This window comes from Rhizobium sp. Leaf262 (assembly GCF_001422245.1).
GTDB lineage: Bacteria > Pseudomonadota > Alphaproteobacteria > Rhizobiales > Rhizobiaceae > Agrobacterium.
The window spans coordinates 1-112,471 of sequence record NZ_LMMM01000005.1 but is presented as its reverse complement, the minus strand read 5'-3'; the positions used below and the strand labels follow the sequence as shown (position 1 = coordinate 112,471).

General features: G+C 57.4%; 112 protein-coding genes, 2 tRNA genes and 1 other RNA gene (1 of these 115 cut by a window edge). 77 read left to right on the top strand and 38 right to left on the bottom strand.

Annotation, left to right across the window (positions count from 1 at the left end):
* A protein-coding gene (locus ASF29_RS07645; RefSeq protein ID WP_062450068.1) for an AzlC family ABC transporter permease crosses the window boundary here: on the bottom strand, positions 1-370 show its 5' portion. 344 nt of this gene lie to the left of the window's left edge; 370 of the gene's 714 nt are visible here — the first part of the coding sequence; it begins with the start codon at positions 368-370; its stop codon lies beyond the left edge, outside the window.
* A 140-nt stretch (positions 371-510) separates the two neighbouring features.
* Between ASF29_RS07645 and ASF29_RS07640 the strand changes: the two genes are divergently transcribed.
* Positions 511-762: a DUF2164 family protein gene (locus tag ASF29_RS07640; RefSeq protein ID WP_062450066.1), complete on the top strand. Its 252-nt coding sequence runs from the start codon at positions 511-513 to the stop codon at positions 760-762.
* A gap of 19 nt (positions 763-781) precedes the next feature.
* Here ASF29_RS07640 and pncA read toward each other — a convergent pair whose 3' ends face one another.
* A complete protein-coding gene (gene pncA, locus ASF29_RS07635; RefSeq protein ID WP_062450064.1) occupies positions 782-1,408 on the bottom strand; it encodes a bifunctional nicotinamidase/pyrazinamidase in 627 nt (208 codons plus the stop codon).
* 447 nt (positions 1,409-1,855) lie between these two features.
* On the opposite strand from pncA, the gene ASF29_RS07630 reads away from it, so the two are divergent.
* On the top strand, positions 1,856-3,127 hold the full coding sequence (locus ASF29_RS07630) for a DUF2778 domain-containing protein (RefSeq protein WP_062450062.1): 1,272 nt from the start codon (positions 1,856-1,858) through the stop codon (positions 3,125-3,127).
* A 6-nt stretch (positions 3,128-3,133) separates the two neighbouring features.
* Here the strand turns inward: ASF29_RS07630 and ASF29_RS07625 are convergent, their stop codons facing one another.
* Both ASF29_RS07625 and ASF29_RS07620 read right to left on the bottom strand, forming a co-directional pair.
* Positions 3,134-3,556, bottom strand: coding sequence for a DMT family transporter (locus tag ASF29_RS07625; protein WP_062450060.1), 423 nt, complete (start codon positions 3,554-3,556; stop codon positions 3,134-3,136).
* Positions 3,553-4,035 (bottom strand): DMT family transporter, encoded by a 483-nt coding sequence (locus ASF29_RS07620; RefSeq protein WP_062450058.1) that lies wholly within the window; start codon positions 4,033-4,035, stop codon positions 3,553-3,555. The genes ASF29_RS07625 and ASF29_RS07620 overlap by 4 nt, the downstream gene beginning before the upstream one ends.
* On the opposite strand from ASF29_RS07620, the gene ASF29_RS24600 reads away from it, so the two are divergent.
* A complete protein-coding gene (locus ASF29_RS24600; RefSeq protein WP_162237884.1) occupies positions 4,016-4,312 on the top strand; it encodes a hypothetical protein in 297 nt (98 codons plus the stop codon). The genes ASF29_RS07620 and ASF29_RS24600 overlap by 20 nt on opposite strands.
* An 80-nt stretch (positions 4,313-4,392) precedes the next feature.
* On the opposite strand, the gene ASF29_RS07610 is transcribed toward ASF29_RS24600, so the two are convergent.
* The gene (locus ASF29_RS07610; protein WP_062450162.1) at positions 4,393-6,873 is read right to left on the bottom strand and encodes a UvrD-helicase domain-containing protein; all 2,481 of its coding nucleotides are present in this window, start codon (positions 6,871-6,873) and stop codon (positions 4,393-4,395) included.
* A 94-nt stretch (positions 6,874-6,967) separates the two neighbouring features.
* Positions 6,968-7,381, bottom strand: coding sequence for a carboxymuconolactone decarboxylase family protein (locus ASF29_RS07605; protein ID WP_062450054.1), 414 nt, complete (start codon positions 7,379-7,381; stop codon positions 6,968-6,970).
* Positions 7,382-7,625: 244 nt separating this feature from the next.
* On the opposite strand from ASF29_RS07605, the gene ASF29_RS07600 reads away from it, so the two are divergent.
* The 4 genes from ASF29_RS07600 to ASF29_RS07585 all read left to right on the top strand — a co-directional run bounded on the left by ASF29_RS07600 (position 7,626) and on the right by ASF29_RS07585 (position 17,248).
* Entirely contained in the window at positions 7,626-8,780 is a 1,155-nt protein-coding gene (locus ASF29_RS07600; protein WP_062450052.1) for an efflux RND transporter periplasmic adaptor subunit, read from the top strand.
* Positions 8,777-11,929 carry an efflux RND transporter permease subunit gene (locus ASF29_RS07595; protein WP_062450050.1) on the top strand — a complete coding sequence of 1,051 codons (3,153 nt, stop codon included), beginning with the start codon at positions 8,777-8,779 and terminating at the stop codon, positions 11,927-11,929. The genes ASF29_RS07600 and ASF29_RS07595 overlap by 4 nt, the downstream gene beginning before the upstream one ends.
* Before the next feature lie 120 nt (positions 11,930-12,049).
* Positions 12,050-13,468, top strand: a complete 1,419-nt coding sequence (locus ASF29_RS07590) for an FAD-linked oxidase C-terminal domain-containing protein (protein WP_062450049.1) — start codon at positions 12,050-12,052, stop codon at positions 13,466-13,468.
* Between the two features lie 84 nt (positions 13,469-13,552).
* Entirely contained in the window at positions 13,553-17,248 is a 3,696-nt protein-coding gene (locus tag ASF29_RS07585; RefSeq protein WP_062450048.1) for an AsmA family protein, read from the top strand.
* A gap of 131 nt (positions 17,249-17,379) precedes the next feature.
* On the opposite strand, the gene ASF29_RS07580 is transcribed toward ASF29_RS07585, so the two are convergent.
* From ASF29_RS07580 to ASF29_RS07545, 8 genes are all read right to left on the bottom strand, one after another.
* On the bottom strand, positions 17,380-18,114 hold the full coding sequence (locus ASF29_RS07580; RefSeq protein ID WP_062450046.1) for a dienelactone hydrolase family protein: 735 nt from the start codon (positions 18,112-18,114) through the stop codon (positions 17,380-17,382).
* Positions 18,115-18,121: 7 nt separating this feature from the next.
* On the bottom strand, positions 18,122-18,343 hold the full coding sequence (locus tag ASF29_RS07575; protein WP_062450161.1) for a ribbon-helix-helix domain-containing protein: 222 nt from the start codon (positions 18,341-18,343) through the stop codon (positions 18,122-18,124).
* Between the two features lie 190 nt (positions 18,344-18,533).
* On the bottom strand, positions 18,534-20,084 hold the full coding sequence (locus ASF29_RS07570; RefSeq protein WP_062450045.1) for a Do family serine endopeptidase: 1,551 nt from the start codon (positions 20,082-20,084) through the stop codon (positions 18,534-18,536).
* A 257-nt stretch (positions 20,085-20,341) separates the two neighbouring features.
* Complete coding sequence (locus ASF29_RS07565; RefSeq protein WP_062450043.1) at positions 20,342-21,271, bottom strand: protease modulator HflC; 930 nt, start codon at positions 21,269-21,271, stop codon at positions 20,342-20,344.
* Between the two features lies 1 nt (position 21,272).
* Positions 21,273-22,424, bottom strand: coding sequence for an FtsH protease activity modulator HflK (gene hflK, locus ASF29_RS07560; RefSeq protein ID WP_062450041.1), 1,152 nt, complete (start codon positions 22,422-22,424; stop codon positions 21,273-21,275).
* 149 nt (positions 22,425-22,573) lie between these two features.
* Positions 22,574-23,098 (bottom strand): dihydrofolate reductase, encoded by a 525-nt coding sequence (locus ASF29_RS07555; protein ID WP_062450040.1) that lies wholly within the window; start codon positions 23,096-23,098, stop codon positions 22,574-22,576.
* Positions 23,095-23,889 carry a thymidylate synthase gene (locus tag ASF29_RS07550; RefSeq protein ID WP_062450039.1) on the bottom strand — a complete coding sequence of 265 codons (795 nt, stop codon included), beginning with the start codon at positions 23,887-23,889 and terminating at the stop codon, positions 23,095-23,097. The genes ASF29_RS07555 and ASF29_RS07550 overlap by 4 nt, the downstream gene beginning before the upstream one ends.
* Before the next feature lie 86 nt (positions 23,890-23,975).
* Positions 23,976-24,284 carry a DUF2853 family protein gene (locus tag ASF29_RS07545; RefSeq protein ID WP_062450038.1) on the bottom strand — a complete coding sequence of 103 codons (309 nt, stop codon included), beginning with the start codon at positions 24,282-24,284 and terminating at the stop codon, positions 23,976-23,978.
* A gap of 116 nt (positions 24,285-24,400) precedes the next feature.
* Here ASF29_RS07545 and ssrA point away from each other — a divergent pair.
* From ssrA to ASF29_RS07510, 7 genes are all read left to right on the top strand, one after another.
* Positions 24,401-24,773, top strand: a transfer-messenger RNA (tmRNA) gene (gene ssrA, locus ASF29_RS07540).
* A 128-nt stretch (positions 24,774-24,901) separates the two neighbouring features.
* Positions 24,902-25,411, top strand: a complete 510-nt coding sequence (locus ASF29_RS07535; RefSeq protein ID WP_062450037.1) for an SspB family protein — start codon at positions 24,902-24,904, stop codon at positions 25,409-25,411.
* Between the two features lie 27 nt (positions 25,412-25,438).
* Positions 25,439-25,633, top strand: coding sequence for a DUF4169 family protein (locus ASF29_RS07530; RefSeq protein ID WP_156462568.1), 195 nt, complete (start codon positions 25,439-25,441; stop codon positions 25,631-25,633).
* 413 nt (positions 25,634-26,046) lie between these two features.
* The gene (locus tag ASF29_RS07525; RefSeq protein WP_062450035.1) at positions 26,047-27,399 is read left to right on the top strand and encodes an LLM class flavin-dependent oxidoreductase; all 1,353 of its coding nucleotides are present in this window, start codon (positions 26,047-26,049) and stop codon (positions 27,397-27,399) included.
* Positions 27,400-27,411: 12 nt separating this feature from the next.
* Complete coding sequence (locus ASF29_RS07520) at positions 27,412-28,263, top strand: ABC transporter permease (RefSeq protein ID WP_062450034.1); 852 nt, start codon at positions 27,412-27,414, stop codon at positions 28,261-28,263.
* A 44-nt stretch (positions 28,264-28,307) separates the two neighbouring features.
* Positions 28,308-29,285, top strand: a complete 978-nt coding sequence (locus ASF29_RS07515) for an ABC transporter substrate-binding protein (protein WP_062450033.1) — start codon at positions 28,308-28,310, stop codon at positions 29,283-29,285.
* A gap of 9 nt (positions 29,286-29,294) precedes the next feature.
* Complete coding sequence (locus tag ASF29_RS07510) at positions 29,295-30,062, top strand: ABC transporter ATP-binding protein (RefSeq protein ID WP_062450032.1); 768 nt, start codon at positions 29,295-29,297, stop codon at positions 30,060-30,062.
* A gap of 51 nt (positions 30,063-30,113) precedes the next feature.
* On the opposite strand, the gene ASF29_RS07505 is transcribed toward ASF29_RS07510, so the two are convergent.
* Together ASF29_RS07505 and serB are read right to left on the bottom strand one after the other, a co-directional pair.
* Positions 30,114-30,671 (bottom strand): GNAT family N-acetyltransferase, encoded by a 558-nt coding sequence (locus tag ASF29_RS07505; RefSeq protein ID WP_062450031.1) that lies wholly within the window; start codon positions 30,669-30,671, stop codon positions 30,114-30,116.
* Complete coding sequence (gene serB / locus ASF29_RS07500; protein ID WP_062450030.1) at positions 30,668-31,558, bottom strand: phosphoserine phosphatase SerB; 891 nt, start codon at positions 31,556-31,558, stop codon at positions 30,668-30,670. Before serB ends, ASF29_RS07505 begins: the two co-directional genes overlap by 4 nt.
* Here serB and miaA point away from each other — a divergent pair.
* Positions 31,557-32,456: a tRNA (adenosine(37)-N6)-dimethylallyltransferase MiaA gene (miaA, locus tag ASF29_RS07495; RefSeq protein ID WP_062450029.1), complete on the top strand. Its 900-nt coding sequence runs from the start codon at positions 31,557-31,559 to the stop codon at positions 32,454-32,456. The two genes, serB and miaA, sit on opposite strands and share 2 nt — an antisense overlap.
* A 138-nt stretch (positions 32,457-32,594) precedes the next feature.
* On the opposite strand, the gene ASF29_RS07490 is transcribed toward miaA, so the two are convergent.
* Positions 32,595-34,565 (bottom strand): ATP-binding protein, encoded by a 1,971-nt coding sequence (locus ASF29_RS07490; RefSeq protein ID WP_062450028.1) that lies wholly within the window; start codon positions 34,563-34,565, stop codon positions 32,595-32,597.
* Positions 34,566-34,963: 398 nt separating this feature from the next.
* Between ASF29_RS07490 and ASF29_RS07485 the strand changes: the two genes are divergently transcribed.
* The 3 genes from ASF29_RS07485 (at position 34,964) to ASF29_RS07475 (ending at position 37,765) form a co-directional block, all read left to right on the top strand.
* Positions 34,964-36,757: an acetolactate synthase 3 large subunit gene (locus ASF29_RS07485; RefSeq protein WP_062450027.1), complete on the top strand. Its 1,794-nt coding sequence runs from the start codon at positions 34,964-34,966 to the stop codon at positions 36,755-36,757.
* A gap of 19 nt (positions 36,758-36,776) precedes the next feature.
* Entirely contained in the window at positions 36,777-37,349 is a 573-nt protein-coding gene (gene ilvN / locus ASF29_RS07480; protein WP_045228882.1) for an acetolactate synthase small subunit, read from the top strand.
* Between the two features lie 92 nt (positions 37,350-37,441).
* Entirely contained in the window at positions 37,442-37,765 is a 324-nt protein-coding gene (locus tag ASF29_RS07475) for a hypothetical protein (protein WP_082453414.1), read from the top strand.
* Between the two features lie 74 nt (positions 37,766-37,839).
* Here the strand turns inward: ASF29_RS07475 and ASF29_RS07470 are convergent, their stop codons facing one another.
* Together ASF29_RS07470 and ASF29_RS07465 are read right to left on the bottom strand one after the other, a co-directional pair.
* Positions 37,840-38,685, bottom strand: a complete 846-nt coding sequence (locus ASF29_RS07470) for an aldo/keto reductase (RefSeq protein WP_062450025.1) — start codon at positions 38,683-38,685, stop codon at positions 37,840-37,842.
* Positions 38,686-38,876: 191 nt separating this feature from the next.
* Positions 38,877-40,823: a methyl-accepting chemotaxis protein gene (locus tag ASF29_RS07465; RefSeq protein WP_062450024.1), complete on the bottom strand. Its 1,947-nt coding sequence runs from the start codon at positions 40,821-40,823 to the stop codon at positions 38,877-38,879.
* A gap of 322 nt (positions 40,824-41,145) precedes the next feature.
* On the opposite strand from ASF29_RS07465, the gene ASF29_RS07460 reads away from it, so the two are divergent.
* Positions 41,146-42,273 carry an ATP-dependent RecD-like DNA helicase gene (locus ASF29_RS07460; protein ID WP_062450023.1) on the top strand — a complete coding sequence of 376 codons (1,128 nt, stop codon included), beginning with the start codon at positions 41,146-41,148 and terminating at the stop codon, positions 42,271-42,273.
* A gap of 60 nt (positions 42,274-42,333) precedes the next feature.
* Here the strand turns inward: ASF29_RS07460 and ASF29_RS07455 are convergent, their stop codons facing one another.
* A complete protein-coding gene (locus tag ASF29_RS07455) occupies positions 42,334-43,206 on the bottom strand; it encodes a MerR family transcriptional regulator (protein ID WP_244473507.1) in 873 nt (290 codons plus the stop codon).
* A 146-nt stretch (positions 43,207-43,352) separates the two neighbouring features.
* On the opposite strand from ASF29_RS07455, the gene ASF29_RS07450 reads away from it, so the two are divergent.
* Complete coding sequence (locus tag ASF29_RS07450; RefSeq protein ID WP_062450022.1) at positions 43,353-44,108, top strand: pyridoxine 5'-phosphate synthase; 756 nt, start codon at positions 43,353-43,355, stop codon at positions 44,106-44,108.
* A 78-nt stretch (positions 44,109-44,186) separates the two neighbouring features.
* A complete protein-coding gene (locus ASF29_RS07445; RefSeq protein WP_062450021.1) occupies positions 44,187-45,452 on the top strand; it encodes an NAD(P)/FAD-dependent oxidoreductase in 1,266 nt (421 codons plus the stop codon).
* Between the two features lie 182 nt (positions 45,453-45,634).
* Here ASF29_RS07445 and ASF29_RS07440 read toward each other — a convergent pair whose 3' ends face one another.
* Positions 45,635-46,525: an NmrA family NAD(P)-binding protein gene (locus tag ASF29_RS07440; protein ID WP_156462567.1), complete on the bottom strand. Its 891-nt coding sequence runs from the start codon at positions 46,523-46,525 to the stop codon at positions 45,635-45,637.
* Positions 46,526-46,659: 134 nt separating this feature from the next.
* On the opposite strand from ASF29_RS07440, the gene ASF29_RS07435 reads away from it, so the two are divergent.
* The 4 genes from ASF29_RS07435 to ASF29_RS07420 all read left to right on the top strand — a co-directional run bounded on the left by ASF29_RS07435 (position 46,660) and on the right by ASF29_RS07420 (position 49,599).
* On the top strand, positions 46,660-47,067 hold the full coding sequence (locus ASF29_RS07435; protein ID WP_062450019.1) for a helix-turn-helix domain-containing protein: 408 nt from the start codon (positions 46,660-46,662) through the stop codon (positions 47,065-47,067).
* A gap of 165 nt (positions 47,068-47,232) precedes the next feature.
* Positions 47,233-47,889, top strand: a complete 657-nt coding sequence (locus tag ASF29_RS07430) for a TetR/AcrR family transcriptional regulator (protein ID WP_062450018.1) — start codon at positions 47,233-47,235, stop codon at positions 47,887-47,889.
* Positions 47,890-47,934: 45 nt separating this feature from the next.
* A complete protein-coding gene (ilvC, locus tag ASF29_RS07425; protein ID WP_062450017.1) occupies positions 47,935-48,954 on the top strand; it encodes a ketol-acid reductoisomerase in 1,020 nt (339 codons plus the stop codon).
* A 141-nt stretch (positions 48,955-49,095) separates the two neighbouring features.
* Positions 49,096-49,599: a nuclear transport factor 2 family protein gene (locus tag ASF29_RS07420; protein WP_162237885.1), complete on the top strand. Its 504-nt coding sequence runs from the start codon at positions 49,096-49,098 to the stop codon at positions 49,597-49,599.
* A gap of 186 nt (positions 49,600-49,785) precedes the next feature.
* Here ASF29_RS07420 and ASF29_RS07415 read toward each other — a convergent pair whose 3' ends face one another.
* On the bottom strand, positions 49,786-50,241 hold the full coding sequence (locus tag ASF29_RS07415) for an RbsD/FucU family protein (RefSeq protein ID WP_062450015.1): 456 nt from the start codon (positions 50,239-50,241) through the stop codon (positions 49,786-49,788).
* Positions 50,242-50,481: 240 nt separating this feature from the next.
* Here ASF29_RS07415 and ASF29_RS07410 point away from each other — a divergent pair, with 240 nt between their 5' ends.
* The 12 genes from ASF29_RS07410 to ASF29_RS07350 all read left to right on the top strand — a co-directional run bounded on the left by ASF29_RS07410 (position 50,482) and on the right by ASF29_RS07350 (position 60,804).
* Complete coding sequence (locus tag ASF29_RS07410) at positions 50,482-51,726, top strand: PLP-dependent aminotransferase family protein (protein WP_062450014.1); 1,245 nt, start codon at positions 50,482-50,484, stop codon at positions 51,724-51,726.
* Positions 51,727-51,863: 137 nt separating this feature from the next.
* A complete protein-coding gene (locus ASF29_RS07405; protein WP_062450013.1) occupies positions 51,864-52,694 on the top strand; it encodes a PhzF family phenazine biosynthesis protein in 831 nt (276 codons plus the stop codon).
* A gap of 81 nt (positions 52,695-52,775) precedes the next feature.
* The gene (locus tag ASF29_RS07400; protein WP_062450012.1) at positions 52,776-53,759 is read left to right on the top strand and encodes an ABC transporter substrate-binding protein; all 984 of its coding nucleotides are present in this window, start codon (positions 52,776-52,778) and stop codon (positions 53,757-53,759) included.
* Between the two features lie 9 nt (positions 53,760-53,768).
* Positions 53,769-55,463: an iron ABC transporter permease gene (locus ASF29_RS07395; protein ID WP_062450011.1), complete on the top strand. Its 1,695-nt coding sequence runs from the start codon at positions 53,769-53,771 to the stop codon at positions 55,461-55,463.
* Positions 55,451-56,479 (top strand): ABC transporter ATP-binding protein, encoded by a 1,029-nt coding sequence (locus ASF29_RS07390; RefSeq protein ID WP_062450010.1) that lies wholly within the window; start codon positions 55,451-55,453, stop codon positions 56,477-56,479. Before ASF29_RS07395 ends, ASF29_RS07390 begins: the two co-directional genes overlap by 13 nt.
* Before the next feature lie 58 nt (positions 56,480-56,537).
* A complete protein-coding gene (locus ASF29_RS07385; RefSeq protein WP_062450009.1) occupies positions 56,538-57,647 on the top strand; it encodes an endonuclease/exonuclease/phosphatase family protein in 1,110 nt (369 codons plus the stop codon).
* 281 nt (positions 57,648-57,928) lie between these two features.
* Positions 57,929-58,093: a hypothetical protein gene (locus tag ASF29_RS24855; protein ID WP_244473506.1), complete on the top strand. Its 165-nt coding sequence runs from the start codon at positions 57,929-57,931 to the stop codon at positions 58,091-58,093.
* Positions 58,094-58,451: 358 nt separating this feature from the next.
* Positions 58,452-58,733 (top strand): hypothetical protein, encoded by a 282-nt coding sequence (locus ASF29_RS07375; RefSeq protein WP_062450008.1) that lies wholly within the window; start codon positions 58,452-58,454, stop codon positions 58,731-58,733.
* Positions 58,734-59,234: 501 nt separating this feature from the next.
* A complete protein-coding gene (locus ASF29_RS07365) occupies positions 59,235-59,492 on the top strand; it encodes a hypothetical protein (protein ID WP_062450006.1) in 258 nt (85 codons plus the stop codon).
* Between the two features lie 72 nt (positions 59,493-59,564).
* A complete protein-coding gene (locus ASF29_RS07360; protein ID WP_156462566.1) occupies positions 59,565-59,825 on the top strand; it encodes a hypothetical protein in 261 nt (86 codons plus the stop codon).
* Positions 59,794-60,315: a hypothetical protein gene (locus tag ASF29_RS07355; protein WP_062450004.1), complete on the top strand. Its 522-nt coding sequence runs from the start codon at positions 59,794-59,796 to the stop codon at positions 60,313-60,315. The genes ASF29_RS07360 and ASF29_RS07355 overlap by 32 nt, the downstream gene beginning before the upstream one ends.
* A gap of 252 nt (positions 60,316-60,567) precedes the next feature.
* Positions 60,568-60,804, top strand: a complete 237-nt coding sequence (locus ASF29_RS07350) for a hypothetical protein (protein WP_062450003.1) — start codon at positions 60,568-60,570, stop codon at positions 60,802-60,804.
* 240 nt (positions 60,805-61,044) lie between these two features.
* Here the strand turns inward: ASF29_RS07350 and ASF29_RS07345 are convergent, their stop codons facing one another.
* Positions 61,045-62,217 carry an acyltransferase gene (locus ASF29_RS07345; protein ID WP_082453412.1) on the bottom strand — a complete coding sequence of 391 codons (1,173 nt, stop codon included), beginning with the start codon at positions 62,215-62,217 and terminating at the stop codon, positions 61,045-61,047.
* A gap of 95 nt (positions 62,218-62,312) precedes the next feature.
* Here ASF29_RS07345 and ASF29_RS25090 point away from each other — a divergent pair, with 95 nt between their 5' ends.
* The 5 genes from ASF29_RS25090 to ASF29_RS07325 all read left to right on the top strand — a co-directional run bounded on the left by ASF29_RS25090 (position 62,313) and on the right by ASF29_RS07325 (position 64,445).
* Positions 62,313-62,672, top strand: a complete 360-nt coding sequence (locus ASF29_RS25090) for a glycosyl hydrolase 108 family protein (RefSeq protein WP_348271306.1) — start codon at positions 62,313-62,315, stop codon at positions 62,670-62,672.
* Entirely contained in the window at positions 62,579-63,049 is a 471-nt protein-coding gene (locus ASF29_RS07340) for a hypothetical protein (RefSeq protein WP_062450001.1), read from the top strand. The genes ASF29_RS25090 and ASF29_RS07340 overlap by 94 nt, the downstream gene beginning before the upstream one ends.
* A gap of 67 nt (positions 63,050-63,116) precedes the next feature.
* Positions 63,117-63,542 carry a hypothetical protein gene (locus ASF29_RS07335; protein ID WP_062450000.1) on the top strand — a complete coding sequence of 142 codons (426 nt, stop codon included), beginning with the start codon at positions 63,117-63,119 and terminating at the stop codon, positions 63,540-63,542.
* Entirely contained in the window at positions 63,466-63,912 is a 447-nt protein-coding gene (locus ASF29_RS07330; protein ID WP_156462565.1) for a hypothetical protein, read from the top strand. Before ASF29_RS07335 ends, ASF29_RS07330 begins: the two co-directional genes overlap by 77 nt.
* A 125-nt stretch (positions 63,913-64,037) precedes the next feature.
* A complete protein-coding gene (locus tag ASF29_RS07325; RefSeq protein ID WP_062449998.1) occupies positions 64,038-64,445 on the top strand; it encodes a hypothetical protein in 408 nt (135 codons plus the stop codon).
* A gap of 87 nt (positions 64,446-64,532) precedes the next feature.
* Here the strand turns inward: ASF29_RS07325 and ASF29_RS07320 are convergent.
* Both ASF29_RS07320 and ASF29_RS07315 read right to left on the bottom strand, forming a co-directional pair.
* Positions 64,533-64,608, bottom strand: a tRNA-Thr gene (locus tag ASF29_RS07320).
* Positions 64,609-64,708: 100 nt separating this feature from the next.
* The gene (locus ASF29_RS07315; RefSeq protein WP_062449997.1) at positions 64,709-65,062 is read right to left on the bottom strand and encodes a nuclear transport factor 2 family protein; all 354 of its coding nucleotides are present in this window, start codon (positions 65,060-65,062) and stop codon (positions 64,709-64,711) included.
* Positions 65,063-65,419: 357 nt separating this feature from the next.
* On the opposite strand from ASF29_RS07315, the gene ASF29_RS07310 reads away from it, so the two are divergent.
* Positions 65,420-66,022, top strand: a complete 603-nt coding sequence (locus ASF29_RS07310; RefSeq protein WP_062449996.1) for a J domain-containing protein — start codon at positions 65,420-65,422, stop codon at positions 66,020-66,022.
* A 9-nt stretch (positions 66,023-66,031) separates the two neighbouring features.
* Here the strand turns inward: ASF29_RS07310 and ASF29_RS07305 are convergent, their stop codons facing one another.
* The 4 genes from ASF29_RS07305 to hemB form a co-directional block, all read right to left on the bottom strand.
* Positions 66,032-66,583 (bottom strand): DUF922 domain-containing Zn-dependent protease, encoded by a 552-nt coding sequence (locus ASF29_RS07305; protein WP_244473509.1) that lies wholly within the window; start codon positions 66,581-66,583, stop codon positions 66,032-66,034.
* Positions 66,584-66,691: 108 nt separating this feature from the next.
* Complete coding sequence (locus ASF29_RS07300) at positions 66,692-67,453, bottom strand: arginyltransferase (RefSeq protein WP_062449994.1); 762 nt, start codon at positions 67,451-67,453, stop codon at positions 66,692-66,694.
* Positions 67,454-67,578: 125 nt separating this feature from the next.
* On the bottom strand, positions 67,579-68,037 hold the full coding sequence (locus ASF29_RS07295; RefSeq protein ID WP_062449993.1) for an RDD family protein: 459 nt from the start codon (positions 68,035-68,037) through the stop codon (positions 67,579-67,581).
* 65 nt (positions 68,038-68,102) lie between these two features.
* Positions 68,103-69,116 (bottom strand): porphobilinogen synthase, encoded by a 1,014-nt coding sequence (gene hemB, locus ASF29_RS07290; RefSeq protein ID WP_062450159.1) that lies wholly within the window; start codon positions 69,114-69,116, stop codon positions 68,103-68,105.
* Positions 69,117-69,483: 367 nt separating this feature from the next.
* On the opposite strand from hemB, the gene ASF29_RS07285 reads away from it, so the two are divergent.
* Together ASF29_RS07285 and ASF29_RS07280 are read left to right on the top strand one after the other, a co-directional pair.
* Positions 69,484-69,921 carry a DUF6163 family protein gene (locus ASF29_RS07285; RefSeq protein ID WP_062449992.1) on the top strand — a complete coding sequence of 146 codons (438 nt, stop codon included), beginning with the start codon at positions 69,484-69,486 and terminating at the stop codon, positions 69,919-69,921.
* Positions 69,922-70,154: 233 nt separating this feature from the next.
* Positions 70,155-70,664 carry a winged helix DNA-binding protein gene (locus ASF29_RS07280; RefSeq protein ID WP_173645921.1) on the top strand — a complete coding sequence of 170 codons (510 nt, stop codon included), beginning with the start codon at positions 70,155-70,157 and terminating at the stop codon, positions 70,662-70,664.
* 183 nt (positions 70,665-70,847) lie between these two features.
* Here the strand turns inward: ASF29_RS07280 and ASF29_RS07275 are convergent, their stop codons facing one another.
* Positions 70,848-71,930: a DUF4062 domain-containing protein gene (locus tag ASF29_RS07275; protein WP_062449990.1), complete on the bottom strand. Its 1,083-nt coding sequence runs from the start codon at positions 71,928-71,930 to the stop codon at positions 70,848-70,850.
* Positions 71,931-72,287: 357 nt separating this feature from the next.
* Between ASF29_RS07275 and ASF29_RS07270 the strand changes: the two genes are divergently transcribed.
* The 5 genes from ASF29_RS07270 (at position 72,288) to ASF29_RS07250 (ending at position 77,488) form a co-directional block, all read left to right on the top strand.
* Positions 72,288-73,619 (top strand): murein L,D-transpeptidase, encoded by a 1,332-nt coding sequence (locus tag ASF29_RS07270; protein WP_062449989.1) that lies wholly within the window; start codon positions 72,288-72,290, stop codon positions 73,617-73,619.
* Between the two features lie 190 nt (positions 73,620-73,809).
* Positions 73,810-75,099 (top strand): serine hydroxymethyltransferase, encoded by a 1,290-nt coding sequence (gene glyA, locus ASF29_RS07265; RefSeq protein ID WP_062449988.1) that lies wholly within the window; start codon positions 73,810-73,812, stop codon positions 75,097-75,099.
* 13 nt (positions 75,100-75,112) lie between these two features.
* Positions 75,113-75,592 carry a transcriptional regulator NrdR gene (nrdR, locus tag ASF29_RS07260; RefSeq protein WP_045228943.1) on the top strand — a complete coding sequence of 160 codons (480 nt, stop codon included), beginning with the start codon at positions 75,113-75,115 and terminating at the stop codon, positions 75,590-75,592.
* Positions 75,593-75,596: 4 nt separating this feature from the next.
* On the top strand, positions 75,597-76,871 hold the full coding sequence (gene ribD, locus ASF29_RS07255; RefSeq protein WP_062449987.1) for a bifunctional diaminohydroxyphosphoribosylaminopyrimidine deaminase/5-amino-6-(5-phosphoribosylamino)uracil reductase RibD: 1,275 nt from the start codon (positions 75,597-75,599) through the stop codon (positions 76,869-76,871).
* Entirely contained in the window at positions 76,871-77,488 is a 618-nt protein-coding gene (locus ASF29_RS07250; RefSeq protein ID WP_062449986.1) for a riboflavin synthase, read from the top strand. Before ribD ends, ASF29_RS07250 begins: the two co-directional genes overlap by 1 nt.
* Here the strand turns inward: ASF29_RS07250 and ASF29_RS07245 are convergent.
* Positions 77,454-77,990, bottom strand: a complete 537-nt coding sequence (locus ASF29_RS07245) for a GNAT family N-acetyltransferase (RefSeq protein WP_062449985.1) — start codon at positions 77,988-77,990, stop codon at positions 77,454-77,456. The genes ASF29_RS07250 and ASF29_RS07245 overlap by 35 nt on opposite strands.
* 186 nt (positions 77,991-78,176) lie before the next feature.
* Between ASF29_RS07245 and ribH the strand changes: the two genes are divergently transcribed.
* The 4 genes from ribH (at position 78,177) to ASF29_RS07225 (ending at position 82,693) form a co-directional block, all read left to right on the top strand.
* Complete coding sequence (gene ribH, locus ASF29_RS07240; RefSeq protein ID WP_062449984.1) at positions 78,177-78,623, top strand: 6,7-dimethyl-8-ribityllumazine synthase; 447 nt, start codon at positions 78,177-78,179, stop codon at positions 78,621-78,623.
* 4 nt (positions 78,624-78,627) lie between these two features.
* Entirely contained in the window at positions 78,628-79,125 is a 498-nt protein-coding gene (nusB, locus tag ASF29_RS07235; RefSeq protein ID WP_062449983.1) for a transcription antitermination factor NusB, read from the top strand.
* A gap of 18 nt (positions 79,126-79,143) precedes the next feature.
* Entirely contained in the window at positions 79,144-80,370 is a 1,227-nt protein-coding gene (locus tag ASF29_RS07230; RefSeq protein ID WP_062449982.1) for an MFS transporter, read from the top strand.
* A gap of 184 nt (positions 80,371-80,554) precedes the next feature.
* Entirely contained in the window at positions 80,555-82,693 is a 2,139-nt protein-coding gene (locus tag ASF29_RS07225) for a sodium-translocating pyrophosphatase (RefSeq protein WP_062449981.1), read from the top strand.
* A 72-nt stretch (positions 82,694-82,765) separates the two neighbouring features.
* Here ASF29_RS07225 and ASF29_RS07220 read toward each other — a convergent pair whose 3' ends face one another.
* On the bottom strand, positions 82,766-83,305 hold the full coding sequence (locus ASF29_RS07220; RefSeq protein ID WP_062449980.1) for an outer membrane protein assembly factor BamE: 540 nt from the start codon (positions 83,303-83,305) through the stop codon (positions 82,766-82,768).
* A gap of 276 nt (positions 83,306-83,581) precedes the next feature.
* Between ASF29_RS07220 and ASF29_RS07215 the strand changes: the two genes are divergently transcribed.
* From ASF29_RS07215 to ASF29_RS07175, 9 genes are all read left to right on the top strand, one after another.
* Positions 83,582-84,133, top strand: coding sequence for a ubiquinol-cytochrome C chaperone family protein (locus tag ASF29_RS07215; RefSeq protein ID WP_062450158.1), 552 nt, complete (start codon positions 83,582-83,584; stop codon positions 84,131-84,133).
* Positions 84,130-84,693: a DUF177 domain-containing protein gene (locus tag ASF29_RS07210; protein ID WP_062449979.1), complete on the top strand. Its 564-nt coding sequence runs from the start codon at positions 84,130-84,132 to the stop codon at positions 84,691-84,693. Before ASF29_RS07215 ends, ASF29_RS07210 begins: the two co-directional genes overlap by 4 nt.
* Before the next feature lie 100 nt (positions 84,694-84,793).
* A complete protein-coding gene (gene plsX, locus ASF29_RS07205) occupies positions 84,794-85,855 on the top strand; it encodes a phosphate acyltransferase PlsX (protein ID WP_062449978.1) in 1,062 nt (353 codons plus the stop codon).
* 3 nt (positions 85,856-85,858) lie between these two features.
* Entirely contained in the window at positions 85,859-86,830 is a 972-nt protein-coding gene (locus ASF29_RS07200; RefSeq protein WP_062449977.1) for a beta-ketoacyl-ACP synthase III, read from the top strand.
* A gap of 144 nt (positions 86,831-86,974) precedes the next feature.
* Complete coding sequence (locus ASF29_RS07195; RefSeq protein ID WP_062449976.1) at positions 86,975-87,313, top strand: integration host factor subunit alpha; 339 nt, start codon at positions 86,975-86,977, stop codon at positions 87,311-87,313.
* A 166-nt stretch (positions 87,314-87,479) separates the two neighbouring features.
* Positions 87,480-88,016, top strand: a complete 537-nt coding sequence (locus ASF29_RS07190; protein ID WP_062449975.1) for a MerR family transcriptional regulator — start codon at positions 87,480-87,482, stop codon at positions 88,014-88,016.
* Between the two features lie 108 nt (positions 88,017-88,124).
* The gene (locus ASF29_RS07185; protein ID WP_062449974.1) at positions 88,125-88,832 is read left to right on the top strand and encodes a hypothetical protein; all 708 of its coding nucleotides are present in this window, start codon (positions 88,125-88,127) and stop codon (positions 88,830-88,832) included.
* 65 nt (positions 88,833-88,897) lie between these two features.
* Positions 88,898-88,983, top strand: a tRNA-Leu gene (locus tag ASF29_RS07180).
* A 26-nt stretch (positions 88,984-89,009) separates the two neighbouring features.
* Complete coding sequence (locus ASF29_RS07175) at positions 89,010-89,528, top strand: hypothetical protein (protein WP_156462563.1); 519 nt, start codon at positions 89,010-89,012, stop codon at positions 89,526-89,528.
* Positions 89,529-89,553: 25 nt separating this feature from the next.
* Here the strand turns inward: ASF29_RS07175 and ASF29_RS07170 are convergent, their stop codons facing one another.
* Entirely contained in the window at positions 89,554-91,014 is a 1,461-nt protein-coding gene (locus tag ASF29_RS07170) for a TrkH family potassium uptake protein (RefSeq protein WP_062449972.1), read from the bottom strand.
* A gap of 89 nt (positions 91,015-91,103) precedes the next feature.
* On the opposite strand from ASF29_RS07170, the gene ilvA reads away from it, so the two are divergent.
* Both ilvA and ASF29_RS07160 read left to right on the top strand, forming a co-directional pair.
* On the top strand, positions 91,104-92,378 hold the full coding sequence (ilvA, locus tag ASF29_RS07165; protein ID WP_062450157.1) for a threonine ammonia-lyase: 1,275 nt from the start codon (positions 91,104-91,106) through the stop codon (positions 92,376-92,378).
* A 62-nt stretch (positions 92,379-92,440) separates the two neighbouring features.
* Complete coding sequence (locus ASF29_RS07160; protein WP_062449971.1) at positions 92,441-92,752, top strand: HlyU family transcriptional regulator; 312 nt, start codon at positions 92,441-92,443, stop codon at positions 92,750-92,752.
* Positions 92,753-92,821: 69 nt separating this feature from the next.
* Here ASF29_RS07160 and ASF29_RS07155 read toward each other — a convergent pair whose 3' ends face one another.
* The gene (locus tag ASF29_RS07155) at positions 92,822-93,436 is read right to left on the bottom strand and encodes an FMN-dependent NADH-azoreductase (protein ID WP_062449970.1); all 615 of its coding nucleotides are present in this window, start codon (positions 93,434-93,436) and stop codon (positions 92,822-92,824) included.
* Positions 93,437-93,570: 134 nt separating this feature from the next.
* Here ASF29_RS07155 and ASF29_RS07150 point away from each other — a divergent pair, with 134 nt between their 5' ends.
* From ASF29_RS07150 to ASF29_RS07140, 3 genes are all read left to right on the top strand, one after another.
* A complete protein-coding gene (locus ASF29_RS07150; RefSeq protein ID WP_062449969.1) occupies positions 93,571-94,548 on the top strand; it encodes a LysR family transcriptional regulator in 978 nt (325 codons plus the stop codon).
* A gap of 164 nt (positions 94,549-94,712) precedes the next feature.
* A complete protein-coding gene (gene ilvD / locus ASF29_RS07145) occupies positions 94,713-96,548 on the top strand; it encodes a dihydroxy-acid dehydratase (protein ID WP_062449968.1) in 1,836 nt (611 codons plus the stop codon).
* A gap of 218 nt (positions 96,549-96,766) precedes the next feature.
* Complete coding sequence (locus tag ASF29_RS07140) at positions 96,767-97,519, top strand: DUF5131 family protein (protein WP_062450156.1); 753 nt, start codon at positions 96,767-96,769, stop codon at positions 97,517-97,519.
* Here ASF29_RS07140 and ASF29_RS07135 read toward each other — a convergent pair.
* Positions 97,480-98,382, bottom strand: a complete 903-nt coding sequence (locus tag ASF29_RS07135) for a three-Cys-motif partner protein TcmP (protein ID WP_062449967.1) — start codon at positions 98,380-98,382, stop codon at positions 97,480-97,482. The genes ASF29_RS07140 and ASF29_RS07135 overlap by 40 nt on opposite strands.
* Before the next feature lie 243 nt (positions 98,383-98,625).
* Here ASF29_RS07135 and ASF29_RS07130 point away from each other — a divergent pair, with 243 nt between their 5' ends.
* Entirely contained in the window at positions 98,626-99,618 is a 993-nt protein-coding gene (locus ASF29_RS07130; RefSeq protein WP_062449966.1) for a serine hydrolase, read from the top strand.
* On the opposite strand, the gene ASF29_RS07125 is transcribed toward ASF29_RS07130, so the two are convergent.
* The gene (locus ASF29_RS07125) at positions 99,615-99,968 is read right to left on the bottom strand and encodes a lysozyme inhibitor LprI family protein (protein ID WP_062449965.1); all 354 of its coding nucleotides are present in this window, start codon (positions 99,966-99,968) and stop codon (positions 99,615-99,617) included. The genes ASF29_RS07130 and ASF29_RS07125 overlap by 4 nt on opposite strands.
* A 165-nt stretch (positions 99,969-100,133) precedes the next feature.
* Here ASF29_RS07125 and ASF29_RS07120 point away from each other — a divergent pair, with 165 nt between their 5' ends.
* Positions 100,134-101,540 (top strand): DegQ family serine endoprotease, encoded by a 1,407-nt coding sequence (locus ASF29_RS07120; protein ID WP_062449964.1) that lies wholly within the window; start codon positions 100,134-100,136, stop codon positions 101,538-101,540.
* On the top strand, positions 101,537-102,853 hold the full coding sequence (locus ASF29_RS07115) for a replication-associated recombination protein A (protein WP_062449963.1): 1,317 nt from the start codon (positions 101,537-101,539) through the stop codon (positions 102,851-102,853). The genes ASF29_RS07120 and ASF29_RS07115 overlap by 4 nt, the downstream gene beginning before the upstream one ends.
* Before the next feature lie 23 nt (positions 102,854-102,876).
* Here the strand turns inward: ASF29_RS07115 and ASF29_RS07110 are convergent, their stop codons facing one another.
* Positions 102,877-103,188, bottom strand: coding sequence for a DUF1883 domain-containing protein (locus ASF29_RS07110; RefSeq protein ID WP_062449962.1), 312 nt, complete (start codon positions 103,186-103,188; stop codon positions 102,877-102,879).
* A gap of 307 nt (positions 103,189-103,495) precedes the next feature.
* Between ASF29_RS07110 and ASF29_RS07105 the strand changes: the two genes are divergently transcribed.
* The 5 genes from ASF29_RS07105 (at position 103,496) to ASF29_RS07085 (ending at position 109,602) form a co-directional block, all read left to right on the top strand.
* Positions 103,496-105,313 (top strand): methyl-accepting chemotaxis protein, encoded by a 1,818-nt coding sequence (locus tag ASF29_RS07105; RefSeq protein ID WP_062449961.1) that lies wholly within the window; start codon positions 103,496-103,498, stop codon positions 105,311-105,313.
* A 188-nt stretch (positions 105,314-105,501) separates the two neighbouring features.
* The gene (locus ASF29_RS07100) at positions 105,502-106,431 is read left to right on the top strand and encodes a hypothetical protein (protein WP_062449960.1); all 930 of its coding nucleotides are present in this window, start codon (positions 105,502-105,504) and stop codon (positions 106,429-106,431) included.
* A 183-nt stretch (positions 106,432-106,614) separates the two neighbouring features.
* On the top strand, positions 106,615-107,793 hold the full coding sequence (locus tag ASF29_RS07095) for an extensin family protein (RefSeq protein ID WP_062449959.1): 1,179 nt from the start codon (positions 106,615-106,617) through the stop codon (positions 107,791-107,793).
* A 112-nt stretch (positions 107,794-107,905) separates the two neighbouring features.
* Positions 107,906-108,844: an ABC transporter ATP-binding protein gene (locus tag ASF29_RS07090; RefSeq protein WP_062449958.1), complete on the top strand. Its 939-nt coding sequence runs from the start codon at positions 107,906-107,908 to the stop codon at positions 108,842-108,844.
* The gene (locus ASF29_RS07085) at positions 108,841-109,602 is read left to right on the top strand and encodes an ABC transporter permease (RefSeq protein ID WP_062449957.1); all 762 of its coding nucleotides are present in this window, start codon (positions 108,841-108,843) and stop codon (positions 109,600-109,602) included. Before ASF29_RS07090 ends, ASF29_RS07085 begins: the two co-directional genes overlap by 4 nt.
* A 136-nt stretch (positions 109,603-109,738) precedes the next feature.
* Here the strand turns inward: ASF29_RS07085 and tyrS are convergent, their stop codons facing one another.
* The gene (tyrS, locus tag ASF29_RS07080) at positions 109,739-110,992 is read right to left on the bottom strand and encodes a tyrosine--tRNA ligase (protein WP_062449956.1); all 1,254 of its coding nucleotides are present in this window, start codon (positions 110,990-110,992) and stop codon (positions 109,739-109,741) included.
* 148 nt (positions 110,993-111,140) lie between these two features.
* On the opposite strand from tyrS, the gene ASF29_RS07075 reads away from it, so the two are divergent.
* Positions 111,141-112,274 (top strand): anhydro-N-acetylmuramic acid kinase, encoded by a 1,134-nt coding sequence (locus ASF29_RS07075; protein ID WP_062449955.1) that lies wholly within the window; start codon positions 111,141-111,143, stop codon positions 112,272-112,274.
* Positions 112,275-112,471 lie beyond the last annotated feature (197 nt).

Below are 112,471 nucleotides of genomic sequence, written 5' to 3'. Positions count from 1 at the left end.
GGCCGTTCTTTTCCTTCAATCGCACGGATTCTGCGAATTGCGGATCGACCAGAAAAAAGAAACCCACAGCTTTCTTGGCAAATGACCATTCCGGCACGATACGCACCATGGCCGCCGAATAAAGAATGTGCCTGAAATTGACGGCGAAGATCGACAAAACCACCAGCCATGCCGGCAGGTTCTGATTGAAGAGCTCGATGCCCACGAGCTGGCTTGCTCCGGCATAGATGACGCCGCTCATTAATGTCGCTTCGTAAATCGTCAGGCCGTTTTCGATCGCCACGGCGCCAAACAGCGCGCCGAATGGCAATACGGCGAGAGCGACGGGCAATCCTAGCCGGATGCCGGAGTTAAATGTAGCATGTGTCATGGGTAAACCGGTCCTGAGCCGGAAGAAAAATGTGAATGCCGCTCCTAACGCGGGCTGGTTTTCAACACAAACGAATTTAAAGAATAGTTCTATTGATTTCATTGAAGCGAGCCGCACAAGCAGCGCGCAACGGAGGTGGCATGCGAGACCCGGTTGTCGAGAAACAACAGAAGGCAGACATGGTTTCTGCTGCCCGCGCCTTTCTCTCCGAAGAGCTGGACATGGAAATCGGTGCGCTTCAGGCTGAGATGATGGTCGACCGACTGGGCGAAATTCTCGGCCCCATGTTTTACAATTGGGGTCTCCAGGATGCCCATGCAGCGATGCTTCGCCGGATGGAAGATGCCGCTGCCGATATCGACGTTCTGGAAAAGCACATTCCGCGTCGTTAACGCAGGCAACGCGCTTTCGTCAGACGCCGAGAATATCGTTGCTGTTGATGACGACGACGCCTTTTTCACGCATCGTGGATATGGCTTTCTTGATACCGTCTGGGTCTATGCCCCGGCTGGCATCTTCGATGAAGCGGACTTTGACGCCGGGTAGCATTTCGAGCGCATCGATCACCGAAAAGCTGACGCAATAGTCCGTGGCCAGCCCGCAGATGTCGAGCAGGGTAACTCCCTGCCGTTCCAGATAGTCAGACAGGCCAGTGGCTGCGAACTGGTCATTATCCCGGAAGGCGGAATAGCTGTCGACAGCGGGGTTTTCGCCCTTCTGCTGGATGTAGTCGAAAGCTTCGGTGTTCAGATCGGGATGAAATTCGGCATCCGAGGTTCCCTGAACGCAGTGGTCGGGCCAAAGAACCTGCGGCTTGCCGGAAAGCTCTCCCATCTCGAACGGCTTTTTGCCGGGATGCTGGGACGCGAAACTGCCATGGTCAGACGGATGCCAATCCTGCGACGCCACGATGAGATCGTACCCACCATTGTCGATAAGCGCATTGGCGATGGGGACGACCCTGTCGCCATCCGCCACCGCAAGATTGCCACCCGGGCAGAAACCATTCTGGATGTCGATCAGCAGCAGTGCCTTCATGTGTCTTCCTCCGACGTGCCGGGCAGGATGACCGCTGGCTTGCCGGGAATCAAGCCAAAAGGGTGGATTTCGAGGTGTTCGAGACGATCCCGCCGCAAGCTCGCCGCAATTGTAGCCAATTTTCGGCGAAGTCGACATATAGGGGAGCGGTGTCGATGGGGAGAATCAGTTAAGAATCCATATCGAGTATCTCTGGCTAGCCATTTTCACCAAGATGGCCACGTGACGATGTGACGTGGACGAATCGTGACACGGCCCCGAGAAACGCATGCAAGCTTCAAAGAACTCTCGTTTTCAGGGGACTTGTAAAGACTTTGGTTACCATAATTCGGCATGCTTTGAACCTGTCAGCAACGAAGCCTCCGCCATTGGCGCAGGACATTCGCGGCATCAACACCATTGCCGGTGTTTTCCGGTTTTGCGTAAACGGTTCGAGTAACGAGTATCATGGCGTCATCAGTCGTGGCCTGTAGAGATGCGCGCATCGGCGCGTCCTTCAACAAAAAACGTAAAGGCTCAAGCCTGAGCGGCTTCACCGCCATCGTCGGCGGCGGGGTGCTGGCAACCGTCTGTGCCGTGACGGCCTTCGCGTCACTGCATGGCATGGCGCAGGCCTCGCATGGTGCGCAACGCTTTGACACCATGCTGGTCGCAAATCTTGATAGAGCCGAGCGGGCATCTATCGATGCCGTCGAGCGAAACGTTCATATTCGAAAGTTTTCCCGCCTGTCTGAAATCGGTCATGCTGGTAACCAGAAGGGCACACGTCTCGCAGCCGAGCATCATATCGGCGCGAAAGCCTTTGCAGACCGCTTCGGCGCTGGCGCTGCTATGAACGCGCAGGGACAGGCAACCGTGCAGGCGCTGGCAGCGCTTCGCCCGTCGGCTATCGTCGATTCTGCTTTGGGCCGCACGACGGACAATCCCGAACTTGCAATGCTTGAAACGCAGGCGAAGGAGCATCCTGCCTTTGAAGTCGCGCTCGGAAAGCCGCAGACGACCACGGACGACGAAATCGATCTGTTGCCGGAGACCGTTCCGCTGCCGAGCTTCCGTCCGAAAATTGCTGCAGCCGACGTAGAGCCGACGCCACGTCCTGCCGATCCGGCTCCTGCGGAAAAGCAGCTTGCCGCACCTGTTCCATCACGCGCGCCTGCACCGCCAGCGCCCGCCACCAACACGATGGTTGCCTTCGCACGACCGGACAATCCGATGCGTGAGACGAAGATGGACTCGGTGCCATGGCCGGACCGTGGAAACGGCACGGCAATCTACGATATCTCCGCAGGTGTCGTGCATATGCCGAGCGGCGAAAAGCTGGAGGCGCATTCCGGCATCGGCAAGATGCGTGACAATCCGGACTTCGTGCATGTGAAGATGCGCGGCGCGACGCCGCCTTCCAGCTATCGCCTGACGATGCGCGAATCGCTGTTTCATGGCGTGGAGGCCATTCGCCTCACACCTGAAAACGGCGTCAAGCCTCATGGTCGCGATGGCCTGCTGGCGCATACCTACATGCTGGCGCGGCGCGGTGAATCCAACGGTTGCGTCGTCTTCAAGGATTACAGCCGCTTTCTTGCGGCATTCAAGCGCGGCGAGGTGAAGCGCATTGTGGTGGTGCCGAAACTCAACGGCCGCCCATCGATGACCGCAAGCGGCTCCAAGAGCGGTGGCAAGACACTGTTCGGCATGCTGTCCGGTCGCGGTACCGATTCCTGATCCAGCTTATTTGCGCCGTTGGGTCAGCGCCATTCCCGCCAGAATAAGCAGTATGCCGAGGGCGCTTGCCCATAGTTTCGGCGGCTCATTGCTGAACAGGTCCAAAATGACGCCCGACACCATCTGTCCGCTGATCACCAGCAGCGCGGTGTTGACAGCACCAATGCGGGGAATGAGCCAGCTGCCGGAAGCGATGAAGACGACGCCGATGGGGCCGCCGATAAAGGCGTACCATGGCGCATCCGCAGCCCCTTGCGGCAGAAGTCCGCCGAGCACGAGGCCAAGCATCGTCAGGACGACGAAGCCGACGATGTGGTTCCAGAAAGATGCGATCAGCGGTGAGTTGGACAGGCTGAGGCGGCCATTGATCTGACGGCTGAGCGCGACGAAGATGCCGCCGGTAACGGCCATGGCGATCCAGAGCGTCATGCGGCTCTCCCTACGAGAATGATAAGGGCGCTTCCGCCGAGAATGAGAGCGACCGCACAGAGGTCCCGCATGTCAGGGCGGCGTTTCGGCAGACCGAACATACCCCAGAGATCGGCAAGCAGGCTGAAAATCACCTGTCCGCCGAGGCCCAGCGCAATGGTGCCCGACAGGGCGAGCGGAGAGTTGACCGCGCTCGACGTCAGCATGACGATTGCCGCACCCACGACACCGCCAAGATAGGCCCAAAGCGGTGCTTTCGGTTTTGCAACCTTCTCGCCCTTTGGTGTTCTATAGAGAATGGCAAGATATATCAGCGCCGCAACCGTTCCGGTGCCATGCGCGGTCCAAGACGAAAACAGCGCATTGCCATAATGGGCCAGCATGCCGTTGAAGTGCACCATCAGCGTCAGGAGACCGCCACTGGCAAAGGCCGCTGCGAGATGCAGCGGGTGCGAACGCATGGATGTTGTGTTGTTCATGATGGACCGGTTGCTGGAGCTTCGGGCCAGCCTTAACCGATATGGCCTTGAAGCAAAATCGAATTTCTCTGATGAAACCGCAAAGGCGGATTTTATCGGAACCAATCGGCCACTCGGCGGGTTATCTGGCCATGAAAAAAACGACCCGCAAACCTTTGAACCGCATGACACTTTTCGTCATATCGATCTTCATCCTGGCCGTTATCGTGGCGGCTGTTTACCTGATTGGTTTTACGCCGGGCGAGACCCCAATAGCACAGTAATTCCCATCGAATAAAAGCCCTCGCAATTCCTCCGCTAGCTAGCAGGATTTGGGAGGGCTTTTTGTATTTGAGCGATTGAAAAAGCGGTGTGTGCTTACGTCGATTTGCTGCTTCGCTCCACGAACCCGTCCAGCACCTTCTTCTGCCCTGCACGGTCGAAGTCTATGGTCAGTTTGTTGCCTTCGATACTGGCCACATTGCCGTTGCCGAATTTGATGTGGAAGACGCGGTCGCCTATGGCGAATTGCGAAGGCGTGTCGGCTACTGATTTTGCGACCAGTTCGCCGTCGATGGTTCGGGTCTTCGGGCCGCTCTCGCCATAGCCGATACGTTCGACTGAATGACCGGAGCGGGTACCCCAATTGTCGCGGGTCGCATCGGACTTGTTCGCCTGGGCACGTTTCCAGCCCGGTGTGGAATAATTGTTGGTGAAAGGATCGGCCTTGTCGAAGCGCGACTGGCCGTAACCGCCACGTCCGCCATAACCGCCGTAATTGCTTTCGGATGCCGAGACTTCGACATGCGAGGGCGGAAGCTCATCCAGAAAGCGGGAGGGCAGGGTGGATTGCCACAGGCCGTGGATGCGGCGGTTGGAGACGAACCAGATGTGGCAGCGGCGTTTTGCGCGGGTAATGCCAACATAGGCGAGGCGACGTTCTTCCTCGAGGCCAGAGCGGCCACCTTCATCGAGCGAGCGTTGATGCGGGAACAAGCCTTCCTCCCAGCCGGGCAGGAAAACGGTTTCGAATTCCAGACCCTTTGCCGAGTGAAGCGTCATGATGGAGACGGCATCAAGCTCTGCATTCTGCTCGGCATCCATGACCAGCGCGACGTGTTCCAGAAAGCCGCGCATGCTTTCATAGGCTTCCATCGAGCGGATCAGTTCTTTCAGGTTTTCAAGCCTGCCAGGTCCTTCGGCGGTTTTATCCGCCTGCCACATGGCCGTATAGCCGCTCTCATCAAGGATCTGTTCGGCCAGCACCGTATGATCCGTGTTTTCCAGCAGGTTCTGCCAGCGGCGGAAATCCTGTATCACATCGAACAGCGCCTTACGCGCTTTCGGCTTCAACTCATCGGTTTCGATGATGTCGGCGGCAGCGGCCAGCATGGGAATGTCACGGGCGCGGGCATAGTCATGCAGGTTGCGAACAGTCGTGTCGCCAAGGCCACGCTTTGGTGTGTTGATGATGCGCTCGAATGCGAGATCGTCGGCAGGTTGGCAAACAAGGCGGAAGTAGGCGAGTGCATCGCGAATCTCCAGCCGCTCATAGAATCGCGGGCCACCGATGACGCGGTAGTTGAGGCCGAGCGTAACGAAGCGATCTTCGAACTCGCGCATCTGGAAAGAGGCGCGCACGAGGATCGCCATATTATTCAGCGGATGCTTGATGCGCTGCAACTGCTCGATTTCCTCGCCGACAGCGCGGGCTTCCTCTTCCGAGTCCCATGCGGCATGCACCACGACCTTTTCGTCGTTGGGATCTACACGGTCGGTGAACAGCGTCTTGCCAAGACGGCCCTCATTGTGGGCGATCAGATGGCCAGCGGCACCGAGGATGTGTTCGGTGGAGCGGTAGTTGCGCTCCAGCTTGATGACCTTTGCGCCGGGAAAATCCTTGTCGAAGCGCAGGATATTATCGACCTCCGCACCGCGCCAGCCATAGATCGACTGGTCGTCATCACCTACGCAGCAGACATTCTGCGGCTCGCCCTTCGGGCGCTGGGCCAGAAGGCGAAGCCACATATATTGGCAGGTGTTGGTGTCCTGATACTCGTCCACCAGAATGTAGCGAAACTTCTGGTGATACTCCTTGAGGATATCCGGATGCTTGCGGAAGATGGTGATGGGGTGCAGCAAGAGGTCGCCAAAATCGCATGCGTTTAGCGTCTTCAGCCGCGCCTGGTAGGCGGCGTAAAGCTCACGCCCCTTGCCGTTTGCAAAGGCACGGCTGTCACCTTCCGGGATTTCCGGCGGCGTCAGGCCCTTGTTCTTCCAACCATCGATCATGCCTGCGAACTGCTTGGCGGGCCAGCGCTTGTCATCCAGACCTTCCGCCTGAATAAGCTGCTTGATGAGCCGCACCACATCATCGGTGTCGAGAATGGTGAAATCGGATTTCAGGCCCATCATCTCCGCATGACGGCGCAGCAGTTTTACGCCGATGGAGTGGAAGGTGCCGAGCCATGGCATGCCTTCAACGGCACCGCCCACGAGAACGCCAATACGTTCCTTCATCTCGCGCGCGGCCTTGTTGGTAAAGGTCACGGCCAGAATCTGGCTTGGATAGACGCGGCCTGTCGCGAGAATATGGGCGATGCGCGTGGTCAGCACCCGCGTCTTGCCGGTGCCCGCACCTGCCAGAACCAGAACCGGGCCTTCCAGCGTCTCGACGGCTTCGCGCTGTTCCGGGTTCAGACCCGCCAGATAATCCGGTGCGGAACGGGACTTGTCGCGCGCCGCCATGGCCTGCGCAGCAATGCCCAAACCACCAGCAGCGGCAGGGGCTGCGGGCTGGCGGCGTGGCTCGGAAGGTTCTTCATCGAAGAACGGCATATCGTCGAAACTGTTGCTCATGCGGCCCAATGTAGTGATTCGGGGCGGAAAGGCCAGAACTGTGTTCTGCTTTTATTCCAGTTTCAACGGTCAAAGCGCCTATTCCAAGGCATTTTCACGCTGGCGTCGCGTCCGCATCGAATGCAGCATCGACGGGAAGTTGCAGCGCGGTGGCAAGCTGGTTGGTTTTGGCGGCAAGAGATATCACACGCAAAAGATCTGCATGCTGCTCTGCCGTCATGCCCTTGGCTTTTGCGGCGGCGGTGTGAGAGTGGGCACAGTAGGAGCAGCCATTTGTGACGGAGACGGCGATATACAGCATTTCCTTCACCACGGGATCAAGCGCCGAAGGCGTGGCCATCACGGCTTTGACCTCTGCCCAGGTCTTTTCCAGAAGGTCAGGATCGAAGGCGAGATAGAGCCACATATTGTTGATGAAATCGGATTTTCGCGTCATGCGGATGTCATCGAACACCGCTTTGACCCTCGGATCGGCCTCGGGGTTCCGGTCTTTCGAAACGGTACTCATTGCGCGTCCTCCTCGGCAGGTTGAGATGAGGTTGAGGATTGTGCGCGCTGACGGCATCGGTGTACAGTCGGTATTATTGTCAGACGATATATTGCGCGCAATTCAGAAAAACGTCGCAAATTACAATTATGTAAGAAACGGATTTGTGCGTTGCGTTGTTTAGGGCAAGCAAAGATACTGCCATAAGATTTTGTACCGCTTTTTGCTTGGCATGGCGGTCGGGGACATCAAGTCGGAGAATTGTATGCGGGTTTGGAAGCAGGTTGGTCTCAGTCTGGCTGTTTTGGGTGCTGGCGCTTGTGTTTGGGCGTTCAATTCCCAAAGCGGCAGAACAGCGCTCGCCAAGATTGGCATCGTCAGCGCCGAGCAGCCAGCCGCCCAGACCGCAGCAGCGGGCGGTGCGGGCGGCTCAGCGCGTGGACAGGGCGGCGGGCGCGGTAGCAATGCCACGCTGGTGGTCACTGCACCTGTCAAGCAGGGCATCGTCAATGACCGCATGAACGCAATCGGCAACGGCGAAGCCATCCAGTCCGTCGTCGTCACGCCGCAGGCGTCGGGACTGATTTCCGAAATTCTGGTCTCGTCCGGTCAAAGCGTGAAGAAGGGCGATGTGCTCGCGCGCCTGGATGACGACGAACAGCTCATAGAGCGCGAGAAGGCGCAGGTCTCTCTGAAAAGCGCCGTCGAGAAATCCAGCTCCTACAAAAACCTGCGATCTGTTGCGCGGCTGGACGTTCTCGATGCACAGATCGCGGAAGAGGCGGCAAAGCTTGCGCTCAGCACGGCTGAACTTAACCTGAAACGTCGTGATATCGTTGCGCCGATCAATGGCATCACTGGCATCGTCGCCATCAATATCGGCGACAACGCCACGACGCAAACCAGTATTGTCAGCATCGACGACCGTTCCAAGATACTCGTCAATTTCTGGGCGCCGGAGCGCTTCACCACGGCCATCAAATTGGGAATGCCGGTAGAGGCAACCTCGATTTCGCGTCCGGGCGAAACGTTCAAAGGCAAGGTCGAGGCGGTGGACAACCGCGTGGACGAAGCAAGCCGCACGGTGCGCGTGCGTGCCGTTTTCGACAACGCAAAAGACGAATTGCGTGCAGGCATGTCCTTTGCGGTGACAATGGGCTTCACCGGAGAGGATTACCCCTCCGTCGATCCACTCGCCGTACAGTGGGATGCCGAGGGCTCCTATGTCTGGCGGGTGAAGGAAGACAAATCTCACAAGGTTCGTGTGCAGGTCATTCAGCGCAATCCCGATTCCGTGCTTGTAAAAGCCGAACTGGCGCAGGGCGACAATGTGGTGATCGAAGGTTTGCAGCGCGTGCGTGAAGGCGGCGCTGTTCGCGGCACTGTTCCCCCGAAGGCACCGGAGGTCGCAAGCCGATGAGCGCACAGACGCCTCCGACGGGGACCGATTCCAAGCTGGCGTTCACGGCACTGTTCGTGCGTCGCCCCATCCTTGCCGCAGTCATCAATACGCTTCTGGTTGTTGCAGGTCTTGCCGCTCTGGTTGGCGTAGACGTGCGCGAGTTGCCGGATGTGGACCGTCCGGTTATTTCGGTGCGCACCACCTATGACGGTGCATCTCCTCAGACCATCGATCAGGAAGTGACGCAGACCATCGAGGGTGCAGTCGCCCGTGTCAGCGGCGTCAAATCCATTTCGTCTGCATCGCAGTTCGGTACGAGCCGCGTGACGATGGAGTTCAACGACAATGTCGACATCGCCGTTGCGTCCAATGACGTGCGTGACGCGATCGGTCGTATTGCCAACCAGATGCCCGACGATGCCGATGAACCGCAGATCATCAAGGCGGATTCCGACAGCCAGCCGATCATGCGTCTGGCCGTCACCTCTTCCAGCCTCAGCATGGAAGATTTGACCAAGCTGGTCGATGACGAAATTATCGACCGTCTGGCTGCCGTGGACGGTGTGGCAGACGTCGAGCTTTACGGTGACCAGGAAAAAGTCTTCCGCATCGATCTCGACCAAGGTGCACTCGCTAGCCGCGGGCTGACGGTGACGGATGTTTCCAATGCGCTCGGCACGGCAGCACTCGACGTTCCGGCGGGTTCTCTCAAAAGCTCGACGCAGGATATCGTCGTGCGCGCCACCGCCAGCCTGACGACGCCGGCCGAATTCGAAAATCTCATCGTCAAGGACCGCGTCCGTCTTCGCGATGTCGCCAGCGTCATGCTGGGTGCGGATGACGAGACCACCTCGCTGCGCTCGAATGGCGTGCAGGGCGTCGGTCTTGGCGTCATCCGTCAGGCGCAGTCGAATACGCTCAATATCTCGACGGGCGTGAAGGCTGCCGTTGCGGCCATGGTGCCGAACCTGCCGGAAAATACCCGTATCATCATTACCAGCGACGATGCCGTGTTCATCGAGGGCGCGTTGCACGAGGTGCAGCTTGCACTGGGGCTGTCCGCGCTCATCGTTGTCGTGGTGCTTTACCTCTTCTTCCGCGACTGGCGGGCGACGCTCATTCCCGCGATTACCATGCCGGTTGCGCTGATCGGCACGATCGTAGCGATCTATATGGTCGGCTTCTCGATCAATATCCTGACGCTGCTCGCCATCGTTCTGGCCACGGGTCTCGTGGTGGATGACGCCATCGTTGTGCTGGAAAACATCGTGCGACGCCGCGCCGAGGGCATGGGACCACGCGCCGCTGCCGTTCTCGGCACGCAGGAGGTGTTCTTCGCGGTTATCGCGACGACGGCAACGCTTGCTGCCGTCTTTATTCCGCTGTCCTTCCTGCCCGGCCAGTTGGGTGGCTTGTTCCGCGAGTTTGGTTTCGTGTTGGCTTTTGCGGTTGGCCTGTCCTCGGTCGTGGCACTGACGCTCTGCCCCATGCTGGCATCGCGTATGCTGAAAAACGGTGTCAAGGAGCAGACCGGCCCACTGGCGTGGTTCGGCAACCTGTTCGCTTCCACTTATAAGACTACGCTGTCTGCCTGCCTTAATAACCCGCTGCTCGTCGTCATCGTCGCTGCCGCCTTTGCAGGTGTGTCGTGGATTGCCTTCGGCATGGTGCAGAATGAGCTGACACCGCGCGAAGACCGCTCCTCTGTGATGATGCGGGTGACGGCGCCGCAGGGCGTGAGCCTTGAATATACGCGTGACCAATTGCAGCGCATTGAAGAGAATCTGCAGCCGCTGCGCGACAGCGGCGAGATCCAGAATATTTACTCCATTACGGGCATGAACGGTTCTTCCAATACCGGCTTCGTGGTTATCACGCTGGCACCTTGGGCGGATCGAGAGCGGACCCAGAACCAGATTGCGCAAGACATCAATGCAGCCGCGCAGACGGTGCCGGGCCTTCGAGCAACGGCGTCCCAACCGAACAGTCTTCGTATTCGCGGTGCTGGCAACGGTCTCAGCATGGCGATGATCGGCAGCAACTATCAGGCGCTGACGGAATCCACGCAGAAGCTTCTGCTGGCAATGGAAGAAAGCGGCCTGTTTGACACGCCACGCTTCGACAACGAGCCGAACCAGGCGCAATTGTCCGTTTCGATCGACCGCGAAAGGGCGTCGGATCTCGGCATCGATATTACCGGACTCTCGCATGCGATGCAGTCGTTGCTGGAAGGCCGTTCCATCGTGGATGTGTTTGTGGAAGGCGATGCCATTCCAGTTCGGCTTCTTTCGTCCACACGGCCCATCAATGACCCGACCGATCTTGAAAACATTTTCCTGAAGGCGAAAGACGGTCGGATGGTGCCGATGTCGGTCATCGCCTCCCTGAAAGAAACAGCCGTGGCGCCGCAGCTCAATCGCGAGCAGCAGCTGCCATCCGTCGGTTTCACCGCCAACCTCAAGGAAGGCGTGTCGCTGGGCGATGCCGTGGCCAAGGTCAATGAGCTGGCGGGTACCATCATGCCATCGGGCGCACGTCTTTTGCCTCTGGGTGAAGCGGCGACGTTGCAGGAAAATTCAAGCGGCATGGTGCTGACCTTTGGCTTTGCCATTGCCATCATCTTCCTTGTGCTGGCAGCGCAGTTCGAAAGCGTGCTGAGTTCCGTCATCATCATGTCGACGGTGCCGTTGGGTCTGGCCTGCGCGGTCATTGCTCTGTTGGTGACCGGCTCCAGCCTGAACGTCTATAGCCAGATCGGCCTTGTGCTTCTGGTCGGCGTGATGGCGAAGAACGGTATTCTGATCGTGGAATTTGCCAACCACCTGCGTGATCAGGGTGCCACGGTGCGTGAGGCCATCGAAAAGGCGTGCAGCATTCGCCTGCGCCCTGTCATGATGACCATGATCGCGACCATTCTGGGCGGCGTGCCGCTGGTTCTGGCGCAGGGTGCCGGGGCGGAAGCCCGTATTGCGCTTGGCTGGGTCATCGTCGGCGGTCTGGGCTTTGCGACGCTTGTCACGCTTTACATCACGCCGGTTTCCTACTTGCTGATTGCCCGCTTTGCCAAGCCACAGGCCGATGCGGATGTGCGTCTTCATCGGGAGCTGGAAACGGCCATTCGCCGCCGTGCCATCGAGGAAGACAAACCGCTGCTGGCTGCGGAATAACGTGCTAAGCCGCACGTCATTCTGGAAATGGCAGTGCTGGACAAACACAAGGTCGTGTCACATACCAGCCGGGCTTGCCTTCCAAGGTGAGTCCGGTTTTGCATTGTAGTGGAGAAAATCATGGCGTTGAAGGATGTGGTCGCGGGATCGAGAAACGAAGCGGGCATCGTTGCCGTTCTGGACGTCCTGAAACAGCAGCTTGGCGACAAGCTTCAGACCGGCCAGTCCTTTCGGGAACAGCACGCCCACACCACGACCTATCTGACCACGCAACGCCCCGATGGCGTCGTGTTTGCCGAAAGCGTTCAGGACGTGCAAGCCGTGGTGAAGGCCTGTGCCCAGCACAAGGTGCCCGTCATCCCATTTGGTGTGGGATCTTCGCTTGAGGGGCAGGTCAATGCGCCAAGCGGGGGCATCTCCATCGATTTTTCCCGTATGAACCGCATTCTCTCCGTCAATGCCGAAGACCTCGATGTGACGGTGGAGCCGGGCGTCACGCGCGAACAGCTCAACACCTATCTGCGCGACACCGGCCTGTTTTTCCCTATCGATCCCGGCGCGAACGCCTCCATTGGCGGCATGGCGTCCACCCGTGCCTCCGGTACCAATGCCGTGCGTTACGGCACGATGAAGGATAATGTCCTGGCGCTGACCGTGGTCACCGCAAATGGAGAAGAGGTCCGCACGGGTCGACGCGCCCGCAAGTCGTCTGCCGGTTACGATCTCACCCGGTTGTTTGTCGGAGCGGAGGGCACGCTGGGTGTCATCACCTCGATCACCTTGCGTCTGCAGGGTATTCCAGAGAAGATCGCCGGTGGCGTATGCACGTTCGACACGATCAAGGCTGCTTGCGACGCAGTCATCATGACGGTGCAGATGGGTGTTCCCGTGGCGCGCATCGAGCTTCTGGATGAAGTTCAAATCAGGGCATGCAATGCCTATTCCGGTCTTTCCTACGAGGAAAAGCCAACGCTGTTTCTGGAATTCCATGGCTCGGAAGAAACGACTGCCTTGCAGTCGCAGCAGTTTGGCGAGATCGTTGCGGAGTGTGGTGGCAGCGAGTTTCGCTGGACCAATGACGCGCAGGAACGCGCAAAGCTGTGGAAGGCGCGCCATGATGCCTATTGGGCGTCCAAGGCGCTGGCTCCGCATCTGGATGTTCTTTCAACGGATGTTTGCGTGCCGATTTCGCGTTTTGCCGAATGCGTGACAGAAACGCAGCAGGATATTCTCGACAATGCCATGCTCGCACCGATCGTCGGTCATGCGGGTGACGGGAACTTCCACGTTCTCGCGCTGTTTGATGGCAAGGATGCGAAGAGCGTCGCCGATACGGAGGCTTTCGTGGCCCGGCTGAACAGAAGGGCTATTGCCATGGATGGTACCTGCACCGGCGAACACGGCATAGGGCAGGGGAAGATGAGCTTCCTGGCGGAAGAGGCGGGAAATGCCTTGGATCTGATGATTGCCATCAAGCGGTCACTTGATCCGGATAATATCTTTAATCCTGGTAAGGTTTTTCGCATCGATGCTGTATGAGCAGCATTGGAGATGATGAAATCGTGCTTGCTCTGGCAGCAAAAAAAGTTAACTTTCATCGTCAGTTAAGGGAGACGTCGGGTCGTGCTCGGACGCATATTGGTTTTTCTGGGCGGACTGGTCGTCGTGGCGCTGTTTGCGGCGCTCTTCATCCCCTATTTCATCGATTGGACCGACTTCCGTCGCGATTTCGAGGATCAGGCAAGCCGTATTCTCGGCAAGAAGGTCGTCGTACATGGTCGCGTCGAGGCGCGTCTGCTGCCGTTTCCGTCGGTCACGCTTCATGATGTCCGCGCTGGCATGGATGCCGATGGATCGCCTCAGATCCAGGTCGCACGCTTCTCCATGGATGCCGAGCTAGCGCCCTTTCTCTCTGGAGAGGCACGCATCTTCGATATGCGGATCGAGGAGCCGAAGGCCCGAATCCGCCTGCTGAAAGACGGGACGCTGGACTGGACACGCGGAAGCCGCGCCGTCATTCCCGCGAAAACCGTCGTGCTGGAAAATGTCTCCATAGAAGGTGGGCAGATCGAGTTCATCGACGAGCAGTCCGGGCGAAACCGGACTGTGACCGGCCTGAGCGCCGATATGTCGGCAAAGTCACTTGCGGGTCCATGGCGCGCGGATGGACGGGCGGCAGTGGACGGTCATGCGGGCTCGTTCTCCTTGTCGAGCAGCGAACCGGATGCGAATGGGGGGCGGATGGGTCTGCGCCTGCGGATGCTGCCTGACGAGCATCCCGTTGAAATCGATCTGGATGGCGCGATTGCCGCAACCGGCGGCAGGCCTATCTATAGCGGCTCCTTTACCTTCAATTTCCGTCAGGACGACAAGCAAAAGCAGCAGAATGCACAGGCCGTGTTTTCTGCGCCGCGCACCCGTGGCAGCTTCGAGCTGACCAATGGGCGTGTGAGGGTGCCAAGCTATCGCATGGAGCTGGGTGGCACCGAAAATCCCTACGTCATCACCGGGGAAGCGACGCTCGACACCGGTACAGCACCGGAGTTTCTGTTGACGGCCGATGGCCAGCAGATCGACTTCAACCGCTTTGCGCCCGCGCCGGTGCAGACAGGCAAGACATCGCGCACGCCCACTGTGCCCGTGCGCCAGCGCATCGAATCCTTTGCCAGCTTGATCGCTCGCATACCCGTGCCACAGGTGCCCGGCAAGGCGAGTATCCGGCTTCCGGCGTTGGTTTCCGATGACACGACGATCCGCGACATCAGGCTGGATGTGCGCCCCAACGGCGCTGGCTGGCAGGTGGAAAATGCCGTGGCCGTGTTGCCGGGGCGCACCCAGCTGGAGGCCAAGGGCTCTCTCACTTTGACCGGCGGGCCTGCCTTCAACGGCGATCTGCTGGTAGCCTCCAACCAGCCTTCGGGTCTGGCCAACTGGCTTTCCGGTAGCGTCGATCCGGCCATTCGTCAGTTGAATGCGGCCGGTTTTTCCTCGACGGTGTCGCTTACCACGCAGTCCCAGCGTTTCGAGAACCTTGAACTGGCCATCGGGCAGGCGTCGCTGAAGGGACGGATCGAACGGCAGGCGGAAGACAAAACCGCCAGTATCGATATCGACCTCGCTGGCGATGAGATCGACCTCGATGCGTTGAGGGCGCTCGGCGGTCTCGTTCTTGGAGATCAGGTTGGAAGCTCCGTTCTGGATCACCGTATCAACGCCAAGTTCAAGGCAGACCGCATCAACATGGCAGGCGTCACCGCTAATCGCGTGGAAACCGCCTTTACCACCGCCGGTGGGGTGCTGTCCCTCGACATGATGAATGCGGGCGACATAGCCGGAGCCGAAGTTCGGGCCAAAGGTCAGTTGAAGGGTTCCTCGACGGATTTTGCGGGCAAGGGCACGGTCAACCTTCATGCGGCGGACATGCAGCCGCTACTGGATCTTTTACGCCAGAAGCTGCCACATCATCCTCTGGTCGACAGGCTGGTGAAGAGCGCGCCTTGGTATGCCAATTCCGATATCGCAGTCGATCTGTCGGTGGACAAGAACAATGGCGGGGCCAATGCTGCCGTTTCAGGCACCATCAACGGCAGCCGCGTTTCTGCGGTGGCCAAGTTGCCTGACGTCTTGTCGGACGGCGACGATACGGCGTTGACACTAGAAGCCGTACTCAAGAACCAGTCAACGGCGATCCTCTTCGGTCAGGCTGGCCTTGACCCGCTGCCGTTCGACGCTGATGGCGAAGGACTGCTGTCGGTCAAATTGAATGGATCGCTCGGCTCGCCGGTGCAGACCGATTTCCGTTTCTCCACGGAGCGCACTCATTTTTCGGCCAATGGCAGCTTCTCGCTGAAGCCGGACAGTTTTGCAGAAGGCACCGCCGATATTTCGCTGGAGAGTGCGGATATCGAGCCCTATCTGATCATGAACGCCGTGGGTCTACCGCAGCTGGGTGGCGGCATGTCCACAAAGGCGACAGCAAAGCTGGCGTCCGACAAGGACAAGGCGACGCTATCAAACCTATCCGGGCAGGCAGGCGGTAACGGTTTCTCCGGCACTTTGTCGGTCATGAAGGCCACTCCCTACAAGGTAACCGGCGATCTCGCTGTCAATAATGTCGACCTGACGTGGCTGGGCGACACCATGTACGGCCCGGTCATCGATCCTGAGACCGGCGCGTTGAGCGCAAAGCCTGTCTCTCTTCCGGCCTTTCCGAAGCTTGAAGCGTCCGTTGCCGTGAAGGCGGCCAATTTTGACACGGGCGCCTTCGGCACCGTCACGGGGCTTTCTTTTGCGCTCAACCACGCCAATGGCACGATGTCGCTGGACGACATGACCGGTGACTGGATGGGTGGGAAGGTTTCTGGACGACTGGCCTTGGCAACGGGCGATGGCGCTGGAATTTTCCGGACGAAAATCGCGGTGTCGGGCGCAAATCCGGACTCGGTGATGTGGAAGAGTGCAGGCAAGCCAGTCGCGGCTGGCCGTTTCGCTCTGGACTTCACCGCAGAATCCACCGGCAAGAGCGTGGCCGAGCTTCTGTCTTCAGCAGGTGGTTCCGGGGAAATCCGGACCGGCGGTCTCGTGCTGCGTGGTTTGAACCAGGCCGCTTTCCAGCCGTGGCTGAATGCTGCCAACGATCTTCAGGGCACTATCGACGCTGCAAAGGTGCGCCCGCTCGTGGATGCGCATCTCTGGCAGGGCGAAATTCCGCTTGGTGAAGTGGCCATGCCGTTCACGCTCAGCGACGGTACTCTTTCGATGAAGAACATTGCTGCGTCCACGCCGCAACTGTCCTTTGGCGGCGATCTATCACTCGACCTTGCAAATATGACGATGACGGGTGGTATCGACCTGCTGTTCGATGCCGGGATGGAGGAGATGGCGGGTGCCGAGCCATCTATCCGCCTGAATTACACGGGACCTCTGGCACAGCCTGCCTTGACCACTGACGTCTCCGGGCTGACGGGTTACCTCTCTCTTCGTGCATTCGAACGTGAGCGGCGGCGTGTCGAAGCGTTGCAGGCTAGCGTGATGGAGAAGCAGCGCCTGCGTCGCGAAATCGCGCTTTATCGTTTTCAGGCCACGGAGCGACAAGCCGCAATGGAGCGCGCCAAGGAAGCGGAAGAGACGCGCAAGAAGGAGGAAGAGCGTCTTCGGGCCATAGCCCAGGAACGGCTGGAGGCGGAAAAAGCTGCGCAGGAACGATTGCAGCGCCAACAGGATACAGCGCCCAAGCCCCAGTCGGGGTCTGTTCTCACCGTGCCGCCGACAGAAGAGGTGATCCGTCAGTTTTCACCCGGCAGTACTGCCACGCCGTGACCGAGCGTGGCATCGTCAACGCCTGATGTCTCTTGATGTATTCTCAAATGTGGGCTGGTCAGGACGTCGGGATCGCCGGATTTTCAAGTGGATTTGGCGCCTTCACACGACGCAAAGCGTTGGACACGAGATCACCGCTTTTTGAGGCGCTCGCCGAAAAATCCGATTGCCGTCTTGTAGGATTCGCTCGCCTGCTTGGTGTCTGGCTTCAGAAAGAAGTCGTGGGGACCGGAAAAGATGGAGAGCGATGCCTCACCCCCGGCGCTTTTGACCGCCCGCACGAAGTGCTGTGCGGAATCGATTGAGTAGACGACATCGTCGCTGCCCCAGATGAGTTGGAACGGTGGGGATTTAGAGGACAATGAACGTGGTGGTAGGGAACTCAGTCCATCCACAAGTATGACCGCGTCCACCGAAGATCCCGCTGCCACAGCCAAGGCGGCGTTCTCTGCGCCAAGAGACACGCCGAGCAGGCCGATCTGCCCATGATAGACCTCGCGCCTGTTCAGCTCGACCAAAAGCCAATTGAGACCATCAAGCCAGTTCTGACGGCGCTGCTTGTAGTAGTTGATGCGTTGTGCTGCGGTCTTCATCTCAGCGATACGACGCAAATCCTGCGCAGTCAGGAGATGAGCAAGATAGATATCCATTCCCGCACCACGAAACCAGTTCGCAATCGCGTCGTAGGACGTTGATCCGAACCCCTTGCTGCCGCTCAAGACGACGATGGCGGGGCGGGGGCCCTGATTTGTACTGGCGATGATGTCCACGTCGACATCGGCGATGACGGCCCTGTCTCGCGCGCAGGCAACGTCCGCCATCAGAAGGGGAAACGTCAGAAAAACGGCTGCAATAAGCAAGCGCATGGGCAAATCATTTGTGATGTTGGTCGCTCTTGAGCCAGTTCAGCACATAGACACGAAGGGAGGACGACAGATTGCTGCCTTCGGGTCGGTTGTCGTCTATTTCGGCCAGAAGAGCTGCAAAGCTCATTTTGCGTTTTTCCGCGATAGTCCGCAATTCGTCCCAGAAGGCATCCTCGAGCGAGATGCTGGTGCGATGACCGTGGAGGGTAGTGGAATGCTTGCGGATCAAAATATCTAGCTTTCCAAACTGATTCAAGACGTTGCCAGCCGGATTGATGTTTCTCAAATAAGCTTCTGATTTTGAATCTGTTTCAATGCCGGCATTCGATAACGCCACTGATCGCGCGGAGGTTCCAGCGCAAGCGCGCATGGTTGTCGGGTGAGGCTCGCAGAAGATCGAGCCGCACCCATGACGGCAGCTATTCCAGAGGCACTGCAACGAAACGCAGATTGCCCTGCGCATCCGCCACCATCATGTGAGCATTCTTGCGACCGGCGGATTTCAGCCCGTTGACGCGAACCATCACATCTCCAGGGACTTCCATGAAATCCTGACCGACCTCCACAATGACGTCGCCCGGCTTCACTCCCTTCTGCTCCGCCACCGAGCCCGCTTCGACGCTGGCAACGAGGACGCCTTCAACACTCTCCGCAATACTCTTTTCCGCGCGCAGTTCGTCGGTCAGCGTGACGAGATTCATACCGAGAACGGTTTGTGGTGCTTCACGCTGATCAGGTGCTTGCTGTTCGGTCTGGTCGCTATCATTGTTCTTCGGATCAGCCATCTCGCCGCCTTCACCGTCTTCCGGCATGGCGTCGTCGCTGCCGGCACCGGGCTGCTGCTCATCGGCGCTATCCTGCAATTGGCCGAGCTTGACCTTGACCGTCTGTTCTTTGCCGTCGCGCAGGATGACGACATCGACTTCCTTGCCTACGGCGCTTTCGGCAACGACGCGAGGCAGATCACGCATTTCGTGAATGTCCTTGCCGTCGAAGGTCAGAACGACATCGCCCGGCTGGATCGGACCGTTTTCGACCGGTCCGCCTTTGACGACACCGGAAATCAGCGCGCCACGAGCTGCGTCCATCCCAAGGCTGCTGGCGATATCATCCGTCACCGGTTGCACACGCACGCCGAGCCATCCGCGACGGGTCTCCCCGAACTCGATCAACTGCTGCACGATATTCTGCGCAAGCTCTGTCGGCACGGAAAAACCGATGCCGATCGAGCCCCCGCTAGGCGAGATGATGGCGGTGTTGATGCCGATGACCTCACCCTTCATGTTGAAGAGGGGACCACCGGAATTGCCCTTGTTGATGGCCGCGTCGGTCTGGATGAAATTGTCGTAGGGTCCGGCATTGATGTTTCGGCCGCGTGCCGAGACGACGCCCACGCTGAGCGACCCGCCAAGACCGAAGGGATTGCCGACGGCCATGACCCAGTCACCGATACGCATGGCGCGGGAATCGCCAAACTTCACGGCTTTCAGTGGTGCCTTCGGCTCCACCTTCAGCACCGAAAGATCTGTCTTGGTATCGGTGCCGACCAGCTTCGCTTTCAGCTTGGTGCCGTTGGGGAAAATCACCTCGATGTCGTCAGCGCCCTCGATGACGTGGTTGTTGGTGACGACATAACCGGCCGGGTCGATGACGAAGCCGGAGCCCAGTGAACTGACCTTGCCACCGCTATCCGGTTTCTGGTTGTCGAAGTAATCCTTGAAGAATTCCTGGAATGGAGATCCATCGGGAATTTTCGGTGGGGTAGGACCTTTGCCCTCGGCCTTCACGCTCTGCGATGTCGAGATGTTGACGACGGCATCCAACAGGGGTGCGGCCAGATCGGCCACGGATGCGGGGCCGTTGCTCTGCGCCTTTGCACTGACGGGCAGCGACAGTCCGCCCGCAAGAACGGCGAACCCCGCGACCGCCGCGATGCTGCTGCGGAAAGGCGAAAGAGTGGTAACGGGCATACAGCGTCCTCGCATCTAGCAAACCGGGTCTCAACCTTAATAGCCAAGCATAAGGCGGAATGATGAAGTGTATAAATACCTTTTCGTGAAGAGGGCGCAAATCTCTTGCTCATCCACGACTATTCAAAACACACGACGCGGTCGCTGCTGCACAAGCGTCGCAAATCGCAATTCCTGATCAAACTGCGGATGTTGCCTGAAGGCGAAAAGCAAAAGGCCGATGTTTCCACCGGCCTTTGTTTGTCATGTCATTCAGCTCAATTGGCGGGAGCGGCAGGCGGGGTCGCCTGCGGCGCAGCCAAGGGAGGCGTGCCCTGAATGTTGTTGAAATAACGGAAGAAGGTCGAGTCCGGGGACAGAACCAGAGTCGTGCCGTTACCGTTCAGAGCCGAAGCATAAGCGCCCATCGAGCGATAGAACTCGAAGAAGCTCGGGTCGCGCTGGAATGCGTCGCCGAAGATACGGTTACGCTCGGCGTCGCCCTGACCACGCAGAACTTCTGACTGGCGTTGCGCGTCGGATTCAAGCTCGACGACCTGACGGTCGGCGATAGCCCGGCGGCGCTGTGCCTCTTCATTACCACGTGCACGGATCAACTCGGCTTCCGCCAGACGCTCGGACCGCATGCGCTTGAAGGTGTCGATGGACACGTCCTGGCTGAGGTCGGTCCGACGGATGCGAACATCGACGATGCTCAGGCCGAGCGCCTCCGCGTCTGGACGCAGATCGTCGCGCACTTCCTGCATCATCGATGCACGTGCATCAGACAGGGCGGCTTCAAATCCACGCAGACCATAGACCCGGCGCAGCGACGAGTTGAAGCGCGTGCGGAGCTGATCTTCGGCTAGATCTTGATCACCACTGGCTGCCGCAAGGAAGCGGCGGGCGTCGGTGATGCGATAGACGAGAAACGCGTCGACTTCGTAGAACTTACCACCCGACACCTGTGCGCGGATGTTTTCGTAATCAAGGCGACGAGCGCGGTTTTCGACATATTGCACGCGGTCAAGCTGCATGAACGGGAACGGCATCTTGAAGTAGATACCTGGCTCGCTCTTGACGTCGTGAATCTGGTTGAACCGCAAGACGACGGCCTGCTGGCGCGGCGTCACGATGTACATCGAAGAGTACACGAAGAAGAGTAAGACTGCGAAGCCGACCAGAATGGCGATGAGACGATTGTTCATATCAATTGCCTCCCCGTGGTGCCGCATTCGGATTGTTACGCATGATCTCGTTCAAGGGCAGATAAGGCATCACACCTTGCTTTTCGTCGATAATGATCTTGTTCGATCCTTTCAGAACCTGCTCCATGGTTTCGATGAACATGCGCTGGCGCGTGACATCCGGGGCGCTTCTGTACTGGTCGTAGATGGAGATGAAGCGCTGGGCTTCACCCTGTGCCTCGTTGACGACACGGCTCTTGTAACCGTTGGCTTCTTCAACGATCTGCGCTGCCTGACCACGAGCCGCACCCAGTTTCTGGTTGGCATACTGGTTTGCTTCAGAAACGAAACGATCTTCGTCCTGTTCGGCACGCTGAACTTCGTCGAACGCATCGGCCACTTCACGTGGTGGAGCGGCGTCCTCGATGGAGACGGCGTTGATTGCCATGCCCGCGCCATAGCCATCCATCGTGCTCTGGATGATCGTCTGGACCTCGGTTGCGATTTGCTGGCGATTGTCGCGGAAAATATCCTGGGCCGGACGACGACCGACGATTTCGCGCATGGCGCTTTCGGCAACCTGCTGAAGTGTCTCGACAGGCGACTCGACGTTGAACAGGAAGGATTTCGGATCGGTGATCGTGTAGAGAACGGAGAACTGAACATTCACGATGTTCTGGTCGCCGGTCAGCATGACGCCCGTTGCAGCAGAACTCGTCGTGCTGGTGTTGGAACGTGCACCGATGTTCAACTGCTGCTGTCTGATCTTTACGATCTCGACCGATTCGACCGGCCATAGCAGAATATGAAGGCCTTCGGTTGCGACCGTGTCCTTCGGCTTTCCGAAGCGGGTTTCCACGCCGAGTTCATCCGGTCGTACGGTATAGACGGACTGAATGCCGATGAATGCCAGAACGACCAGTGCCAGAACGGCAACGACGCCGCCATTGAAGCCGCCTGGAAAGATGTTCTTGAAGCGATCCTGACTGCGACGGATGATTTCCTCGATGTCTGGTGGGCCGCCATTGCCGCCGCCGCCACCGCCGCCGCGTGGACGATTGGGTCCCTGACCCCAGGGGCCACCCTGGTTGTTTCCACCACCGCCGCCGCTGCCGCCGTTACCGCCGCCACCCCACGGGCCGCCGCCGCCGCCATTTTGATTGCTCCAGGGCATCCATACCTCTTATGCTAAAAAACTCTCCCGCTCCCTCTCGAACATGCTTGCACATGTCAGGCGGGACTGTGACCTCAGTTATAAGTAGGAGAGCGGTGCGTTTCAACGCAGAGGCGGTAACTTAATACCCAATCACGGTAAATAGTTCACTAGGCGGCAACATGCCGTCGATAGGTTGTAAATCTGACCGGGTAATTGTCCTTTTCCCCTGATGGGACTGGGGTTTCGTCGATTTTCTCGAAAACGGCGAGATCGATCGGCGGGAAAAAAGTATCGCCATCCAGCGTCACGTCCACATGGGTGACGGAAAGTTGATCGGCGAAGGGCATGGCCTGACGGTAGATTTCACCGCCGCCAGCCACGAAAATCTCATCGACGCCAAGTGCTTGCGCCTTTTCTTTGGCAAGCGACAAGGCTGCTTCCAGTGACGAGACGACGTCTACGCCCTCGGGCCTGTAGTCGGAGTTCCGGCTGACGATGATGTGCGGCCGACCGGGCAGGGGGCGTTCCCCCACCGACAGGAACGTCTTGCGACCCATGATCATAGGCTTGCCCATCGTTAAAGCCTTGAAGCGCTTCAGGTCCGTGGAGAGTTTCCATGGCATGTCGAGATCGCGACCGATGACGCCGTTTTCAGCCACAGCGGCGATGAGTGTGATGCGCGGCTGCGTCATACGGCGATCGGCGCCTTGATGGACGCGTCGGCCTCGTAATTCTGCAGTGTGAAGTCCTCGAACGTGAAATCGAAGAGGCTTTTGACATCCGGATTGAGGTGCATGGTCGGCAGCGCCTTCGGCGTGCGCTTCATCTGCAGCTGTGCCTGCTCGAAGTGGTTGGCGTAGATATGGGCGTCGCCCAGTGTATGAACGAAATCGCCGGGCTTCAGGCCAGTGACCTGCGCCACCATCAGTGTCAGCAGCGCGTAGGACGCGATGTTGAAGGGAACACCCAGGAAAATATCTGCCGAGCGTTGGTAAAGCTGGCAGGATAGCTTGCCATCCGCGACATAAAACTGGAACAGGCAGTGGCAGGGCGGCAGCGCCATATCGTCCACCAGCGCCGGGTTCCAGGCCGATACGATGTGGCGACGGGAATTCGGGTTGGTCTTGAGGCCTTCGATCAGCAATGCGATCTGGTCGATGCTGCGGCCATCCGGTGCGGGCCATGAACGCCACTGAGCGCCGTAGACAGGGCCGAGATCGCCATTCTCATCCGCCCACTCGTCCCAGATGGAGACGCCATTGTCCTTGAGATAGGCGATATTGGTATCACCCTTCAGGAACCACAGCAGTTCGTGGATTATGGACCGCAGATGCAGCTTCTTGGTGGTAAGAACCGGGAAGCCTTCCGACAGATCGAAACGCATCTGATATCCGAAAACGGACCGCGTGCCGGTTCCTGTCCGGTCGCCGCGATCGCTTCCCTTTTCCATCACATGCGCAAGAAGGTCGAGATATTGCTTCATATCAGTCCGCCGCCGATTCCATTAAGACGCACATTATATGCTTTTGCGGCGGCGGAGCCAGTGATCTGTCGGTCGACTCACAGAAATCAGAGTGTTTCAAGTTTGCCGAGGTGTTTTGCGACGAGGTAATAAAAGGTCACACGGGATTTGGTGCGGTCCGCCTTCATGGCCGTCACGGTCTCTTCCACAGCCTTGTCGGCTTCCGGGCCGGTGACACCGAGCTTCTTGCCGATCCAGTTGGTTTTCACCCGCGCCATCTCTTCGGGATCGGAGGTGGAGACGAGAGACGAGTCCCGGTTGCGCAAGGCTATGCCAAGGTGCTTGACGATTTTATTGACCGCTGCCTCATCGGCTCCGGCGTCATAAAGTTTCACATCTGCAAGATAGTCCGTCATGTCCTCTCCTCCATGTGTTGCACGGCGCGATTTAGATGTCGCTTATCAAGCAGAATGTGTCAACTTCCCTGCGCGGTCAAGAATTGCACGCAATGCTTCATCGAAATGTCATGCAGCCTCTTTTCTCATCGCCAAGAAGCGCCTATATGACCCTTGCCGGATGCAAATCCGGCTATGGCGATAAACGGTCGATGGAATAAACCTATTGGACCCGGGGGCGGTACCCGGCGCCTCCACCAAAAACCGGCGGCTTCTTTGGAAAGGGCCAGCTTTTGATGGGGGCGAAATAGGATCGACAAGGGTGTAAAGATCGAACTTTTGCTCGGCATGATACCGCCGTTATCGGGTCACAAGTGTAGTTGCAAATGACAACAACGCTAAGGAATACGCTCTCGCTGCCTAATGGCGGTGTGGGAATTCCGACTTAAGTCCTTACGGTTAGCCCCGTAAGGCGGGGTTCGGAGGTACCTGGCAACAGAAACCTCCACCTTCTCCCCTTCAAGGAAATTCGCTATAAGGTGAAATGACTCGGTCGCGGCAGGGCTTTTCCGTTGCTGCGATGTAAGACATTGCGTATACTTAGGTAAAAGACGTTCGAATAAGGAAAGACAGACCGCATGGGGCAGGATCATATCCGTTACGACATTCTCGCACAGGATGCCCTTCGCGGCGTTATTCGCAAAGTATTGAGCGAAGTCGCAGCCACGACAAGGCTGCCCGGCGACCATCATTTCTTCATCACCTTTCTGACTGGCGCGCCGGGTGTGCGTATTTCGCAGCATCTGAAGGCGAAGTATGCCGAGCAGATGACGATCGTCATCCAGCACCAGTTCTGGGATATGAAGGTCACCGAAACGCAGTTCGAGATCGGCCTGTCCTTCTCGGATACGCCTGAAAAGCTCGTCGTCCCATTCAATGCGATCAGAGGCTTCTACGATCCATCCGTGAATTTCGAACTGGAGTTCGACGTTCCCCTGGCCGAAGAAGAAGAGGCCGTGGAAGCAGAGATCACTGCTTACCCGGTTCCAGCCGAGGGTAAACCTGCGGCGGCCGAGGACAAGAAAAGCGACGAGGAAAAGAAGGCCGGCTCGGTCGTTTCACTGGACGCTTTCCGCAAGAACAAGTGATGTCGTGGCGCAGATGAGGAGATGGTCGTGACGGGCGATGTCGTAAATCTGCGCCAGTTTCGCAAGCAGAAGGTCCGGTCTGAAAAAGAAAAACAGGCCGAACAGAACCGCCTGACCTTCGGGCGCACCAAGGCGGAAAAGAACCTGACATCTGCCTTGAATGAAAAAGCCAGTCGCGCTCTGGATCAAGGCAAGCTGGATAAGGGCGACGACGAGGTCTAGAGTTGGCCGAGCGTGCCAGTCCTAGTGGTTCGCTTTCTGGAGGCGTTTCGTCGGCCGAAGCGTTCTCGTGACATTTCATTAGTCTTTATTGTCGCGGCACGCAGCGTATTTGCTGATCGCGTTTAGCCACCGTGACGCGTCACTCACATAAAAAACGGCGAGCCTGCTCGCATTCGCATTCCTTTTCTACTGTGACAGCAATTTCATTGCCGTACTGAAAATATGTTGCGGGTATCTCGAAACAAGCAAATATTATTTCGGCGCGCACGCAATTACGCAATCCATTTTCTATATTAAAATAATAGACAATATAGGCTTCTCTCACTCTACGGCATTCGTTCCGCGGACATCCGGCCATCACCTCAGAAATCTGTCGTGATTTTCGAGGCGGTCCGGGAGACAGGGGAGAAGACATGGCACGCAAGATCAGGCTTGGGGCGTTTCTGCCCGGTGGTGGGCAACACATCGCTGCTTGGCGGCACCCGGATCAACCATCAGATGGTGCGCTGAATTTCGAGTTTCACAAGCAATTGGCGCAGACCGCCGAGCGCGGCTTGTTCGATGCTTATTTTCTGGCCGACAATCTGGCCATCGGCTTCGGTGGGGCGCGGGAGGGCGGCAATGCGAGGGTCGCCGGTTTCGAGCCGACTACATTGTTCTCCGCGTTGGCGCCTTTCACCAAAAATCTCGGCTTTATCGCGACATCGTCGACGACCTATGAAGAGCCCTACACCACGGCCCGCAAGTTCGCCTCGCTGGACCTTATTTCAGGCGGGCGGGCAGGATGGAACGTGGTGACGACCACGGGCGATCCGACAGCGCAGAATTTCAACCGCCAGACCCAATTGCCGCACGCGGATCGATATCGCCGCGCTGCCGAGCATGTGGAGGTGGTCAAGGCGCTCTGGGACAGTTTCGAAGACGACGCCTTCGTTCGCGATGTCGAGAAGGGTATCTTTTACGACGCCTCCAAGCTGCATGAAGCCAATCATCGCGGAGAGCACTTTCAGGTTCGTGGACCGCTCAATGTTTCGCGATCGGCGCAGGGACATCCGGTTATCGTGCAGGCCGGGCAATCGGATGATGGGCGAGGCCTTGCGGCTGCGACAGCGGAGGTCATCTTTACCGCGCATCAGCATCTCGATACCGCTCAGGAATTCTACCGTGACATCAAGGCGCGGGCCCGGGGATTTGGCCGTGATCCGAACCACATTCTCGTCATGCCGGGCGTTTCGCCTTTCGTTGGACGGACGCAGGCCGAGGCGCAGGAAAAATACGAAAGGCTGACCTCGCTCATTCTGGAAGAGGATGGCGTCGGCCTTCTCAACGGCCTGACGGGCGGAACGCTGGATCTCACTGGCCATGACCTTGACGGACCGCTGCCGGTTGCGCCGCCGACCGAGGGTATGAAGAGCCGTCAGGCGTTGATCCGCAAGATCGCCGACGAGAACAACTTCACCATTCGCCAGCTTTACCAGTGGGTGGCATCCGCGCGAGGGCATTACACCATCGTCGGTACGCCGGAGACGATCGTCGACACGCTTCAGGAATGGTTTGAAAACGAAGCCGCCGATGGCTTCAATATTCTGCCGCCGTGGCTTCCAACGGCACTCGATGATTTCGTCGATCTCGTGATTCCCGAATTGCAGCGCCGTGGCCTGTTCAGAACGGCATATGAGGGCAGCACGCTGCGTGAAAATCTTGGCCTGCCATTTCCCGTCAACCGCTGGACTGCCGCCCGTTCGGTCGTTCAGGCCGCCGAGTGAGGTACAGAGATCATGTCGTTTGAAGATGCAAAAGCCTTTCCGCCGCGCTCGCTTGATTATCATGGCTCACATAAAGCGCCGCCTGCCATATGGCCTGTGATGCGCGGGCTCGCGGGACCTTTTCTAGCCCGATATGGCCTCGTCTTGACGTTTCTGGCAGCATGGCAGATATCCAGCGTGTTCGGCTGGATCAACCCTGCCGTCTTTCCGCCACTGGACAGCATTGTCGCTGCGCTGTGGAACGGCATAGCCAGCGGTGCGCTGGTGGACGATATCGGCATCAGCCTGCAGCGCTCGGGTATCGCATTTGCCGCAGCCGTTGTAATCGGCATTCCGCTTGGCCTGTTCATGGGGCAGGTCGCGGCAGTGGAACGGGCACTCGATCCGCTTCTCCAATTCTTTCGCCAGACATCGGCACTTGCCCTGTACCCGGTCTTCATCCTGCTTTTGGGGCTGGGTGAAGCATCGAAGGTGTTCGTGATATTCTGGGCAACGTTGTTTCCCATTCTTCTTTCCACCATTGGAGGTGTGAAAGAGGTGGATGGCAAGCTCATCGAAATGGCCAGAACCTATGGTGCCGGTCCGCTCGTCATTTTCCGCCGTGTCGTTTTGCCTGCGTCCGTTCCGGCCATTTTCGTCGGCCTGCGTCTGTCTGCCACGACAGCGCTGCTTTTGTTGATCGCGGCAGAGATGATCGGGGCCAACAAGGGCATCGGTTTCCAGGTTATGAATGCGCAATATAACTTCCAGATACCGCTGATGTTTGCCGCCATTCTTCTGCTCGCGCTCCTCGGTCTCGCTGCCAACGCGGTGCTCGTTCTGCTGCAACGCAAGCTTTGTCGCTGGTCGCAGCCTTCGCAATAACGCCCATTCGCTAAAACCCATTCTTTCTTTCAAAGGAAAAACACATGAGCTTTCATTCTCGTAAGCTGCTGCTTTCGGCTGCCCTGATGGTCGGTTTCGCAAGCGCCGCGTCCGCCGCCGAAGAGGTCAAGTTTCGCTACCTCGCGAGCCAGGGCGGCCTTGCTGCCCAGGAACTGGCGCAGGAACTCGGCTATTTCAAAGGCACCGGCGTTACCATTGAAAACGTAGGCTATGCCACGGGCGGCCCGGCCTCCCTGTTTGCACTGGCATCCGGTGACGTTGAGATTGGCAGCGCCGCAACCGCTGCGGTGCTGAACTCCATCATCGGCGGCAATGATTTCGTGGCCGCTTTTCCGTCCAACGGCATCAACAATGAGGTTCAGTCGGTCTTCTACGTTCTTGATGACAGCCCGATCAAGGGTATCAAGGACATCGCCGGCAAGACGATTGCGGTGAATACGCTCGGCGCGCATCTGGACTACACCGTTCGCGAAGCTCTGCACTCGGTAGACCTGCCGACGGATGCGGCAAAGCCCGTTGTCGTGCCGGGGCCGCAGCTGGAGCAGGTGTTGCGCTCCAAACAGGTAGACATTGCTGCTTTCGGTTACTGGCAGACGACATTCGAAGGGAAAGCCAAGGTCGCTGGCGGTATTCGTCCTATCTTTGATGACACCGATGTGCTGGGTGACATCGCTGGTGGCTTCATTGTTTTGCGGCGCGATTTTATCAAGAAGCATCCTGACGCCTCGAAAATCTTCGTTGAGCAGTCGCAGCGCGCTCTCGATTATGCGCGCGAGCATCCGGAAGAAACAAAGAAGATTTTCGCCAAGGCGCTCGCTGAGCGCGGTGAAAATCCAGAGATAGCGCAATACTTTCTTGGTTACGGCGTTCGTCCCGGCGGCAAGGCTGTCGATCGTGACTTGCAGTTCTGGATCGATATCCTGACACGCGAAGGCAAGGTCAAGGAAGGTCAGGTCACCGCCAAGGACATTCTCTATTCGCCCGAAACAGCCAGCAACTGAGGACGCGCCATGAGCACTGCCCACGCCCTTCGCGGAGAGGTGGCGATCCGCCATCTCTCCAAGTCCTACCATCTCAACGGCAAGCCGTTCCAGGTTTTGAAAGACATCAATCTCAAAATCGTTCCCGGCGAGAGCCTTGCCATTGTTGGAGCGAGCGGGTCCGGCAAGACCACGCTTCTGCGGGTTTTGGCGGGGCTGGAGCAGGCGGATTCAGGCGACGTGCTGATTGATGGCAATGCCATCAACGGGGTCGGCTCGGAACGGGCGGTCATCTTTCAGGAGCCCCGGCTTCTGCCATGGCTGACTGTCATCGAAAACGTTGCCTTCGGACTGGAGACGCAGGGTGTGGCGCGCGATGAGGCCGGGCAAAGGGCGCAACGCTATATTGATCTGGTCGGATTGCAGGAGTTTGAAAGCGCCTATCCGCGCCAGCTGTCTGGCGGCATGGCACAGAGAGTGGGCATTGCGCGGGCACTTGCCGTTCAGCCGGAAATCCTGTTGCTGGATGAGCCGCTCGGCGCGCTGGATGCTATGACGAAGATCAGCATGCAGCAGGAACTGGCGCGTATCTGGCGTGAGGAGGACGTGACGACGGTGCTTGTCACGCATGATCTGGAGGAGGCGATTTACCTCGCCGACCGCATCCTGATCCTCCCACGCGAAAAGGGCGCCCAGCCGCGGATCATCGATATCGATCTACCGCGTCCCCGGGACCGGACCTCTGCGGCATTCGTGCGTCAGCGCGAGGAGTTGCTGGATGTCTTCGGCCTGCATTGAGGCGGCTGGATTGCTTCCGGTGATCGTTACGGCGGCGCACGGGATCGTTGCTCACTTCCCCAGCCATCTCTCCAATGTCAGTGCGTAGGTGACGTGGGGTTGGAGATGAGGATGCGTATCCGGCACACGGGGATGGATGAAATCACGGGAAGGATCGCGGATGAGGCCGATGCGTTTCATCGCCGCAATGGAACGCTGGTTGTCGTGAACCGCAAAGGAAACGATCTCCGGCATCTTCTTGTCATCGAATGCCATCGCCAGCAGTGACTTGCCGGCCTCGGTAATATAGCCATGACCCCAGAACCGGGTGGCCAGACGCCAGCCGATTTCCATGGTACCATGTGGAAAGATTCCATACAGATTGGCAGGCGCTATCCCGCAAAAGCCGATAGCTTCACCGGTCGCTCGCAGTTCTACGGCATAAAAACCATAGCCCGTGGCATGGATCATCTCGTTCACCCGCGTCATGGCTAGATCGGATTCGTCGTGGCTGCGGCTGACGGGAAAGAACTCCATCACCTTCGGGTCGGCGTTGATCTCGCGAAAAAGATCGCGATCTCTCTCTTTCCAATCCCGCAGGATCAGCCTTGGTGTTCCACGTATAATCATGGGGTAACGAAGTCGGACTTTCTGTAGCCCTGAAGATAAAGCAGGGCGGTCAGGTCGCCGTGGTCGATGCGAATCTGCGCTTCGGCGGCAACGGCGGGTTTGGCGTGAAGTGCAACGCCGGAACCGGCCAGATGCAACATGCCCAGATCATTCGCACCATCGCCCACGGCAATGGCATCGTCCGGCGATATGCCAAGCTTCGCGGCAATGTCGTTCAGCGCGTCGACTTTGGCCTGCTTGCCGAGAATGGGTTCAGCCACCGTGCCATCCAGGACGCCGTCTTTCTCGCCCAAAATGTTGGCCCGGTTTTCATCAAAGCCCAAAGTTTGAGCTATGCGGCTGGTGAACACGGTAAAGCCGCCCGAAACCAGAGCCGTGTAGTGGCCCTTGGCCTTCATGGTCGCAGTCAGTTCCAGGCCGCCGGGGGTGAGGGTGATGCGTTTTTCGATGACGTCATCAACGACCGAAATCGGCAAGCCCTTGAGCAATGCCACACGTTCGCGAAGGGCAGGCTCGAAGGCGATTTCGCCGTTCATGGCCCGGGCGGTGATGACCGACACCTTATCTTTCAGCCCGACTTCCGCTGCCAGCTCATCGATGCATTCCTGGCCGATCATGGTCGAATCCATATCGGCGATCAGGATTTTCTTGCGGCGATTATCCTGTTCCTGAATGGCGATATCGATGGGAAGGTCAAGAATTGCCTGTCGCAACACAGTCTGTGCAGATGCCGCATCCGCGCCGTCTCGCAGCACGAGATCGCATGCTATTCCATCTGCCAGCCAGTAGAGCCCGGACGCATCGAGCGCTTTTGCTGCACTTTCGGCAAGCGCGGTCGTAATAACAGGATTTGACGGATTGGCGATAAGCGTGGCAACGAGAGCCATGATGAAAAACCTTGCTGACGACTTCAATGCGACCCTGATAACCGGACCGACGGCTAGCGGCAAGTCCGCGCTTGCGCTTCGTCTGGCGCGCGAGACGAATGGCGTCGTCATCAATGCCGATAGCATGCAGGTCTATGACACGTTGCAGGTGCTGACCGCGCGTCCTTCTGAAGACGACATGGAAGGCGTGCCGCACTACCTTTACGGCCATGTTCGCGCATCCGGGCTTTATTCAACGGGTGAATGGCTGCGCGACATCACGGCGCTTCTCGAGACGCTGCGCCTCGAGGAGCGCTACCCTGTTGTCGTCGGCGGCACGGGGCTCTATTTCAAGGCGCTCACGGGCGGCCTGTCTGATATGCCGACCATCCCCATGGATATACGAGAACGGTACCGCATGCGGCTGCTTGAAGATGGTCCGGCGGGGCTTTACGCCGAATTATCGACAGGCGACCCGCAAACGGCGGCGAGCCTCAGCGCAAGTGACGGGCAACGCATCGTGCGGGCGCTTGAAGTTCTTGAGGCGACCGGACAATCCATTCGCGCGTTTCAGGGCGCCAACGGTCCCGTTATCATTGATCCGGCCCGCGCGAGAAAATTCGTTGTGCTGCCGGAGCGACCAGTGCTGCATGACCGCATCAACCGTCGTTTTGCGGGCATGATGCAAAGCGGAGCGGTGCAGGAAGTGGAAGCGCTGCTGGCGCTGGATATCCCGCCGGATGCGACAGTGATGAAGGCCATCGGCGTTTCGCAGATTGCCGAAATGCTGGCGGGGCGTACGAGCGAGGCCGAGGTCATCGAAAGGGCTGCGGCGGCGACACGGCAATATGCCAAGCGGCAGATGACATGGTTTCGTAACCAGATGGGAGAGGATTGGGAGCGGGTGGTGCCTTCTTAAACACTCCTTTCGTCATACCGGCCTTGAGCCGGTATCCAGCAGCACCGCGTCTGCGGTGCTTAAGAGTCTTTTGCGATCAAAGACTCGATCGCACTGAATCCCGCATCAAGTGCGGGATGACGAAGTAGGACGCCCCTCTCAATCCTTCCGGTACAAACTTCCCAACGGCTTCTTCAGTAAACTTTCCCTCAGAGAAGACCTCGGTTCCTCGCCAACAAACGACCGCGACGAAACATCTTCCCGCAGCACTGGCGGCGTGCCGGTCGAAACATCAGGCATTTGCGCCCTGGCAGCGAAGACCGAGCTACGCGGCAGCATTTCCGGGCGATAAGGCTCGTTGCCGCTGGACGTCTCGTTGAATTCGCGTTTCCAGTTTTCGAGTTCCTCTTCGTCCGCATCCTGCGCAATCTTGGCTTCGTAGCTCTGGCGGAAGCCGGAAATATCGGGGCCGGTTACGGCGCGCATGCGCTTGACGATGGAGCGCAGATCAACGGTATCCGGCGTGTCTTCAGCAATCGCGTGAGTGACACCGTTTGCCTTGGGCAGGATGTGCGTCGCGACGCGGTTGAATTTGATGCGCATCGGAACGCTGATGGCCTCACCGAAGGCGATGGCTTCGCCATTGCCGATGGAGGACAGGAAACTGGTGGTGGAGACCGACGAGTTCGGAATGGCCGAGCGGATGATTTCCTGATCGTTTTCGTTGGAAAGCCGCATGGCGAAGACGGTGGAACATTGCGAGAGGATCGTCTGATCCAGTTCTCCCGGACGCTGGGTGATGATGCCGAGCGAGACGCCGTATTTACGGCCTTCCTTGGCGATGCGGGCAATGGCCTGACGCGTCGGAAAAAAGCCGAGCGCGGGATCGGCGGGGACGTAGCGGTGGGCTTCTTCGCAGACAACCAGCGTGTGGATCGCGCCCCGGCTCCAGAGTGCCAGTTCGAAGGCCATTCGGCAAAGCACCGACGCCACCGAATTTACCACTTCGGACGGAATGCCCGCCAGCTGGAACACGGAAATCGGCTTGCCCTCTCCCGGTACGCGGAAAATATGCGCCACGGTCTCGATGATCGTATCGCTGATGGTGCTGTTGGAGAACATGAAGTGGTAACGCGGATCGTTGATCGCGGCCATGATGCGAATTTTGAGGTTGCGCAGTGCCGGCTTTTCGTCACGTCCCTCCAGCCGCCCGATGCGCTCATCGATCAGCGCCAGCAGATCGGCAATGCGGTAAGGCACCGGCGTATCCGCTGTCAGCGAGGATTTTTCCGAGGCGCGGCGCATGACAGTGTTTTCAGAGCCGCGAAAGGCGCGCTTTGCCTCCGGTATCAGGTCGCGCAGGACATCCAGTTCTTCAGCAACGGCCTTTCGTCCGCGATACAGGACCTCTGTGAACTCTTCCAGCTTCATCAGCCAGAAGGGCAGGTCGAGCGTATCGGTATCGATGACCACCGATGTCATCGGGAAGGCGGCGGCATATTCATTGTGCGGATCGAGGATCAGCACCCGCAGCTTCGGGTCCTTCTGGATTGCCTTGTTGAGGAGCAGCGAAACGGCGGTGGACTTGCCGACACCGGTCGACCCCAGCACGGCGAAGTGCTTCGACAGCATCTGCGGAATGCTGATCGTTGCATCGATACTGTCGTCCTGCGTCAATCTACCGACGACGCATGCGCCGTCTCCCAGCGTCTCATAGATGCGCATCAGGTCGCTGGAGCGTATGCGGTGGGCGACTGCGCCGAGAAAAGGGTAGCGGGAAATGCCCGTCGAAAACCGCTCGAAACCATCCGGCGAAGGGCGGATTTCACCCAGAAGCTCGACCTCGATCAGCAGCGTGTTGCTGCGACTGGCAAACCACTCGGCCTGATCGGTCTTCATCGCATAGGTGAGGGCGACGACGCGGCTTTCGCCGAGGTCGATGGAAATCAGGCGTCCGACGGACCACAGTTCGGCGAGATCGGTCCTGCCTGGCTCAGTCGAGGCGGAAATCGTTGCGCGGGAGCCTGTGCAGGAAATGACGTGACCCAGATGCCGGTTACCCGCCGTGGAATCGTCCCGACGGTCATGCTCGCCCGCTTTTGCCGATTTGCGAAGGTCGTCGTTAAACACGTCTCGCCCCTGTCATAGGTCCTGTCGGTCTTTTTCATGCCGCCGTTCACGGGTTGGTCCCGTTCGTTGCCGACAGCCTATAAGATTGCCTTTAACAACTGGTGTAGGTGATGCGCATCTTTGTTTCTTCAAATGGCTTGGTCTCGCAATAAATGGAAACGAACGCCGATTTTTTCCGCAAGATGCGTTGACGCAGATTGGATTTATGTCTAACACTCCGACCCATGAAAAATCTTAACGTACTTATCGTGGTGGGACGGCGCATGGGCAGGATGGTGTAACCATCCGGCGAAAGCACCCATGCGCTGAACGAGGCTCCTCAAAGGGGCCTTTTTTTATGTCTTCACTCGGGCCAATGGCCCCGCGATATCCAAAGCCAAATCGGGATGGAACAGGCAATGACGGATAAGGACAATACGGACAACAGCAACACCATGACGGGCGCGGAAATCGTTCTGCGCGCGTTGAAGGATAACGGCGTCGAGCATATTTTCGGCTATCCCGGTGGTGCGGTTCTTCCGATTTATGACGAGATTTTCCAGCAGGACGATATCCAGCACATCCTCGTTCGCCACGAACAGGGTGCAGGCCACGCCGCCGAAGGTTATGCCCGCTCCACCGGTAAGGTCGGCGTCATGCTCGTCACCTCCGGCCCCGGCGCCACCAATGCCGTTACGCCTCTGCAGGACGCCTTGATGGACAGCATTCCGCTCGTCTGCATTTCCGGTCAGGTTCCAACCTCGCTCATCGGATCCGATGCATTTCAGGAATGCGATACCGTTGGCATCACGCGCCCCTGCACCAAGCACAACTGGCTGGTCAAGGACGTCAACGAACTGGCTGGCATCATCCATGAAGCCTTCCGCATTGCCCAGACGGGTCGTCCCGGTCCTGTCGTAGTCGATGTTCCCAAGGACATTCAGTTTGCGACCGGCACCTACACGCCGCCATCTGCTGCCATTCAGCAGAAGAGCTACAAGCCGAAGGTTCAGGGCGATATCAACGCCGTTCATGCGGCTATCGAGCTGATGTCGAAGGCCAAGCGCCCGATCCTTTATACCGGCGGTGGCGTCATCAACTCCGGCCCGGAAGCCACGCGTCTGCTGCGCGAACTGGTCGAACTCACCGATTTCCCGATCACCTCGACCTTGATGGGCCTGGGTTGCTACCCGGCATCCGGCAAGAACTGGCTGGGCATGCTGGGCATGCACGGTTCTTACGAAGCCAATATGGCGATGCATGATTGCGACGTCATGGTCTGTGTCGGTGCGCGTTTCGATGACCGTATTACCGGCCGTCTGAATGCCTTTGCTCCGAATTCCAAGAAAATCCACATCGATATCGATCCGTCTTCGATCAACAAGAATGTCCGCGTCGATGTTCCCATCGTTGGCGATGTCGGTCGTGTCTTGGAAGATATGGTTCGTTTGTGGCGGGCTCTGCCGAAGCGTCCTGAAAAGGCGCAGACGGAAGAGTGGCATCAGCAGATCGACCGCTGGCGCGCGCGCAAATCTTTCGCCTACAAGAACTCCAACGATGTCATCATGCCGCAATACGCCATTCAGCGTCTGTATGAGGCATCGAAGGGTCGCGAGACCTACATCACGACGGAAGTCGGACAGCACCAGATGTGGGCGGCGCAGTTCTTCGGTTTCGAAGAGCCGAACCGCTGGATGACATCGGGCGGTCTCGGCACCATGGGGTATGGTCTGCCTGCTGCCATCGGCGTTCAGGTCGCGCATCCGGAGGCACTGGTCATCGACATCGCCGGTGACGCCTCGATCCAGATGTGCATTCAGGAAATGTCCTGCGCCATCCAGTATAATCTGCCGGTCAAGATCTTCATCCTGAACAACCAGTATATGGGCATGGTGCGCCAGTGGCAGCAGCTGCTGCACGGCAACCGCCTGTCCAACTCCTATACGGAAGCGATGCCCGATTTCGTCAAGCTGGCGGAAGCCTATGGCGGCGTTGGCATGTATTGCGACGACCCGAAGGAATTGGACGACAAGATTGCCGAGATGATCGCAGTCGACAAGCCCGTCATCTTCGATTGCCGCGTCGCCAATCTCGCCAACTGCTTCCCGATGATCCCATCAGGCAAGGCGCATAACGAGATGCTGTTGCCGGATGAAGCCACCGACGAAGCCGTTGCAAACGCCATCGACGCCAAGGGCCGTCAGCTCGTCTGATTGGGAGAGGAACACGGATATGAACGCACACCTACAGCCTACCGGTTCGGCCTACTTCATTCAGAAGGAAACGGAAACCGTCGAAAACCACACACTATCGGTCCTCGTCGCCAATGAGCCGGGCGTTCTCGCCCGCGTCATCGGCCTGTTTTCCGGTCGTGGCTATAACATCGAAAGCCTGACCGTTTCGGAAACGGAACACGAATCGCACCTGTCGCGCATCACCATCGTCACGCGCGGCACGCCGGGCGTGCTGGAACAGATCAAGGCGCAGCTGGAACGCATCGTTCCGGTTCACCGCGTCGTAGACCTCACCGTCCGCGCCCGCCAGAACGGCCAGGACCGCCCCATTGAGCGCGAAGTCGCGCTCATCAAGGTGGCAGGACGCGGCGAAGACCGTGCCGAGACCCTGCGTCTGGCCGATGCTTTCCACGCCAAGGTGGTGGATGCGACGTTGGAACATTTCATCTTCGAAATTACCGGGAAGTCCTCGAAGATCGACCAGTTCCTGACGATCATCAAGCCGCTCGGCCTCATCGAAGTCTGCCGCACAGGTATCGCAGCGATGAACCGCGGTCCGCAGGGGATGTGATTTCCGTCACACGATCGATTTTGAATGCCCGTGCTTGATCACGGGCATTTTCTTTTACGGATTTCAACGATTTATTCCATCAAGGTTTTGGCATGTCGAGACGTTTAAGGCAGTTGGATCAAGCGTTGTTCTGGCGAAGCTACCTGCTGACTGTCGGCTTCCTGATGTTTTCCGGTGCCAGCATCGTGGGCTACGCGGCGTGGGCGGGATCGCTTGAGCTGGAGTGGCTCGGCATATGCGCGACGTCTGCCGTTATCCTCGTCGGTGCTTTGCTTTTCGGTTTCGGCATCTTCGGCCGCAGCTCCAAAATGGAGGGCTGGGCCGATGTTGCGTCAACGCATGAGGCGGCCATCATCCTTGTCGTCATCAGCTATCCGGTGTATCTCATTCTCAAGCTGTTTTACCGCCCGCGCTGACGGTGGACGATCTACGATGACAGATTCAAGTCCTTGAGATTTTGAGTCTGCAGAATGGCTCAAGTTATTGAAAATCAAAGCATATCCAGTGAGGCTTTCTTCGATGGGGGCGGGAAGACGGCGTCGAGTGCGCTCCAGTCCTCTTCGGTGATGTCCAATTCTATGGCACCATGATTTTCAATCACGCGGTCCGGGTTGGCGCTTTTCGGTATCGCCATTACGCCGTCGCGTTCCAGCAGAAATGCCAGGGCCACCTGCGCCGGTGTGGCCTGATAGGCCTTGGCCACGCGGATCAGCTCGTGATTGGAGAGAATGCGTCCCTGTTCGATGGGAGAGTAGGCCATGACGGGGACACCTCGGCTTTGGCACCATGGCAGAAGATCGTATTCCGGGCCGCGACGGGAGAGATTATAGAGGACCTGATTGGCAGCGCATTTGTCGCCACCGGGGACTAAAAAAAGCTCGTCCATATCGTCCGTATCGAAGTTCGAGACGCCCCAGTCGAGAATTTTACCCTCGGCCTTCAATGTCTCGAATGCACCGACTGTATCTTCAAGCGGGTGGGAGCCTCGCCAGTGCAGAAGGTACAGGTCGAGACGATCCGTCCCCAACCTTTTCAGGCTGCGCTCGCAGGCTTCGATCGTGCCTCTGGCGCTTGCGTTGAAGGGATAGACCTTGCTGACGAGGAAGGCGTCATCGCGCAGGGACGCGAGTGCTTCGCCGACGATTTCCTCGGAACGGCCATCCGCATACATCTCTGCCGTATCGACCACTGTCATGCCAAGCTCCATCGCCTTGCGGATGCTGGCAATTTCCTGCGCTGCGGCAGCGCCCGACTCGCCCATGTTCCAGGTGCCGATGCCAAGGGCGGGAATGGACTTGCCGGAGGGCAGGGTGACGGTTGGAATGTCGTCGAACATGCGGCTTCTCCCTTTTGTCTGTCGCCACCATAAACCAATCAGTTGGCAGGTCGATCCATCAAAACATACGGCTTACCTCTTGGGGTCGATATCGTCGCGCGGTCGGCATGCAAAACGTCTTCCGAGCTTTGACGCAAAAAAAGAGCCCATGGTTTCCCATGGGCTCCGGTTTTCTCGATTGTTCGATGGGATCAGAATTCTTCCCAGGACTTGTCGGCTGTGGCTGCTGCCGCGCCACCGCCGAAGGCTCCGGCCACCTTGCGCATCAACTGGCGGGTAGGGGACGCAACCGGTGCGGAAGCTGCAGTCGCGACCTGTACGGGGCGGCCTGAAGATGAGCCGTTGCCGAGGTTGAACTGCGTGATCAACTGGTTCAACGCAGCGGCTTCCTTCGCAAGACTATGGCTGGCAGCGGTAGACTGCTCGACCATGGCAGCGTTTTGCTGTGTGCCCTGATCCATCGTGTTGACGGCAGAGTTGATTTCCTGGATGCCCACCGACTGTTCGCGTGCGGACTCGACGATGGCGTTGACGTGCTGGTTGATGTGCTGCACTTCCGAGACGATAACTTCCAGCGCCTTGCCGGTATTGCCGACGAGTTCGACACCGGAGCGAACCTGATCGCCGGACGTGACGATCAATGTCTTGATTTCCTTGGCGGCGGTTGCCGAGCGCTGGGCGAGTTCACGCACTTCCTGTGCAACGACCGCAAAGCCCTTACCGGCTTCGCCGGCGCGTGCGGCTTCGACGCCAGCGTTCAGGGCCAGCAGGTTGGTCTGGAAGGCAATTTCGTCGATCACGCCGATGATATTGGAAATCTCACTGGAAGACTTCTCGATCTGCTGCATGGCGATAACGGCATCGCGAACGACCTGGCCGGAATGTTCGGCACTCATGCGCGTCTTCGTCACCAGCGCGCCAACCTCTTCGGCCCGCTTGGCGGAATCGCGAACGGTGGTGGCGATCTGCTCGAGAGCGGCTGCCGTTTCCTCGACGGAAGCCGCCTGCTGTTCGGTGCGCTTGGAAAGATCGTCAGCGGCAGAGCGGATCTCGTTTGCGCCGGCGTCGATGCCGCGCGCATTCTTGCCAACGGAGACCAGCGCCTCGTTCAGTCGACCGACAGAGTTATTGAAATCGGTTCTCAGCCTGTCGAGGTGCGGGACGAAGGCTGCGTTCAGACGGTGGGCGACGTTGCCGTCCGCCAGTTGTCCAAGGCCCTGAGCCAGAGCGTCGACAGCGAACTGGATGTCGGCGGCTTCCCTGGCCTTCTGAAGCTCGCGCTCCTGATGTTCCTTCTCGCTCATGCTGCGGTTGGCTTCCGCCTCACGCTCCATCTGGATCTTGGCGATGGCATTTTCCTTGAAGACCTGAACGGCCTCGGCCATCTGGCCGATCTCGTCCTTGCGGCCGACACCGGGAACGTCGAGCTGCGTTTCGCCGCCAGCAAGGCGCTTCATGGCGCTGGTCATGGCGATCAGAGGTTTTGCGATGCCAGAGCCGATGACGAGACCCGCAATCAGGGCAATAACCACGGCGGCAGCCAGGCTGCTCCAGATCATGGTGATTGCGGACGCGATCGATGCTTCGTTTTCAGCTGTGCGCTTGGCAAGCAATGTGCGTTCGTCTGACTGAACGTCCTTGATGAAGCCGCGCAGACTGTCGAAATACGTTTTGCCCTGCGATGCGTCGAGCTTGGCGTTCATGTCGCCAACGGTCGTCGTATCCGGCAAATCGCCACGGGCTTTGATCTGTGGCTCGGCAAATATCTTCTGCCAGTCGCCGATCGCCTTTTCGATCTTGTCCAGACGCCCCACCTGCGTCGGATTGTCACTGACCATGGCTTTGAGGTCGGTTATCGTCTTGTAGATCGTCTGTTCGCCCTGGCGGTAAGGCTGGAGGAAATCCTGCTTGCCGGTGATGATGAAACCGCGCATGCCGGTTTCCATATCGACGGCGGATGCGGTAATTGCGTCGGTCTTCTGCAAGACCTGGTTGGTATGATCCACCCAGCCGTTGCTTTGAACCATGGACGCAATACTCGTCAGCGCAATAGCACCGATGGCGATGGCCAGTACGACAGGCGCAGATGTTCCTGCGACGACTTTCGCTTTTGTTGACAGATTCTGAAAAGAAAACATGTGTTACCCGACCCCTTAGTCAAAGATAATGCATTGGAATAGGCATGGCGTGTCGCCGAACAACGTGTTCTTGTTATCGGGGTTTTCTTTGAGAAAGCCGTCGTGTCGTTCTGGGTCGTTTCATGATGAAGGTGAGATATCCCTAATATCTCACCCGCACAAAAGTGGATGTTATTGTAAACGAATTGATCATTAGTTAAAATTTTAACGGTTGTTTTTAATAATCAGTATTTGCTGAAATGACGGCGGGTCATATCCGTCTTTATTCCTCTTTCGTTCTTTTTCAGTTGCGCGAGGCGCTCGAATCCTGCGAAGAGAACGCATGCAATTTTCACCGCAACAGGATGAAGCCCTCAAGGCTGTTTCGCGCTGGTTGAAGGAAGGCCGGACGCCGGTTTTCCGGCTGTTTGGCTATGCCGGAACTGGCAAGACCACGCTTGCCAAGCATTTTGCGGAAAATGTTGATGGCGATGTGCTGTTTGCAGCCTTCACCGGCAAGGCAGCGCAGGTCTTGCGTTCCCGCGGGGCGTCGAACGCGCGGACTATTCACTCTCTTATTTATCGCCCACGCGGAGAAGAGGCCGTTGAGGACGAGGAAACGGGCAAGACCTCCATCTCGCCCATGTTTTCCATCAACCGCCAAAGTCCGCTCGCGAAAGCCGCGCTGATCATCATCGATGAATGTTCGATGGTTGACGAGGCGCTCGGTCGCGACCTGATGAGCTTCGGTACGCCCATTCTGGTTCTGGGCGACCCGGGTCAGTTGCCGCCCGTGTCTGGCGGCGGCTTCTTTACGGAGCAGGAGCCGGACTATCTTCTGTCTGAAATCCACCGGCAGGCCAAGGACAACCCGATCATCCAGCTTGCCATGGATGTGCGTGAGGGCAAGGAAATCATGCGCGGCGATTACGGCGCGGCGCAGGTCATTTCGAAAAACGAGGTGACGCAAGGGTTGGTGCTGGATGCCGATCAGGTTCTGGTCGGAACAAACCGCACGCGGCGTCGCTATAATCAACGCCTGCGGGAGCTAAAAGGCTTCACAGCCGATTATCCTCAATCCGGCGACAAGCTCGTCTGCCTTCGCAACGACCCTGCGAAGGGGCTGCTCAACGGTTCCCTATGGCAGGTCATGAGCTCCTCGCGGGAGACCGTCAAGCCGGGCATCAACCTGATGATTCGTCCAGAAGACGACGATATGGATCGCGGTGCCGCGAAGATCAAACTGCTCAAGGCTGCGTTCGAAGAATCGGAAACGGAAATTCCGTGGACGACGCGTAAGCGCTACGATGAATTCGATTACGGCTATGCGCTCACCGTGCACAAGTCGCAGGGCTCGCAGTGGAACAACGTCGTCCTGTTCGATGAGAGTTTTGCATTTCGCGACTCGCGCGAACGCTGGCTTTACACGGCGATTACCCGTGCTGCGGAGACCTTGACGATCGTTCGCTGACAACAAGACGCCCGATGCAAGGTTATTGCACCGGGCGCAAGTTGGGGAGGGAAGGGAGTGTCAGTCGTTGGGCTGCGTGTCTCTATCCTGGCGGATGATGCCCATCATGAAAGCCTTGGCAACAGCCTGGAAACGATTGCTGGCGCACATCTTCTCCATGACTTTTGTTTCCAGAGCCTCGACATCGGGTGTGGAAACGCCGAGTGTGCGGGCCAGTCTGACGGGAGCGTAGCCTTCCGCCATCAACTCCAGACACTTGCGTTCCTGAGCGCTCAACTCGACCTGAACGTCTGTGCTGCTGTCGTCCTCAGCGTCTGTATGGTTGTCGTTGTTGGCCAGAATGTCGCTGATCTGCTGGATTTGGCGGCGCACGGTCGATATCTCGCCCGCCAGCTCGCTTTTTCTTGAGTTCAGAACGGTCTGGAATATGGCGTCCGCTTCGATCTGAGAAGGCGCATCGGCCAGCTGCTGCATCACATCCTGGATCGTTGCGACGGGAATGCCGATCTCCCGGCAAAAGTTGACAACGGCCATGCGACGCACGTCCTGATGCGAATAGATGCGCATGAGGCCCGCACGGCGTGAGGAGATGATGGATTTCTCTTCATAGAAATGAAGAGTACGGTGAGTGACGCCGAACATATTGGCCATGTCGGCGATGGCAACCGGTTCAGGCGGGATGTGCGAGGGCAATGGGACGTCAGGAAGAAACCCAATTCTGGAGACGGTGCCGGTCTCGCGATTCGAGGACCTCTTGGTCTCTTCGGTCTCGCGCATCGGTTTTGCCCTCCAGCGGGCCTCGTTTCTCGCATTGGCGGAACCAGACCTAGTCGCAGGACCATTGTCCTTCAGAAGGTCGTTTATGCCTGCCTCGACGACAGCGTTTGAGCGCGTTTTAAGTTGTGTTTCCGAAAAGTAATAATCGTTCGCCATAAAAAATCCCCGAGCCGCAATCGGCGGTACAATGCAAATGGCCGGATTTGGTTCCACGGGTTTCGAATTATTTTTTGAAAGGTGCTTGCGAGTGAGGAAATAGTGGGGGAAACAGGGTCTTCGTATCTCTAAAAAACGGTCAGATCATGCCAGCCAAACTCTCCGTCAACCTCAATGCCATCGCCATGCTTCGCAATCGTCGCGACCTGCCTTGGCCGGATGTTGCGCATTTTGGCCGCATTGCCCTACAGGCTGGTGCCAGTGGTCTGACGGTGCATCCACGACCCGATCAGCGCCACATACGCTTCTCCGACCTGCCCGTTCTGCGGGCGCTGATCGATGATGAGTTTCCGCAGGCCGAGTTCAACATCGAAGGTTATCCTTCGGAGGATTTTTTGCTGTTGTGCGAGGAAACCCAACCCGAGCAGGTGACGCTGGTGCCTGATGATCCCACGCAGGCCACGTCCGATCACGGGTGGAATTTTCGCCAGCATTCGGTCTTGCTGAAAGAAACGGTAACGCGGCTGAAGGCAGGTGGCGTGCGCGTATCGCTGTTTGCCGATGGCGATGGCGACGCGGAGGCCGTGCGACTGGCGGCTGAAACCGGTGCGGCGCGTATCGAGCTTTACACCGGTCCCTATGGCGGTTGTTTCGATAATCCGCAAAAAGCTGCTGCCTTGCTCGATAAGCTTGGAGAGACAGCCGATCACGCCAAGAATCTGGGGCTGGACGTTAACGCTGGCCATGATCTGACGGTCGCCAATCTGCCCGCGCTGATCCGCCGTATTCCCTATCTCGCTGAGACATCCATCGGTCACGGGCTGACGGCGGATGCCATGGAGTATGGAATGGCGGAGACGGTACGGCGTTTTTGTCGCGCCTGCGGTCAGCCTATTTCATAACTATCGTCAATTTTTGCCTTTATATTGTGAGCCGCGCACCAAATGCGCGGCTTATTGATTTGAGAAAGGCATTTTTCCATGCAGGAGCATCACGTTGTCGTCGTTGGGGGAGGCTTCGGCGGACTGCAGGTCGTTCGTGGGCTGAAAGGCGCGCCGGTTCGCATCACCTTGATCGACCGCCGCAATCACCATCTGTTTCAACCGCTGCTTTATCAAGTGGCGACCACGGCGCTGGCCACCTCGGAAATCGCATGGCCCATTCGGCGGCTGTATCGGGACAGGCCGGAAGTGACCACGCTGCTTTCGGAAGTCGGTGGCGTTGATAGGCAAAGCCGTACAGTTATCCTGAAATCCGGCGAGACGATTCCGTTCGATACGCTGGTTCTGGCCACTGGCGCACGGCACGCCTATTTCGGCAATGATGCCTGGGAAAAGCATGCGCCGGGCTTAAAGACGCTGGAAGACGCCACCACCATCCGCCGTCGCCTGCTGCTTGCCTTCGAGCGTGCCGAACTGGCAAAAACGGAAGAAGAAAAACAGGCATTCCTGACCTTCGTTGTCATCGGCGCTGGTCCGACCGGTGTTGAAATGGCGGGTATGATTGCCGAACTGGCGCATAAAACGCTGCCGCCGGAGTTCCGTAATGTCGATACCCGCAAGACCCGTGTTCTGCTGGTGGAAGCCGGGCCGAGAGTGCTGCCTGCCTTTACCGAAGACCTCTCGTCGTACAGCAAGACGGCGTTGGAAAAGCTTGGCGTCGACGTGCTGCTCGGCACACCCGTTTCCGCCTGCACCGATGATGGCGTGACGGTGGGTGACACGCATTTTCCTGCCAAGACGATTGTCTGGGCTGCCGGTGTGCAGGCATCACCCGCCGCGCAATGGCTTGGCATTTCGGCAGACAGGGCAGGGCGCGCGGAAGTGACACCGCAACTGAACATTCCCGATGACGAGCGGATTTTCGTGATTGGTGATACGGCGCTGGTCAAGCAGGCCGATGGCAAGCCCGTGCCGGGCGTCGCCCCAGCCGCCAAGCAGCAGGGCAACTATGTCGCCCGCGTCATCAAGGCGCAGCTTGCAGGCCAGCCCATGTCAGCCCCGTTCCACTACCGCCACCAGGGCAACCTTGCCACCATCGGCAAGCGGGCGGCTGTTATCGATTTCGGTAAGTTCAAACTGACCGGTGTTCTGGCCTGGTGGATCTGGGGCCTCGCCCACATCTACTTCCTTATCGGCACCCGATCCCGCCTTGCCGTGGCCTGGAGCTGGCTGTGGATCTACCTCAGCGGCCACCACAGCGCGCGGCTGATTACGCAGAAAGAAACGTTGAAGGACGAGGCGTAAGGTTTAGGCCGTCGCAGGGTTTTGGATGGAGGGCGAAACCTTTCCTCCGTCACCCTCGGGCCTGTCCCGAGGGTCTGCCCACGGTCAATGTTGGGATTCATTAGACCCTCGGCACAAGGCCGAGGGTGACGTCTTGTATGTGGGGCGTCACGCCAAAGGTGCCGACGCCGCCCCTTTCTGTATCAGGCCGACAGCAACTTCGCCTTGTTGGCCTCGAAGAACGCTTCGCTCGTCTGAGGCTTTTCGCCCGTCAGCGTCTCGTAATCACTGGTGACGAGGTCGAAATTGCCCGCAGCGATGTTTGCATCCGCCGATGCGAGCATGGCGGCGACGAAGCCGGGGAGGCCAGCGCCTTCGATGCCCTTCTGCAAATCAGCAGGCGATACCTTGATGACGGCGAGCGGCTTGTCGGCGGCGTGGGAGACGACGGCGGCGATTTCATCGGCGCTCTCCGACTGCGGGCCCGTGACGGTGTAGGTCTTGTTTTCGGCCTTGCCCTTGGCAAGAGCGGCTGCTGCGGCGCGGGCGCAGTCATCGCGGGAGATATTGGAGACCTTGCCGTCAGCCATGGCGGTGAACCATTGGCCGCTCTGCAGATTGTGCGGCATGCCATGCAGGTAGTTGTCGTAATACCAGGCGTTGCGAATGATGGTGTAAGGCACGCCGCTGGCCTTGATGGCTTGCTCGGTGCCGAGATGATCTGGCGCGAAGGTGACGAGCGATTTGTCCGGGTTGGGCATGGAGGTGTAGGCGAGGTGCTTCACGCCAGCCTTGACGGCGGCTTCGACAGCGGCCTTGTGCTGTGTCAGACGCTGGCCCGGAATGGCAAGGGCATCTGTGGAAATGAGGAGGGCGGTGTCGATGCCAGCGAAAGCAGCGGCGAGCGAAGCTGCGTCATCGAAATCGGCCTTGCGGGTTTCCACGCCCTTTGCGGCAAGGGCGGAAAGCTTGGCGGTATCGCGGCTGGCGGCGACGATGTCGGATGCGGCAACGTCGTAGGTTTCCAGAAGGTGGCGGATGACGGCCTGACCGAGTTGGCCGGAAGCGCCGGTTACGAGAATTTTGCTCATCACATATGTCCTTTTCCGCATCCGTTGAAAGCCGATGCTTTGCTAGTCTCAAAAAGAGAGTAAGGCTAAAATAGGAATTGACTGCATGATGTAAAGAAGGCATTTTTCCTGCCATACGTTACCAAAAGGGAACCACTATGAGCGCGACAATTTCAAGGCTGAAGCCGACGGCTTCTGCTCCAGCGCCCGATTTCGCCAATCTGGATTTCGGCAATTGCCCGGTACGCGACCTGCTCAACCATATCGGCGGCAAATGGTCGACCCTCCTGTTGCAAGCCTTGGCGGAGAAGCCTTATCGCTTCGGGGAACTGCGCCGTATGGTGCCGGATATTTCCCAGCGCATGCTGACCCAAACCCTTCGTGACCTTCAACGCGATGGTTACATTCACCGCGAGGTTTTTCCCACCAAGCCGCCGAGCGTAGAATATAGCATGACGCCGTTAGGGCGCTCGCTCTATCGCCCGCTCTCGGAGGTGATCAACTGGGCGCTGGAAAACCACGATGCGGTCAAGGTTGCACGCCAGCGTTTTGAGGCTGAGACCTGATAGCCGTTCACCTATGATCCGCAGCCATTTTCGCTGACGCTCATATTGCGCCGCGTCAATTCGTAGCTCTTCGTCAAAAAAACTCTTGACCCTTTTCACCGCTCCCCTTAAACAACACTCGAACCGTACCGTACGGTACATAACGTCTCAGGTGGAGTGGACAAGGTGGGGACCGATCCGATCACAGCGCAGGAATTTTCGCCGCGTCAGAACGCCGTTCTGGAGCAGGCTTTGCGTCTTCTGGTCGAGGGCGGAGAAAAAGCGCTGACGACATCGGGCTTGGCGCGCGCTGCCAACTGTTCCAAGGAAAGCCTCTACAAGTGGTTCGGCGATCGCGATGGCTTGCTGGCCGCGATGATCACTTTTCAGCAGAGCAAGGTCCGTACTTTCGAAAAGGCAGGGGACCGCGTTTCTGCGCCGCAGCTGACCGACCACCTTGAAGTCTTTGCCCATGATTTGCTGGATGTTCTGGCGGGCGATGTTTCGCTTGCGCTGAACCGTCTCGCCATCGGGCAGGCCAGCCGGGATGGCTCGAAGCTGGGCAACCTGCTTCTGGAGCGTGGTCGCCGTCAGATCGATAAGCGGGCGCGGGGTCTCATCGAAGCCGGTCGCCGCTCCGGTTATCTGCGCTTCGATGATCTTGAAGACGCCTATCGCAGTTTTTATGGCCTGATCGTATCCGACCTGCATGTGCGCATGCTGTTGGGTGAAGCGCAGCAGGCAAAGGATTTTTCCGCCCGGGCACGTAAGGCCGTTTCGGCCTTTCTCACGCTCTACGGCACGGAGAAGGTACATTCGGAAACTGGTGGAAAGGTCGCCTGAGTTCCGGTCTCAACACCATCATCTATCCAAGGAAGGACTACCGAAATGCGCGTCTATTACGATCGTGATGCCGATCTCAATCTCATCAAGGCGAAGAATGTCGCCATCGTCGGTTACGGCTCGCAGGGTCGCGCCCATGCGCTGAACCTGAAGGACAGCGGCCAGACGAACATCGCCATCGCTCTGAAGGCTGGTTCCGGCACCATCAAGAAGGCTGAAGCCGATGGCTTCAAGGTCATGACAGTTGCCGAAGCTGCCAAGTGGGCCGACCTTTTGATGATGGCAACGCCTGACGAACTTCAGGCCGACATCTACAAGGCAGAGATTGCCGACAACATTCGTGATGGTGCAGCGATTGCATTCGCCCACGGCCTCAACGTTCACTTCGGCCTCATCGAGCCAAAGGCTTCGCTCGACGTCGTCATGATCGCACCGAAGGGCCCAGGCCATACGGTTCGCGGCGAATACCAGAAGGGCGGCGGCGTGCCTTGCCTCGTTGCCGTTCACCAGAACGCTTCCGGCAACGCTCTTGAAGTCGCTCTCTCCTACGCCTGCGGCGTTGGCGGCGGTCGCTCCGGCATCATCGAAACCAACTTCAAGGAAGAGTGCGAAACCGACCTTTTCGGCGAACAGGTCGTTCTGTGCGGCGGTCTCGTCGAGCTGATCCGCGCCGGTTTCGAAACGCTGGTCGAAGGCGGTTATGCGCCTGAAATGGCCTATTTCGAGTGCCTGCACGAAGTAAAGCTCATCGTGGACCTGATCTACGAAGGCGGCATCGCCAACATGAACTACTCCATCTCCAACACGGCAGAATGGGGCGAATACGTCACCGGCCCGCGCATCATCACCGCTGAAACAAAGGCTGAAATGAAGCGCGTCCTGCACGACATCCAGACCGGCAAGTTCACGTCCGACTGGATGCAGGAATACCGCTCCGGTGCTGCCCGCTTCAAGGGCATCCGCCGCATGAACGACGTTCACCAGATCGAAGAAGTCGGCGCGAAACTTCGCGGCATGATGCCTTGGATCGGCAAGAACAAGCTGGTTGATAAGGCTGTGAACTAAGCTTGCTCGGGCCTTCTCCATTCTGCTGAAGGCTTAGGTGAAGATTGCAAGGACGCGGAGGGCAACTTCCGCGTCCTTTTTTCTTGTCGATGACATTGAAAGCTGGTTTTCTCCTCCGAATTGATTGCAGAGGATGTCGCCGTGCATGATCAGGACACCTTATTATCCGAAACAGATTTGGATGAAATCCGGCAACTGGAAGAAAGCCTGTGGATCGCCGAGACACGTTTCGACGTTGTGTTGATGAACGAGATTCTTGCGAAAGACTTTTTTGAGTTCGGACGATCGGGGCGAACGTATAACAGGGCGGAGATACTTGTCGAGGCTCGTCCGGGACAGACGATAAATGCAACCATTCCCCTGTTGAATTTTCATGCTCGACTGCTGTCACCTGGAATCGTTCAGGTGACGTATGTGAGTGAAGCAGTTTACGGTGGTAAAGTGGAGTGGGCCAATCGCTCTTCGATCTGGAGTCGCGACGGTGATGGTTGGAAACTGCGGTTTCATCAAGGGACGCCGGTCGACAAATCGGCTGACGGTACGTCTCATTCGCTCTCTCATGTTGCCAACGCTGAACGACTGCGCAGTTCGATGGAACAACTTCAGAGCGGTGAGGTGATTGAGCGCGATCCGACCGAAGCTTGATGGGTTTCTGGTCGCTCACCTCCCTCATTCCTGTGCTTGTCACAGGAATCCAGCCAGCCCAAGTCTTTGGGCTGAGGAGAGTCTTTTCGCCGCGCAGACGCGCGACGACTGGATTCCTGTGACGAGCACAGGAATGAGGGGGTGTTATAAGACTGCGTGGAAGCTAAGATGCCTTGAGAGGCCGCCTCACGCTCCAGTCGGAGCAATCACACCCTTCGTCAGAATAAAGCACCCATAGAACCGCGTTTCACCCGTCGTGATCACGCAATAGGCATCCTTTGCCTGCTCATAAAACGCGAAGCGCTCGATGCCATACATCGGCGCAGATTTGCCTTCGGCGGCGTCTATTTCGGCCTGCACTTCGGCCTGCACTGGCTCGATCTGGTCTGGTGCGCCCATGACTTCCATGCGGCCGACGGAGGGCTGGATGGGGGTGTCGAGGGGGAAGACGGAGAGGATGGCTTGCATGGCGCGGGCGGCGGAGATGTTTTCCATGCGCAGAACCTGACCGACCACCGTGTGCTGGGCGATGCTGTCGGATGGGAAGTTGGTGTCCGTGATGACAAGCGTGTCGGCGTGGCCCATGGCGCGCAGCGCGTGCAGCACATCGGCGTTGAGAGCCGGGTCGATATTCTTGAGCATTGTATCCTCCGTCATGCTTCAAATCAGTGGTTTGCAATCGACCCGGAAATTGCCTCGCCGTCAATCCATCGTGATGCCGATTGTAGACTCTGGGCCAAAGATGTATTGCGGGTGCGCCATCTGGGAGGCTGCGCAGAAAAGCTGAAAAACCGTACCGAAAATCGATAAGTCAGTATTGCTGACCTATCAGTGTTTCGATACATATATGCGCAAGAAAACGAAACAAGAGGAAACGAACCCATGCTCGATTGGGAACAAATATTCGCCACGCGCTCTTCGCGCATGAAGGCGTCTGAAATCCGCGAATTGCTGAAGCTGCTGGAGCAGCCGGATATCATTTCCTTTGCCGGTGGTATTCCCGACCCGGCGCTGTTTCCAGACCAGGAATTCAAGCAGGCTTACGCGGATATTTTCTCCGGCCCGCAGGTCAATTCCGCCCTGCAATATTCCGTCAGCGAAGGCTACAAGCCGCTGCGCGAATGGATCGTGAAGGATATGGCGAAGATCGGCATCGAATGCTCGGTCGATAACGTTTTCATCACATCCGGTTCGCAGCAGGCGCTGGATTACCTCGGCAAGCTGTTCCTGTCACCCAACGATACGGCGCTGGTGACATGGCCGACCTATCTCGGCGCGCTCTCGGCCTTCAACGCCTATGAGCCGACCTACGACCAGCTGAACCCTGGTGGTAACCGCACGCCGCAGACCTACCGCGATGCCGCGACAAAGGCTGGTGGTTCGGTGAAGTTCGCGTATCTTTCGGCTGACTTCTCCAACCCGACCGGCGAAACCGTCGATCTGGCCGGTCGCAAGAAGCTGCTGGAACTGGCCGATGAGCTGGATATTGCCGTTCTCGAAGACGGCGCCTATCAGAACCTGCGTTTCGATGGCGAGCCCGTAACGCCAATCCTTGCGCTGGATATCGCCCGCAGCGGCACCATCGAAAAGACCCGCACGATCTATTCCGGCAGCTTCTCCAAGACACTGGCCCCGGGCCTGCGCGTCGGCTTCGTGGTTGCAGCCATGCCTGTCATCCGCAAGCTGGTGCTGATGAAGCAGGCCGCCGATCTGCATTCCTCGACCATCAACCAGATGGCCGTCGAGCATGTCGCCTCGCGCGGTTTCGACAAACAGGTTGCCAAGATCAAGGCCGCGTATAGCGCGCGCCGCGATGCAATGCTGGTCGCCCTCGAAAAGTACATGCCAAAGTCTGCCCGCTGGACGAAGCCGGAAGGCGGCATGTTCGTATGGGTCACCTTGCCCGAAGGCATGGATGGCGCGGAGCTTCTTGCCAAGTCGCTATCCACGGAGCGCGTGGCCTTCGTACCGGGCAAGGCCTTCTTTGCCGATGGGTCGGGTGCCAACACCTTGCGCGTCAGCTTCTCCTGCGCCAACGAGCAGATGATCGACGAAGGCATCAAGCGCCTTGGTCGTTTGATTGCTGGAGCGGAAACGACGTCCAACGCGACGATGCCGCTGGTTTAAGCAGCAACTTTTTTACGTCATCCTCGGGCTTGTCCCGAGGATCTGACGCACCCCAACATCAAACGTGGTTGGACCCTCGGGATAAGCCCGAGGGTGACGAAAACTTGTGTCTTCAAATCCCACAAAAGGATTCCCTCATGACCAGCCAGCACGCATTCCAGCAAGTCGATGTCTTTTCGTCAGAGCCGCTCAAAGGCAATCCTCTCGCTGTCGTGTGCGATGCGGATGGCTTGTCGGATGGGCAGATGGCGGCCTTTGCCAACTGGACGAATCTGAGTGAAACGACGTTTCTGCTGAAACCGACATCGCCGGATGCCGATTATCGGGTGCGGATTTTTACGCCGCATGGTGAGTTGCCTTTTGCTGGCCATCCGACGCTTGGCACATGTCATGTCTGGCTTTCACGTCAGGGCACGGCAGACAAGAGCGAAGTTGTACAGCAATGCGAGGCGGGTCTGGTTCGGATCAGGGTGTCCGACGGCAAGCTTGCGTTTGCCGCACCGCCCTTGCGCAAATCCGGCCCGGTGGATGCCGAAACGCTGATAAAAGTTGCAGCCGCGCTTTCGCTCTCGCCAGACGCCATCGTCAATGCGAACTGGACCGACAATGGTCCTGGCTGGCTGTCGCTTCTGTTGCGCACGCGCAAGGATGTGCTGGACATCAAGCCGAACTATGGCTCGCTGTATGAGGGTTTTCATGTCGGCGTCGTTGCGCCATGCGGCAACGACATCGATGCCGACTTCGAGGTTCGGGCCTTCACCGACGGTTACGAAGACCCGGTTACCGGCAGCCTGAATGCGGGCATTGCGCAATGGCTGATCGGCCATGGAATCGCGCCGCATAACTACGTGGCAAGCCAGGGCACGGTTCTGGGACGGGCAGGGCGAGTCAGCGTCGATAAGATCGGTGACGACATCTGGATCGGTGGTGCGGTGACGGTGTTGATCAAGGGGACTGTGACCCTGTAATCGGTGTGCAAAACCTGCCTGTCACATACATGTTATGGATTTGTGTTTTAGCGGTGCCAGATCGCAACTGGAACCGCATTTATGAAAACGCTTCTCTCCGCCTTCACGGCCATCGTTTCGCTCGGCATGCTCATGGGCAGCGCCCAGGCGGCTGATCTGGTTCTCTATACCAGTCAGCCGAACGAGGATGCGCAGGCAACCGTCGATGGCTTCAAGGCTGCCAACCCAAACATCGACATTCAGTGGGTGCGTGACGGAACGCCGAAGATCATGGCAAAGCTGATGGCCGAGATCGAAGCGGGCAACCCCGTTGCCGACGTGCTGCTGATTGCCGATACGGTTACGCTGGAGCGCATGAAGCAGAACAAGCAGCTTCTGGCCTACAAGTCGCCGGAAGCCGCCCATTACGATGCTGCTTTCTATGATGCGGATGGCTATTATTACTCCACCAAGCTCATCACCACCGGCATCATGTACAACACGCAGGCTGCGATGAAGCCGACAAGCTGGAAGGATCTGGCAAAGCCGGAAGCCAAGGGCCTCGTCACCATGCCAAGCCCGCTGACCTCTGGTGCCGCACTCATCCACGCGCAGACGCTGGCTGGCGTCAGCAGCCTCGGCTGGGATTATTACAAGGCGCTCAAGGAAAATGGCGCGATTGCCGCTGGTGGCAACGGTGCCGTGCTAAAGTCCGTCGCATCGGGCGAAAAAGCCTATGGCGTCGTGGTCGATTACATGCCGATCCGTGAGAAGGCCAAGGGCGCGCCGGTTGAGTTCGTGTTCCCGGAAGAGGGCGTTTCTGCCGTAACAGAGCCCGTCGGCATTCTCGCCAACACCAAGCATGCCGAAGCCGCCAAGAAGTTCGTGGATTATGTTCTGTCCGCAAAGGGCCAGGAAGGCTTCGTCAAGCTCGGCTATATTCCGGCCCGCAACGACGTTGCCCTGCCGGAAGGCTTCCCGGCGCGCGACAAGATCAAGGTGCTGCCGATCAATGCGCCTGAAGCGCTGAAGAACTCGGAAAAGGACCTGAAAACCTTCTCGGATATCTTCGGCTCCAAGGGCTGATCTGCATTCATGCAAAGCGTGTCCAAGACAGGAAACAGCCAGCCGCGCTGGCTGTTTCCCTTTGTGGTTTCAGTCGTTTTCATGCTGAGCGCCCTGCCGCTGGGGCGGCTGGCCTATACCGGCATCGTCTCGTCACTCAAAGGTGACATGTGGCCGCTGCTGAGCGATCCGGCGCTGTGGAACGCGGTGGTGAACACGCTGTCCACATCCTTCTTCGGCATGGTTATTTCGCTTACCATCGGGGCCGGTTTCGCGCTGGCGCTGACACTGTGCGATATCAGGGCCAAGTCGGCGCTGAGCTTTCTCTTCATGCTGCCGATGATGATCCCGCCGCAGGTGACAGCACTGTCATGGATCGGCATGACCGGGCCATCCAGCACACTGCTGAAGGCCATCGGTCTTGCGCCGCCCTTGGGCTCGCCACAGCCGCTTTATTCTATTGCTGGAATTGCGCTGCTGCTGGGCGTGCAGCATGCGCCGCTGGTTTATCTGTCGCTTCGCGCCGGGCTGCTGGCCTTGCCACAGGATGGTATCGAGGCGGCCAAGCTTTCCGGCGCGTCTTCCTGGCAGGTGCTGAAAGACATCATCCTGCCGCTGGCCATGCCGGGGCTGATTGCGGGTGCGGCCATCTCCTTCGTATCGGGAGTGGGCAATTTCGGCATTCCCGCCATTCTCGGCATTCCCGCATCCATCTTCACGCTACCGACGTTGATCTACAGCCGCTTTGCCAGCTTCGGCAGCAGCACCTTCGGGGATATCGCCATGCTCTCGGGCATGATCGCCATCATCTCCGTCCTTGGTCTTGCGATACAGGAACGGGCGATGAAGGGGCGCGATTACCGCATCATCGGCCTGTCCGGCAAGGCCGCGACCTTCCAGCTTGGTGGTTGGCGGATGCTGGCGGAGTTGGCGCTCTGGCTCGGCATCTTCTTCATGCTGGTGGCGCCGTTGATGGCACTGGTCGTCAGTTCGCTGGCACCTGCCTATGGTGTGCCGCTTACCCTAAAGACCGCCACGCTGCACGCCTATGAGGAAATTCTGTTCCGGCAGGCGGTGACGCGCACGGCCTTTGCCAACTCGCTGTTTCTCGCCACGGCAACATCGCTTTGTCTCCTGGCGGTGACAATATTGACGGCGTATTTTCTGGTGCGCGGCAAAAGCCGTTTCATGTTCCTGCTGTCGGCACTGGTGGACATTCCCTATGCGCTGCCGGGCGTCGTCATTTCGGTGTCCTATGTTCTGTTGTTTGCCGCGCCCATTCCGCTGCTGGGCGTGACGCTTTACGGCACGCTGTGGATCATTCTGCTCGCCTATTTCTCCTCCTTCTTCGCCGTCAGCTTGAAGCCGATGGTCTCGGCTTTCACGCAATTCGACCCGGCCTTGGAAGAGGCGGCACGTCTGGCAGGGGCCGGGTTCTGGCGGCGGATGTTCGATATCATTCTGCCGCTGGTCGGGCCTGCGGCAGGGGCTTCGGTTATTCTCGTGTTCCTCATTGCCTGCAACGAGCTGACGGTGTCGGCGCTGCTGTGGTCCGCAGGCACGCAGACGCTGGGCGTGGTGATCTATAATCTCGATGACAGCGGCAGTTTCGATCTGGCCTCCGCACTCTCGGTGCTGGTGGTGGCGATGGTGATCGTCCTCATGCTGCTTCTGGAAGTGCTCGGCCGAAAACTGCCGAAGGGAGTTGTGCCTTGGCGAAACTGATCCTCAACCGCCTGTCCAAGAGTTTTGGCGGCGGCAAACCGGCTGTCAACGACGTCTCGATGACCATTCGTGAAGGTGGCTTTCTGGCGCTGCTCGGCCCTTCTGGCTGTGGCAAGACCACTGTCCTACGCATGATTGCCGGTTTCGAGCAGCCGACGGACGGCGCCATTCTGCTGGGTGACCGCGTGCTGGCCGATGCCGGCAGCATGGTGCCGCCGGAGCGGCGCAACATGGCGATGGTGTTCCAATCCTACGCGCTGTGGCCGCATATGACCGTGGCCGACAACGCCGGTTATCCGCTGAAGGTGCGCGGCATTTCCGGTGAGGCCTACAAGCGCAAGGTGGCAGACGCGCTGGCCACCGTGCGGCTGGAAGCCTATGCGGACCGCCGCCCATCCGAGCTTTCCGGCGGGCAAAGGCAGCGCGTGGCACTGGCCCGCTGCCTCGTTACCGAACCTGATGTCGTGCTGCTGGACGAACCGCTCGCCAATCTCGACCGGCATCTGCGCCAGGAAATGGAAGAAACCTTCCGCGAATTCCACGCCACATCAGGCGCAACCATGGTCTATGTCACCCATGACCAGGCCGAAGCCATGGCGCTCGCCACCGATGTCGCTGTGATGTCCGAGGGCAAGCTGTTGCAGATGGCAGCACCGGCGGAACTCTACGCCCGCCCCGAAGGCAGGCTCGTCGGCGGGCTGGTGGGGCAGGGTGCGATACTCTCTCTACCGCTGTCGGAGAATGCGCCAAGGTCTCTGGACTGGAGCCAGTTGCGGCCAATGATGGCAGGTGAAAGCTCGGCGTCACCAAGCGGAGACATTCTGGTGCGCCCGCAGGATGTGATACAGAACGGCGAAGGCATAGGCTGCCGCGTTGCCAACATTCTCTACGAAGGTGAACGCTATGCCCTACGGCTAACGCTGCCGGACGGGCAGGTGCTGCGCGCCTATTCCCGCGAGCCCGCCGCCATCGGCTCGCTCTTCCCCATCGTGATCCGTTCGGCCTGGCGGCTGTAATCCTTGCCGTGACGGGAGAAACGGATAGTCTTAGCTGAGACCAAACCGGGAATGATTCATGTCGCTGCGGCTTGCCACGTTCAACATCGAAAACCTGATGACGCGTTTCGATTATACCGGCTTTCGCAACCAGACGCGGCGTGACCGGGCCATGCAGCTTTTCGATGTGCGCGATGAGGCCACCTATCAGGCGCTGGAAAGCGCGCGCATGCTGGCATCCACCGATGACACGCGCCAGCTTTCGGCTCTCGCCATTGCCGATGCTGACGCAGACATTCTGTGCCTGCAGGAGGTCGATAACATGGCTGCGCTTCAGGCCTTTGAATACGGCTATCTCTACCGCATGGTGGGCAATGGCTACCGTCAGAAATATCTGGTGGAAGGCAATGACAGCCGTGGCATCGATGTCGCCGTCATCATGCGTGAGGAAACGCTGGATGGCGAAAAGATCGAGCTTGTCGAGATCAAAAGCCACGCGACGCTGACCTATCGCGAGCTTGGCCTGTTCACGCCGGAACTGGCGCTGACGAACCGCATCGACGACAAGATTTTCAAACGTGATTGCCTGGAACTCGACCTGCGCATCGGAGGCAAACCCTTCACGCTTTACGTCACGCATCTGAAATCCATGACCAATGCGCGGGAGGCAGGCGATGCCCGGCTTTCCACCATGCCCGTGCGCGAAGCCGAAGTCCGCGCCATCCGCCGCATCATCGAAAACCGTTTTGGGGCAGATAAAACCCGCTCAATGAATTTCGCCATCTGCGGCGACATGAACGATTATCAGGAGCGCGTCACCATCTCCGGCAACCGCCGCACCGGCTACAGCTTCACGCCCGTGAAAGAAGAGCGCAGCGCACTCGATATTCTCAGCAAGGACGGCTTTGCCATAAACCCCATGCTGCGCCGTGACGACATGGACCGCTGGACGCTCTACCACTCCCGCGGCCCGCAGGAACAGCATCTTTGCCAGCTCGACTATATCTGGCTCTCACCGCATCTGGCGGAGATCAACGCCACCAGCACCCCCGAAATCATCCGTGGCGGCCAGCCCTACCGCACGATCTTTCCGCCAGGGCAGGAGGTTGAGCGTTACCCGCGCACGGGTTGGGATAGGCCAAAGGCTTCGGACCATTGCCCGGTGGTGATGACGTTGGATCTGGGGTGACGGGTATCTCAATGAGTGTCAGTAGGTGTTGAGGACTAGCCTCCGCCCTCAAGCGCTGCATACGATGGGTGAGCTGCTCTATACGAAGAACGAGAGCGTGAAGTTCAAAGCAGCCGAGTATCTGGACGGTCTGAACCGTGGATCGCATACGGTTGGCGCTACACAGGCCAACGTGCAGATCAACAATAGCAACACGGTCAGCGTCACCCCAGGTTACGCCATTGATCTGCGCCCCGATGACGCACCACAGATACGGTGCAACTTTCTTCGGAGATGGTGCAATGCCACTAATGCAGTCAACACTTCCTTCTGTTGTCCCTGATTGGGATGTTCCGTTCGATATGGCAACGACGTTTGCCAATCCGCAGACGCTCACGGCAACAGGCTACGTCAACGCCATTCAGGCCAGGTCGATATCGGCGTCGGTCGCTGGATCGGCAAATTGACCCTCGACATCTCGGCCATGAAGGTTTCGGCGGCTGACGAGACATACCGCCTGTTCTTGCTTGGCTCGAACGACGCAGCCTTCGGTAACGGCAACGTTGAAATTCTTGCCTCTCAGGATTTCGCTGCCGCAACTGCTGGCCGGCTGGTGCCGACCGTGGCCCCCGCGTCCGACGCCGTTCCAAGCCCGCGCAAGAGCGCATCACGCTTCATTGTTCCGGTGACGAACCAGCGCGGAATCTACGTATCTCCGGCTCGATCTGGTTGCTGGCGGTACGGCTCCATCAATCTCGCTTGCCGCTTAACTGGCTGCTGGTCCGGAACCTTAACGGGGTCCATTCCAAGTCAGGAGAAAAGTGAATGTATAAAAACGTTTATCACATCGCCAAGCCAGACACGCCGGTCGAAATGTACGAAGTCGATGCGCGCGGCGCTGTTGCAAATTTCCCGAAGGAATATTCGGAACAGCCGTGGTCTGAAGAAGATGCCGAGGCATTTGCTGAAGCGCAGAAGAAGCCATCAGAAAAGCAGGGCGGCGGTGAACCAGTGAATTTCACTGCACCGTTTGAGGCGCGCGAAGGGCAAAGGCTGGTGGGCCGTCTTCGACGCAACCGGCAAACAAGTCGGCGGGTCGATCCGTGAACCTGAAGGCATCTCGTTCAACGGACTGACCGAAGAAGAAAAGCAGGATACGTCGACTCGGAGTCGACAAAAACCTGAAGCCGGAAGTCACTCCATCGCGACCGACTGGCTGAAGAAGAGCCGGGGGCGTGATGCCCTCGTTTTTTTTGTGTCCTGTGCTGTGCTTTGCTGGGGCTGTCTGAAACCGACATTCTCAGGTTCATGGACAATCTCTCGATTATCAATGATGCGCTGCGCCACCGGCAATAATACAGTGAATGTGCCGAACGATGACTCCGATGAGTACATCGTCGCCAACGGTGCTTTTGAGCGGGCGATCCGGTCGCTGACATCCCGCCATAGCTGGCCGTTTGCGACAACAAGCGAGTTGCTGGCTCGCGCACCTGACAGCGAAAACAAGTCCAGACGGTTTTCAAAAAACTGCTTCCGGCTCCTACAAGGCACTCTGCACGGGAAAGAGGTCTACCGGGACGGCTCGTATCTAACTGATTACGAGATCAGATGCTTGCGGGCAACAAGGAACTGAGCGGCAAGACGTTGGCACAGCACTTGAAGGGTTGGACGCCGGGATCACCGCTCTGGTATTCGAAGCTCGCCACTGATCGGCTCATCTTCGACAACATCCAGTCCATGATTGATCCTGATTACCGTTCATCGTTCGCCCGTTATGAGCGCCGGATGAAGAAGAACTTCGGTCAAACGTTCTGGTGGGGGCCGGGAGATAGCGCACCAAAGCGCGGGCCACGCCTGCCGCAATAGCCTGTGCTTTGCAGGCCACGACATTGAATGGGCAATCTCTCGCCAGCTCAATCAATTTTGGTGGCCCCATTCATGTCTACGACCGCACCAGACAAACGAATCACGACATATAGTCCTGTGGTCGCGACCACTGAATTTGCCGCGCTGTTCCCGGTCTTCGACAATGGCGACATCAAGGTTTATGTCGATGGCGAACCGTGCACCAACTTTGCAGTATCCGCAGTCTATGTCGAAGGTGTTTCAAATAACGTCAAAGCGGTATTCGCTGTTGGCGTAACTGGCAAAGTTGAGGTGGTGCGTCATGCCGCCGAACTCGGATTGGGCGCGCTCTAACGGTTCAACGGTTCGGCTTCCTGACGGTACTGCTCTCGACAGCACTGGAACCGTCACTGACGGCGTTCAGGAAGCGATCAATTTCGCATGTGGAAATGGACTGCGCGGATCGGGAAATTCCGATCTTGAAATTATTGGCGGTTCTGAGAAGACCGGCAACTATCAACTAGACGGACAGGCTGTTTTCGATTGTGTCGGCGGAATAGTGTTTCCCGCAATGCAGGGTAAATTCATCAAGATGGGTGCTATTACCTTGAATGTCTCAAGCGGCGCTGCGGCGGGAATCACCTTTGACTCTATGATGATGGTCGATGTCGATATGAGCGCTTCACAGCTCGTATTTGCAGGTTTGGGAAATGCTTTGAAATTCAAGCCTACGGTCGTGCCTCAGATTGATGGCATTGCATTTGGCATCCCGCCCGTCATTACCGACAGCCGCCTCAAACTGGGCCATATAGCTAACGTAAACACCGCTAATACGACCCCCTGATAAGAGTGTGGTGCGGTTTGAGTTGGGCAGCGGCAGCATTCTCAACACCAAGTTTGATTTTCGTGAAGTGCTAGGTTCGCCTACGAGCAGTGGAAAATATTATGGTTTCACTTCTCTCGACCCTGCCGGGGCGTTTGTTTTGCGCGCAACCTTATCGAATGCCCGCATCTGCACAACGTTCAAGTTGGCGTGCAGATTGGCACCACTGCGGCTACAGATGGTAAAGCTTTCGGGAACCGTTGGAGCCTTGGTATGGTCGGTGTTGGGACTGGTGATGCGATTAACACGTTTGGCAGCAATGACGTTTTCGATGTCGATATGAGCGGCTTCGCGAACTCTGCTGTGTTCCAGACCACGGCAAAGGGTAACCAAATTCGCGCTGCGCGTTTGAGCGGTCCTGTGTCGAATCAGGGGGCAAACAGTCGGCTTGATTACAGCGGACCTTTGGTCACATCCGCCATCACCGTGGGTGCTTCACCGTTTGTTTAAGAGAATAAAAATGTCGTAGACGAAGTTATCATTGTTCAAGCTGGAACACTCACAAGCAACACCTTCTTAGCCGCTACCGTGGCTGGATCGTACTATGACAGCGGTGAGGATAGAGCAGTTTCCCACTCAAACCTAGTATGGCAATGCGGGTTGCATATTCGGCAGTTCCAAATATGCGGAAGTTCTCTGTCATCTGACTGGCGACAGGCTGACGTCCAATTTGCCGTCATCTGCGACTATCTACGTTTTACGAAGGCGACCGTCTGCCCATCGCCTTCGTAACGCCTCGGCAGGCTGCTCGACAAACCGGTTGAGAATGTAGGCAGCAACCAAGCACATGAAGACCGCCATGATCATATCTGAGTACATCCCACGGGGCGCGTTCCACCTATAATAAATCAGGCCAACTACAATTCCATGTATGAGATAGAGCGAGTATGAAAGATCGCCTAGTTCACGGTCCCACATTATTACCTTGGACCAAATGCCGAGCCTCGAAGAGCCTTCTATGCGGCGATCTACGTCTTTGGTCAAAGTAAACACGAAGGGTATTGAGGCTGCGAATAGAATGTAAAGTATCCAAAATCTGGGGCGATCAATTGACCAGTCGGTTGGTGATTCCAAGATGACGCCATCTTTCAAAGCGAAGATAGCAAGCCAAGCGATGAAACAGGCTAAAGCCGTTGCACCTATTGCTCTATGGTACTCGCGTGGAGGGAGCATTTTGTGGAGATGGTAACTTGTTGCGCCAAGCATAAACATGCAGAAGTTTCCAGGGAACCAATAGTATCCCCAGATACCTCCTCGCTGTTCAAACACCATGATCAATAAGAAGCGAAATAAGAGGGCCGCTCCGGCAACTATGAATGTTGTGCGGCGAGACACGAGGATAAACGGGGCAACGGCATAAAAGCAGATTTCGGCTGACAAAGACCATGCATGGCCAACTGCCATTTGCATATTATTCAGCCGGGGTGTCGTCCCATTCGTTAAGAGGTTGATCATCCATTGTGGGCCTGCTTGCTCAACCACTACTCTTGTCAGAAATTGATGCCAGTCTTGCCCTACTATTAGTAGGTTTGGAAACATCAAAAGGACCTGTTTCAACATGGACCCCTCTGTATGCAAGGTAAAAGGGTTGGGGCCGTCCGTGCCGATAAACCAGACGACCATGAAAGCCAAGGTGGCCCAATAGGCTGGGAAAAGCCGCCACAGGCGCGATACATAGAAAGTTGTTACCCAGCTCGGTTTCTTTCCGATTGTGTACTTTTCGTTGATGATGACGGCCATCAGGAAGCCGGAGATCATGAAGAACAGAACGACCGCTACGAGACCATTTATCATGCGGAATGGTGTTCCGGGTATGTGAAAGAGCACTACTGACAACGCCAAAAGCAATCGAACTATACCCATCCCAAATCCCCTTTACTCGGATTGCAGATTGCTGACGTCATCGGTTGTGTCAACTCAAGATAGATACGGCTGTTGCGACAGGCTTATTTTTTTCTATGCTTTGCGGCGGATCAAACAAAAAACGAATATGGCGGCATCAAATCGAGCGATGCCGGATGTCCGACCGTTTCACCACATGTCATGCGATTACTTCCAAATGGGAAGGCGGTTGGAGCGATCACAAAGCTGATCCCGGGGGCAAGACTATGTATGGGATAACTGAGGCCGTGTATCATGCGTGGTTGACAGCGCGCGGTATTAAGCTGAAGCCGGTGCGCAATATTTTAGTTTCCGAGGCGGGGATCATATACCGGGAGCAATATTGGAACCCAACCGCTGTCAATTCAATCTGTTCCCTGGCGTCGATCTCGCGGTCTACGACGCTTCGGTCAACTCCGGTGGGTCGCGTGGACTGAAATGGTTGAAAGCTTCCGCTGGCAGCAACGATCACAGTGAAACCGTCAAGCGCATTTACCGTGCGCGTCTATCGTTCATGCAGTCCCTCGCGATCTGGAAGTCCTTTGGCAAGGGCTGGGGTCGCCGTGTTGCTGACAGCGAAGCGAAGGGCGTTGCGATGGCTCTCGCAGCCATGGGCGTTACTGAGGTCGCGATTAAGACGAAGGCCCGCACTGGATCCGTGGCAGCACAAAAGCAGGCCAGCACGGCGGCAAAGACTGCGACCGGCGCGGCCACTACATCCGTTGCCACTGGCAGCGCTCCGGTGGTGGAACCAACCGCAATGGCGGACACCACAACACTGTGGGTGCTGGGTGCTTGGCCGCTCTCGTCCTGACGGTCTTACTCATCGCCAAGAAGCGTGCCGCTGACAGCCGCGCCGCAGCCTATGCCGAGGTGGCAGCATGAGCGCCCTTGTATCTGTCCTGATCGGTGCCGCGATCCGCGTCGGCGCTGACACCGTGAAAGCCATCCTTGAAAAGCAAGTTGGCGGTGTCGTCGGTGAGTTGGGCGGTACTGTCATCGATGCGATCGCAGCGCAGGCCGGGATTACACCAGAAGCATTGCCGAACCTGCCCCCGGCTGAACTTGACGCTGCAATTGCCAAGGTCGAGCAGCAAACGCCCGAACTTCTGGCATTTGTTGAGCAGCAGAAAGAAACCAACCGTTTGATGCTGGCCGAGATGAATAAGGACACATCATTCGGCTGGCTGTGGCGTCCTGCAGGGATGTGGCTGATGCTGGCATGGAACGATGATAAACACCACAGTTGCAGTGATCGGGTTCGCCTCTCTGTTCTGGGTTTGGGGTGCCGACGCGGAAAAGCGTGAAGCTGCTGACCGTGAAAACGCCAATAACATTCTGCGTGTCGAGCGCGAAACGACGAGCAAGATAGACCGAGTTGAGCGCGACCAATCCATCAAGTGGACTGCTCATGAAGAGCTTCACAAAAACCGTTTGGCGGATGTGAAGGGTGTCGAAGCACGTAGCGATGAGCGGATGAAGTCTACTGAAACGGATATCCGCAAACTCGCGTCCGATGTTTCAAGCCTCACTTATCGAATGACGACAAGTGAGCAGGCCATGTCTGGTGTGTCGCAGCTACTGAAAGACATTCAAAAGAATACGACAGAACTGTCGGGCGACATGCGGGAGTTCAAGGTGATCTTGCAACGGATGGAAAAGGGACAGACAAAATAAGCAAGCTCCCCGACCTCACAAACGAGATCACCGACATTGTTGACAACGACTGGCTCTATGTGTGGGATGCCAGCACGCTTGGGAACCCTGATGCGAAGGCTTCCGGGGAAACGGCTCGTAAAGCGATGCCCGATCTGTCAGCGGCCACGGCGGTAACGCTGGCTGACAATGACCGCATTCCGGTATGGGATGTCTCCGACCCTGTAAACCCGCGCAAATATGCTACGCCTACTTCACTGCGATCAGCCGGGGTCAAGGTCACAAACCAGTTCCGTTATGATGGCGTCATTACTATCCCCGCGCTTGCTGCTTCTGCTGGAGATGTCGCTACAATAGCCGTCGCCGGTGCCGCGTCAGGCGATCATCTGGTCTTCAATCCCAAAGATGCATTACCAGCGAATCTCGGAATCACAGCCGTTCGCGTGTCGAATGCTGATACCGTGCAAGTGTGCTTCCGAAACTTTGGTGGGTCTGCTTTTGTTTCCGCGCCTTTGAACTGCGTGGCGCTGGTGATCAGGTCGGCAGCACCATAAAAGCGCTCCGCAAAATCACTTGGGGAACGCCATCGGAACGTGTGGAACGTTGACCGTGAAAATTCAGACCTAAGTGATTGAAAATACTGGTGCCCCCGACAAGGTTCGAACTCGTGACCCCCTGATTACAAATCAGGTGCTCTACCAACTGAGCTACAAGGGCAATCCAGTGGGGGTGGAATTATCAGATTCTCTGGTCGTGTAAAGTGGAAATTTGGAGGGTGGTGCGAAATTTTGTGAATTTTGGTGTGGGTCAGGGAGAGCTAGGCGTTTAGGCAGTAGAGCTTGTGGACGATGGTCCAGTTGCGGTCGCGCTCCAGAAGCGAGAGATATTCGGAAAAGCCGGAGCCACCGAAGCGTGTCGTGAGTTTGACGGAGGCGGTGTCGTCGGTTTTGTCTATGCCGAGGATTTCGAATTCGGACTGCTGTTCCTGAAGGCCCTGGTCGGAAGAGCGGATATGGTGAATGAAGTCTTCCAGTGACAGCCACTCGGTCGCACCCTCGTAATTTCCAACGATGCTGGCGCGGGGATCGAAGACCTCGCGCAAGAGGCCGGCATCGGCATAGGCCATAGCCTGTACATAATCGTTCACCGTTTGGGTAATCGTTTCAGCCATGGTGATCCTCCCTCCAGCAGTCGCCTCTAATGTACACCGCTTTCTGCTGCTGCGCTATAATCCGAAAGGCATGCTTTCCGGGACTGTCACGCGATGCGAACCCGGCGGCTATGAGGTGTTTTTCGGGGGATGACGAGCGTCACCCTGCTGGCAAAATGCTGCCTTGCCATGTGCTGGCCAAATTTGCGGGCAATTGCCTATCGGGGCGGATGGGTGCGGATGGCTATTGCTGTTTTGCGTTCAAAACCGCAACGGAGGGGTGCCTTGGGCGGACAAAATTGCGTATGATCCCGCTGCAGCCGTTTTCGCTTGATATGGGCGAGGGCTGTTTTCGAGAATGCGAGTGCAGGTGTTTCGGTGATCGATCCTTATGTTTTGCTGGGTGTTGAGCGCGATGCCGATGAGGCAACGATCAAGGCTGCCTATCGCAAGGTGGCCAAGAGCGCCCATCCTGACAGTGGCGGCGATGCCGAGCAGTTCGCCAGGCTGCAACTGGCCTACGACCTGTTGAAAGACCCGGTCAGACGCCGTGTGTTCGACGACACGGGCTATGATCCGCAACTGGCAGATGCCAAGGACCTCAAAGGCTTGCTGATGCTGGAGACACTCGTCAATGAGTTCATTCTGGACGAGCGCGAGCCCGGCAGCTTCGATCCAGTGGCGGCCATGCGTCGCAAGCTGACGGATGATATTCTCAAAAGCCGCTTTCATATTCTCGAGTTGGAGCGCCACCGCGCCCGCGTGCGCAAACACATGGATCGAATCGGTCGCAAGCCGGAGACGGATGTGTTGGGCTCTATGCTGCGGGCGCGCAGCCAGTCCATCGCCGATGCCATTCGCAATGCAGAGACGCAGATCGAGGTTATCGAGCAGGCCTATACGATGCTGGAAGGATATTCCTACGAACTCGAGATCGCTATTCTAGCAGAGCCTGTCTTGAAGGGTGAGGCGGCGGAATAGGCGTTGGCCTCAAGGCCCGTTGACCAGCGTCAGAATGAGCTGGTGCACGGCACCGCCATTCGATAGCTCGTCCCTGTCGAAATCGCGCCCACGCTGGCGTTGCTCGTTGGAAAGCTCTCCCAGCTTCTGTTGCAGAACGGCCCGCACCTTCTGGCACTTGGGATCATCTTCGGCGCGCAGGCCGACGCTATAGGCTTCGATCTTTTTTACCATGTCGAGAATATGCTCGCCGTGCACACGCTCGTGTTTTTCCACGCCTGAGATGAAGCGCTGCCAGCTTGCTGAAACGTCTGGCGGAAGTTTCGCCGGTGCCTTTGGCCATGTGTAGATGATTGTGAGGTTCGGTCGCGCTGTCGCCAGCACGCAGGCACCGTCAGGCTGCGGCCGATAATCTCGCCGCCATGTGAGTTTGAACGTCGTATGGGCGACAGCCTGAACACCGGCCTGCGGCCCCCGCTCGCCGATGGAGCGGTAAAGCTCTATGCCGGAATTGCCTGAAATGGTGTAGGTCTTGATCTGCTCGGCGGGCTTCCAGCCGCCTTGTTGCGCCTGTGCAGCCATCGTTCCCGCGATCACGATAGCGCCGGTCAGAAGGGCCGTCATTCGTCTGTTTTGCACGCGGTTTTCCTGCTGTTCATGCTTTGAAAAATCGATCCGGAACGCACGGCTTCATCCGGCGTTTTCGGGCTCGTAGAGTTCCCAACCTCGTGGTGTCAGGTGTTCCTGCGGATGGTAGCGAACCTTGTAACCCATTTTCTCGGACCCGTTGACCCAGTAGCCCAGATAGACATGTGGCAGGCCAAGAGAGCGGGTGCGGGCGATGTGATCGAGAATGAGGAAGGTTCCCAGCGAGCGCTTTTCAAGATCCGGGTTGAAGAAGGAATAGACCATGGACAGTCCATCGCTCATCGTGTCGGTCAACGCGACGGCGATCAGTTCACCGCGCTTGGTCTCGTCTATGCCGGACCCCGGTTCACGCTTGCGATATTCGATGATGCGAGTGTTGACATGCGTGTCCTCCACCATGACAGCATAATCCAGCGCCGACATGTCCGACATGCCGCCGGATTGATGGCGGTGGTCGAGATAGCGGCGAAAGAGTGAGAACTGCTCGGTGGACGGTTCGGCCGGATGAACGGTCGCCACCAGATCATTGTTGTGGCTGAGCACCCTTCGCATGGATCTGGTCGGGACGAAACGATCGGCAAGAATACGAACCGAGATACAGGCGCGGCAGGTCTCACAGGCTGGCCGATAGGCAATGTTCTGCGAGCGACGAAAGCCACCCTGTGTCAGAAGGTCGTTCATCTCCGCAGCACGCGGGCCAACCAGATGGGTAAAGACCTTCCGCTCCAGCTGGCCGGGCAAATAAGGACAGGTCGCGGGTGCTGTCAGGTAAAATTGTGGAGAAGGCGTCGTCTGCGTGTTCATCGAACCCTGATCGCTCCCTTCACCGGTCAAGCCTTGTCACCAGAATGGCAAAAAGACGCAAAACGTCAACTGGCAGATATGGGCTGCACGTCAAATTGAGGCAGCCCGCGTCGCTTTGTCGGCTCTCAAGTGGTTCGAACGATGACGGTCCCCAAAAGAAAGTCATGGAGTAGGCGCGAGCGCTCGGTAAACAGGCCCACCAGAAGGATGAGGGGTGTCAGGACCGAGTTGAAAATCCAGAACAACGCTATGTGAACGGCCGAAAGCAGAAAGTCGATTCGGCGTCCGTCCGTGCGAGCCATGACGATACCGGCTGCGCGCATGCCGGGGGTGGCCTGCGCAGAACTGCCCAGCGTCATGCCAAAGTAGAGAATTGCGACGATGAAGATCATCGCAGGGAAAAGCACAAAGCCCAGACCCAACGTCAATATGCCCAGAAAGAAGATGATGACGGCGGCAGGAATGCAGAGCAGCGCCACGATCACATAGTCGATGATGAAGGCAAACATCCGGCGGCTCAGCACGCCGCTATAGGCGCGCCAGTCTTCTGTCGGTACATAGGTCGTGTTGGGGTCGAGTGTCATCGACGGTTTCTCCTGTTCGGAAAATTATATGGTATGGAAACCGCCGAATGCAATGATCTGCCCGTTCAACCCTTGGCGAGTTTTTTGGCAGCCTCGATGGCGAAATAGGTCAGGATGCCGTCGCATCCTGCGCGCTTGAAGCACAGCAGTGTTTCCATCATCACCCGGTCTCCGTCGATCCAGCCATTCATCGCTGCGGCCTTGATCTGCGTGTACTCGCCGGACACCTGATAGGCAAAAGTCGGGAGACTGAACGCTTCTTTCAGGCGCCAACAGATATCGAGATAGGGCAGGCCGGGCTTGACCATCAGCATGTCCGCGCCTTCTTCCACGTCCAGTGCGGCATCGCGCATGGCCTCCATGCCGTTGGCGGGGTTGATGTAATAGCTGTTCTTGTCACCCTTAAGCAGGCCGCTGGTACAGATCGCCTCGCGGTAGGGGCCATAAAAGCCGGAGGAAAACTTGGTGGCATAAGCCATGATGCCGACATTCTGGTGCCCTGCAGCGTCCAGTCCGCGACGAATGGCGCCGATGCGCCCATCCATCATCTCTGATGGTGAAATGATATCGGCACCGGCATCTGCCTGCATAATCGCGGCCTTGACGACCTGATCCACGGTTTCGTCGTTGACGATATCGTCGCCGCGCAAAATGCCGTCATGGCCGTGGCTGGTGAAGGGGTCCAGCGCGACATCGGTGATGACGCCGATGTTGCCAACCGACCTTTTGATGGCAGCGGTGGCCTGATTGATGAGGTTGTTGGCCTCCAGCGACTGCGATCCGGTTTCGTCGCGCAGGTCCATCTCGATATTGGGGAAGGTCGCGATGGCGGGAATGCCGAGATCAGCCGCTTCCCTCGCCGCTTCCACGAACCGGTCCACGCTCATGCGGTTCACGCCCGGCATGGCCGGAATGGGCTCGATGATATTGGTGCCAGGCACGATGAACACGGGCCAAATCAGGTCATCCACCGTCAACTGGTTCTCGCGCACCAAACGTCGCGTCCAGTCTGCCTTGCGATTTCTGCGCATGCGGCGGTGGCCGGTAATGTGATCCACCAGATGTGTCTTGTCGTTCATCATTATGTCCTTCCATATCCGGTAATGTCAGCGCGTATGAGGCGCGGCATGGCCGTTTTTAGACGCCGCTGCATTCTCTTCCTCATTCCTGTGCTTGTCACAGGAATCCAGCCAGCCCAAGTCTTTGGGCTGAAAAGACTCCCTCCGCCGCGCAGACGCGCGGCAACTGGATTCCTGTGACAAGCACAGGAATGAGGGCGGAGAGCAACAGCAACGTCTGAAAACGGCCCTTGTCATGTATTTTGCTGCCCATAACACAATGTAAGGCACATGCGAATGCGGCAGATCGTTGCGGGGCTTTGACAGTTGCAGTGCCGCAGCGCAATATCTGCTGGTCGCATCCCCAACAGGTCAGTATCTTCGCGCCATGGAACCTGATTCTCTGCCTCATCCCAAAATGCCGTTTGCGGAAATCCTCTACCTCACTTTCCTGAGGTTGGTGGCCTTGTCCTGTTTCTGGTTCGGGCTGCAATATTGGGCGATGCTGACCGGCTACTCGCTGAACGGGCAGGCGCGCTTCGATATGCTCAACATGCCATGGCGCGTGGCTGGCACCAGCCTTGCCGTCATTTTCCCCGTGGCAGCGCTTGGGCTGTGGCTCGGCGCCTCCTGGGGTGCTGTCATGTGGGTCATCGGTGCCGGAACCCAGATCGCCATGTATAAGGTCTGGCCGAATATCTACGGAAACAACACCATGGTACCGGTCATGCACGGCATCGTATCAACCGTTTATATACTATTCCAGGTCGCTTTTTGGCTGGATGCCCGCCAAAACGACGAGCGCTCAAGAATTGATTTACCATAAAATTAAAGCAATTCAGCCCGAATTTTTCCCGATTTTTACCCCTAAGTCATTGAAAAATATTAGCTGATTGTGGCGCGATTTGGATTTGGTACAAGCTTCATCAAAAGCGGAACATGCAAGTAACCATTCATTAATCGTGCATTTTAAGTAGAATTTTATGCGCATTGCTTAGATTTCCTCTCAAGGCGGGAAACAAATCAAACACCGCCAAACAAAACAGTGAGGCAGTCATGATCAATAGCAAAGCAAAGCCACAGGCCATCGTTTCCGACGCTCAGGACGAAACCATCCGCTCTCTCTATATGGAATCTCTCCACCTGGTCGAGCGTCTCCACCGCCGCCTTCTCGATGTCATCAAGGACGAGTTCGACCGTCAGGGTCGCGATGATGTCAACGCAGTTCAGGCGCTTCTGCTTTTCAACATCGGCACTTCAGAACTGACCGCCGGCGAGCTGCGCTCGCGTGGCTACTACCTCGGCTCCAACGTGTCCTACAACGTCAAGAAGCTGGTAGACCTCGGCTTCATCAACCACCAGCGCTCCCGCATCGACCGCCGCTCGGTTCGCATCAGCCTGACCGAAAAGGGCCAGGACATCGCAGAAACCGTAGCAGGCCTCTATGAGCGCCACATCGGCTCCATCGAAAAGGTCGGCGGCATCGGCACCGGCGAATTCGCAGAAATGAACAAGATGCTCCAGCGTCTGGACCGTTTCTGGAACGACAGCATCGCTTACCGCCTGTAATCACTTATCGGACTGTTTCTGCTTCGTTATTATCAGTCACTTAATTGCACACAGATGCGCAACGGGGCACTAGATTGCACTCCGTTGCGCTTGTTTGCGTTGCAGTTCCGTGCCATGATCTGCGCTTCGTTTCCGCCAGTCTTAGAATTGAATTTCATCGTGCATCCCGGTAGAAGTCGGGCCTTAGATCGTCTTCTCAGGCGCTTCAGGTTTCTTTTGTTCTGAGAGAACTGGTAAGTGGTTTTGCTCCGGATTTTTATATTCGACCTGCTGGCCCGACATCGCCTCGCGCGCGAGAAACTCTTTCAGCAGCATAACGAATTTCTTTCCGAAGTCCGTTAGTCTGTAAACCTCGGAGCTGGAGGGTTGGTTGTGCGAGTACGAAACCCTAGTGTGCTTTTCGATGAGATTTCCTACCAAGAATTCGAGCATAATCTGATCGATTACGTCGCCTACCGCATCATCTGTTTTGTTGGCTCCCAGAAGCACGTCCTGAAATTCATATCGGCATGAGTAGATGTAGATTTCAGCTGTAAAATGCGTGACGGCCTTCATGAAGAAGTCGAGCAGCGTCATCTCAATCGCGAGAGGGTTTGGCGGATTAAAATAGTCTGCGGTATTGGTCTTACGATACTCGGTAATAAGCCATCGAACATCTGCGGGGATTGAAAGTTTTTGGTCAACCTCTGATAGGGTCTCGACTTGCGCTTGGAGCAAACGCTTCTCCTCAGAAAGCCGTGTAAGTTCCTCCAATACGTTTGCTGACGGAACTACGTCAGCTCGGACCCATCCCGTTCTGGGCTTCTGGCGCATTAATTCATTCAACGCTACGCTGACTCGTCCCCCAAGCTCATCCGCATTCCTCCAGAATTTCACCAGCTTCTGTTGGCAGAGATTCCGAAAGTTTTCGACCTTATCTCGTTTATCGAACTCAACTTTGTTAGATGGCCATGATTGACGCGATGTTGGGTCTAATAAAAATCCTGCGACCGGCACGCCACTTGCCACAGCGTACTCGTATTCCATCTGCGTATAGCTTTTGCCTTTATCTTCTGAGCCATAGCGCTCTCCAACAATAACAACATAGTAATCGCTCTCATCGATGCGGCGTTTGATGTAATCCCATTGGGTGTCGTCGCTTGCCTGAAACGCTTCCATGCCTACAGGGATGTGGCCGATATTCAAGATAGCCTCGATTGCGGCGCGACGTTCATCCTGAAGATCGATGAAGGTCGAACTGACGAATACCTGATATTTTACGTCCATTGATGCACCGCGCGTGGAAGTTGTTGCCAACAATTACCGGACGGGTGATGATTCTTGCAAGCTTCAAGCAAAGCCGGGATGTGGGGGCACATCCGGCTTGTTGCATTTTTGTGCGCCGCACTCGCAAAATCACTTGGCCACACAGCTTCGTGAGATGCCTTCAGGTGACACGAATTGGCCATATTGGTATGGGACCGCCACAAGCGAAGGAGCCGGCGGTTTCTCCTGTGTTCGCGTCATGCGTCATCCATAGTTCGCATCGAGTCAGTCCTGCCGGCAGGCGCGTCTATACGTGTTTGTTAACGATGTTGTTTTAGGCATTGTTTAAGATGCCTGATAAAGTGGCTGGTAGGTAAAATGACAAAGAAAATCGTCCCAGAAGTGATTTCACGGCGCGCGATGTTGCGCTCTGCCGTTTCCCTCGGTGCCGTGGCTCTTGCCGCGCCCGCATTTGCGCAGGATGCGTTCAACGATCTGATTGGATCGTCGCGTCGCGGTAACTGGGACGATCAGTTCGATGCCAACTCGTCGCGCGCCGCTGTCGGTGTTGCGTCAAACACGCCGGTTCTCAGCCCGGAATCGCCAGCCTTCGTTCAGCAGGCGATGATGCAGTATCAGCAAATCGTTTCCAACGGTGGCTGGCCGGATGTTCCTCCAAGCCAGCAGCGCCTCCAGATCGGCGTTAGCGATCCATCCGTGCAGGCCCTGCGCCAGCGTCTGATGATCTCCGGCGACCTGCCGCGTGAAGCAGGCATTTCCAGCGCATTCGATTCCTATGTCGATGGTGCCCTGAAACGCTTCCAGGCGCGTCACGGCCTTCCGGCAGATGGCGTTATCGGCGAATTTACGCTGAAGGCGCTGAACGTTCCGGCGCAGGTTCGCCTTGGACAGCTTCAGACCAATCTCGTTCGTATCAACACCATGTCGGGCGATCTCGGTCCGCGCCATGTGATGGTGAACATCCCGGCGGCGTCCATCGAAGCCGTCGAGAACAACCGCGTCGTGCTGCGCAATACGGCGATCGTCGGCAAGGATACACGTCCGACCCACATCATCAACTCCAAGATTTACGAGATTATTCTCAACCCTTACTGGACGGCGCCGCGTTCGATTGTTGAAAAGGACATCGTGCCTTTGATGCAGAAGGATCCGACCTATCTGGAGCGCAACAACATCCGTCTTCTGGATGGCCGTGGTCAGGAAGTGTCGCCGACGACCATCGACTGGAATGCGCCCAAGGCTCCAAACCTCATGTTCCGTCAGGATCCCGGCAAGAACAACGCCATGTCCTCGACCAAGATCAACTTCCACAATCCGAACAACGAATACATGCACGATACGCCGCAGCAGGGCCTGTTCAACAAGCTGATGCGCTTTGAGTCGTCCGGCTGTGTCCGTGTGCAGAACGTTCGCGACCTGACATCGTGGATGCTGCGTGACACGCCTGGCTGGTCTCGTCAGGAAATCGAGCGCGTCATCGCCACCCGCGTCAACACGCCGATCAAGCTGGCGCAGGAAATTCCGGTGTATTTTGTTTACATCACGGCCTGGTCCACACGCGATGGCGTAGTGCAGTTCCGCGACGACATCTACAGCAAGGACGGCAATGCCGAACTGGCGCTCAATACGACGAATACGCAGGAACAGCCTTCCGGCTCGATCGACGACGATCTCATTCCCCGTAACTGATCCGTCCTTCTGAATAGTCAAAAAGCCGCGTTTTCAAAGCGCGGCTTTTGTTTTTGGCGAAACGGCGACGCGAAAAATAGAATTTTTCTGCCGAAGTCGCAGTTTGACGGGCAAATCTCGCAGGCTGTCTTGCTCTTGAAAGGGCAGGGCGTTAAGACGCCATCGCATTACTGTTTCAGGAGCTTTCATCATGACGAATACAGATGCCTTCTTCTCCAGTCCGCTCGCCGACGTCGATCCAGATATCTTTGGCGCGATCGAGAAGGAGCTCGGTCGTCAGCGCCACGAGATCGAACTGATCGCCTCGGAAAACATCGTGTCCCGCGCCGTGCTCGAAGCGCAGGGTTCAATCATGACCAACAAATATGCCGAGGGTTATCCGGGCAAGCGCTATTACGGCGGATGTCAGTTCGTGGATATTGCCGAAGAGCTGGCCATCGAACGCGCCAAGAAGCTGTTCGGCGTCAACTTCGCCAACGTTCAGCCGAACTCCGGTAGCCAGATGAACCAGGCCGTATTCCTCGCGCTGCTTCAGCCGGGCGATACCTTTATGGGCCTCGACCTGAACTCGGGTGGTCACCTGACACACGGTTCACCGGTCAACATGTCTGGCAAGTGGTTCAACGTCGTGTCCTACGGCGTTCGCGAAGGCGACAACCTGCTTGACATGGACGAAGTCGAGCGCAAGGCCAAGGAAACCAAACCGAAGCTCATTCTGGCTGGCGGCACGGCTTACTCCCGTATCTGGGACTGGAAGCGTTTCCGCGAGATTGCCGATGAAGTCGGCGCTTACCTGATGGTCGACATGGCGCATATCGCCGGTCTCGTTGCCGGTGGCCAGCATCCGTCACCATTCCCGCATTGCCATGTTGCCACCACAACCACGCACAAGTCGCTTCGCGGCCCGCGCGGCGGCATGATCCTGACCAATGACGAGGATCTGGCTAAGAAGTTCAACTCGGCTGTGTTCCCAGGCTTGCAGGGCGGCCCGCTGATGCACGTCATCGCCGCCAAGGCCGTGGCCTTCGGTGAAGCGCTGAAGCCTGAGTTCAAGGATTACGCCGCACAGGTCGTCAAGAACGCCAAGGCTCTGGCCGAAACGCTGGTCGATGGCGGTCTCGATGTCGTGTCCGGCGGCACCGACAACCACCTGATGCTGGTCGATCTTCGCAAGAAAAACGCCACCGGCAAGCGTGCGGAAGCAGCACTCGGTCGCGCCTACATCACCTGCAACAAGAACGGCATTCCGTTCGACCCTGAAAAGCCATTCGTCACCTCCGGCGTTCGTCTCGGCACGCCGGCTGGTACGACACGCGGCTTCAAAGAAGCGGAATTCCGCGAAATCGGCAAGCTCATCGTTGAGACGCTTGACGGCCTCAAGGCTGCCAATTCGGATGAAGGCAATGCCGGTGTCGAAGCTGCGGTTCGTGAAAAGGTCGTCGCGCTGACGGACCGTTTCCCGATGTACCCGTACCTCTAAGGAAGGATCGCAGATGCGCTGCCCTTTTTGCGGCTCGGAAGATACGCAGGTCAAGGACTCGCGTCCGGCGGAGGATAACACCTCCATCCGCCGGCGGCGCATCTGCCCGGATTGCGGCGGTCGCTTCACGACCTATGAGCGCGTGCAGTTGCGCGAGCTGATGGTGATCAAAAAAAGTGGCCGCAAGCTGCCTTTCGATCGCGAAAAGCTGGTGCGGTCCTTCGAAATCGCACTACGCAAGCGCCCGGTGGACCGTGACCGCATAGAGCGGGCGGTGTCCGGCATTGCACGTCGTCTGGAAAGCTCCGGCGAGACGGAAATTCCATCGGAAGAAATCGGTTTGCAGGTGCTGGAGGCGCTGAAGGGTCTGGATGATGTGGCCTTCGTACGCTACGCCTCGGTCTACCGCGATTTCAGCCATGCCGAAGATTTCGAGAACGTGATCGCCGAGATCAACGCCAAGATTGCGCGTGATACGGACGCTGGAGCATAAAACCGTGACGACCCGCGCCGATGATGAACGGTTCATGGCACGGGCAATCGAGATTTCCCGCCGCCATACAGGCCTCACCGATACCAACCCCTCCGTTGGCTGCGTTCTCGTCAAACATGGCGAGATCATCGCCGAAGCCGTGACCGCGATTGGCGGGCGTCCGCATGCGGAGCGTCAGGCGTTGGAAATCGCAGGCGAGGCGGCACGGGGCGCGACCGCCTATGTCACGCTCGAACCATGCTCCCATTTCGGCAGAACACCGCCCTGCGCCAACGCGCTGGTGGATTTTGGCGTTACCCGCGTGGTCGTTGCGGTCGATGACCCGGACGAGCGTGTTTCGGGGCGCGGATATCAGATTTTGCGGGATGCGGGTATCGAGGTCGAGACTGGTTTATTGCGCGCGGAGAGCGAGCGTGCGCTGGTTGGATATCTCACGCGGAAGGTGAAGAAACGCTCACATGTGACTTTGAAGCTTGCTGTTTCCGCCGATGGAATGATCGGCCGGGTTGGGCATGGCCAAGTCGCGATCACCGGCCCGGAATCCAGGCAAGCCGTGCATGAATTGCGTGCGCGGTGTGATGCTATTCTGGTTGGGATTGGGACGGCGATTGCCGATGATCCAGAGTTGACGGTGCGGATTGCCGGGCTTGAGCATCGCTCGCCGGTGAGGATTGTACTGGATCGGCGGCTGGAGTTGCCGGTGGGGTCGAAGCTGGTGCGGACGGCTGGGGATGTCGGTGTGGTTGTGGCACGGATAGGGTTGAGCCCGGAGCTACCCCCCTCTGTCCTGCCGGACATCTCCCCCTCAAGGGGAGAGATCGACTCGTGGTTGGCAGGTCGCCCTTATTCGGCGCTCAATACGTCTTTAGCGGATGACGTGGAGGGTGAGATGTCCAGCGAAGCCAGCGCCCAGCCAATCTCCCCACCTGAGGGGGAGATGCCCGGCAGGGCAGAGGGGGGTAGCGCCACCCACAAACGCCAACAGCTCGAAGCCTCGAGCGTCGAAATATTGGAAGCCCCGGACCTCGCCATTCTCCTTACCATTCTCGCAGACCGAGGATTATCGGAACTTCTGGTCGAAGGTGGCGCTCACGTTGCAAAATCCTTTCTTGAAGCCGGGCTTGTTGACCGTATCCTGCTGTTCGAAAGCCCGTTGATTGTCGGGGCAGGCGGGCTTGAAAGCCCTGTGACCCGTGCCGATATCCCACAGGAATTTACCTTTGTCGGCGAAACCGCTTACGGGCCGGATCGCTGTTTTGAATTTGAAAGGCCGCTTTGATGTTTACCGGAATTGTTACCGACGTCGGAACCGTGTCCGAGCTTGAGGCGCTGCCGAAAGGCGTGCGCCTGCGCGTGGCGACCGAGTATGATCCGAAGACCATCGACATCGGAGCATCGATTTCCCATGGCGGCGTGTGTTTGACGGTAACGAAGCTGCCGGAAGAGGGCAGCAATGAGCGCTGGTATGAGGTCGAGGCATGGGAAGAGGCGCTTCGCCTGACCACGATTTCAAGCTGGACCAAGGACACACGTGTCAATCTGGAGCGGGCGCTGAAAATCGGCGATGAGCTGGGCGGTCATATCGTTTCTGGCCATGTGGATGACAAGGCCGAGATCCTGTCGATCGAACCGGAAGGCGAGGCGGTCCGTATTCGTCTTCGCGCGCCGGAGCATCTTGCGAAATTCGTCGCGCCAAAGGGCTCGATTGCGCTGGATGGTACATCGCTCACCGTCAATGCCGTCAACGGCACGGATTTCGACGTGCTGCTCATCCGTCACACGCTCTCCGTTACCACCTGGGGTGACCGGCAGCCGGGGGATTTCGTGAATTTCGAAGTCGATACCATGGCGCGTTATGCCGCTAGGCTGGCTGAGTTTCCGTCCGGGAAAGAATGACGATTTCGCTGCCACTGTAGTTCGTGCGGGCGATCTCTGCAAAACCGAGCTTGCCTGCCAGTTTCAGCGACCGGCCGTTGTCGGGGTGGATGATCGAGGTCATCGGCAGGTCTGGAAAGTTCGCCTTCGCCCACTGGATCAGCGCGGAGACGGCTTCAAAGGCGTAACCCTTGCCGTGGCAGTCGGGAAAAAGAATCCAACCGGTTTCCAATGTGCCTTCTACAGAGGGGGTGACGTCGCGGCGCGCTTCGTGAAAGCCCGCTTCGCCGATAAAACGCCCGGTTTCCTTTTCCTCGATCGCCATGAAGCCGAAGCCTAGATGGTGCCAGTGTCCGGCAGATCGCATCATTTTGGTCCAGCTCTGTTCGCGGGTGGCCGGTGTTCCACTGATGTAACGTACGACATCCGGGTCAGCCCACAGGGCAACGTAGTCTGCGAAATCATTGAGGTGATGTGATCTGAGAAGAAGGCGAGGGGTTTCTATCGTTGGTATGCCTGGCACGCTGTGCTCCTGCGGTCATCGCGCAAAAATAAACACAAACTTCTTGCGATCAAACTGCGAATTTTTGCGATAGTGTTCGCAGGCTCGGAGCTGCCATGCGCGAAAAATGCTTGCTAAAGCACGCAAGCCATGGTTTGACCGCGCCAAAAGCCGGGATGATCCGGCGCAGCTTTTCAGGAAATCCCCATGTCCAAGCCTCATCTTCTCATCGTGGAAGCACGTTTTTATGACGATATGGCCGATGCACTTCTCGACGGCGCAAAATTCGCGCTCGATGAAGCTGGCGCCACCTATGACATCATCACCGTTCCCGGCGCACTGGAAATCCCGCCTGCCATCGCCATGGCGCTGGATGGTGCCGATAATGACGGCACGGAATATGACGGCTTCGTTGCGCTGGGCATGGTCATCCGTGGCGAGACCTATCACTTCGATATCGTGTCCAACGAATCTTCGCGTGCGCTGATGGATTTGGCCGTCAGTGAATCGCTTGCCATCGGCAACGGTATCATGACCGTTGAGAACGAGGATCAGGCATGGGCGCGCGTTCGCCGCTCCGACAAGGACAAGGGCGGCTTTGCAGCCCGTGCAGCGCTGACCATGATCGAACTGAAGAAGAAACTGGGCGGCTGAGAGTATGAGCAACACAGATAACGCTTCCGAGCCACGCCAGCCATCCACCAAGCCCGTCAATCAGCGCGGCGCAGCACGGCTTGCTGCTGTTCAGGCACTCTACCAGATGGATGTCGGCGGCACCGGTGTGATGGAAGTCGTCGCCGAATACGAGGCGCATCGTCTGGGCCAGGAAGTTGACGGGGAGACCTATCTGAAGGCCGACCCTTCATGGTTCCGCTCCATCGTTGCCGGTGTCGTGCGCGACCAGACCAAGATCGATCCTCTCGTGCGCTCTGCTCTTCAGGAAGACTGGCCGCTGTCGCGTCTGGACACGACTGTCCGCGCCATCCTGCGTGCGGGTACCTTCGAAATTCTGGAGCGCAAGGATGTTCCGGTCGCCGTCATCGTGACCGAATATGTCGAAATCGCCCGGGCGTTTTTCGAACATGACGAGCCCAAGCTCGTCAACGCGGTGCTGGATCGCATTGCCAAGCAGGTGCGTGGCGAGGCAAAGCGTTAAGAGACATCCGAGGAAGACATGAGCGCCGTTTCCGTTCCGGGACTTGAACAGCAACTGAACGACGCAAAGCGCAATGTCTTCCTGCTCTCCATGGCGCAGGCCATTATGGGCTCTGCCGGGCCGCTCAGTTTTTCGGTTGGGGCTCTGGCTGGCTATCAGTTGCTGGGCGCCGATAAATCTCTGGCAACGGCACCGCTGACGGGTTTCAACATCGGCGTTGCCTTCGGCGCTATTGCCGTTGCTCTTGCCGCACGCTTTCTGGGCCGCAAGGCGGGGTTCATTCTGGGAGCGCTTCTGTGTTCCACTGGCGGCGCGCTTGCGGCAATCGCTCTGTTTCGCACCGATTTTTGGCTGTTTGCGCTCGGCCTGCTGCTGATCGGCGTCGCCGGTGGGTTTACCCAGAAAATCCGCTTTGCCGCAGCCGACGCGTCACCTTCCTTCTACAAGCCCAAAGCCATTTCATGGATATTGGCCGGCGGCATCATTTCCGCCATTCTGGGGCCGCAACTGGCCATATTCGGAAAGGATTTGCTGGAACCGGTGATGTTTGCGGGTGCTTTCATGGCGCTCGTTCCATTGGGGCTGATTGCGGCTGCGATCTTCTGCTTTCTGACACTGCCAGACCTGAAAGACCACTCGACGACACGCGAGCCTGCGCGCCCCTTGAAAGAGATCGTCCTAACGCACCGTTTCATGACGGGCATGGTTTGCGGTATCGGGACCTATGCACTGATGACCTTCATGATGATCGGCGCGCCGCTGGCCATGGTCATCGGCTGTGGCTTTCCCAGCGAACTGGCAACGCTGGGCATTCAGTGGCACGTGCTGGGCATGTTCGGCCCAAGTTTTTTCACCGGCATGCTGATTTCCCGCTTCGGTGCGGAAAAGGTGGTGGCAGCTGGACTTTTCGTGCTGATGGCCTGCGCCACCGTCGCGCATATGGGCATCGAACTTTGGAATTTCTGGGCAGCTCTCATTCTTCTCGGCATCGGCTGGAACTTCGGTTTCATCGGTGCGACCGCCATCGTATCGTCCAGCTACCGCCCGCATGAGGCCGACAAGGTGCAGGGCTTCCACGATATCATTCTGTTCGGCACGGTGGCGCTATCGTCCTTCACCTCGGGGCAGGTGTTCACGGCATGGGGCTGGTCGGTAATGAACCTCGTGATCTGGCCGGTTGCCGGGACCTGTCTCCTGCTCATTCTTTTCCTTTTGCTAAAGCAAAAGCCGAAAGCGGTCTCCTAAGCGTTTCAATCGACATCTTCGCACTTGACGCGGCGGCTTTCGCCAACGCATCCTTGCCGCGCAAGCCGTTGTTCCTTGGAGGGGAATCGGCGGCTTACCTTGGCGCGGGGCCTTGCTCCCTGCGTCCCGCATGGTTTCGCCCGCCGGGAAGGGAGTGAGCCCGGCACATTGGAGGTAAGTGCGAATGACCGTCATTGCATTGGTAATTTTATGCGGTGTCCTGTCCGTGGTGTACGCGGTCTGGGCAACGAAAAGCGTTCTGGATGCCGATCAAGGCACAGAGCGCATGCGTGAAATAGCAGGTTACATTCGTGAGGGCGCGCAGGCGTATCTCACCCGTCAATACATTACCATCGCAATTGTCGGTGTCATCGTTGCCATAGCGGCCTGGATATTGCTCTCGCCGGAAGCCGCGATCGGTTTCGTCATCGGTGCGGTGCTTTCGGGCGCTGCCGGGTTCGGCGGCATGCATGTGTCGGTTCGTGCCAATCTGCGCACGGCGCAGGCCGCATCCCACAGTCTGGCCGCAGGCCTCGACATCGCCTTCAAGTCCGGTGCCATCACCGGCATGCTGGTGGCGGGTCTCGCGCTGCTGGGTGTGTCCATCTACTATCTCGTGCTGACAGCCGGGCTTGGCCACGCCACCGGCTCGCGTGAGGTGATCGATGCGCTGGTGTCCCTCGGTTTCGGTGCATCTCTGATTTCCATCTTCGCCCGCCTCGGCGGCGGTATCTTCACCAAGGGCGCCGATGTCGGCGGCGATCTGGTCGGCAAGGTGGAAGCGGGCATTCCCGAAGACGATCCACGCAACCCCGCGACCATCGCCGACAATGTCGGTGACAACGTCGGCGATTGCGCCGGCATGGCTGCGGATTTGTTCGAAACCTATGCGGTTTCCGTGGTCGCGACCATGGTCCTTGCCGCCATTTTCTTTGCCGGTGCGCCAATTCTCGAAAGCGCGATGATCTATCCGCTGGCGATCTGCGGTGTGTGCATTCTCACCTCGATTGCCGGGACATTCTTCGTCAAGCTCGGCACCAACAATTCGATCATGGGTGCGCTTTACAAGGGGCTGATCGCAACGGGCGTCTTTTCCGTCGCAGGTCTGGCTGCGGCCACGTCGATCACCATCGGCTGGGGTTCCATCGGCACGGTCGCGGGTAAGGATATCACCGGCACCAACCTTTTCTTCTGCGGTCTTCTCGGCCTGCTGGTCACGGCGTTGATCGTGGTCATCACGGAGTACTATACCGGCACCAACAAGCGTCCGGTCAATTCCATCGCGCAGGCCTCCGTCACCGGGCACGGTACCAATGTCATTCAGGGTCTTGCCGTCTCGCTGGAATCGACTGCACTACCGGCCATCGTCATCGTCGGTGGCATCATCTCGACCTATCAGCTCGCGGGCCTTTTCGGCACCGGCATCGCGGTCACCGCCATGCTGGGTCTGGCGGGCATGATCGTGGCGCTGGATGCCTTCGGTCCGGTAACGGATAACGCGGGCGGTATTGCGGAAATGGCCGGTCTCGATCCCGACGTACGCAAGGCCACCGACGCGCTGGATGCCGTCGGTAACACCACCAAGGCCGTGACGAAGGGATACGCCATCGGCTCGGCGGGTCTTGGTGCGCTGGTGCTGTTTGCCGCCTATTCCAACGACCTGTCCTATTTTGCGGCCAATGGCGACCTCTATCCTTACTTTAAGGATATCGGTGAAATATCCTTCAGCCTTTCAAACCCCTATGTGGTGGCGGGCCTGCTGTTCGGCGGCATGATACCCTATCTCTTCGGTGGCATCGCCATGACGGCGGTGGGCAAGGCGGCAAGCTCCATCGTAGAGGAGGTGCGTCGCCAGTTCCGTGAGAAGCCCGGTATCATGCAGGGTACGGAAAAGCCTGATTACGGCAAGGCCGTGGATTTGCTGACAAAGGCTGCGATCCGGGAAATGATCATCCCTTCGCTGCTGCCGGTTCTGGCGCCGCTCGTGGTCTATTTCGGCGTGCTGCTGATCTCCGGTTCGAAGGCATCCGCCTTTGCTGCCCTGGGTGCATCGCTGCTTGGCGTCATCATCAACGGGCTTTTCGTGGCCATTTCCATGACCTCGGGTGGCGGCGCATGGGACAACGCCAAGAAAAGCTTCGAAGACGGCTTTATCGACAAGGACGGCGTGCGGCACGTCAAGGGATCGGACGCGCACAAGGCCTCGGTGACGGGTGATACGGTGGGTGACCCCTACAAGGATACGGCAGGCCCTGCCGTCAACCCGGCGATCAAGATCACCAATATCGTGGCGCTGTTGCTGCTTGCCGTTCTGGCGCATTAAGCGAACCCGCTGAAACGAAAAGGCCCGCGAGACGAATATCTCGCGGGCCTTTTTGGGTCTGGTGTCGGCTGATTAGAAGCCGCTGCCGTTGTCGCCACTCTGGCCGAGGATGCTCTTTGCGATGCCCGCGCCTGCCGTGCCGCCGGACAGCAGCTGTTGCAGGAAGGTCAGATCCTTGCCGCCCGTTGGCGTCGTGCGCGAAATCGTATCGAAGACCTTGCCGTCCTGAAGCGTATAGTTGGCCTTCTGGGAAACGACGCCGTTCTTGTCGAAATAGATCGCCAGAATGTTCTGTTCCACCAGTTGCGGCTTCATGAAGGCGGCCTTGCGGACACGCTTCTGGGAAATGTAGTAGAACACCTCGTTGCCGAAGGTCGCGGTGGTGGATGGCGTGCCCATGGTCAGCAGCACCTGTTCGCGGCTGGAGCCGACGGGGATGAGCTGGAGGGACTGTTCGTCGGCGACATAACCGTTATGGAAAACGTCGGTGGTGCTGGAGCAGGCCGTCAACAGGCTGGACGCGATGACGATCGCCACGGCAGTCTTGCTCAGAAACTTGGTCTGCGTTCCGGACTTCTGCTTGCTCACCTGCGTTTCCCCGACTGCGATCATGAATGGCACCTTCCGGCATTGCTGACGTGTTGTACCGCTTCTGCACACACGATTATGTCAATCCGGGGACGGAAATCCCCGCTTCACAACGGATTGCAATGGTTCTGTGAAAATGACGCCTCCTCCGGCGCTTCTCTTCGACTGTTTCAGCACGATGATGAACGTGACCTCAACGGCATTGCAATTCTCGGATGCTTCGGTAAACCAGCTTTGGCAATCATGCAACACGGGCAATGGGCGAGACGCGATTTCGTCGATCAATATTCGGAAATTTCGATGGTCTTCGGTCTTTTCAAGAAGAAAAACAACAATCAGGCCATCGTCGATCGGCAATATACCACGTTGACGACGGCGGCACGGCACCCGGATTTCTATTTGCATTTGAATGTGCCCGACACCGTCATGGGTCGCTTCGAGCTTCTGGCCATCGTGATGATTCTCTATTTCAGGCGTACCAAGTCTTCTGCAACGAGCGGACAGGAGATCGCGCAGGAGATCATCGATGCGTTTTTTCAGGACCTCGATCACTCCATGCGGGAGCTCGGTATCGGTGATCAGGGCGTACCCAAGCGGATGAAGAAATTTGCGGGCATGTTTTTCGGTCGACTGGAATCCTATGCGGCAGCGCTTGATAACGCAGACGCTGAGGCCCTTGCAGCGGCCCTGACACGCAATATATACCCCCAGGCAGAAGTGCCGGCGCCGGATATGCGCGGCCTTGCCAACTGGATGATGACGGCGTCCGACGTCCTATCTGCTCAGTCCGAAGAGCTGATTGCGACAGGTCAGGTCACGCTGCCCGCCCCAGAGTTTGAGAGGTTCCAATGAATTCGCACCATGCGGCCAATGACGACGTTCCTTTTTCCTATCCGGTCAAGGTAGGTCATATTTCCGCCAATCCCGTCAGGATTGGTCTGTCCGCGAACGCCGACGAACTGAAGGCGCTTGCGAAATTGTGGGATGTTGTTTCCGTCGAGTATCTGAAAAGCCAATTGCAGGTCACGCGCTGGAAAAGGGATGGCATCAAGATCACGGGCGATGTGCAGGCCGGGTTGACCCAGTCCTGCGTGGTGACTCTGGAGCCGGTTTCCAGTGTCGTCGACGAGACGTTCGAGCATGTCTTCGTGCCCGAAGGATCGAAGCTTGCCCGTATGATGACCAACGAGCAGGGCGAGATCGTGCTCGATCCCGATGGTCCCGATACGCCTGATCAGTTCAGCGGCGATACGATCGATGTCGGCGCGGTTGTCGCGGAATTTGCGGCGCTCGCCATCGATCCATACCCGCGCAAACCGGATGTCGATTTTGCCGGATACGGCGAAGCAAAGGCCGGGGAAGACAAAAAACCATCGCCATTTGCGGTGTTGAAAGATTGGAAAAAGGACTGAATGCGGTCGGTCGCGGCCAAGAATTCAGTTGTAAGCGGTCGCGGAAACGGTATTTTCGCGCAGAATTTCGCCGCAGGGCGGTAAAAAGGATCAGGGACGAGTGATCAGAATAGCAATTGACGTCATGGGCGGGGACTTTGGCCCTGATGTTGCCATTCCCGGTGCTGCCAAGGCGCTGGAACGGCATAACGATGTGACTTTCCTGCTCTACGGGCAGAAGAGCAAGTGCGACCCTATTCTGGCGCAATTTCCGAAACTGCGGGAAAAAGCGACGTTTTTTGACTGCGAAGTCTCTGTCGCCATGGATGAGAAGCCCAGCCAGGCGCTTCGCCGTGGCCGCTATGTTTCAAGCATGTGGCGCGCCATCGAAGCCGTAAAGCTGGGCGAGGCGGATGTCGCCGTTTCCGCAGGTAATACCGGCGCTTTGATGGCGATGGCGAAGTTCTGCCTGCGCACCATGGCACGGGTGGAGCGTCCGGCGATTGCAGGCATCTGGCCAACGCTGAAGGGTGAGAGCATTGTTCTCGATATCGGCGCCACCATCGGTGCCGATTCCCAGCAGTTGCTGGACTTCGCGATCATGGGCAGTGCCATGGCCCGGGCGCTTTTCGACATTGACCGCCCAAGCGTCGGTTTGCTCAATGTGGGCGTTGAAGAAGTGAAGGGCCAGGAAGAGGTTCGCGAGGCGGGTCGCCTCATTCGCGAAGCCGATCTCGGCACCATCGATTATCGCGGCTTCGTCGAAGGCGATGATATTGGCAAGGGCACGGTCGATGTGGTGGTCACAGAAGGCTTCACCGGCAATATTGCGCTCAAAGCTGCGGAAGGCACGGCCAAGCAGATCACTACGCTTCTGCGCGAAGCCATTTCCCGCAGCTTTATCGCCAAGATCGGTTATATCCTGGCCAAAAGCGCGTTTGACGTGCTGCGCGAAAAGATGGACCCTCGCAAGGTGAATGGCGGTGTGTTTCTGGGCTTGAACGGCATCGTCATCAAGAGCCATGGCGGCACAGATGCCATGGGCTTCGCCTCTGCGGTCGATGTCGGCTACGACATGGTGCACAACGGCCTCACTGCGAAGATAGAAAATGATTTGAAAGCATACCACGCAAGACGGCTGCCGCCTCCGGCGCCTGAAGTGCTTGTGGTCGATGAGGAATAACGGATGATCCGCTCAGTAGTACGGGGTTTTGGGGCCGCGCTTCCAAAACGGGTAATGACGAATGAGGACATCGAAAAGGTCGTGGACACCACCGATGAGTGGATCGTTCAGCGCACCGGCATCAAGCAGCGCTACATCGCAGGCGACGACGAAACGACATCGTCGCTGGGCGAGGCTGCTGCACGCGCCGCACTTTCGAACGCAGGTATCGAAGCTGCTGATATCGATCTGATTATCGTCGCAACATCGACGCCGGATAACACCTTTCCTGCCACTGCGGTCAATATTCAAAACCGCCTCGGCATCACCGGTGGCTTTGCCTTCGACGTACAGGCGGTCTGTTCCGGATTCGTCTACGCGATGGCGACGGCCGATCTCTACATCCGTGGAGGAATGGCAAAGCGGGTGCTGGTCATCGGTGCCGAGACCTTCTCCCGCATTCTGGACTGGACCGATCGCACCACCTGCGTGCTGTTCGGGGATGGTGCAGGTGCAGTTATTCTTGAGGCAGGTGAGGGCGAAGGCAAGACGTCCGACCGAGGCGTTCTGACCTCCAACCTGCGGTCCGACGGTTCGCACAAAGACAAGCTCTACGTCGATGGTGGACCCTCAACGACAGGCACGGTTGGGCATCTGCGCATGGAGGGCCGCGAGGTGTTCAAACATGCGGTCGGCATGATCACCGATGTCATCGAAGCTGCATTTGAAGCAACGGGTACCACGGCGGACGATCTGGACTGGCTGGTGCCACATCAGGCGAACCGCCGTATCATCGATGGTTCGGCCAAGAAACTGGGAATTCCCAGCGAGAAAGTCGTGATCACGGTAGACCAGCATGGCAATACGTCGGCTGCATCCATTCCGCTGGCGCTTGCCGCTGCTGCCTCCGATGGTCGCATCAAGCGGGGCGATCTCGTCATGCTGGAAGCCATGGGCGGCGGTTTCACATGGGGCGCGGTTCTGCTGCGCTGGTAAAATATGCTTTACGAAGCAGTGTAAGCCATTGCCACTATTGCTGGAAATGCCTAAACGATTCTGGAAACTTTGCTTGACCGGTCGTCCCAAGGGCAATAATCTCGGGTGGCTTCAACGGGATAAAAGAGAGCGGTGCGGGGAAATATGGCCGGGAAAACTGTGACACGTGCGGATCTAGCCGAGTCTGTGTTTCGTAAAGTGGGGTTGTCCCGAACCGAATCCGCCGAACTTGTCGAAACCGTGATCGATGAAATCTGTAATGCGATCACGCGTGGAGAGGTCGTTAAGCTCTCTTCCTTCGCAACCTTTCAGATCCGCGAGAAGAACGAGCGTATCGGTCGCAATCCGAAGACCGGTGAGGAAGTGCCGATTTCGCCCCGCCGTGTCATGACCTTCAAGGCCTCCAATGTTTTGAAGCAGCGCATTCTCAAGGCGCACTCGGCACGCAAGGCAAAGCAGAAGACCCCGAAGTCCGGCTCCTGATGCTTTTATTTTTTGTGCAGGGCTCCGTTTTCTGCACGTCTAGATTCCTTATCTCCTGTGAACATAGTTGAATTTCAACCGACAAGCCGTTGAAATCAAGGCGATTCGCATCGTACCTTTCATCGTGTTTTGAAAAATCCCGCTTTTGGCTGGATGGGAGTTGAACTTGGATAAAAGCCCCGACGCCTTTCGAACCATCAGCGAAGTGGCTGAGGATCTGGACCTTCCGCAGCACGTTCTGCGCTTTTGGGAAACCCGTTTTCCGCAGATCAAGCCCATGAAGCGCGGCGGTGGCCGACGCTACTACCGTCCTGACGATGTCGATCTTCTAAAGGGCATCCGCCACCTTCTTTACGATCACGGCTATACGATCAAGGGCGTGCAGAAGCTGCTCAAGACCAATGGCAATCGTTTCGTATCCGCAATTGCCTCTGGCGATCTTGCCACGATGGAAGCCATCATGGCCGCCAGCGGAGAGAAGGAAACCGCAGAGCCCCGCGTGGCCCATGCGGAAGAGGACGAGGTTGTTGGACGCCCCAAGGCGAAGCCGAGTGGCCGTTTCTTCGGTTTCGGAGGCTCTGGCGACGACACGCCGGAAATTTCCATCGGAAAATCGAGCATCAGCAAGGACGATCGCGCACTTTTACAGGAAGCGTTGTTTGATCTTCTTGAATGCAAGCGCTTGTTGGATCAGGTTCGCTGACACGCAACGGGTTGTGGATAAATCCGTTTTTGTTCCGCATTTATGTCAAATGCCAACCTTTCGGAAACTCCTTGGGCCGATAATGCGCGCGGACAAGGAGTAATCCCCGTGAGCAAAAGAAAATCGACAAGCCGCCGCCGTTTATCCGCCAAGTCAGGCGGTTCGGGTCTCTGGTCGTGGTTGTTGCTGCTGGGCGTCGCCGTGGGCGGCATCCAGATCTATGAGCACCGCGATAGCCTTATGCCGACGCTGAAAGGTACCGTTGCTTCCGTTTCCAGACAGGCGCCCGCCCAGCCCAAATCACCGTCGCGCGAGATCGCGACCGAAAGACAGAGAATATCGCCGACCCAGACCGTCGCCTTGCCAGCAAGTGGTGCGCCTGTTCCGCCACGCGGAATCGCGATGCCTTTGGGTGCTGGCGCAACGCAGACCGCAAATGCAGCGCTGCCATCGCCTCGTCCGCAGGCGCAGAACGTTTCGTTGACGGAAAAGCCGGGCGCTTTTGCCTTTTGCGGGCGTTCGGGCCTCAACAATTGCGTGGCGGACGGCAATACCTTCTGGTTGAAGGGCGTGCGGATGAAATTGGCGGGCATCGATGTGCCGCAGACCGACCAAGCCCGTTGTCTGGAAGAACGTCAGAGAGGCTTTACAGCCAAAGTCCGCTTGCGTGACATGCTGAATGCCGGCGGTTTCCAGGTCGCTTCGGCAGGTGCATCCTCTACTCTGTCGCGTTCCGGCGTGTCGTTTGCGGACCAACTCGTCAAAGAGGGTCTTGCGCGTCCGGCGGGAGCCAGAAATCAATCATGGTGCGGTTAAATCCGCACCATGACCTCAACGCACCGTTGACCTCAGCCATCTGCGCTGTGTAGATAAAACCGCAAGCGGACGTGGCGGAATCGGTATACGCAGCAGACTTAAAATCTGCCGGCCCATGGTCTTGCGGGTTCAAGTCCCGCCGTCCGCACCATTGTTCTCAGGCACTCCACATCCGAAATGAAAAATACTGTATCCGGCGTTCCCTGCGCGTTCCCGGAGAGGTTCTGCCAATCGTTTGCCTTGGCGGCAATAAGCGGTGTGGCCGTTGCAAATGCAAATTCTGGGAGTTTCTCCATGAAATTAGGACAGATCATGATACCTGCGCTCGGCGTTCTGGCGCTATCCGCATTGACTGCTATCGCTGCTCCACGTTCGCAGTTGCAGCGGGATATCGAAGGCTATGCTGTGGCGACCTGCCTTGCACTGCAGAATGACGTCGTTTTGAAGGAACAGGGAGATGGATGGGCGAGCATTATCGTTCAGCGTGGATATGGACGTATTGAAGACTGGCAGCCTTTGATCGACGCGGTGACCTTGACCGTTAGCCAGGTGCCGATGACGGTGATCAAGGGAGAGGGCATCTCATCCAAGCAGATGCCTGTCTTTTATTGTGCAGAGATCATCGATCAACCAGAGGTGCGCAACACGATTAACGCCACCAGGGAAAAAATGAAATCTGCCTACGACGACCGATGACGAAGATGCCGATGTTTGGACTGACTCAACCCTTCCAGAACAAGGGCATTAGCAGCACCAGCACCGTCAATATTTCCAGACGCCCCAGCAGCATCATCAGTGAGAGAAGATAGAGAGCCGGGTCGCTGATGGTTGAGAAATTTCCGGCGGGGCCGATGATGGGGCCGACGCCGGGGCCGACATTGGCGAGTGAGGTGGCGACCGCGGAGGTTGCTGTCAGGAAGTCGTATCCCATCGCGCTCATGAAGAGGCTCCCGCCGATCCACAGCGCGATGAAGCAACTGATGAACAGGAAGACGTTTCGGATGGTTTCGGCGTCAACGACCTGGGCACCGTAACGCACGGTGTAGACCGCGTCGGGATAGAGCAGCTTCTTCAGCCCCGTCTTCACGACATTGAAGACAATGACGAAACGGTAGGCCTTGATGCCGCCAGCGGTGGAGCCGGAGCAGCCGCCCATGAAGGTGGCGAAGAAGGCTACGACCACCACGAAGGGTCCCCAGAGCGTGTAATCGTCGCTGGCAAACCCGCCCGTCGAGAGGATCGATGTCATGTTGAAGAAGGAATGGCTGAGTGCAATGTCCAGCGGCACGCCATTGGTGATGTGGTGGTAGATGCCGACGGCCAGCGATATCGCGCAGAGATAACCGATGAAGACGCGGATTTGCGGATCGTGGAGAATGTCCATCCGGCCTCGCACGGCGAGCAGGATCATGACCGAGAAGGGCAGGCTTCCAAGGATTAGGAAGAAAGTGGCGATCCACAGCAGTGCGACATTGTTGCCGAAGAAGGCGAAGGAGGCATCATGGGTGGAAAAGCCGCCGGTTGCCACCGTGGACATGGCGTGGTTCAGCGCATCGAAATGCGTCATGCCAGCGAAGTCAAAGGCGATGGTGCAGGCAAGGGTCATTACAACATAAATGCCGACAAAGGCCTTGGTGAAGCTCGCCAGCCGGGCAAACGGCCTGTCGTTGGCGGTGTCTGAGGATTCCATGCGAAAGAAGGTCATGCCACCGACGCGCAGCAGCGGCAGGATGAAGAGGCCGAGGGCGACGATACCAATACCGCCCAGCCAGCACAGAAGCGACCGCCAGATGAGGATGCCTTGTGGCGCCTTATCCAGACCGAATATGGCGGTGGAGCCGGTTGTGGTGATGGCCGATACGGATTCGAAGATCGCCTGACCGAAGCTGAGGTTGAGCTCCGAGAGATAGAGCGGCACCGCGCCGATCAGCGAAAAGACCAACCACAGTACATTGACGAGCAGAAAGCCGAACCTTTTGTTGAAGGTGGGCATGGGCGCGCGGGTGGCCAACGCGCAGGCCAACGCAAAGCCGCCACACATGAAGCCAGAGGTGGCAAAAACCGCCCAGTCATTGTTGCCATAGTACAGGTCGGTCATGGCAGGGATGAACATCGCCGTCGACATGTAAAGCCCGAAGACGGAAGCGATGTAGAGCACTGCGCGCAAAAGGTTGCTGTTCAAGAAATGGAACCTTGATTGAGTGAGCCGTACCAAAACCGCGCAAAGAGTCTTTGTGTCAGGCGTTTTCCTATGGCATAGCGGGTGCCATCGTGAAATTCAATGGATTGAAAATCGTGGACAAACTGCTTGTAGAGGCCGCACGGCGGGAAGTTCGGGAATTGTTTCCCGAAACGCCGTTGCAGTTGAATGAACATCTCAGCCGTCGGTACGGAGCCGAGATTTGGCTGAAGCGTGAAGACCTCACGCCTGTTCGTTCCTACAAGATTAGAGGTGCCTTCAATTTTCTCCGCAAGGCCGTGGCAACTACGGGCAAGGACAAGGTTTTCGTTTGCGCATCCGCCGGCAACCACGCACAGGGCTTTGCGTTCGCGTGCCGTCATTTCGGTGTGCATGGCGTGGTCTTCATGCCGGTAACGACGCCGCAGCAGAAGATCGACAAGACCCGCATCTTCGGTGGTGAATTCATCAAGATCAGGCTGATCGGCGATATCTTCGATCAGTGCTATGCGGCTGCCCGCGCCTATGTCGAAGAAAATGACGCCTATATGGTGCCGCCCTTCGACCACAAGGACATCATTGAGGGGCAGGCGACGGTTGCTGCCGAAATTGTCGATCAGTTGCCGGATTCCAAAGCACCCGATCTGCTGGTCATGCCGGTTGGCGGTGGCGGGCTTTCCGCAGGGCTCACGGGCTTTTTTGCGGGTAAGGTCGCGAGCAGCAATTTCATTTTCTGCGAGCCCGAGGGTGCGCCGAGCCTGAAGAAGAGCCTTGAGGCCGGCAAGGCCGTGACGCTCAACAAGGTCGATAATTTCGTGGATGGTGCGGCGGTGGCACGCATCGGCGATCTGAACTTCGAAGCGCTGCAGCATTTTCCATCCGAGCAGGTGCAACTGATCCCTGAAAACGCGATCTGCGTCACGATCATCGACATGCTCAATCTGGAAGGCGTGGTGCTGGAGCCTGCGGGCGCGCTGTCCATCGCGGCATTGGAGCTGATCGGTCGGGAAAGGCTGGAAGGCAAGCGCGTGATCTGCGTCGTTTCCGGTGGCAACTTCGATTTCGAACGCCTGCCTGATGTCAAGGAACGCGCCATGCGGTACACGGGCGTGAAGAAATACTTCATTCTGCGCCTGCCACAGCGGCCCGGCGCGCTGCGAGATTTCCTCAATCTTCTCGGGCCGGACGATGATGTCGCCCGTTTCGAATATCTCAAAAAGTCTGCCCGCAACTTCGGCTCGATCCTGATTGGTATCGAAACGACGGATCGCGAAAACTTCAACGGCCTGTTCCAGCGCTTCGAAGAGGCGGGATTGGGTTATGAGGACATCACAGAAAACGAAATCCTCGCCAATCTCATTATCTGATTGCAGTGACGACCGGGCAGGGCGGGAATACCGCCCGCCGATACTCAAAAGGAAGGTACATCATGGCTTCGTTCTTCTCGAAAATCCTTTCGGCCTTTGGCTCATCCTCGCCGTCCGATGCACCCAAACAGGCGGAAACATCTGAGGCGCACGCCTATAAGGATTGCACGATCTACGCGACGCCACTGAAAGAGGGCGGGCAGTACCGGCTGGCGGGTCGGATCGAAAAGACGGTGGGCGAGGAAACATTCACGCATGAATTCGTGCGGGCCGACGTCTTTACGAGCCTCGACGATGCAGTCGAATGCACGGTGCGCAAGGCGCAACTCATCATAGACCAGAATGGGCCTTCTCTGTTTTCAGACAAAAAATAACGGCCGCGAGAGACTCGCAGCCGTTAGGAGAGAGATGAGAGCGGCGTTGCGAAACGCCGCTTTTTTCAATCAGGCAGCCTTGGCCAGTTCTTCGACCTTGGCATTGGCGTTCGCGAAAGCCTTTTCAGCAGCTTCCGGACCAAATGCGAAGCCTTCGATGCGCACTACTTCGACGTCCGTCAGTCCCATGAAGCCCAGAACAGTCTTGAGGTATGGAACGGCATGTTCCATTGGAGCAGCCGGGCCTTCGGAATAAACGCCTGCAGATGCCAGAACGATGTAGACCTTCTTGCCCGTGGCAAGACCAACCGGTCCAGCTTCCGTGTACTTGAAGGTCAAGCCAGCGCGGGCGATATTGTCGATCCAGGACTTGAGGCTGGAGTAGATGTTGAAGTTGATGAGGCCTGTGCCGATGACGATGGTGTCGGCTTCCATCAGTTCTGCAACGCGCTTGTCGGAATAATCCGCAGCCTTGGCTTCTTGCGCGTCGCGATCGGCAGGAGCCTTGCGAATTGCAGCTGTCGACACAGGGTCGAGATGCGGGATCGGGTCCTTGCCGAGGTCGAGATGCGTGATGGCGCCGTTCGTCTGAGCTGCAAGCTTCTGCGCCAGATCTGTCGCGTACTTCGTGGAGATGGATTCGTCAGCGCGTGGGCTGGATGTTACGAGAAGAATTTTCGACATTTGGAATATCCTGTTTGTGATCTGTGGTCAGACGGATTTGGGACGATCCGATTGCTGTAGTCTATATCGTGGAATGTTCTCATCTAGAAAACTGTGATAATATGGAAGCAACCTATCGATAAATTGGATGGACCATGGAAGCCAACCCTACACTTGATCAATTACAGGTTTTTTTGGCAGTTGCTGAGACGGGCAGTTTTTCGGCGGCGTCACGGGCGCTGAACCGGGCGCAGTCTGTCGTCAGCTACTCCATCGCCAATCTCGAAGCTCAGCTTGAAGTGACCCTGTTCGAGCGCAGCGGCGTGCGTCAGCCGAAACTGACGAACGAAGGCACGGCCATGCTGGAGCATGCGCGCCGCATCGTTGCGGGTCTACAGGACCTGCGAGCGCGCGCCAAGGGGCTGAAACAGGGTTTGGAAGCCGAGCTTTCGCTGGCCATCAGCACCATGGTCCCGGCTGAAGCGGTCGTGGAGGTGCTTCGCGAATTTCGCGAGCAGTTCCCGACGGTCACCCTCAACCTTAATGTGGGAGAGCTTGGCATGGTCATGGACATGGTGCTGAACCGCAAGGCGGGAATCGGTATCGGCGGAGCCATGTTCCACCAGGATGATGGGCTGGTGATCGACAAGGTCGGCCATTCCTTTATGGTGCCAGTTGCGGCATCAGATCACCCTCTCGTGCTTATCGATCGCCCGTTGACCCTTGCCGATGTGCGCGAAGAGGTCCAGCTTGTAGTGACCGATGCGTCCGGCCTGACCAAAGGCCGGGATTTCAATGTCCTTTCTTACAAGAAATGGCGCGTCAGCGATATCGCCACCAAATACCAGTTGATCAGGGGTGGCCTTGGATGGGGCGGTCTGCCAGCTTCCGTGGTGCGCAACGACCTGATGAACGGCGTGCTGAAGGCTCTGCAGCTTGACGCATATGAAGGCGGGGAATACCCGCTTTATGCGCTGCGCAAGGCCGATACGCCGTGTGGGCCAGCGGCAAAGTGGCTTGTTGATGCGTTTCAGGAACGCTTGTCGCAATGCCCCGACCACGAAGGCTTCCTGAGTTATCTCACGCCGGACTACAAGAATGCACTCACCGATCTGCGGGAGGCCGCGGAGTAGCGCGACGCCGCAAAAGCGGATTTCCGTACCGTACCGAACCGTACTGTTTTACGGCAAGGTGACAGTGACAGGCTTTCTGCTTTGGAGTAGAACGCTTCACAACGCGAAGAGGGCGCGGGAGGGCAAAATCCGCCTACGCCTGAAGACAATCGAGGAATAAGCATATGCCAGTTTATCGCTCCAGAACGACAACCCATGGCCGGAACATGGCCGGTGCGCGTGGCCTTTGGCGCGCGACCGGCATGAAGGACGGCGATTTCGGCAAGCCGATCATTGCGGTCGTCAATTCGTTCACGCAGTTCGTGCCGGGCCACGTTCACCTGAAGGATCTCGGCCAGCTGGTTGCGCGCGAAATTGAAGCAGCTGGCGGTGTTGCCAAGGAATTCAACACCATTGCTGTCGATGACGGCATCGCCATGGGGCATGACGGCATGCTCTATTCGTTGCCATCGCGCGAAATCATCGCCGATAGCGTCGAATATATGGTCAATGCCCATTGCGCGGATGCGATGGTTTGCATCTCCAACTGCGACAAGATCACGCCCGGCATGTTGAACGCGGCCATGCGCCTCAACATTCCCGCCGTTTTCGTCTCCGGTGGACCGATGGAAGCGGGCAAGGCCGTGCTGCACGGCAAGACCGTTGCGCTCGATCTGGTCGATGCCATGGTCGCCGCTGCCGATGACAAGATGACCGATGAGGAAGTCAACACCATCGAGCGTGCCGCCTGTCCGACATGCGGTTCCTGCTCGGGCATGTTCACCGCCAATTCCATGAACTGTTTGACGGAAGCGCTTGGCCTGTCGCTGCCCGGCAACGGCTCGACGCTTGCCACCCATTCCGATCGCAAGCGCCTGTTCGTCGAGGCTGGCCATCTGATCGTGGATCTGGCGCGCCGCTATTACGAGCAGGATGACGACACGATCCTGCCGCGCTCTATCGCCACCAAGGCTGCCTTTGAAAATGCCATTGCGCTGGATATTGCCATGGGCGGTTCCACCAACACGGTGTTGCATATTCTGGCGGCTGCCCATGAGGGTAATGTCGATTTCACCATGGAAGACATCGACCGCATGTCGCGCCGGGTGCCATGCCTTTCCAAGGTCGCGCCTGCCAAGCAGGACGTGCATATGGAAGACGTGCACCGCGCAGGTGGCATCATGCGTATTCTGGGCGAACTGGAACGTGGCGGTCTCATCAATACCGATTGCTATACGGTTCACGAGGCAACGCTGGGCGACGCCATCGACCGTTGGGATATTACCCGCACCAACAGCGAAACCGTGCGGAATTTCTTCAAGGCTGCGCCGGGTGGCGTGCCGACACAGGTGGCTTTCAGCCAGTCTTCGCGCTGGGACGAACTCGACACCGATTCCAACACCGGCGTCATCCGCTCCGTTGAAAATCCGTTCTCCAAGGATGGCGGTCTGGCCGTGCTGTACGGTAACATCGCGCTGGACGGCTGCATCGTGAAGACGGCTGGCGTTGATGAATCCATTCTGAAATTCAACGGTACCGCCGTGGTCTATGAAAGTCAGGATGCCGCAGTGAAGGGCATTCTGTCCAACGAAGTGAAGGCGGGTGACGTCGTCGTCATCCGTTACGAAGGCCCCAAGGGCGGTCCGGGCATGCAGGAAATGCTCTACCCGACCAGCTATCTGAAATCCAAGGGTCTGGGCAAGGCTTGTGCACTCATCACCGACGGACGCTTTTCCGGCGGTACGTCTGGCCTCTCCATCGGTCACGCGTCCCCGGAAGCGGCCCAAGGCGGTGCCATCGGGCTGGTGCGTCAGGGCGATCTCATCGAGATCGATATTCCCAACCGCACCATCAACCTCAAGGTCGCAGACTCCGAACTGGCGGCGCGCAGGGCCGAGCAGGACCAGCTTGGCTGGAAGCCGGTGGAACAGCGCAAGCGCAACGTGACGACGGCGCTGAAGGCCTACGCGGCGTTTGCGTCCAGCGCGGATAAGGGTGCTGTCCGGATTTTGCCGGAGTAGGTTAAGTTAGGGGTAGTCTTACTGGATAAATCACGCCAAGGAGGATTGGCGTGATTTATTCGTAAGAATTTTATTAATTTAAGTGGTTTAAGTTTTTTTGCTGCGCTCGACGAAAATGCATCGCATTTAATTCAAATGAGATTATATTCCTTTTAAGGCGTTTTTCGGTATAGGATACTGCTAGTTCCTTATCGTATCTGGTTATGGCGGGTTTAAAAATGGCAGAAACTTCCATTGAGTGGACTGACTCAACTTGGAATCCCGTGGCGGGCTGCTCAGTAGTAAGCGCCGGATGCACAAACTGCTATGCAATGAGGATGGCAGCTCGTTTGGAGGCTATGGGTCTCCAGAAATACGAAGGTCTTACTAGGAAAACGGGCGGTAGAGCAAAGTGGACCGGTAACATTGTGCTGGACGAGAAATCGCTTTCAATTCCTTTGGGATGGAGAAAGCCTCGGAAGATTTTCGTAAACTCTATGTCTGACCTTTTTCACAATGATGTCCCTGTAGAGTTTATTCATAGGGTGTGGTTAGTCATGAAAGAGGCTAATCATCATAATTACCAAATATTGACGAAACGACCAGACCGAATGGCTGCAGTTTTACGTTCGCAGGGCTTTGATATTTTGCCAAACGTCTGGCTCGGCACCAGTGTTGAAAACGACGGCGTGATTGAGAGACTGGATTTTCTACGTGAAGTTCCTGCCGCCGTTCGTTTCGTATCCTACGAGCCGCTTATAGGCTCAGTGGCTAATGGAAACTTGAATAATATTCATTGGGCAATAGTCGGTGGTGAGTCTGGACCTAATGCCCGACCAATCAACCAGCAGTGGATCGACGAAATTTTTGATCAGTGTGCGGTTTCTGGCGCCGCGTTTTTCTTTAAACAGTGGGGAGGCATAAACAAAAAAGCTGCCGGGCGAACATATCGTCAGCGGACTTGGGACGAAATGCCTGCGTTGAGTATGTAACTTGCTATTTCAGAGGCAACTTTCACTGCTTTTTTGTTTGGGTTCGAAACTGCAAAAAACAAAGATGCCATGGGCGCTCCGTTAGAGTGACGCAGGCGGAGTGGTTTTAAGACTGTGCCCTTAAACACCGTTTTTAATCTGTTTTGGACCCAAGCCTCAATACGATTCACGTCAAAGGATCTATATTCTGTCTTGAATGTTTCAAACATATCGGTCTGCACATCGTTATCCTGGTACCATTCGGTTCGCCATGATTCAGTGCCAAACACACGATTGAGAGCGTCGATCTTTGACTGATCAAGCTTTGCCGGGTCTTTGGGGGCGTTTCTATAAAGTCCAGAAAGTGGAAAGAAATACCAACAGTCTAAAGCTTTAGTTTCGGCGATCGCTTTCACCGTATCCCAAGAAACCTCCATCCCATATGGGTCGAGAAATATTACGCCGCGCATATTTTCGTTATGCCAGTCATATCTTCTACAAATATGCTGAACGATTTTATTAGCGTCACCAGTTCTAACTTGTGCTGGCGATTGTGGATATTCTGATAGTACACTTTTCAAAGCCGATGATTTTGCAGGGTCTTGCTCTATGAGCACGACTGAATGAAAAGTCGGCCTTACGCCTAAAGCGATCCGGGCTGAGCCGGGTGTGTTAACTTCAATTGTGGTTTCAGCGCTATCCCCAAAAAACGGAAGCGATGCGTGAGTTACCGTTCGGCTACCGGTGCCAGCGAATGCATCGATATAAACTCTCGCAAAGCCTTTTTTACTAAGTGCTATTGAGTAGGCCGTTAAATACTGTTGAAGGCAAGAAAGTTTGGTATGAGTATCAAGACTTCCAAATATATGACGTTCACTTGTCATTCCGCCCCCAGAATCATGCGACAGATAAATTAAACATCTGCGCAACCTGAAGTCGATAAGATTTTAAGATTATGAATTCAGTAGCGTTCATTATTTCTCGTCTTTTTAGACGGATACTGAGAATTTCCGCACTCTGTGAAGCTTTTTCTGAATATTAAATGACTGAATATTGGCTCGTCACGATTATGTGAGTCGTGATGCCTACACATGGCGGGCTCTAAATTCGCTATTAAATAACGCATCATGAAAAGACGCACCGCACTTGCCCTCATCGCCAGCCTGCCTTTCGTTTCGGTCGCTCGTGCGCAATCGCAAAGCCAACTGACGGCATTGCTGGAAAATGCCGGGTCACTCGATAGCCTGAAAACGGTTATCGTCAGTGTTGATGGGAAAGAGGTCGCCAGCCGCGCCTATCATGGTGCGGCCCTCAACGGCTCTACCAATATCAAGTCTGCGTCGAAGTCCATCGTGTCTGCGCTGGTGGGCATCGCCATCGACAGGAAGATATTGGAGGGGCCGGATCAACCGATCGCGACAGTCCTGCGTCCTGACTTTCCATCCAATCCCGATCCCCGGCTGGAACGGGTCACGATCGGCCACCTTCTGTCCATGCAGTCGGGGCTGGAGCGCATGTCGGGTCCGAATTATGGACGGTGGGTTTCCAGCCGCAACTGGGTGCGTATGGCACTCGGGTCGGGCTTCGCTGGAGAGCCGGGTGGCGGGATGCTGTATTCTACCGGCTCCACGCATCTGCTGTCTGCCATTCTTACCAAGGCATCGGGCAAGTCCACGCTGGCGCTGGCGCGTGACTGGCTCGCACCGCTCGATGGGTTTTCCATCGGCTCGTGGGAGCGTGACCCGCAAGGCATCTATCTCGGCGGCAACCAGATGGCGATGACGGCGCGGTCCCTGCTGGCATTCGGAGAGCTTTATCGCCGTGGCGGAACGACCGTGGACGGTAAGCGTGTGGTGTCGCAAAGCTGGATCGAGCAATCCTGGACCCAGCGGACCAACTCCGTTTTCAATGGCGATGGCTATGGCTACAGCTGGTTCATCAAGGACATGGCGGGCGAGCGGGTGTTCTATGCATGGGGCTATGGCGGTCAGATGCTCTATATCGTGCCATCGAAAAAGCTGTCCGTCGTCATGACCTCACGCGAAGATGCGCCATCGGCCCGCACAGGATATCGCGATCAACTGCACGGGCTGATGGCGGGAATCATTTCGACGGTTTAAAGCGGTCGGTTGATGTTCTGGAACGCTTCGCCGAGTTTCTTCATGCGCTCGTCATAGGACTTCGTCAGGCATTCGGTGTCGGCTGCACAGGCTTCGCGGGTCTTCAGCCACTCGCTCTGTTCGGTGCGAAGCGTATCGCGTGCGCCCATTGCCATCAACTGCGTCAGAATGTCGAATGTCGTGGCCATGCGCACATCCTGATCGTTTAAGGCGCGGTTCTCGCAGATCGTCTTTTCATCGGCCTTGAGGTCGGCCTTCGTGCAATCGAAGCTGGCGGCACCGACGGGCGAGCCGTGCGAGTAGGAACCAATAACAATCAGGGCCGCAAGAACATGTTTCTTCAAAAGCATCTGTATCTCTTTTCCATAAACGGACTATTCAGCCGTTTAAAGCCTGAAGCGTGACAACTTGTTCCATTGGCGTGTTTGAGGCACAGTCCGTCATGATCTTGCCGCCCTTTGATTTATAGGCTCAGGCGTTATAACTCCATCATATTGATGAGGATGAGGAATCACATGCCAAGCATGGTGAAGTATCTAACCACCGGCCTTCTTGCGACGATGCTGTTTTTGCCCGCGTCGCTGCAAGCGCAGGACAATAAATCCGTGCCGTCGAGCACGGCTGAAATGCAGCTTTCCTTTGCGCCGCTGGTCAAACGTACGGCAGGGGCCGTGGTGAACGTTTATGCCGAACGGTTGGTGCAGAGACGCGCTTCACCCTTTGCCGGCGATCCGTTCTTCGAACAGTTCTTCGGCCAGCAGTCGCCCAACCGGACGGAAAAACAATCGTCCCTCGGCTCCGGTGTCATCGCCACGGCCAGTGGACTTGTGGTGACCAACAATCACGTCATCGATGGTGCCGACGATATCAAGGTGGCGCTCGCAGACGGGCGTGAATTCTCCTCCAAGGTGTTGCTGAAGGACGATCGGCTCGATCTGGCGGTGTTGCAGATCGATGCCAAGGAGGAGTTTCCCGTCTTGCCGCTCGGAAATTCCGATGCAACCGAGGTCGGCGATCTGGTGCTTGCCATCGGCAACCCCTTCGGTGTCGGCCAGACGGTGACAAGCGGTATCGTCTCGGCACTGGCGCGCAATCAGGTCACCCAGGGTGATTTCGGCTTCTTCATCCAGACGGATGCCTCCATCAATCCCGGCAACTCCGGTGGCGCGCTGATGAACATGGCGGGCGAACTGATCGGCATCAATACGGCGATCTTCTCGCGTGGCGGCGGTTCCAACGGTATCGGCTTTGCCATTCCCGCCAATCTGGTTCGCGTCTTTCTGGCGGCTGCCGAAAAGGGCGATACGTCATTCCAGCGTCCCTATGTCGGCGCGACATTCGATCCCGTCACATCGGAAGTGGCCGAAGCGCTCGGCCTGAAGCGTGCACGCGGCGCACTTGTCGTCAGCGTCGTGAAAGACGGTCCGGCTGAAAAGGCGGGTATCGAACCGGGGCAGGTCGTCACGGCGGTCAACGGCATCGAGGTGGAGCATCCCGACGCGCTCGGCTACCGTCTGACCACAGCCGGCATCGGCAAATCGGCCAAGATCAGCCTGATCGACAAGGGCAAGGAAAAGACCGTCACCATCGCGCTCGATACGGCGCCGGAAACAGCACCGCGTGACGAGCGCCTGCTGGAAGGCCGCAATCCGTTTGCAGGCGCAACGGTCGCCAATCTTTCGCCCAAGCTTGCCGATGAGTTGCGCATGTCGACCAGCACGACGGGCGTGGTCATCACGGATGTCAAACGCAACTCCCCCGCCGCCCGTGTCGGGTTCCAGCCCAAGGACATCATCGTTTCCTTAAACGGAACGGATATGGCATCCACCGCAGATGTGGAACACGCGCTGGAAGACAACCCCGGCTTCTGGCGTATGGAGATCATTCGCGACGGTCAGCGCATCCGGCAATTCCTGCGATGAGCGGCGATCTCTTTTCCCCACAGATACCGCCGGAGGTCGCCAACCGGCGGCCTTTGGCCGACAGGCTGCGCCCGACGACGCTTGGCGAGGTCACCGGCCAAGCGCATCTGACGGGTGAAGAAGGCGTTTTGCGCCGCATGATCGAAAGCGGGTCGCTCGGCTCCATGATTTTCTGGGGCCCGCCCGGCACCGGCAAGACGACGGTTGCCCGGTTGCTATCAGGCGAGGCGGGGCTTGCCTTCGAGCAGATATCGGCAATTTTTTCCGGCGTCGCCGACCTGAAGAAGGTCTTCGAAAGCGCACGCACGCGACGTATGAACGGACGGCAGACCCTGCTGTTCGTGGACGAAATCCATCGCTTCAACCGCGCCCAGCAGGACAGTTTCCTGCCTGTCATGGAAGACGGCACCATCATCCTCGTTGGTGCCACCACCGAAAATCCTTCTTTCGAACTGAACGCCGCTCTTTTGTCGCGGGCGCGGGTTCTGACATTCCAGAGCCATGACGAGGAAAGCCTTCTGGAACTGCTCAAACGCGCCGAGCAGGTGGAAGACAAGCCCCTTCCGCTCGATGATGATGCGCGTGCCTCGCTGATCCGCATGGCCGATGGTGATGGCCGTGCGGTGCTGACGCTGGCGGAAGAGGTCTGGCGCGCCGCGCGAAAGGGTGAGGTCTTCGATACGGAGGGACTGACACGCATCGTTCAGCGTCGCGCGCCGGTCTATGACAAGGGCCAGGACGGCCATTACAATCTTATTTCGGCCCTGCATAAGTCGGTCCGCGGTTCCGATCCCGACGCGGCACTCTATTACCTTGCCCGCATGTTCGACGCGGGCGAAGACCCGCTGTATCTCGGGCGGCGGCTGGTGCGCATGGCCGTCGAGGATATCGGCCTTGCCGATCCGCAGGCGCTTGTCGTGTGCAATGCGGCCAAGGATGCCTATGATTATCTGGGGTCGCCTGAAGGTGAGCTGGCGCTGGCGCAGGCGTGCGTCTATCTGGCGACGGCACCCAAATCCAATGCGGTTTACACCGCCTTCAAATCGGCTATGCGCGCTGCCAAGGAAAACGGCTCGCTGCTACCGCCCAAGCATATTCTCAACGCGCCGACCAAGTTGATGAAAGGCGAGGGATATGGCGATGGCTATCGCTACGACCACGACGAGCCGGATGCGTTTTCAGGGCAGGACTACTTCCCGGAGAAAATGGGCCGCACCACGTTCTACGATCCGCCCGACCGGGGGTTCGAACGCGATATTCGCAAACGTCTGGATTGGTGGGCAAAACTTCGCCGCGAGCGGGGTGGTAAATAGCGGCGTGCGGCTTGTGCCCTGTTTCAGGAGGCTTCGCGCACAAGCGTTGCCATGCGCGGCGGCAGCATTTTGACAGAGGATTCCGCCAGGGTGTGATGCCCTTCACAATCCACGATCAAATGCCAGTGCGACGTCTCGGGAATGGTCACCCGCAGAGGAGATTTCTTGGCGACGCCGCCCAGATATTTGAAGTCCAGCATTTCGGTGAAGCGCTGGTAGTTTCCTGACGTCATCAGCCGCACATTGTTCACCGCATTCAGCGACACCTCGATGATGGCACCTGCGCGCAGCTGCTTGAGATCGTAATGGGTAAAGCGGAAGCTTGGCTTGGCCATGAGACCCTCCGTAATAGTGGCGCCATTCCGTCAGGATAAGCCCGCATGATTAACGCTTTCTTTCGCCCACGATGCAACGCAGCCTGATGGGAGTATCATTCTGCAGCTATACAACTGTGCTGATTGGTTTTGATATTTTTTGCTGCGGTGCACAAAATATCTTTGAGCATAAGTACGGCTTTGCTGTCTATCGATCGTGTAACGATGGAATTTTTTCAGGTCGAAAAAGGTTTTCTCTAATTTATTCATCATAAATATTTTCCGCATATCTTCTTTATGTCTTTTAACAATTTGGGTGTCGGTTTCAATGAAGCATCTAACCATTTCCATGCGCCTTTACGCGCTTGTTGCGCTTTTTCTTGTGATATTGGCCGGCGCCCTGACATCCAGTTTGTTTGGAAGTTACCAAGGCATGGAGCGGGAACGAAAGGCCGGACTGGAATCGATGACCCAGACGGCTGTCGGTATTCTTTCGCAATATTATCGTCTTGAGCAGAGTGGTACCTTGACGAAGGAGGTCGCGCAGCAGCAGGCGAAAGCGGCAATTTCAGCCATGCGCTACGAGAACGGCAATGGTTATTTCTGGATCAATGACATGGGTCCGAAAATGATCATGCATCCCGTCAAGCCGGAGCTGAATGGAACCGACCTGACTGCCAACAAGGACCCCAACGGCAAGCAGCTGTTCGTGGAATTCGTCAACACGGTCAAAGCGGGCGGCAAGGGGTTTGTCGATTATTACTGGCCGAAGCCGGGCTCTCCTGATCCTGTCGAGAAATTCTCGCACGTCGCAGGTTTTGCTCCGTGGGGCTGGATCGTCGGCACGGGCGTTTACGTGGACGATCTCAAGGCCGCTTTCTGGGGCGAAGCACTATGGATCGCGGGCATTTGCGCTGCCAGTGCCTTCGTCGTCCTGGCTGCAGCGGCCTTCGTCGTCGGCGGTGTGACAGGCCCGATTGCAAGCCTCAAGAACAGCATGGGCCGCATTGCCGACGGCGATGGAAATGCCGATGTCGCCTTTGCCGACCGCCGCAATGAAATCGGTGCCATGGCGAAGACGCTTCTTGTCCTGCGCGATTCGGTCAACGAACGTGTCCAGTTGCAACAGCGCGAAGCGGAACAGCAAAAGGCGTTTGAAGAGACGCGTCGCGGCAACGAGGCTGCCTTGCGCAGCGCATCCGACCAGCAGGCCCATGCCATGAACGAACTCGCACGAGCACTGGAACGGCTTTCTCAGGGCGATCTGACCGTGCAGGTGGGTGATATCGGTCGCGAGTACGAAAAGCTGCGCGCCGATTTCAACAGTGCGGTGGGTGAACTTCAAAGCGTCATCGGTGCCATTTCCCATACCAGCCATGTCGTCAACGACAGTGCCGGTGACATCAGCGAAGCCACGGGCAACCTCTCGCGTCGTACGGAGCAACAGGCCGCTGCCCTTGAGGAAACCGCGGCTGCGCTGGAAGAAATCACCGCCACCGTCCGCACCGCCTCCGAGCGTGCCAACGAGGCACGAAGCATGGTCAGCGAGACCAAGACAAGTGCGGGGCGTTCTGGCGATATCGTCCGTAATGCCGTTGAAGCCATGAACCGTATCGAAGACTCCTCGAAGAAAATCGGACAGATCATCGTGGTCATCGATGAGATTGCCTTCCAGACGAACCTCCTTGCTCTCAATGCCGGTGTGGAAGCCGCGCGCGCAGGTGAGGCGGGCCGTGGTTTCGCAGTCGTGGCGCAGGAAGTGCGTGAACTGGCACAGCGCTCTGCCAACGCGGCGAAGGAGATCAAGACGCTGATCAACAGTTCTGCCGAACAGGTCAATGGTGGCGTGTCCCTTGTTCGATCGACAGGCGATGCGCTGGATGAAATCATGGCCTTGGTCAACAGGGTCGATGGCCACGTCAACACCATTGCCACCACGGCAAGGGAGCAGGCAACCGGCCTTCAGGAGATCAACAGCTCCGTCAACCACATGGATCAGATGACGCAGCAAAATGCCGCGATGGTCGAGGAAACCACGGCGGCCAGCCAGACGCTTGCCGAGGAAAGCCGTCAGCTTCACACGCTCTTGTCTCGTTTCCAGCTGGGTCACAACAATGCGGCTTCCGGCGTTTCACGCGCAGCTTGAGAAAGACTGACACGACGAAAAAGAGGGCGCTGCGGCATGCGGCGTCCTTTTTTATTGTGCTGTCCGGATTTGTATCGTTATCAAATTTTCAAAGGATATTTCATCCAGCAGCTTTAATTTTGCCCGATTTTCACTCGCATTAGTTTTGTCTTTTTGTGTCTGACATGACGTGTAGAGGGAGATTTGGAATGTCCGGAACGCCACTTTCTGAGCTATCGAGCGCCAAGACGATGGCTGGTGATGACCAGTTTCGGTTATTTCCGCTGAAAAGCGGTCCCCATTTCGGCGATGCGAGCCTGTCGAATGGAGCGAGCGGCGTAGTCTTCACGGGTTACACCAAAGACGCCAGCATAGATAATGATGCGTTTTCCTGCTGCGGAAACTACACCCTTCGCAACTCCGTGCACGCCGCCATCGCAGCAACGACGCCCGATGGCTGCACGATGTTCGCGCTGAAGAGCGTCATCGACCAACGCCCCTGCCTTGCTGTCGGCGGCTTCGACCGTGACGGCAAACCCGTAACCCTGACGCCGACGCAGTTCGACAGAATCACAAAGCCGCTCTTCAACTTCGCCAGCAATGTGTCGCCGATTCTGGGAAGCGAGCCCGCTCCGGGCATCCAGCTTCGCAGCGGCAATTCCACCTACGGCTTTCAGTATAATGCCCGAAGTGAACGCTACATCTTTACCTATGACAACCGCATCGTTGGTGGGTACCACTCAGACAGACGACCGGACTTCGAGGCGAAGCACAACCTCTCGCTGGAACATGACGGTAGAGATTTATCAAAAATCACACTTGGTGGAAGCGTCCGCAGCCTCGACCGTTCGATCTCTGCCAGCGCATTTCGCGAGGCAACATCGAGCGGCATAGATACCACCGTTCGTAATGGCGATCTCTATGGCTCCTTCATGCAGAAATATGTCGGCACCGAGAGGACGCGAAGGGTTGAAATAGGCGACGACCGCACTTCGATCTTCCACGAGAAAACCACCGGCGGCAAGGTGAGCGCGGGATTGCAGCACCAGTTCGATGTGGTCACGCTGAAAGTAACCCGCACCCGCGATCGGGTCACCGGTACGGAATATGTGCTGACCTTTACCTTTCAACTGCCTTAACAGGCAGAGAGATCGTCATCCTGACGCCGAAAGCCGGGCAACGTGGTCGTTGTCCGGCTTTGCAACGTCCAGACCTTTGCCTGTAAGTTTCACGGTCGCGATGAAAAGGGTTCGTTTACCAAATTTGTTTAAGATTTAGCTCGATTGCCGCGCGTTGCGGCCGCTGAAGGTACAGGTTCTGGTATGGCGTATGTTTCCCTTCCGCGTCGTTTTGTGACGTTGCTGACGATCTCCACGGTGATTGCGTCGTGTTCGGCGGAGGGGCTTGTGCCTCCCGCCGATGTCGATGTCGATGGCGCGACGCGGGTGAGTTCTATTCGTTCTTCTCAACAGCAGAATTACAGCGCGCCGGCTGCCAGAAACTTTCCGACGGAGCCGGTCAGTGATTATGCGCCATTGGCCCAGCCGATGCCCGAGCAGACGCCATCGCGTGATCCGCTGCTGCAGGCCGCACCCGGACAGCAATATTCCACACTGGATGCCCAGCAGGCGCGGCTTGGCGTTGCGCCCCAATCCCAGAGCGTGATGGCCGAGGGCGAGGGTGGCGTCAACATGGATGACGGTCTGGGCGTTGCACCTGTGCGTGGCCTTGCGGAAGAGCAGGACATGGAAGTGTCGGGAGGGCAGCCGGAAGAGTTGCAGCAGATGCCGATGTCGTCTGCGCCACGCCGTCAGCCGCAGGGACAATCCCGCCTCATCCCGCCGCCCGGCGAAGGACAAAGGCAACGCCAGCCGGTACAGGATGTCGCGATGCTGATGCCCGACAACCCGACGCTGGAACGTCGCATGTCTTCGCCACCGGGCATGATGCCGCCGTCCGAAATCGCGTGCCGTTCGGAATTGCGCAGGCTGGGCGTTTCCTTCCGGGATGTCGCCCGGATTTCCGACGGTCCAACCTGTGGCATCGATTATCCCATTGAATTGAGCGGTCTTGCCAGCGGCGTTGCGGTGCGGCCTGCCGTGAAGCTCAATTGCCAGATCACGCTCGCCTTTGCCAAATGGGTGAAGTTCGAACTCGTACCATCCTCGCGCTTCCGCTATCTTTCTGGCGTGGAGCGGATCACGCCGATGGGCGGTTACTCCTGCCGTAAGATGAATTCGCGCTCCAGCAATCCATGGTCGGAACATGCACGCGGAAACGCCATCGACATCGGCACCATCACGCTAAAGAACGGCAAGGAGATCGATGTCCGCAAGAAGAGCTTCTTCGCTTTCCGTGAAAAAGGACTTCTGAAAACGGTTCGGAGTGACAGTTGCAAGTACTTTTCCACGGTGCTTGGCCCTGGCAGCGATCCAAGTCACTGGAATCACTTTCATTTCGATCTGCGGACCCGCAAATCCGGATATCGCCACTGCAGTTGAGAATGATCGGCTGTTTTATGCCCCGATCATAGTATGATTTCGCTGCGGGGTTGGCTTTTCAGCAATCTTAAACCTATATGCGTTCGAGCATGATTGTGTTGAAAGATTTCTGATGAACTCCCCCGTTAAACCGATCGTTTCCATCCAGAACCTGACGAAATCCTATGCCAACGGGTTCCAGGCGCTAAAAGGCGTCAGCCTCGACATTTATCAAGGCGAAATTCTCGCGCTGCTCGGGCCGAATGGCGCGGGCAAGACCACGTTGATCTCGATCATTTGCGGACTGGTCAACCCCGGCGAGGGTAGGGTGCTGGTCGGCGGGCATGATGTGGTGAGCGAATTTCGCAAGACCCGCGAGTTGATCGGCCTTGTGCCGCAGGAACTGACGACCGACCAGTTCGAAACCGTCTGGAACACGGTGTCCTTCTCACGCGGGCTGCATGGCCAGAAGAAGAACCCGGAGCTGGTCGAGCGGATTTTGAAATCGCTGTCGCTCTTCAGCAAGAAGGACAACATGCTGCGCGAGCTGTCGGGCGGCATGAAGCGGCGTGTGCTGATTGCCAAGGCGCTGGCGCATGAGCCGAAAATCCTGTTTCTGGATGAGCCGACGGCAGGCGTCGATGTCGCCCTGCGCCGCGATATGTGGCAGGTGGTGGAAGAGCTTCGCGCCACCGGCGTCACGATCATTCTGACCACCCACTATATCGAAGAAGCCGAAGAGATTGCCGACCGCGTTGGAGTCATCAACGGCGGCGAGCTTCTATTGGTGGAAGACAAGACGGCCCTGATGCGCAAGCTCGGTCGAAAACAGCTTTCGCTTGAGTTGACCGAGCCGGTGAAGGCTTTGCCGGATAGTCTCTCACAGTTCCAGCTGTCTCTTTCCGAAGACGGCAGCTGTCTGACTTACGAATATGAGGGCAATGGAGAGCAGAGCAGGATCGCCGACGTGCTTTCGGCGCTGTCGGCGGCAGGCATTCATTTCAAGGATATTTCGACACGCCAGAGCTCGCTCGAAGACATTTTCGTGGCGCTGGTGGGAGGTCAAAAATGAACTTCGAGGCTATCAAGTCCATCTATCTCTTCGAAATGGCCCGCACGCGCCGCACGCTTTTGCAAAGCGTCGTGTCGCCTGTCATCTCGACATCACTTTATTTCATCGTGTTCGGCACAGCTATAGGATCGCGTATTCAGGAGGTGGATGGCGTTTCCTATGGCGCTTTCATAACACCCGGCCTGATCATGCTCACATTGTTGACGCAGTGCGTCAGCAACGGCTCGTTCGGCATATATTTCCCCAAATTCACCGGCACGATTTATGAGATCCTGTCGGCCCCCGTGGCGATGAGCGAGATCGTTATCGGCTATGTCGGGGCGGCGGCGACGAAGGGGTTGATGATCGGTACGATCATCCTCATCACCGCATCCTTCTTCGTCGATATATCGATTGCCCACCCCTTCATGATGGTCCTGTTCTTCGTGCTGACGGCCATCAGCTTCAGCCTGTTCGGCTTCATCATAGGCATATGGGCCTCGAATTTCGAACAGCTCAACCTTATCCCGATGCTGGTCGTCCCACCGTTGACGTTCCTCGGTGGCAGCTTCTATTCCATCAACATGCTGCCGCCCTTCTGGCAGACGGTCAGCCACTTCAATCCGGTGCTGTATCTCATCAGCGGCTTCCGCTGGAGTTTCTATGAGATTTCGGACGTGAACCCTGTCCTCAGCCTGGCGATGATCACGCTGTTCTTGGCGGTTTGTCTTGGCGTAGTGGGCTGGATGTTCAAGACTGGCTATAAGTTGAGGAACTGATCATTACTCCTCCGTCATCCCGCACTTGATGCCAGTCAGCCCAAGTCCTTGGGCTGAAAAGACTCTTTCGCGCCGTAGACGCGGCGCTGCTGGACCCCGGCTCAAGGCCGGGGTGACGGAGAGTTTATTTGAAACCTCAAACAGGCCGCACGAGAATGTGCTTCTTTTTGCCCAGCGACAGCTTGATCACGCCATCTGCCGTGACTTCACCAGCGCCGATGACCTGACGCTCATCGGACATGCTCTGGTCGTTGATCTTCACCGCACCGCCCTGAACGTGACGACGGGCTTCACCGTTGGAGGCAGCAAGACCGGCGCGGACAATGAGCGATAGCAGACCGACGCCCGCCTCAAGCTCACCCTTCGGCACTTCGATAGACGGCAGGTTATCGGCCAGCGCGCCTTCTTCGAAGGTCTTGCGGGCGGTTTCGGCAGCCTGCTCGGCATTGTCGCGGCCATGCAGCATGGCGGTGATTTCGGTTGCGAGGATTTTCTTGACCTCGTTGATCTCCGAACCACCCAGCGCCGAGAGACGCGCGATCTCGTCCATCGGTAACGTCGTGTAGAGCTTCAGGAAGCGTGACACATCAGCGTCTTCCGTGTTTCGCCAGTACTGCCAGAAATCATAGGCCGACAGCATATCCGGGTTCAGCCACACGGCACCGTTGACGGATTTACCCATCTTCGCACCCGAAGACGTCGTCAGAAGCGGAGAGGTCAGGGCGTAGAGCTGCGGCGTGCCCATGCGGTGGCCGAGGTCGATGCCGTTGATGATGTTGCCCCACTGATCCGAACCGCCCATTTGCAGGCGGCAACCGGTGCGCTTGTTCAGCTCCACGAAGTCGTAGGCCTGCAGGATCATGTAGTTGAATTCGAGGAAGGACAGCGACTGCTCGCGCTCCAGTCGTGTCTTGACGCTTTCGAAGGACAGCATGCGGTTGACCGAGAAGTGACGGCCGACATCGCGCAGGAATTCGAGGTAGTTGATATCGCGCAGCCAGTCGCCATTGTTGATCATCAGCGCAGGCGCGGTCGCGGCGTCGTAATTCAGGTAGTTCGAGAAGACGCGCTTGATCGAGGCGATGTTGCTTTCGATCGTATCGACCGTCATCAACTGCCGTGCTTCATCCTTGAACGAGGGATCGCCGACCATGCCGGTACCGCCGCCCATCAAAGATATCGGCTGATGGCCGGTTTTCTGCATCCAGTACAGCATCATGATCTGGATCAGACCGCCGGCATGCAGGCTGGGCGCGGTCGGATCGAAGCCGATATAGGCAGTCACGGTTTCCTTGGCGAAGAGTTCATCGAGACCTGCCTCATCGGAGATCTGGTGAATGAAGCCGCGCTCATCGAGCGTGCGGAGGAAATCGGACTTGAACCTGGACATAACCTTTTTCTTTCTGGTTGGGTCTTCTGCTCACTGAAATGCCAGTGAATGCCGCGCCTTTAGCATCATTTTTTGAAAAGTGCACCCGTTTGCGCCATGAATATCGGCAATCGGTAACGAGATGATTCCATCTGGCAGGAGAACGGATATGGGCGAGGTCAAAACCGCGATAGGGCTGATGAGCGGAACGTCCATGGATGGCATCGACATCGCCCTGCTGCGCACGGATGGCGAAAGCGTCGTGCACCACGGCCCGAGCGGATATTTTCCCTATGACCAGCAACTGCGCGCCACATGGCAAAGGGCGCTGGTCACAGCCAAGTCCATCCGCCAGCGCGATGAGCGCCCCGATGACCTAGGTGAGGCCGAGCGCAAGCTGACGCTGGCACATGCGGCTGCGGTCAAATCATTCCTGCATCGGAACGGGTTGAGTGCGCAGGATATCGACATCATCGGTTTTCACGGCCAAACTGTGCTTCATCGCCCGGATGACGCGCTCACGGTGCAGATCGGCGACGGGCCTTTGCTTGCCGAGGAAACCGGCATTAGTGTGGTCTATGACATGCGCGCCAATGACATGGTGCATGGCGGGCAGGGCGCGCCGCTGATCCCGGTCTACCACGCGGCACTCGGCGCTAATCTGCCTGCGCAATTCGAAACGCCTGCGGTTTTCGTCAATATCGGTGGGATTTCGAACCTGACTTACGTCGGGAAGAGTGGCACGCTGGCGGCTTTCGACAGCGGCCCGGGCAATATGCTGATCGACCAGTGGATCGAGGCGCATACCGGCAAGACTTACGATAAGGACGGCGCGACAGCGGCTCGCGGCAAGGTCGTTCCGTCGCTGATAGAGCGCTATATGGAAAGCCCGTTCTTTTCCGCAAACATCCGTCGCTCTCTGGACCGCTCCGATTTCCTGCCGCCTGCAAAAGGTGAAGTTTCGCTGGAAGATGGCGCGCGAACGCTGGCGCATCTCACCGGTGCGGCCATTCTCAGGTCTGCGAGCTATCTACCGGAGGGTGCCAGAACCTATGTCGTTTGCGGCGGTGGGCGGCTCAATCCGGTTATTATGACGGAGTTTTCCGAGCAGGCGTCGAAGCTGGGCGCTAAGGTCATCGCAGCGGAAGCCGCGGGTTTTGATGGCGGGGCGATGGAGGCCGAGGCCTGGGCGTATTTGGCTGTGCGGTCGCTCAGAGGTCTGCCGCTGACCTATCCGGGCACGACGGGGGTGCGGGAGCCGGTGACGGGTGGGGTGCTGGCGAGGCGTGAATTGCGGTCATGATATATGCTGGAGGGTGCGGCTAGCCCCCCTTGTAACTTCCCCTCACCGTCATTTGGCGTTTTAATGCCGGTTGCGGTGGCGGATGTGAGACCGAGACCCCCTGGGGACACCAAGCCCGTGGCAGAGCCCGGTCGTACATCCGCCGTTCCATCGAACCCGAACAGTCGCCAGGGCCGCTTGCGCGAGCAAAGCCCGCT

Excerpts from the sequence above, each read along its gene's own strand:
- ASF29_RS07640 (WP_062450066.1), top strand. The coding sequence starts at position 511 with ATGCGAGACCCGGTTGTCGAGAAACAACAGAAGGCAGACATGGTTTCT.
- pncA (WP_062450064.1), bottom strand. The coding sequence starts at position 1,408 with ATGAAGGCACTGCTGCTGATCGACATCCAGAATGGTTTCTGCCCGGGT.
- ASF29_RS07630 (WP_062450062.1), top strand. The coding sequence starts at position 1,856 with ATGGCGTCATCAGTCGTGGCCTGTAGAGATGCGCGCATCGGCGCGTCC.
- ASF29_RS07625 (WP_062450060.1), bottom strand. The coding sequence starts at position 3,556 with ATGACGCTCTGGATCGCCATGGCCGTTACCGGCGGCATCTTCGTCGCG.
- ASF29_RS24600 (WP_162237884.1), top strand. The coding sequence starts at position 4,016 with ATGGATGTTGTGTTGTTCATGATGGACCGGTTGCTGGAGCTTCGGGCC.
- ASF29_RS07620 (WP_062450058.1), bottom strand. The coding sequence starts at position 4,035 with ATGAACAACACAACATCCATGCGTTCGCACCCGCTGCATCTCGCAGCG.
- ASF29_RS07610 (WP_062450162.1), bottom strand. The coding sequence starts at position 6,873 with ATGAGCAACAGTTTCGACGATATGCCGTTCTTCGATGAAGAACCTTCC.
- ASF29_RS07605 (WP_062450054.1), bottom strand. The coding sequence starts at position 7,381 with ATGAGTACCGTTTCGAAAGACCGGAACCCCGAGGCCGATCCGAGGGTC.
- ASF29_RS07600 (WP_062450052.1), top strand. The coding sequence starts at position 7,626 with ATGCGGGTTTGGAAGCAGGTTGGTCTCAGTCTGGCTGTTTTGGGTGCT.
- ASF29_RS07595 (WP_062450050.1), top strand. The coding sequence starts at position 8,777 with ATGAGCGCACAGACGCCTCCGACGGGGACCGATTCCAAGCTGGCGTTC.
- ASF29_RS07590 (WP_062450049.1), top strand. The coding sequence starts at position 12,050 with ATGGCGTTGAAGGATGTGGTCGCGGGATCGAGAAACGAAGCGGGCATC.
- ASF29_RS07580 (WP_062450046.1), bottom strand. The coding sequence starts at position 18,114 with ATGCGCTTGCTTATTGCAGCCGTTTTTCTGACGTTTCCCCTTCTGATG.
- ASF29_RS07570 (WP_062450045.1), bottom strand. The coding sequence starts at position 20,084 with ATGCCCGTTACCACTCTTTCGCCTTTCCGCAGCAGCATCGCGGCGGTC.
- ASF29_RS07565 (WP_062450043.1), bottom strand. The coding sequence starts at position 21,271 with ATGAACAATCGTCTCATCGCCATTCTGGTCGGCTTCGCAGTCTTACTC.
- hflK (WP_062450041.1), bottom strand. The coding sequence starts at position 22,424 with ATGCCCTGGAGCAATCAAAATGGCGGCGGCGGCGGCCCGTGGGGTGGC.
- ASF29_RS07555 (WP_062450040.1), bottom strand. The coding sequence starts at position 23,098 with ATGACGCAGCCGCGCATCACACTCATCGCCGCTGTGGCTGAAAACGGC.
- ASF29_RS07550 (WP_062450039.1), bottom strand. The coding sequence starts at position 23,889 with ATGAAGCAATATCTCGACCTTCTTGCGCATGTGATGGAAAAGGGAAGC.
- ASF29_RS07545 (WP_062450038.1), bottom strand. The coding sequence starts at position 24,284 with ATGACGGACTATCTTGCAGATGTGAAACTTTATGACGCCGGAGCCGAT.
- ASF29_RS07535 (WP_062450037.1), top strand. The coding sequence starts at position 24,902 with ATGGGGCAGGATCATATCCGTTACGACATTCTCGCACAGGATGCCCTT.
- ASF29_RS07525 (WP_062450035.1), top strand. The coding sequence starts at position 26,047 with ATGGCACGCAAGATCAGGCTTGGGGCGTTTCTGCCCGGTGGTGGGCAA.
- ASF29_RS07520 (WP_062450034.1), top strand. The coding sequence starts at position 27,412 with ATGTCGTTTGAAGATGCAAAAGCCTTTCCGCCGCGCTCGCTTGATTAT.
- ASF29_RS07515 (WP_062450033.1), top strand. The coding sequence starts at position 28,308 with ATGAGCTTTCATTCTCGTAAGCTGCTGCTTTCGGCTGCCCTGATGGTC.
- ASF29_RS07510 (WP_062450032.1), top strand. The coding sequence starts at position 29,295 with ATGAGCACTGCCCACGCCCTTCGCGGAGAGGTGGCGATCCGCCATCTC.
- ASF29_RS07505 (WP_062450031.1), bottom strand. The coding sequence starts at position 30,671 with ATGATTATACGTGGAACACCAAGGCTGATCCTGCGGGATTGGAAAGAG.
- miaA (WP_062450029.1), top strand. The coding sequence starts at position 31,557 with ATGATGAAAAACCTTGCTGACGACTTCAATGCGACCCTGATAACCGGA.
- serB (WP_062450030.1), bottom strand. The coding sequence starts at position 31,558 with ATGGCTCTCGTTGCCACGCTTATCGCCAATCCGTCAAATCCTGTTATT.
- ASF29_RS07485 (WP_062450027.1), top strand. The coding sequence starts at position 34,964 with ATGACGGATAAGGACAATACGGACAACAGCAACACCATGACGGGCGCG.
- ilvN (WP_045228882.1), top strand. The coding sequence starts at position 36,777 with ATGAACGCACACCTACAGCCTACCGGTTCGGCCTACTTCATTCAGAAG.
- ASF29_RS07475 (WP_082453414.1), top strand. The coding sequence starts at position 37,442 with ATGTCGAGACGTTTAAGGCAGTTGGATCAAGCGTTGTTCTGGCGAAGC.
- ASF29_RS07470 (WP_062450025.1), bottom strand. The coding sequence starts at position 38,685 with ATGTTCGACGACATTCCAACCGTCACCCTGCCCTCCGGCAAGTCCATT.
- ASF29_RS07465 (WP_062450024.1), bottom strand. The coding sequence starts at position 40,823 with ATGTTTTCTTTTCAGAATCTGTCAACAAAAGCGAAAGTCGTCGCAGGA.
- ASF29_RS07460 (WP_062450023.1), top strand. The coding sequence starts at position 41,146 with ATGCAATTTTCACCGCAACAGGATGAAGCCCTCAAGGCTGTTTCGCGC.
- ASF29_RS07455 (WP_244473507.1), bottom strand. The coding sequence starts at position 43,206 with ATGGCGAACGATTATTACTTTTCGGAAACACAACTTAAAACGCGCTCA.
- ASF29_RS07450 (WP_062450022.1), top strand. The coding sequence starts at position 43,353 with ATGCCAGCCAAACTCTCCGTCAACCTCAATGCCATCGCCATGCTTCGC.
- ASF29_RS07445 (WP_062450021.1), top strand. The coding sequence starts at position 44,187 with ATGCAGGAGCATCACGTTGTCGTCGTTGGGGGAGGCTTCGGCGGACTG.
- ASF29_RS07435 (WP_062450019.1), top strand. The coding sequence starts at position 46,660 with ATGAGCGCGACAATTTCAAGGCTGAAGCCGACGGCTTCTGCTCCAGCG.
- ilvC (WP_062450017.1), top strand. The coding sequence starts at position 47,935 with ATGCGCGTCTATTACGATCGTGATGCCGATCTCAATCTCATCAAGGCG.
- ASF29_RS07415 (WP_062450015.1), bottom strand. The coding sequence starts at position 50,241 with ATGCTCAAGAATATCGACCCGGCTCTCAACGCCGATGTGCTGCACGCG.
- ASF29_RS07410 (WP_062450014.1), top strand. The coding sequence starts at position 50,482 with ATGCTCGATTGGGAACAAATATTCGCCACGCGCTCTTCGCGCATGAAG.
- ASF29_RS07405 (WP_062450013.1), top strand. The coding sequence starts at position 51,864 with ATGACCAGCCAGCACGCATTCCAGCAAGTCGATGTCTTTTCGTCAGAG.
- ASF29_RS07400 (WP_062450012.1), top strand. The coding sequence starts at position 52,776 with ATGAAAACGCTTCTCTCCGCCTTCACGGCCATCGTTTCGCTCGGCATG.
- ASF29_RS07395 (WP_062450011.1), top strand. The coding sequence starts at position 53,769 with ATGCAAAGCGTGTCCAAGACAGGAAACAGCCAGCCGCGCTGGCTGTTT.
- ASF29_RS07385 (WP_062450009.1), top strand. The coding sequence starts at position 56,538 with ATGTCGCTGCGGCTTGCCACGTTCAACATCGAAAACCTGATGACGCGT.
- ASF29_RS24855 (WP_244473506.1), top strand. The coding sequence starts at position 57,929 with ATGCCACTAATGCAGTCAACACTTCCTTCTGTTGTCCCTGATTGGGAT.
- ASF29_RS07375 (WP_062450008.1), top strand. The coding sequence starts at position 58,452 with ATGTATAAAAACGTTTATCACATCGCCAAGCCAGACACGCCGGTCGAA.
- ASF29_RS07365 (WP_062450006.1), top strand. The coding sequence starts at position 59,235 with ATGCTTGCGGGCAACAAGGAACTGAGCGGCAAGACGTTGGCACAGCAC.
- ASF29_RS07360 (WP_156462566.1), top strand. The coding sequence starts at position 59,565 with ATGTCTACGACCGCACCAGACAAACGAATCACGACATATAGTCCTGTG.
- ASF29_RS07355 (WP_062450004.1), top strand. The coding sequence starts at position 59,794 with ATGCCGCCGAACTCGGATTGGGCGCGCTCTAACGGTTCAACGGTTCGG.
- ASF29_RS07350 (WP_062450003.1), top strand. The coding sequence starts at position 60,568 with ATGGTCGGTGTTGGGACTGGTGATGCGATTAACACGTTTGGCAGCAAT.
- ASF29_RS07345 (WP_082453412.1), bottom strand. The coding sequence starts at position 62,217 with ATGGGTATAGTTCGATTGCTTTTGGCGTTGTCAGTAGTGCTCTTTCAC.
- ASF29_RS25090 (WP_348271306.1), top strand. The coding sequence starts at position 62,313 with ATGCTTTGCGGCGGATCAAACAAAAAACGAATATGGCGGCATCAAATC.
- ASF29_RS07335 (WP_062450000.1), top strand. The coding sequence starts at position 63,117 with ATGAGCGCCCTTGTATCTGTCCTGATCGGTGCCGCGATCCGCGTCGGC.
- ASF29_RS07330 (WP_156462565.1), top strand. The coding sequence starts at position 63,466 with ATGATAAACACCACAGTTGCAGTGATCGGGTTCGCCTCTCTGTTCTGG.
- ASF29_RS07325 (WP_062449998.1), top strand. The coding sequence starts at position 64,038 with ATGCCCGATCTGTCAGCGGCCACGGCGGTAACGCTGGCTGACAATGAC.
- ASF29_RS07315 (WP_062449997.1), bottom strand. The coding sequence starts at position 65,062 with ATGGCTGAAACGATTACCCAAACGGTGAACGATTATGTACAGGCTATG.
- ASF29_RS07305 (WP_244473509.1), bottom strand. The coding sequence starts at position 66,583 with ATGGCTGCACAGGCGCAACAAGGCGGCTGGAAGCCCGCCGAGCAGATC.
- ASF29_RS07300 (WP_062449994.1), bottom strand. The coding sequence starts at position 67,453 with ATGAACACGCAGACGACGCCTTCTCCACAATTTTACCTGACAGCACCC.
- ASF29_RS07295 (WP_062449993.1), bottom strand. The coding sequence starts at position 68,037 with ATGACACTCGACCCCAACACGACCTATGTACCGACAGAAGACTGGCGC.
- hemB (WP_062450159.1), bottom strand. The coding sequence starts at position 69,116 with ATGAACGACAAGACACATCTGGTGGATCACATTACCGGCCACCGCCGC.
- ASF29_RS07285 (WP_062449992.1), top strand. The coding sequence starts at position 69,484 with ATGGAACCTGATTCTCTGCCTCATCCCAAAATGCCGTTTGCGGAAATC.
- ASF29_RS07275 (WP_062449990.1), bottom strand. The coding sequence starts at position 71,930 with ATGGACGTAAAATATCAGGTATTCGTCAGTTCGACCTTCATCGATCTT.
- ASF29_RS07270 (WP_062449989.1), top strand. The coding sequence starts at position 72,288 with ATGACAAAGAAAATCGTCCCAGAAGTGATTTCACGGCGCGCGATGTTG.
- glyA (WP_062449988.1), top strand. The coding sequence starts at position 73,810 with ATGACGAATACAGATGCCTTCTTCTCCAGTCCGCTCGCCGACGTCGAT.
- nrdR (WP_045228943.1), top strand. The coding sequence starts at position 75,113 with ATGCGCTGCCCTTTTTGCGGCTCGGAAGATACGCAGGTCAAGGACTCG.
- ASF29_RS07250 (WP_062449986.1), top strand. The coding sequence starts at position 76,871 with ATGTTTACCGGAATTGTTACCGACGTCGGAACCGTGTCCGAGCTTGAG.
- ribH (WP_062449984.1), top strand. The coding sequence starts at position 78,177 with ATGTCCAAGCCTCATCTTCTCATCGTGGAAGCACGTTTTTATGACGAT.
- nusB (WP_062449983.1), top strand. The coding sequence starts at position 78,628 with ATGAGCAACACAGATAACGCTTCCGAGCCACGCCAGCCATCCACCAAG.
- ASF29_RS07230 (WP_062449982.1), top strand. The coding sequence starts at position 79,144 with ATGAGCGCCGTTTCCGTTCCGGGACTTGAACAGCAACTGAACGACGCA.
- ASF29_RS07225 (WP_062449981.1), top strand. The coding sequence starts at position 80,555 with ATGACCGTCATTGCATTGGTAATTTTATGCGGTGTCCTGTCCGTGGTG.
- ASF29_RS07220 (WP_062449980.1), bottom strand. The coding sequence starts at position 83,305 with ATGATCGCAGTCGGGGAAACGCAGGTGAGCAAGCAGAAGTCCGGAACG.
- ASF29_RS07215 (WP_062450158.1), top strand. The coding sequence starts at position 83,582 with ATGGTCTTCGGTCTTTTCAAGAAGAAAAACAACAATCAGGCCATCGTC.
- ASF29_RS07210 (WP_062449979.1), top strand. The coding sequence starts at position 84,130 with ATGAATTCGCACCATGCGGCCAATGACGACGTTCCTTTTTCCTATCCG.
- ASF29_RS07200 (WP_062449977.1), top strand. The coding sequence starts at position 85,859 with ATGATCCGCTCAGTAGTACGGGGTTTTGGGGCCGCGCTTCCAAAACGG.
- ASF29_RS07195 (WP_062449976.1), top strand. The coding sequence starts at position 86,975 with ATGGCCGGGAAAACTGTGACACGTGCGGATCTAGCCGAGTCTGTGTTT.
- ASF29_RS07175 (WP_156462563.1), top strand. The coding sequence starts at position 89,010 with ATGAAAAATACTGTATCCGGCGTTCCCTGCGCGTTCCCGGAGAGGTTC.
- ASF29_RS07160 (WP_062449971.1), top strand. The coding sequence starts at position 92,441 with ATGGCTTCGTTCTTCTCGAAAATCCTTTCGGCCTTTGGCTCATCCTCG.
- ASF29_RS07155 (WP_062449970.1), bottom strand. The coding sequence starts at position 93,436 with ATGTCGAAAATTCTTCTCGTAACATCCAGCCCACGCGCTGACGAATCC.
- ASF29_RS07150 (WP_062449969.1), top strand. The coding sequence starts at position 93,571 with ATGGAAGCCAACCCTACACTTGATCAATTACAGGTTTTTTTGGCAGTT.
- ilvD (WP_062449968.1), top strand. The coding sequence starts at position 94,713 with ATGCCAGTTTATCGCTCCAGAACGACAACCCATGGCCGGAACATGGCC.
- ASF29_RS07140 (WP_062450156.1), top strand. The coding sequence starts at position 96,767 with ATGGCAGAAACTTCCATTGAGTGGACTGACTCAACTTGGAATCCCGTG.
- ASF29_RS07135 (WP_062449967.1), bottom strand. The coding sequence starts at position 98,382 with ATGACAAGTGAACGTCATATATTTGGAAGTCTTGATACTCATACCAAA.
- ASF29_RS07130 (WP_062449966.1), top strand. The coding sequence starts at position 98,626 with ATGAAAAGACGCACCGCACTTGCCCTCATCGCCAGCCTGCCTTTCGTT.
- ASF29_RS07125 (WP_062449965.1), bottom strand. The coding sequence starts at position 99,968 with ATGCTTTTGAAGAAACATGTTCTTGCGGCCCTGATTGTTATTGGTTCC.
- ASF29_RS07120 (WP_062449964.1), top strand. The coding sequence starts at position 100,134 with ATGCCAAGCATGGTGAAGTATCTAACCACCGGCCTTCTTGCGACGATG.
- ASF29_RS07115 (WP_062449963.1), top strand. The coding sequence starts at position 101,537 with ATGAGCGGCGATCTCTTTTCCCCACAGATACCGCCGGAGGTCGCCAAC.
- ASF29_RS07110 (WP_062449962.1), bottom strand. The coding sequence starts at position 103,188 with ATGGCCAAGCCAAGCTTCCGCTTTACCCATTACGATCTCAAGCAGCTG.
- ASF29_RS07105 (WP_062449961.1), top strand. The coding sequence starts at position 103,496 with ATGAAGCATCTAACCATTTCCATGCGCCTTTACGCGCTTGTTGCGCTT.
- ASF29_RS07100 (WP_062449960.1), top strand. The coding sequence starts at position 105,502 with ATGTCCGGAACGCCACTTTCTGAGCTATCGAGCGCCAAGACGATGGCT.
- ASF29_RS07095 (WP_062449959.1), top strand. The coding sequence starts at position 106,615 with ATGGCGTATGTTTCCCTTCCGCGTCGTTTTGTGACGTTGCTGACGATC.
- ASF29_RS07090 (WP_062449958.1), top strand. The coding sequence starts at position 107,906 with ATGAACTCCCCCGTTAAACCGATCGTTTCCATCCAGAACCTGACGAAA.
- ASF29_RS07085 (WP_062449957.1), top strand. The coding sequence starts at position 108,841 with ATGAACTTCGAGGCTATCAAGTCCATCTATCTCTTCGAAATGGCCCGC.
- tyrS (WP_062449956.1), bottom strand. The coding sequence starts at position 110,992 with ATGTCCAGGTTCAAGTCCGATTTCCTCCGCACGCTCGATGAGCGCGGC.
- ASF29_RS07075 (WP_062449955.1), top strand. The coding sequence starts at position 111,141 with ATGGGCGAGGTCAAAACCGCGATAGGGCTGATGAGCGGAACGTCCATG.